Source organism: Streptomyces sp. NPDC051976 (assembly GCF_040680795.1).
GTDB lineage: Bacteria > Actinomycetota > Actinomycetes > Streptomycetales > Streptomycetaceae > Actinacidiphila.
Genome location: NZ_JBFAXL010000015.1, coordinates 1 through 115343, shown reverse-complemented (window position 1 = coordinate 115343; position 115343 = coordinate 1). Strand labels below are relative to the sequence as shown.

General features: G+C 71.0%; 91 protein-coding genes (1 of these 91 running past the window's edge). 43 read left to right on the top strand and 48 right to left on the bottom strand.

The annotated features are described in order from the left end of the window. The 5 genes from AB0M29_RS17910 to AB0M29_RS17890 all read right to left on the bottom strand — a co-directional run. Positions 1–182, bottom strand: partial view of a thioesterase family protein gene (locus AB0M29_RS17910; protein WP_365383536.1) — the 5' end (the start) only. Its footprint begins 295 nt before the window's first position; only the first 182 of its 477 coding nucleotides appear in the window; its start codon is at positions 180–182; its stop codon lies off the left edge, out of view. Further along, a complete protein-coding gene (locus tag AB0M29_RS17905; RefSeq protein WP_365383534.1) occupies positions 179–988 on the bottom strand; it encodes an alpha/beta hydrolase in 810 nt (269 codons plus the stop codon). The genes AB0M29_RS17910 and AB0M29_RS17905 overlap by 4 nt, the downstream gene beginning before the upstream one ends. Positions 989–1033: 45 nt before the next feature. Beyond that, entirely contained in the window at positions 1034–1630 is a 597-nt protein-coding gene (locus AB0M29_RS17900; protein WP_365383532.1) for an NAD(P)-binding domain-containing protein, read from the bottom strand. A 42-nt stretch (positions 1631–1672) separates the two neighbouring features. Further along, the gene (locus tag AB0M29_RS17895; RefSeq protein WP_365383530.1) at positions 1673–2491 is read right to left on the bottom strand and encodes a 3'(2'),5'-bisphosphate nucleotidase CysQ; all 819 of its coding nucleotides are present in this window, start codon (positions 2489–2491) and stop codon (positions 1673–1675) included. A 404-nt stretch (positions 2492–2895) separates the two neighbouring features. Beyond that, the gene (locus AB0M29_RS17890; protein ID WP_365383528.1) at positions 2896–5274 is read right to left on the bottom strand and encodes a glycoside hydrolase family 95-like protein; all 2379 of its coding nucleotides are present in this window, start codon (positions 5272–5274) and stop codon (positions 2896–2898) included. A 247-nt stretch (positions 5275–5521) separates the two neighbouring features. Between AB0M29_RS17890 and AB0M29_RS17885 the strand changes: the two genes are divergently transcribed. Continuing rightward, positions 5522–6886, top strand: a complete 1365-nt coding sequence (locus AB0M29_RS17885; protein ID WP_365383526.1) for a glycoside hydrolase family 27 protein — start codon at positions 5522–5524, stop codon at positions 6884–6886. Positions 6887–7001: 115 nt separating this feature from the next. On the opposite strand, the gene AB0M29_RS17880 is transcribed toward AB0M29_RS17885, so the two are convergent. Then, the gene (locus AB0M29_RS17880; RefSeq protein WP_365383524.1) at positions 7002–7451 is read right to left on the bottom strand and encodes an Lrp/AsnC family transcriptional regulator; all 450 of its coding nucleotides are present in this window, start codon (positions 7449–7451) and stop codon (positions 7002–7004) included. Between the two features lie 93 nt (positions 7452–7544). Between AB0M29_RS17880 and AB0M29_RS17875 the strand changes: the two genes are divergently transcribed. Both AB0M29_RS17875 and AB0M29_RS17870 read left to right on the top strand, forming a co-directional pair. Continuing rightward, entirely contained in the window at positions 7545–8357 is an 813-nt protein-coding gene (locus tag AB0M29_RS17875; RefSeq protein ID WP_365383522.1) for an LLM class flavin-dependent oxidoreductase, read from the top strand. Continuing rightward, positions 8354–8806 carry a nucleoside deaminase gene (locus tag AB0M29_RS17870; RefSeq protein WP_365383520.1) on the top strand — a complete coding sequence of 151 codons (453 nt, stop codon included), beginning with the start codon at positions 8354–8356 and terminating at the stop codon, positions 8804–8806. The genes AB0M29_RS17875 and AB0M29_RS17870 overlap by 4 nt, the downstream gene beginning before the upstream one ends. Before the next feature lie 77 nt (positions 8807–8883). On the opposite strand, the gene AB0M29_RS17865 is transcribed toward AB0M29_RS17870, so the two are convergent. Genes AB0M29_RS17865 through AB0M29_RS17855 form a run of 3 tightly spaced genes read right to left on the bottom strand, consistent with a single transcriptional unit; the run spans position 8884 to position 10491 of the window. Further along, positions 8884–9549 (bottom strand): dihydrofolate reductase family protein, encoded by a 666-nt coding sequence (locus tag AB0M29_RS17865; RefSeq protein WP_365383518.1) that lies wholly within the window; start codon positions 9547–9549, stop codon positions 8884–8886. Continuing rightward, positions 9549–10145: an SRPBCC family protein gene (locus AB0M29_RS17860; RefSeq protein WP_365383517.1), complete on the bottom strand. Its 597-nt coding sequence runs from the start codon at positions 10143–10145 to the stop codon at positions 9549–9551. Before AB0M29_RS17860 ends, AB0M29_RS17865 begins: the two co-directional genes overlap by 1 nt. After that, positions 10111–10491: a metalloregulator ArsR/SmtB family transcription factor gene (locus AB0M29_RS17855; RefSeq protein ID WP_365383515.1), complete on the bottom strand. Its 381-nt coding sequence runs from the start codon at positions 10489–10491 to the stop codon at positions 10111–10113. The genes AB0M29_RS17860 and AB0M29_RS17855 overlap by 35 nt, the downstream gene beginning before the upstream one ends. 152 nt (positions 10492–10643) lie before the next feature. Between AB0M29_RS17855 and AB0M29_RS17850 the strand changes: the two genes are divergently transcribed. After that, positions 10644–11612, top strand: a complete 969-nt coding sequence (locus AB0M29_RS17850) for an SGNH/GDSL hydrolase family protein (RefSeq protein WP_365383513.1) — start codon at positions 10644–10646, stop codon at positions 11610–11612. A 162-nt stretch (positions 11613–11774) separates the two neighbouring features. Further along, positions 11775–12560 carry a GNAT family N-acetyltransferase gene (locus AB0M29_RS17845; RefSeq protein WP_365383511.1) on the top strand — a complete coding sequence of 262 codons (786 nt, stop codon included), beginning with the start codon at positions 11775–11777 and terminating at the stop codon, positions 12558–12560. 35 nt (positions 12561–12595) lie between these two features. Here the strand turns inward: AB0M29_RS17845 and AB0M29_RS17840 are convergent, their stop codons facing one another. Next, on the bottom strand, positions 12596–13183 hold the full coding sequence (locus tag AB0M29_RS17840; RefSeq protein WP_365383510.1) for a GNAT family protein: 588 nt from the start codon (positions 13181–13183) through the stop codon (positions 12596–12598). Between the two features lie 188 nt (positions 13184–13371). On the opposite strand from AB0M29_RS17840, the gene AB0M29_RS17835 reads away from it, so the two are divergent. From AB0M29_RS17835 to AB0M29_RS17820, 4 genes are all read left to right on the top strand, one after another. Continuing rightward, on the top strand, positions 13372–14553 hold the full coding sequence (locus AB0M29_RS17835) for a glycosyltransferase family 39 protein (RefSeq protein WP_365383508.1): 1182 nt from the start codon (positions 13372–13374) through the stop codon (positions 14551–14553). A 275-nt stretch (positions 14554–14828) separates the two neighbouring features. Continuing rightward, the gene (locus AB0M29_RS17830) at positions 14829–15344 is read left to right on the top strand and encodes a hypothetical protein (RefSeq protein WP_365383507.1); all 516 of its coding nucleotides are present in this window, start codon (positions 14829–14831) and stop codon (positions 15342–15344) included. Positions 15345–15348: 4 nt separating this feature from the next. Then, complete coding sequence (locus AB0M29_RS17825) at positions 15349–16374, top strand: peptidase (RefSeq protein WP_365383505.1); 1026 nt, start codon at positions 15349–15351, stop codon at positions 16372–16374. Positions 16375–16570: 196 nt separating this feature from the next. After that, positions 16571–17215: a hypothetical protein gene (locus AB0M29_RS17820; RefSeq protein WP_365383503.1), complete on the top strand. Its 645-nt coding sequence runs from the start codon at positions 16571–16573 to the stop codon at positions 17213–17215. Between the two features lie 49 nt (positions 17216–17264). Here the strand turns inward: AB0M29_RS17820 and AB0M29_RS17815 are convergent, their stop codons facing one another. Beyond that, the gene (locus AB0M29_RS17815) at positions 17265–17672 is read right to left on the bottom strand and encodes a helix-turn-helix domain-containing protein (RefSeq protein ID WP_365383502.1); all 408 of its coding nucleotides are present in this window, start codon (positions 17670–17672) and stop codon (positions 17265–17267) included. Positions 17673–17773: 101 nt separating this feature from the next. Here AB0M29_RS17815 and AB0M29_RS17810 point away from each other — a divergent pair, with 101 nt between their 5' ends. After that, on the top strand, positions 17774–18631 hold the full coding sequence (locus AB0M29_RS17810) for an alpha/beta hydrolase (RefSeq protein ID WP_365383500.1): 858 nt from the start codon (positions 17774–17776) through the stop codon (positions 18629–18631). A 138-nt stretch (positions 18632–18769) separates the two neighbouring features. Here the strand turns inward: AB0M29_RS17810 and AB0M29_RS17805 are convergent, their stop codons facing one another. After that, entirely contained in the window at positions 18770–21517 is a 2748-nt protein-coding gene (locus AB0M29_RS17805) for a CHAT domain-containing protein (RefSeq protein WP_365383498.1), read from the bottom strand. A 77-nt stretch (positions 21518–21594) separates the two neighbouring features. Between AB0M29_RS17805 and AB0M29_RS17800 the strand changes: the two genes are divergently transcribed. The 5 genes from AB0M29_RS17800 (at position 21595) to AB0M29_RS17780 (ending at position 25521) form a co-directional block, all read left to right on the top strand. After that, entirely contained in the window at positions 21595–22761 is a 1167-nt protein-coding gene (locus AB0M29_RS17800) for a S8/S53 family peptidase (protein ID WP_365383497.1), read from the top strand. Positions 22762–22768: 7 nt separating this feature from the next. Then, complete coding sequence (locus AB0M29_RS17795; RefSeq protein WP_365383495.1) at positions 22769–23341, top strand: sigma-70 family RNA polymerase sigma factor; 573 nt, start codon at positions 22769–22771, stop codon at positions 23339–23341. Between the two features lie 29 nt (positions 23342–23370). Continuing rightward, positions 23371–23880, top strand: a complete 510-nt coding sequence (locus tag AB0M29_RS17790) for a hypothetical protein (RefSeq protein WP_365383493.1) — start codon at positions 23371–23373, stop codon at positions 23878–23880. A gap of 236 nt (positions 23881–24116) precedes the next feature. Continuing rightward, a complete protein-coding gene (locus tag AB0M29_RS17785) occupies positions 24117–24917 on the top strand; it encodes a helix-turn-helix domain-containing protein (RefSeq protein ID WP_365383491.1) in 801 nt (266 codons plus the stop codon). A 169-nt stretch (positions 24918–25086) separates the two neighbouring features. Further along, positions 25087–25521 carry a hypothetical protein gene (locus AB0M29_RS17780; protein ID WP_365383490.1) on the top strand — a complete coding sequence of 145 codons (435 nt, stop codon included), beginning with the start codon at positions 25087–25089 and terminating at the stop codon, positions 25519–25521. A gap of 115 nt (positions 25522–25636) precedes the next feature. Here AB0M29_RS17780 and AB0M29_RS17775 read toward each other — a convergent pair whose 3' ends face one another. From AB0M29_RS17775 to AB0M29_RS17765, 3 genes are all read right to left on the bottom strand, one after another. Next, on the bottom strand, positions 25637–27718 hold the full coding sequence (locus AB0M29_RS17775; protein ID WP_365383488.1) for a HEAT repeat domain-containing protein: 2082 nt from the start codon (positions 27716–27718) through the stop codon (positions 25637–25639). Between the two features lie 5 nt (positions 27719–27723). Then, the gene (locus AB0M29_RS17770; RefSeq protein ID WP_365383486.1) at positions 27724–28434 is read right to left on the bottom strand and encodes an SAVMC3_10250 family protein; all 711 of its coding nucleotides are present in this window, start codon (positions 28432–28434) and stop codon (positions 27724–27726) included. 89 nt (positions 28435–28523) lie between these two features. Continuing rightward, positions 28524–29333 carry a matrixin family metalloprotease gene (locus AB0M29_RS17765; protein ID WP_365383484.1) on the bottom strand — a complete coding sequence of 270 codons (810 nt, stop codon included), beginning with the start codon at positions 29331–29333 and terminating at the stop codon, positions 28524–28526. 379 nt (positions 29334–29712) lie between these two features. On the opposite strand from AB0M29_RS17765, the gene AB0M29_RS17760 reads away from it, so the two are divergent. Both AB0M29_RS17760 and AB0M29_RS17755 read left to right on the top strand, forming a co-directional pair. Next, on the top strand, positions 29713–32553 hold the full coding sequence (locus AB0M29_RS17760; protein ID WP_365383482.1) for a hypothetical protein: 2841 nt from the start codon (positions 29713–29715) through the stop codon (positions 32551–32553). Then, positions 32550–36482 carry a hypothetical protein gene (locus AB0M29_RS17755; protein ID WP_365383480.1) on the top strand — a complete coding sequence of 1311 codons (3933 nt, stop codon included), beginning with the start codon at positions 32550–32552 and terminating at the stop codon, positions 36480–36482. The genes AB0M29_RS17760 and AB0M29_RS17755 overlap by 4 nt, the downstream gene beginning before the upstream one ends. A 72-nt stretch (positions 36483–36554) precedes the next feature. On the opposite strand, the gene AB0M29_RS17750 is transcribed toward AB0M29_RS17755, so the two are convergent. Next, a complete protein-coding gene (locus tag AB0M29_RS17750; RefSeq protein WP_365383478.1) occupies positions 36555–36968 on the bottom strand; it encodes a hypothetical protein in 414 nt (137 codons plus the stop codon). A 590-nt stretch (positions 36969–37558) separates the two neighbouring features. Between AB0M29_RS17750 and AB0M29_RS17745 the strand changes: the two genes are divergently transcribed. From AB0M29_RS17745 to AB0M29_RS17730, 4 genes are all read left to right on the top strand, one after another. Continuing rightward, complete coding sequence (locus tag AB0M29_RS17745; RefSeq protein ID WP_365383477.1) at positions 37559–37654, top strand: putative leader peptide; 96 nt, start codon at positions 37559–37561, stop codon at positions 37652–37654. Between the two features lie 75 nt (positions 37655–37729). Continuing rightward, positions 37730–38944: an LLM class flavin-dependent oxidoreductase gene (locus AB0M29_RS17740; protein WP_365383475.1), complete on the top strand. Its 1215-nt coding sequence runs from the start codon at positions 37730–37732 to the stop codon at positions 38942–38944. 18 nt (positions 38945–38962) lie between these two features. After that, positions 38963–40336, top strand: coding sequence for an NtaA/DmoA family FMN-dependent monooxygenase (locus AB0M29_RS17735; protein WP_365383473.1), 1374 nt, complete (start codon positions 38963–38965; stop codon positions 40334–40336). A gap of 55 nt (positions 40337–40391) precedes the next feature. Then, a complete protein-coding gene (locus AB0M29_RS17730) occupies positions 40392–41519 on the top strand; it encodes an LLM class flavin-dependent oxidoreductase (protein ID WP_365383471.1) in 1128 nt (375 codons plus the stop codon). Between the two features lie 36 nt (positions 41520–41555). On the opposite strand, the gene AB0M29_RS17725 is transcribed toward AB0M29_RS17730, so the two are convergent. The 3 genes from AB0M29_RS17725 to AB0M29_RS17715 form a co-directional block, all read right to left on the bottom strand. Further along, positions 41556–42632, bottom strand: coding sequence for an LLM class flavin-dependent oxidoreductase (locus tag AB0M29_RS17725; protein ID WP_365383469.1), 1077 nt, complete (start codon positions 42630–42632; stop codon positions 41556–41558). Between the two features lie 405 nt (positions 42633–43037). Next, complete coding sequence (locus AB0M29_RS17720; protein ID WP_365383467.1) at positions 43038–46460, bottom strand: glycoside hydrolase family 3 C-terminal domain-containing protein; 3423 nt, start codon at positions 46458–46460, stop codon at positions 43038–43040. 47 nt (positions 46461–46507) lie between these two features. Beyond that, positions 46508–49648 (bottom strand): ricin-type beta-trefoil lectin domain protein, encoded by a 3141-nt coding sequence (locus tag AB0M29_RS17715; protein WP_365383465.1) that lies wholly within the window; start codon positions 49646–49648, stop codon positions 46508–46510. 559 nt (positions 49649–50207) lie between these two features. Between AB0M29_RS17715 and AB0M29_RS17710 the strand changes: the two genes are divergently transcribed. Together AB0M29_RS17710 and AB0M29_RS17705 are read left to right on the top strand one after the other, a co-directional pair. Then, a complete protein-coding gene (locus AB0M29_RS17710) occupies positions 50208–51482 on the top strand; it encodes an ROK family transcriptional regulator (protein WP_365383464.1) in 1275 nt (424 codons plus the stop codon). A 94-nt stretch (positions 51483–51576) separates the two neighbouring features. After that, positions 51577–54804, top strand: a complete 3228-nt coding sequence (locus AB0M29_RS17705) for a TIM-barrel domain-containing protein (RefSeq protein WP_365383463.1) — start codon at positions 51577–51579, stop codon at positions 54802–54804. 63 nt (positions 54805–54867) lie between these two features. On the opposite strand, the gene AB0M29_RS17700 is transcribed toward AB0M29_RS17705, so the two are convergent. Continuing rightward, positions 54868–54999: a hypothetical protein gene (locus AB0M29_RS17700; protein ID WP_365383462.1), complete on the bottom strand. Its 132-nt coding sequence runs from the start codon at positions 54997–54999 to the stop codon at positions 54868–54870. Between the two features lie 221 nt (positions 55000–55220). Between AB0M29_RS17700 and AB0M29_RS17695 the strand changes: the two genes are divergently transcribed. Together AB0M29_RS17695 and AB0M29_RS17690 are read left to right on the top strand one after the other, a co-directional pair. Further along, positions 55221–55346 (top strand): hypothetical protein, encoded by a 126-nt coding sequence (locus AB0M29_RS17695; protein ID WP_365383460.1) that lies wholly within the window; start codon positions 55221–55223, stop codon positions 55344–55346. Positions 55347–55434: 88 nt separating this feature from the next. Then, positions 55435–56667: an ROK family transcriptional regulator gene (locus tag AB0M29_RS17690; protein ID WP_365383459.1), complete on the top strand. Its 1233-nt coding sequence runs from the start codon at positions 55435–55437 to the stop codon at positions 56665–56667. A 13-nt stretch (positions 56668–56680) separates the two neighbouring features. On the opposite strand, the gene AB0M29_RS17685 is transcribed toward AB0M29_RS17690, so the two are convergent. Further along, positions 56681–59548, bottom strand: coding sequence for an AAA family ATPase (locus tag AB0M29_RS17685; RefSeq protein ID WP_365383457.1), 2868 nt, complete (start codon positions 59546–59548; stop codon positions 56681–56683). 246 nt (positions 59549–59794) lie between these two features. Here AB0M29_RS17685 and AB0M29_RS17680 point away from each other — a divergent pair, with 246 nt between their 5' ends. Next, on the top strand, positions 59795–60205 hold the full coding sequence (locus AB0M29_RS17680; protein WP_365383455.1) for a hypothetical protein: 411 nt from the start codon (positions 59795–59797) through the stop codon (positions 60203–60205). Between the two features lie 68 nt (positions 60206–60273). Here AB0M29_RS17680 and AB0M29_RS17675 read toward each other — a convergent pair whose 3' ends face one another. After that, the gene (locus AB0M29_RS17675; protein WP_365383454.1) at positions 60274–63468 is read right to left on the bottom strand and encodes a glycoside hydrolase family 3 C-terminal domain-containing protein; all 3195 of its coding nucleotides are present in this window, start codon (positions 63466–63468) and stop codon (positions 60274–60276) included. A 92-nt stretch (positions 63469–63560) separates the two neighbouring features. Further along, entirely contained in the window at positions 63561–65348 is a 1788-nt protein-coding gene (locus AB0M29_RS17670) for a ricin-type beta-trefoil lectin domain protein (protein ID WP_365383453.1), read from the bottom strand. A gap of 372 nt (positions 65349–65720) precedes the next feature. Between AB0M29_RS17670 and AB0M29_RS17665 the strand changes: the two genes are divergently transcribed. Both AB0M29_RS17665 and AB0M29_RS17660 read left to right on the top strand, forming a co-directional pair. Beyond that, complete coding sequence (locus AB0M29_RS17665) at positions 65721–68564, top strand: AAA family ATPase (protein WP_365383452.1); 2844 nt, start codon at positions 65721–65723, stop codon at positions 68562–68564. Between the two features lie 143 nt (positions 68565–68707). After that, complete coding sequence (locus AB0M29_RS17660; RefSeq protein ID WP_365383451.1) at positions 68708–70333, top strand: S53 family peptidase; 1626 nt, start codon at positions 68708–68710, stop codon at positions 70331–70333. Positions 70334–70426: 93 nt separating this feature from the next. On the opposite strand, the gene AB0M29_RS17655 is transcribed toward AB0M29_RS17660, so the two are convergent. After that, complete coding sequence (locus AB0M29_RS17655; protein WP_365383450.1) at positions 70427–72166, bottom strand: ABC transporter family substrate-binding protein; 1740 nt, start codon at positions 72164–72166, stop codon at positions 70427–70429. A 188-nt stretch (positions 72167–72354) separates the two neighbouring features. Between AB0M29_RS17655 and AB0M29_RS17650 the strand changes: the two genes are divergently transcribed. From AB0M29_RS17650 to AB0M29_RS17630, 5 genes are all read left to right on the top strand, one after another. Beyond that, positions 72355–73338 carry an ABC transporter permease gene (locus AB0M29_RS17650; RefSeq protein WP_365383611.1) on the top strand — a complete coding sequence of 328 codons (984 nt, stop codon included), beginning with the start codon at positions 72355–72357 and terminating at the stop codon, positions 73336–73338. A 21-nt stretch (positions 73339–73359) separates the two neighbouring features. Next, entirely contained in the window at positions 73360–74394 is a 1035-nt protein-coding gene (locus AB0M29_RS17645; RefSeq protein ID WP_365383448.1) for an ABC transporter permease, read from the top strand. 65 nt (positions 74395–74459) lie between these two features. Then, entirely contained in the window at positions 74460–76502 is a 2043-nt protein-coding gene (locus tag AB0M29_RS17640; RefSeq protein WP_365383608.1) for an ABC transporter ATP-binding protein, read from the top strand. Between the two features lie 180 nt (positions 76503–76682). Beyond that, on the top strand, positions 76683–76835 hold the full coding sequence (locus AB0M29_RS17635; protein WP_365383447.1) for a hypothetical protein: 153 nt from the start codon (positions 76683–76685) through the stop codon (positions 76833–76835). A gap of 106 nt (positions 76836–76941) precedes the next feature. Then, positions 76942–77277 (top strand): PASTA domain-containing protein, encoded by a 336-nt coding sequence (locus AB0M29_RS17630; protein ID WP_365383445.1) that lies wholly within the window; start codon positions 76942–76944, stop codon positions 77275–77277. A gap of 247 nt (positions 77278–77524) precedes the next feature. Here the strand turns inward: AB0M29_RS17630 and AB0M29_RS17625 are convergent, their stop codons facing one another. Beyond that, entirely contained in the window at positions 77525–77794 is a 270-nt protein-coding gene (locus AB0M29_RS17625) for a hypothetical protein (protein ID WP_365383443.1), read from the bottom strand. A 245-nt stretch (positions 77795–78039) separates the two neighbouring features. Between AB0M29_RS17625 and AB0M29_RS17620 the strand changes: the two genes are divergently transcribed. The 4 genes from AB0M29_RS17620 (at position 78040) to AB0M29_RS17605 (ending at position 80477) form a co-directional block, all read left to right on the top strand. Further along, positions 78040–78300, top strand: coding sequence for a hypothetical protein (locus AB0M29_RS17620; RefSeq protein ID WP_365383442.1), 261 nt, complete (start codon positions 78040–78042; stop codon positions 78298–78300). Continuing rightward, the gene (locus AB0M29_RS17615; protein WP_365383440.1) at positions 78272–78799 is read left to right on the top strand and encodes a DUF6879 family protein; all 528 of its coding nucleotides are present in this window, start codon (positions 78272–78274) and stop codon (positions 78797–78799) included. Before AB0M29_RS17620 ends, AB0M29_RS17615 begins: the two co-directional genes overlap by 29 nt. Positions 78800–78827: 28 nt before the next feature. Then, positions 78828–79679, top strand: coding sequence for a helix-turn-helix transcriptional regulator (locus AB0M29_RS17610; RefSeq protein ID WP_365383439.1), 852 nt, complete (start codon positions 78828–78830; stop codon positions 79677–79679). 276 nt (positions 79680–79955) lie between these two features. Further along, entirely contained in the window at positions 79956–80477 is a 522-nt protein-coding gene (locus tag AB0M29_RS17605; RefSeq protein WP_365383607.1) for a GNAT family N-acetyltransferase, read from the top strand. Between the two features lie 35 nt (positions 80478–80512). Here AB0M29_RS17605 and AB0M29_RS17600 read toward each other — a convergent pair whose 3' ends face one another. From AB0M29_RS17600 to AB0M29_RS17560, 9 genes are all read right to left on the bottom strand, one after another. Then, positions 80513–81175: a nitroreductase gene (locus AB0M29_RS17600; RefSeq protein WP_365383437.1), complete on the bottom strand. Its 663-nt coding sequence runs from the start codon at positions 81173–81175 to the stop codon at positions 80513–80515. Positions 81176–81553: 378 nt separating this feature from the next. Further along, complete coding sequence (locus AB0M29_RS17595) at positions 81554–82315, bottom strand: NYN domain-containing protein (protein ID WP_365383436.1); 762 nt, start codon at positions 82313–82315, stop codon at positions 81554–81556. Between the two features lie 116 nt (positions 82316–82431). Continuing rightward, positions 82432–82761, bottom strand: a complete 330-nt coding sequence (locus AB0M29_RS17590; RefSeq protein WP_365383435.1) for a TfoX/Sxy family protein — start codon at positions 82759–82761, stop codon at positions 82432–82434. A gap of 89 nt (positions 82762–82850) precedes the next feature. Next, the gene (locus tag AB0M29_RS17585) at positions 82851–83537 is read right to left on the bottom strand and encodes a methyltransferase domain-containing protein (RefSeq protein WP_365383606.1); all 687 of its coding nucleotides are present in this window, start codon (positions 83535–83537) and stop codon (positions 82851–82853) included. Positions 83538–83593: 56 nt separating this feature from the next. Then, the gene (locus AB0M29_RS17580) at positions 83594–84226 is read right to left on the bottom strand and encodes a DUF2064 domain-containing protein (protein WP_365383434.1); all 633 of its coding nucleotides are present in this window, start codon (positions 84224–84226) and stop codon (positions 83594–83596) included. Then, positions 84223–84942, bottom strand: coding sequence for a glycosyltransferase family 2 protein (locus AB0M29_RS17575; RefSeq protein ID WP_365383432.1), 720 nt, complete (start codon positions 84940–84942; stop codon positions 84223–84225). Before AB0M29_RS17575 ends, AB0M29_RS17580 begins: the two co-directional genes overlap by 4 nt. Positions 84943–85015: 73 nt before the next feature. Continuing rightward, entirely contained in the window at positions 85016–86074 is a 1059-nt protein-coding gene (locus tag AB0M29_RS17570) for an NAD-dependent epimerase/dehydratase family protein (RefSeq protein WP_365383430.1), read from the bottom strand. Positions 86075–86148: 74 nt separating this feature from the next. Continuing rightward, positions 86149–86757, bottom strand: coding sequence for a hypothetical protein (locus AB0M29_RS17565; RefSeq protein WP_365383428.1), 609 nt, complete (start codon positions 86755–86757; stop codon positions 86149–86151). Continuing rightward, a complete protein-coding gene (locus tag AB0M29_RS17560) occupies positions 86754–88040 on the bottom strand; it encodes a molybdopterin-dependent oxidoreductase (RefSeq protein WP_365383426.1) in 1287 nt (428 codons plus the stop codon). The genes AB0M29_RS17565 and AB0M29_RS17560 overlap by 4 nt, the downstream gene beginning before the upstream one ends. Before the next feature lie 134 nt (positions 88041–88174). Here AB0M29_RS17560 and AB0M29_RS17555 point away from each other — a divergent pair, with 134 nt between their 5' ends. Further along, positions 88175–89566: a hypothetical protein gene (locus tag AB0M29_RS17555; RefSeq protein ID WP_365383604.1), complete on the top strand. Its 1392-nt coding sequence runs from the start codon at positions 88175–88177 to the stop codon at positions 89564–89566. A gap of 85 nt (positions 89567–89651) precedes the next feature. On the opposite strand, the gene AB0M29_RS17550 is transcribed toward AB0M29_RS17555, so the two are convergent. Beyond that, positions 89652–91121 (bottom strand): cation:proton antiporter, encoded by a 1470-nt coding sequence (locus AB0M29_RS17550; RefSeq protein WP_365383425.1) that lies wholly within the window; start codon positions 91119–91121, stop codon positions 89652–89654. A gap of 403 nt (positions 91122–91524) precedes the next feature. On the opposite strand from AB0M29_RS17550, the gene AB0M29_RS17545 reads away from it, so the two are divergent. Then, entirely contained in the window at positions 91525–92931 is a 1407-nt protein-coding gene (locus AB0M29_RS17545; protein WP_365383423.1) for a phosphoribosyltransferase family protein, read from the top strand. 34 nt (positions 92932–92965) lie between these two features. Here the strand turns inward: AB0M29_RS17545 and AB0M29_RS17540 are convergent, their stop codons facing one another. The 3 genes from AB0M29_RS17540 to AB0M29_RS17530 form a co-directional block, all read right to left on the bottom strand. Beyond that, positions 92966–95254 carry a bifunctional polysaccharide deacetylase/glycosyltransferase family 2 protein gene (locus AB0M29_RS17540; RefSeq protein ID WP_365383421.1) on the bottom strand — a complete coding sequence of 763 codons (2289 nt, stop codon included), beginning with the start codon at positions 95252–95254 and terminating at the stop codon, positions 92966–92968. Between the two features lie 187 nt (positions 95255–95441). Continuing rightward, positions 95442–95945 carry a hypothetical protein gene (locus tag AB0M29_RS17535; RefSeq protein WP_365383420.1) on the bottom strand — a complete coding sequence of 168 codons (504 nt, stop codon included), beginning with the start codon at positions 95943–95945 and terminating at the stop codon, positions 95442–95444. Positions 95946–96076: 131 nt separating this feature from the next. After that, positions 96077–97189 (bottom strand): hypothetical protein, encoded by a 1113-nt coding sequence (locus AB0M29_RS17530; protein WP_365383418.1) that lies wholly within the window; start codon positions 97187–97189, stop codon positions 96077–96079. Between the two features lie 384 nt (positions 97190–97573). Between AB0M29_RS17530 and AB0M29_RS17525 the strand changes: the two genes are divergently transcribed. Together AB0M29_RS17525 and AB0M29_RS17520 are read left to right on the top strand one after the other, a co-directional pair. Next, positions 97574–98125, top strand: coding sequence for an RNA polymerase sigma factor (locus AB0M29_RS17525; protein ID WP_365383602.1), 552 nt, complete (start codon positions 97574–97576; stop codon positions 98123–98125). A gap of 3 nt (positions 98126–98128) precedes the next feature. Beyond that, on the top strand, positions 98129–99097 hold the full coding sequence (locus AB0M29_RS17520; RefSeq protein WP_365383417.1) for a hypothetical protein: 969 nt from the start codon (positions 98129–98131) through the stop codon (positions 99095–99097). Between the two features lie 176 nt (positions 99098–99273). On the opposite strand, the gene AB0M29_RS17515 is transcribed toward AB0M29_RS17520, so the two are convergent. After that, entirely contained in the window at positions 99274–100470 is a 1197-nt protein-coding gene (locus tag AB0M29_RS17515) for a S53 family peptidase (RefSeq protein ID WP_365383415.1), read from the bottom strand. Positions 100471–100575: 105 nt separating this feature from the next. Continuing rightward, entirely contained in the window at positions 100576–101397 is an 822-nt protein-coding gene (locus AB0M29_RS17510) for a trypsin-like serine protease (protein WP_365383414.1), read from the bottom strand. A gap of 287 nt (positions 101398–101684) precedes the next feature. Between AB0M29_RS17510 and AB0M29_RS17505 the strand changes: the two genes are divergently transcribed. Next, on the top strand, positions 101685–102065 hold the full coding sequence (locus tag AB0M29_RS17505) for a hypothetical protein (RefSeq protein WP_365383412.1): 381 nt from the start codon (positions 101685–101687) through the stop codon (positions 102063–102065). A 108-nt stretch (positions 102066–102173) separates the two neighbouring features. On the opposite strand, the gene AB0M29_RS17500 is transcribed toward AB0M29_RS17505, so the two are convergent. The 7 genes from AB0M29_RS17500 to AB0M29_RS17470 form a co-directional block, all read right to left on the bottom strand. Then, positions 102174–102491, bottom strand: coding sequence for a hypothetical protein (locus tag AB0M29_RS17500; protein ID WP_365383410.1), 318 nt, complete (start codon positions 102489–102491; stop codon positions 102174–102176). 80 nt (positions 102492–102571) lie between these two features. Next, positions 102572–104335 carry a hypothetical protein gene (locus AB0M29_RS17495; RefSeq protein ID WP_365383409.1) on the bottom strand — a complete coding sequence of 588 codons (1764 nt, stop codon included), beginning with the start codon at positions 104333–104335 and terminating at the stop codon, positions 102572–102574. Beyond that, positions 104332–105654, bottom strand: a complete 1323-nt coding sequence (locus AB0M29_RS17490) for a tetratricopeptide repeat protein (protein ID WP_365383407.1) — start codon at positions 105652–105654, stop codon at positions 104332–104334. The genes AB0M29_RS17495 and AB0M29_RS17490 overlap by 4 nt, the downstream gene beginning before the upstream one ends. Before the next feature lie 103 nt (positions 105655–105757). Next, a complete protein-coding gene (locus AB0M29_RS17485; protein WP_365383405.1) occupies positions 105758–107203 on the bottom strand; it encodes a DUF4331 domain-containing protein in 1446 nt (481 codons plus the stop codon). 387 nt (positions 107204–107590) lie between these two features. Beyond that, a complete protein-coding gene (locus tag AB0M29_RS17480) occupies positions 107591–108040 on the bottom strand; it encodes a class F sortase (protein WP_365383403.1) in 450 nt (149 codons plus the stop codon). Positions 108041–108336: 296 nt separating this feature from the next. After that, positions 108337–109110, bottom strand: coding sequence for a hypothetical protein (locus tag AB0M29_RS17475; RefSeq protein WP_365383402.1), 774 nt, complete (start codon positions 109108–109110; stop codon positions 108337–108339). Between the two features lie 684 nt (positions 109111–109794). Continuing rightward, on the bottom strand, positions 109795–111141 hold the full coding sequence (locus AB0M29_RS17470; protein ID WP_365383400.1) for a tetratricopeptide repeat protein: 1347 nt from the start codon (positions 111139–111141) through the stop codon (positions 109795–109797). 715 nt (positions 111142–111856) lie between these two features. Here AB0M29_RS17470 and AB0M29_RS17465 point away from each other — a divergent pair. Then, positions 111857–112072: a hypothetical protein gene (locus AB0M29_RS17465; protein ID WP_365383398.1), complete on the top strand. Its 216-nt coding sequence runs from the start codon at positions 111857–111859 to the stop codon at positions 112070–112072. 837 nt (positions 112073–112909) lie between these two features. Here AB0M29_RS17465 and AB0M29_RS17460 read toward each other — a convergent pair. Further along, positions 112910–115198 (bottom strand): ATP-binding protein, encoded by a 2289-nt coding sequence (locus tag AB0M29_RS17460; protein ID WP_365383600.1) that lies wholly within the window; start codon positions 115196–115198, stop codon positions 112910–112912. Positions 115199–115343: the final 145 nt, after the last annotated feature.

The following is a 115343-nucleotide window of genomic DNA, read 5'->3' as shown; positions in this document are numbered from 1 at the left end:
AAGCCGTCATCTTCGAAGCCTGACGCGCCGCCGAGGCCCTGCCCCCGGCCGAACTCCCCCCACGCTCGCTCGACCCAGACCTGATACCGGCTGTTGTGCAGCATCCCCATCGGGTCCAGATCGTCGAAGTGGACATCCACGGGGATCAGGACTCCAACGTCGGTGCTCGGCAGATGGTTCATGGTTCTCTCCTCGCGATTCGCCGCCATTGGCGAGTTGACGGGTGGATACGGGTGCTGAAGAACTCATGGACGCGAGAGGCAAACCATTCGGGCTCTGCCAGGTGCGGATAGTGCGTGCGGGCCGGGGTGTGTTCGGCCAGAGCCGCGGGGATGCGATCGGTGAGCCAGTCGGCGTAGTCCTCGCCGGGGTCGGTCCCGTGCAACGACAGGTACGGCACACCCGGCGGGAGGGTCGTGGTGCGTCGGGACCACGCTGCCAGCGTGTCGGCGTCCCAATCGAGCAGCGGGGTCCAAAACCCGCTGAACACTTCCTGGTTGAGGTCGCGGCGGCACTCGATGTCGACCGCAAGTGCAGGGTCCAGCTCACCGTAGTGCGAGGCGAAAAGCGAACGAACGAAGTCCGCGAAGCCTTCTCCCCGCACTGCGGCGGCCATCTCCGCGGGCAGTGGGCCGATGCGCAGCGACTGGTCGACATTGACCACGCCACGGGTCGGATAGCGGGCCGCGTAGGCAGTCGCGATCACCCCGCCCAAGGAGTGGCCGACCATGAACGGGGGCTGGTCCCCGGCCAGATCCTCGCCCAGCGACTCGATCAGATGGTGGATCTCGTCCACGGACTCGTCGATTCCGTACGGCGGGATCCGAGGCGAGTCCCCGTGGCCACGCAGGTCGACGCGGAGAACGCGGAAGTGCTGCCGTAAGGAGACCGGATCCCAGAAGCTCCGGTTCTCGGTGATGCCGTGGACGGCCACGAGTAGCGGTCCCGTGCCGTCGAGGTCGTGGGCCAGCTGGTTGTTCGGTGTCATGGTCACTCTCGGTGGGGAAGCGGATTCGGCGGCGCTGGGCACGGGTCAGCGAGCGATGGAGATGGCGAAGGGGGCGAATCCGGTGGATCGGATGACGTGGGGGACGAAGAGGATGGCGGCCTCTGTGGCGCGGGCGGTCTGGATCCCGCCGAGGTCGGTGATCCATTCCTTGTGCCAGCCGAGGTCGGTGAGCAGTTCGCCAACGGTGTGCTTGGCGTCGGGGTCTTCGCCGGAGAGGAAGGCGGTCGGCGGCTGGGTGAGGGCGGCGGGCGCGGTCATCACCGTGTAGAGCATGGTGTTGAGGGTCTTGACGACGCGTGTGTCGGGGAGTGCTTTCTGCAGCTGTTCGGCGAGGCTCGCGCCGCGGTAGATCAGATCGGCGGGCAGTCCGTCCGGTCCGTCGACGGTGGCGTTGGAGACGTCGACGAGGATCTTGTCGCGCAGTTCCTCGTGCAGGGCGGCGAGCCGGTCCAGTGAGCCGGCCCCCGGGGTGGCGTTGATGACGATCTGGGCTGTGCGGGCGGCGTCGGCGGCGGCGCCCGGCGCGCGGTCCGCCACGGTGACCTCGTGCCCTGCCCGGGTGAGGGCGGTGGCCAGGTTGCCGCCGACGCGGCCGTTTCCGAGTACGGCGATCGTGGTCATGATGATGTGGTCCTTTTCGTGGGTGCGGGTGGTGGTGTGCGGTCAGCGGGAGAGCGTGGCGACGGCCTGGGCGTGGACGCCGGGCGCGGCGGCCAGGAAGCTCTCGCTCTGCGGGGTCCAGGGGTGTCCCTCGGCGTCGGAGATCTGTCCGCCGGCCTCGGTGACGAGCAGCGCGCCGGGCAGCAGGTCCGCGCGGGCGCCGGCGAACTGCCAGAAGGCGTCGATCCGGCCGGCGGCCACATCCAGCAGGTGCAGGGTCGCGGGTACGGAGGTGCGCACGACGAGCGCGTCGTGGAGCATCGCGGTGATCGAGGAGCCGACGCGCCGCACGACGGTCTCGTCCTCGTCTGGCCGGGCCTGGCTGGTGGCCACCAGGCTCAGGCCAAGGTCCGTGCGCGGGGACACCTCCAGCGGCAGGCCGTCGAGGTGGGCGCCCGCGCCGGTGAGCGCGGTGTAGGTCTCGCCCGTCAACGGCAGGTGGACCGCGGTGAGCACCGGCTGGTTGTCACGCACCAGAGTGGCTGTCACCGCCCAATCCGGCAGGCCGTGCAGGTGGTTGACGTTGCCTTCGGCCGGATCCACCACCCACCACTCGCCGGGCGGCAGCGCCCCGCCGGCAAGCTCGTCCTCCACCCAACCGGCGCCCGGGCGCAGACTCGTGAGATGCGGGCGCAGGATGCCGAGGGCCGTCTCGTCATTGGCGGCCAGCGCGCGCATCAGCTCGTCGCGGCTGTCGTAGCGGACCACCTCGCCGAAGCGCTCGAGCAGGGCCGCGCCCGCCTCACGCACGGCGACCGCGGTCTGGCCGAGCAGGTAGGCGTCAGAGACGGCGGCGTCCGTGGTGGGAAGTGTTTCGGGCATGGTGAACTCCCGTGTGAGTAGGGGTGGTGAGGCCGTTCGGGCCGCGCTGTGCGCGCTGTTCGGCGCTGTGGTATCGACGGTATAGAGCCTCTTGATTAACCTCAAGTGCATGTAATGCATGCCTAGGATTACTCGCGTGCAATTGACTGTGAACGTGCCGGCGCCGCTCGATGCGCTGGGGGAGGAGGGCCGTGCGGCCGGGCCCTCTCGGTGCGTTCCCGACGAGGTAGACGATGGGCCGACGCGGTGGCCACTCACCAGGTCAGCCGGTGCTCACCTGGTGCTCAACGTCGCGGGCGCGGCCGTAGACCTCGCGCCTCCACAAAAAGTCGCCCGGGCGGGGACTCCCTCCGTGGGAGTCCCCGCCCGGGCGTGTTTCCGGATCTCTCGCTGATCTTGTCGGGTCAGGCCGTCGGCAGGCCCCAGCGTGCGGCGGGTGCGTTCGGGGTGACGGGGGCGAGGGTGGTCGGCGGGCGGGTGCCGCGCGGGTAGATCCAGGCGTCCCGGCCGCGGTGGAGGGTGATGCGCAGGGTGCCGTCGCCCAGGTCGGTCCAGGGCAGGGCGTGTCCCTCGCTGTCCCGTACCTCCAGGGGGCCCGCGATGTCGGTGCGGACCACACAGGGCGCACCAGCCTCGCTGTGCAGACGCGCCCAGCGCGTGGTGCCACCCTGCCGGGAGGCGCTGAGCAGGAAGGCGCCCTGGGTGCGGAAGTCGTGGACGGCGACGTCCTTCCAGGTGGAAGGGATCGCCGGGAAGAGCCGGATGACGCCGCCCCAGCTCTGGCAGACCATGTCGTGCAGCGACTGCGCGGCCGACAGCGGGGTCTCGATGACCGGCCCCGACTCCTTGTACATGGTGTTCGGCTGCACATAGAGGCGCAGCAGGTCGGCGAGGTACCCGGCGGCGGTGTCGCCGTCCAGCATCTGCGCGGCGAAGGAGGCGGCGCCGGTGTAACTGTAGCCCTGGAGCGCGCCCTTGAAGCTGATCCAGTGGTCGACGGAGGTCCTGATGAGGTCGCGGTTCTCCGGCTGCTCCCAGTTGACAAGGTAGAGCGGGAAGACCGACAGCATGTGGGAGTAGTGCCGGTGGGACATGGCGAAGGGCTGGCCCGCGCCGATCATGAAGCCGTTGGCGTCCACCGGTGCGGGCGCGAGACGCAGCAGTACGTCGCGCCAGCGCGGCGCCAGCGGGTCGTCGACGCCCAGCGTGCCGGCGGACTCCAGCAGCGTGGTGCAGCCCCAACGGATCAGCGCCAGGTCGTAGTTGGTGTCGGGGGTGTCGACGCCGTACTCGGGCGAGAAGGTCTTCGGCAGGTGCAGTTTGCCGTCGCTGCCGGGCTCCAGGAAGTGCAGGTAGTAGTTGACCGACTGCCGCAGCAGCGGGAAGACGACGTCGCGCAGGATCGACTCGTCCATGGTGTGGCGGTAGGAGAGCCAGACATTGTGCAGTGCCCAGGTGAGGTTGCCGACCTCGGGGGTGGGCGGGTCCTGGCCGGGGATGCCGCCGCCGGTGCCACCGGGTCCGGCGTCCGCGCCGTGGCTGAGGGTGATGTCGTTGGACCGCGCCATGACGAGCGAGTCCGAGCGGTACGCGGGGGCGGTCTGCGCCTTGATGTTGTCCCGGAACTCGCTCAACGAGCGTGTCAGGCCGTCGAGTTCCAGGTGGTTGGAGCCATGGATCAGCCAGTATTCGAGCTGCACGTTGAGGTTCCACCAGGACGCGGGCCACGGGGTGGGTTCCAGCCACGGGCCCGTGGTGGCCATCACGGGCGCGTCCCGGCGGGCGGCCGAGGCGACCTTGTAGAGCTGGATCCAGTAGAAGCTCTGCAGCCGCGCGTCCGGGATGGAGAGGAACGACTTGCGGTAGTACGCGTGCCACCACGCCCGGTGGTCGGTGGTGAGCGCGCCGAGCGGCTGCCGCGCCGCGGCGCCCACCGCGCGCAGCGCCGCGTCGGTGGCGCCGGTGCCGGGGAAGGAGTGCGCGACGGAGGCGTACAGGGTGCGCGCCTGGCCGCGGGTGACCTCCTGCCAGGCGGTGACGTGCTGACCGCCGGAGAGCAGCGACTGCACGGCGGCGGTGGCCTTGCCGTGCGTGCTCACGACCGCGGGCGGATTGGCGGTGTAGCCGGCGGGCAGTGGCTTGAACGCGGCGCGCGGGCTGATCGCCTCGGCGGGGTGGAAGGTCCAGCGGTAGCCGCGTTCGCCCGCGGTGGGCACGATCTCGACGGCCAGCACCGGGCGGGAGGTGTGGATGACGGCCCGCAGCGTCAGGCTGCCCGCGGCGGTGGTGACGGTCCCGGTCAGCTCGCTGTTCCACAGGTCGAGGCGCCAGTCCACCGCGGTGATGGCGCCGACCGGCTCCAGTGTGAAGTACCCGATGGGCAGCCGGGCCAGGCCGAAGATGGAGCCGAACTCGGGCCGGTGGTCCTGTACTTCGCTGTGCTGGACGTTGAAACGGATGGCGTTCGCGCCCGGCTCCGCGTAGATCCCGGAGCCGAGGAAGCCGTTGCCGAGGTAGGGGCCCTCCTGCCACGTCTTCGGCATCTTCTGCCAGACCATGTCGGAGTCGGCGAGGATCTCGGTCCATGGCCGGTCGTCGCTGCCGAGGTGATCCCCGAAACCGGTGACGACGCCGTCGGGGGCGCTCTCGGATCCGCTGCCGGGGGCCGGTGCGGTGGCGGCTGACGCCGTCCCGGCCGCCGCTGCCACTCCGGCGCCTGCCGCAGCCCCGGCGAGGGCTCCGCCCAGCACCGTACGCCGGGAAACTTCCGTCCTGCCGCGCATCACGCCTCCTGTATACCTGGCCAAAGTTCACGTATACACACACTCATCCTACCTATCGGCATGCGGACGCTAGGCCGGTGCGAGGGGGGCAGTCAAGGAGGTGCGCAGAGACTCCTTGGATAAGTGCAGTCATCGGATCAATCTGTTGACCGGGTGCAGGTATGAGGTGTACACCTCCATGCCGTGGCACTGTTCACGATGGTGAATCTTCTTCAGCGACCGGAACTCCCTCTCCGAGGAGCGCACCATGCACCTGACCAAGAGCCCGCTGATCTCCGCGCTGGTGCTCGCGGCCGCGGCGATCGGCGTGACGGCGAGCACCAGCGCGACGGCTAGCGCGACGGCCGGCGCGGCGAGCAGCACCGCGGCCGCGTCTCACGCCCCGGTCATCCGCACCGCCTTCACCCCGCCCATGGGGTGGAGCAGTTGGAGCTTCCTGCGCAGCAAGCCCACCGAGCAGAACATCGAGGCACAGGGCCTCGCGATGCGCACCAGCGGCCTGGAGGCGCACGGCTACCGCTACGTCAACATCGACGCCGGCTGGAGCGACCACCTGGACGCGTACGGGCGCGACGCCTGGAACACCACGACCTTCCCCGACGGCATCCCCGCCGTCGCCGCGTATCTGCACCACCTCGGCCTGAAGTTCGGCATCTACCTCACCCCCGGCATCCCCAAGGCCGCCGTCGCCGCCGACCTGCCGATCGCGGGCACCCCGTACCACCTCGCCGACATCGCGGACACGACCCAGCCGGGCAACACCCACAACGACTCCTGGCGCATCGACTTCAGCAAGCCGGGCGCGCAGAGTTACGTCCAGGGCTACGCGGACCTGCTCGCGTCCTGGGGTGTGGACTACATCAAGATGGACTTCGTGGGACCCGGCGGCGGCCTCGTGCCGGCCGACGACCGCCCCGACATGGCGGCCTGGCACGAGGCGCTGCAGCACACCCGCCACCCGGTCAACCTGGAGCTGTCCAACTCCCTCAGCCTCGCCAACGCCCCGCTGTGGAAAGCCGACAGCAACGGCTGGCGGATCGAGGGCGACATCGAGTGCTACCACTGCACCACCGTCGGCCTCACCGACTGGACACACGTGGCCAAGCGGTTCGCCGACGCCCCGCAGTGGGCGGCGTACGGCAGCCGCGGCGGCTGGAACGACCTGGACTCGCTGGAAGTCGGCAACGGCGTCAACGACGGCCTCACCCCCGACGAACGGCAGACCGCGATGACCCTGTGGGCCATCTCCGCGTCCCCGCTGCTGCTCGGCACCGACCTCACCCACCTCGACCCCGACGACCTGAAGCTGCTCACCAACGACGAGGTGATCGCGGTCGACCGGGCCGGGCACCCCGCCCGCCCGGTCTCCCAGGCGACCCCGCAGCAGGTCTGGTCGAGCCGGAACACCGACGGCAGCTACACCGTCGCCCTGTTCAACCTGTCGGCCACCCCGGCCACGGTCACCGCCGCCTGGAGCGACCTCGGCGCCACCGGCCACCACGGCTGGGCCCGCGACCTGTGGACCCACCAGAACCTCGGCGACCTCACCGACGCGATCACCGCGACCCTGCCCGCCCACGGCTCCCGGCTGCTGCGGGTCCACGTGCACTGACGGCGGCTCTCGGGGGTGCGACTTCGTTCCCTGTCGGCCGGTGACCTGCTTTCACGGGGGGTGCCTCTAGTGGCGCGCGAACCTGACAATGCGCCAGCTGGCCCGTTGCCGTTGGTCAGGAGGGCTGCTTGGGTCCGCGGTGGGGCAGGGTGCGGCTGTAGACGACGCTTGTGGTCGTGCTGCCGAAGGCGGCCAGTTCGTCGATGAGCGTTTCCAGGTGCTCCATGGAGGTCGCGGCCACCTTCAGGGTGTAGCAGTCGTCGCCGGTGGTGCGCAGGCACTCCAGGATTTCGTGGCGTTCGGTGAGGAGGTGGTGCAGTGGCTGGTGGCGGTTGCCGGGGTACTTCAGGCGGACGACGGCGAGTACCGGGTAGCCGACCTTGGCCAGGTCCACGGTGGCGTGGTACCCGGTGATGACGCCCAGCGATTCCAGATTTCGTACCCGCTCGGTGGTGGCCGACTGGCTGAGGCTGACGCGGCGCCCCAGCTCGCTGAGGGAGATGCGGGCCTCCTGCTGGAGCTGCTCGATGATCGCCCAGTCGATGTGGTCGAGGTTCACGGTCATGGCGCGAGATTACCGGGAGATTCCCTGTGGAAGGCTGGAATTACCGGGAGGGTTGGGTTCCCTCCTCGGTGATCACCGCAATAACCTCGGGGTATGCAACTTGGTGTCAACGTACCGAATTTTGGGCCGGGGACCGACCCGGGCGTGCTGCGTGAGTGGACGCGGGTTGTGGCGGGCCTCGGGTTCGATCTGCTGATGGTGTCGGACCATGTGGCCGTCACCCCTGATGTGGCGCAGCGGTATCCAGAGCCGTTCTACGACCCGTTCACCACGCTGTCCTGGCTGGCCGGGATCGGCGGTGACCAACTGCGGCTGGGAACGACCGTGTTGGTGCTGCCGTACCGTCATCCGCTGCTGGCGGCGCGGATGGCAAGCACCTTGCAACGGCTCAGCGGTGGGCGGTTCGTGCTCGGAGTGGGGGTCGGGTGGGCGCGGCAGGAGTTCGACGCGCTCGGGGTATCGTTCGGCGCGCGGGGCCGGCTGACCGACGAGTACCTGGAAGTGATGCGGCACGTGTGGAAGGCCGAGGACCAGGCTCCGCCTGCGCTGTGGGTCGGCGGGCACAGTGCGGCGGCGATCCGGCGCGCGGTCAGGTTCGGCGATGCCTGGCATCCGCTGAGGCTTCCGGTGTCGCGGATGCGGTCGGTGCTCGCGGACAACGCGCTGCCGGGGTTCGCGCCGCGGATCGCGCTGCGGCTCACCGACGCTCCGGTCGAGGAAGTCGAACGGGCGGCCGGTGTCGGCGACATGCGGCAGATCGTGGGTGATCTGACGGAGCTTCGCGGGCTCGGCGCCCAGACGGTGGTGCTCGACCCGTATGACGGGGATCCGGCTGAGACCCGTCGTCCCGAGGCCGCGTGGCGCACGCTCACCGCGGTGGCCGAGCAGTGGGTGAGGGCATCGTGATCACCCCTGCTGACGAGGCGCTGCTGCGGCAGGCCATCGGTATCGCGGCGCGCGCGGTGGACCTCGGCGACGCGCCGTACGGGTCGCTGCTGGCCGGGCCGGACGGGGCGATCCTCGCCGAGGCGCACAACACGGTCCGCCGGGACGCCGACATCACGGCCCATCCGGAGCTGAAGCTGGCCCGCTGGGCGGCCCGCGAGCTGGACGCGGAAACGGCCGCCCGTACCACCCTGTACACGAGCTGCCAGCCGTGCGGCATGTGCGGCGGCGGCATCCTCCGCTCCGGCATCGGCCGCGTCGTATACGCGCTCTCCACCGAGCAACTCGTCGAACTCAACCCGGAGTCCGGCCAGTGGCCCTCAGTGACGCACGACGGCCCGGCCCTGTTCGACGAGGCACGCGCACCCATCAACAGCTACTACCGGCCGGGCCCACCGACCGGTACGTGACCGCGCGCGTGGACGCGTGACCGGCGGGGCGGCCCGGGTAAGTCCTGCACCAGACCACCGGTGGCCGTTGGTGCGGGTTAGCGTTCGCCGACGGTGTAGGTCAGGTGGGTGACCCGGGAGGACGCGGCGGTGCGGGTCTGGGTCAGGGTGATGCCGTCGGGGTCGAGGTGGTCGAACAGGCGGATGCCGGTGCCGAAGAGGACGGGTGCGAGGGTGAGGGAGAACTCGTCGACCAGGCCGGCGTCGAGGTACTGCTGGATGGTGTCGGCGCCGCCGGCGATGCGGATGTCGCGGTCGCCCGCAACTTTGCGGGCCTGGTCCAGCGCGCTGGCGATGCCGTCGTTGACGAAGTGGAAGGTGGTGCCGCCGGGCCGCTCCCACGGCTCGCGGCCGGTGTGAGTGAGGACGAACACCGGGGTGTGGAACGGCGCGTCGTCCGGCCATGCCAGCTCGCCGGCGTCGAACATGCGCTTGCCCATGATGCTCACGCCGGTGCGCTCGTACGTCGCGCGGGCGATGTCGTTGTCGGTGCCCTCCTCGCCGCCCTCGCCGAGTTTGAGGTTCTCCCGGAAAAACCGCTGCGGGAAGATCCAGGCCTGCAGTCGCGACCATTTCGCCATCCAGTGCTGGACGCGGGGGTCGCTCTGGCCCTGGGGTGAGAAGACGTCCTCGACGGGCATCGGCTCCGGGGCCATGAAGCCGTCGAGCGACATCGTCACGCTGAAGAACACTTTTCCGGCCATCAGTCCTGCGCTCCCTTGGATGTGCTTCCGTCCGTGGTGTTTCCATTCGCGGTGTTCCCGTCCGGCGCGGCCTCGGCGGCGGCGTCCTGGTCCGGGTCGGCTCCGGCGGCGAGAGCGGTGACGTACGAGGCCAGGTTGCTCAGCGTCTGCTCGCCGCCCTCGACCGCGTGGTACTTGGCCACCGCCTCCTCGCGCAGTTCAGCGGTGGGGAACACCGTGCGCATCACGACCCGGGTCCGGGCGCCTTCGGGCGCGAAGGTGAGGACCGAGGTGAAGGCGTTGGGGTCGTCTCCGGACTCGCCGTGCACCAGCGCGATCCGCTCGGGCGGGACGATCTCGATGAAGGTGATCCACTCCTGGTAGTCGGTCCCGTCCGGCCCGTGCATCACGAATGCCCACACCCCGCCGGCGCGGAACTCGAAGGACCGCGTGGTGGTGGTGAACCCGTCCGGTCCCCACCACTGCGACAGGTGCCGCACTTCAGTGAACGCCTCGAACACCAGATGTCTGGGGGCGCCGATGGCCCGGGAGATGACGATCTCGCGGTCCGCGGTCCCGCGGTCAGGCCGGCCGCCGCTGCCGCTGGTCGCCGTCATCGGGTGGTTCCTCCTGCCCTTCCTGCGCCAAGCCCTGCACGTACTCCTCCAGCCGGTCGAACGCGCCGTTCCAGAACTGTTCGAAGCCGCCCGCCCACTCGTGGACCGGCCGCAGCCCGCGGGCGTCCAGCCCGTACAGCCGCTGCCTGCCCTCCCCGCGGACCCGCACCAGCCCGACCTCCCGCAGCACCCGCAGGTGCTTGGACGCCTGAGGCTGGCTCATCCCCAGATCCCGTGCCAGCTCGGTCACCGGCCGCTCACCGCCCCGCAGCAGCACCAATATCTCCCGCCGCTGCGGCTCGGCGATCGCGTTGAACGCATCCGAGGTCGTCGCCGCTCGTGCCATGGCCACCATCATATGCCTATATCGGCATGCGTCAACGTCGGCTGTCCGCGGGCGACACCTCGTAAGAGGGACTCTCTGTTACCAATAGAGTGCAAACGATTACACTCCGTATAAGGTCGAGGAGACGCTAACACCGCATCTATGGAGGATTCGTGTCACGCTTCCGTACTCGACTCGCCCTGCTCGGCTCGGCCGCGGCGCTCGCCGCTGGCGCCGTCGTCCCCGCGCAGTTCGCCGGGGCGCACCCCGCCGCCGCGGCGGAGCAGCAGCAGTGGATTGCTCTGGGCGACTCCTACACCGCCGGGGTCATCCGGGCCGCGGGCGACACCTTCGAAGTCCCGCGCGACGGCTGCGAGCGCACCGACCGCTCCTACCCCCAGGTCATCGACCGCGACCTCGGCGGGCTCTTCGACCTGACCAACGTCAGCTGCGGCGCCGCCACTATCGCGAACGTCACCGACACCCCCCAGAACCCGATCGGCCGCCACCTGCCACCCTTCTCCGAGGACCCGGACTACCCCTTCCCCGCCGTGCCCCCTCAGTCCGAGGCGGTGGGCGCGGACACCAACGTCATCACCGTCGGGGTGGGCGGAAACACCCTCGGCTTCGACGAGTTCCTCACCAAGTGCATGCAGCTCGGCGGGGAAAACGACGGCAAGGGCACTCCGTGCAAGGACGCCCTGGGCGCCGACGTCCCCTCCCGGCTGACGACCGTCCGCGACGAATACGACCGGATGCTCACCGTGCTCCACGAGCGCGCCCCGAAGGCGAAGATCCTGGCCGTCGGCTACCCCACGGTCATTCCCAACGACACCTCCAAGTGCGGCTACGGCGACCTGACGAAGTTCGGCACGATCACTCAGGGCGACCTGGCCTGGCTGCGCACCGACGTCCTGGAACCCCTCAACAAGACGATCGAGGACTCGACCGGAACCCAGGACGCCGCCAGTTACGTCGACCTCTACACCTCGTCGCAGAAGCACAGCGTCTGCGACGACGCCAAGTGGGTCGAAGGCTTCGTCACCCTCCCCGACCAGCTGTCCTTCGTACACCCCAACGCCCTCGGCCACCGCAACGCCGCCGACCACGTCGAAGAAGCAATGCTGAACACCCTCAGCTGAGCCGACCCCACACCCGGCACCCAGCAGACGACCCCCACCGCGGAGCTGCCCCCGGCACCAGCCTGGGGCCAGCTCCGCGATCCACCTCGGATCCCGCCGCAGTCCGGCTTTACTCATCAGGCAACTCGCCGACGGTCAACGGGAGTTCATTACACTCCTGGCATGAGATCCGCCGAACCGGTCGCTACGTCGATCCATGAGCTCCTTCCGCAGATGGTCAACCTCCGAGCTCACTGGCTCGCCTGGGGCAGTTCGAGCGGACTCGACGCCGACCACGCCGTCTACCGCAGTGGCCTCCCGCACAGGCTGCTCAACGGCGTGCTGAGGGTGCACGGGTGCGCTGTGGAAGACGCGGCCGCGGAGGCGGAGAAGCAGTTGAGCGGTGTGCCGTGGCGTTGGTGGATAGGACCGGACAGCGATCCCGGCGTGGCACATGTACTGGAGGGACGGGGCTACGCCCGAGTCGGCAGCATGCCGATCATGGCTGCTGGGCTCGACAAGGTGCCCGAGCCGCCTGTCCCGGCCGGCCTCACCGTCGAGCGCGTCGATACCTCCGAGCACCTGGCGGACTACGTCGATGCCTACGCGTCGTCCTTCGGTATCGGCCCCGACCTGCGGGATGCGGTCATCGACACCGAAGCCGGTCTACGCACCGACCTCGGTCGTCTCATCCGACTTGTGGGGCGAATCGACGGACATGCGGTGGCCACGTCGGCGGTACTCGTCAGCAATGGCGTAGCCGGGCTCTACTGGATCGGCACCGACCCCGCCTACCGCGAACGCGGCATCGGTGCGGCGCTCACCGCAGCCGCGATGGAGATCGGTCGGGAACACGGGATGTCCGTCTGCACGCTGCAGGCCAGCAGCCAGGGGGAGCCCGTCTACACCCGGCTGGGGTTCGTGGGGGTGAGCGAGGTGGTGCTGTACTCGCCGCCGTCGGTCCCGTGACGTAGGCGGGCACCCGCCTGCGTTTCCCCGGGCGGTCAGGGTCCTTCCTGGCGGCCGGCCGGCAGGAACGGGTCTGTCGCGTGCCACTCGCGGCGGAGTAGGCCGAAGACCCAGGAGTCGGAGACGTCGCCGTTGACGACGCAGTCCTCGCGGAGGGTGCCTTCGCGGACGAAGCCGAGCTTCCGCAGGACCCGGGCGGACGCCGCGTTGCGGGTGTCGGTCTCGGATTGGACGCGGTTCAGGTCCAGGGTGTCGAACGCCCATCGTAGGACGGCGTGCGCGGTCTCCGTGGCGTAGCCGTGGCCCCACGCGGCCGCGTCGAAGACGTAGCCCAGGGAAGCGCTGCGGAAGTCCGGGTTCCAGTTGGTCAGGCCGCACCATCCGATGAACGTGCCGTCGGATACGCGGTCGACGGCGACCCGCGCTCCCGTGCCTTCCTCCTCCATGGTCCGGCAGGCCGCGATGAAGCGCTGGGCGCGGGCGGGTTCGGCCCACGGCGGGGAGTCCCAGTAGCGCAGCACGTGGGCGCTGCTCTGCAGCGCGTAGAGCGGCGCCGCGTCGGCGTCGGTGAAGGGCCGCAGGCGCAGGCGGGCGGTGTGCAGCTCGGGGGTGGGCAGCGTCATGCGGGGCATCCTGCCGCGTCACGCCCGCCCCCGGCCATCCGTTTTCGGGGCGTCGACATGCGTGCCGAACGAGTCGTTTTTTCGACGAGCCGCGACGGAATGGCGCGACGGGGGAACACAGGCAGATGGCCGGGAACCCGGTGTTGTGACATCGCTTGACATGCGTGACCTGTCTGACCCGAGGACTCATGGCCGACAAGAGGCGGGATGTAGCGCCCCACGACACAAGGGCCAAGAAGGGTGGGCCGGAACCGGGCAGGAATCACCTACTGCTCCGTGCCCTCCTGTGCTTTGCCGCCGTGCGGATTCTGGGCGTAGTGGTGCTGTCCATCTGGTCGACCACGACCGGGAAGAGCGCCGACGTCCTGCTGTCGAGACGCTGGGATTCCTTGTGGTACGTACGTGTCACTCAGTGGGGCTACGACTTCACGCTGACGGCACCGGACGGCCGGGTTCTTTCAGATCGGGCCTTCTATCCCTTCTTCCCTTGGGCGGAACACGCCGTGTCCGTGGCGACGTCCGTCTCCCTGCCGACGGCGGGACTGATGGTCAGCGCGATGGCGTCCCTCTGTGCCGCGGCGGGAGTGTACGAGGCGGTCCGGGAGGCAACGGGGGAGAGGACCGCGGCGTTTGCCGTAGTGCTGTGGGCGGCCGTCCCGGTGGGCATCGTGCAGTCGATGGCCTACAGCGAAGCGCTCTTCACCGCCCTGGCGGCCTGGACCCTGGTGTTGGCTGCCAAGGAACGCTGGGTAGCGGCAGGAGCGCTCGCGGCCGCGGCCGGGTTGACCCGCCCCGTCGGGGTCGCTGTGGTGCTGGCGGTGGTGGTCGGGGCATGCGGGCAGTCCCTGCGAAGCTCCCGGGTCTCCGCTCAGCAGCAGATCCGGCGGCTCGTCGGCGCACTGATCGCGGTGATGGGCCTGATGGCATACCCGATCTGGGTCGGCCGGCACGGGCACGACGGCGTGTTGGGCTATATGGACGTCCAGCGAGCATGGGGCGTCGGCTTTGACGGAGGGGTCGCGTTCGCCGTGTTCCTGGGGCGCCTCCTCCGCGGTCCGGGGGCGATCGGTGGTCTCCTCCTGATCGCGGGGGTCGCCGTGGTCGTCGCCGCCTATTGGCGCGGATTCTCACTCCGGCTTCCGTTGACCGTCCAGGTCTACGCCGGCACGGTCGTGGTCCTGGCCCTGGGGGCGTCCGGATACTTCGGGTCCAAACCGCGTCTGCTGCTTCCCGCGTTCAGCCTCCTCATCCCGCCGGCTGTCAGGCTGGCCAGAGCCAGACCCCGTCACTCGATCACCCTGGTCGCCGCGCTGGCCGCGTCGTCAGCCCTCTACGGTGCGTTCTGGCTGAACGGGACGGGACCGCCGTGACCGACCCCACCCGCCCGCCGCCTGGCACCCGGACGGGGTCGCGGCTTGCGCTGCCGTTCGCTGCCGCCCTCCGTCATCGCGGCCAGGTGATCCGAGGGTGCCGGCGAGGCGGGCCGTACCTCGGTCCGGCTGAAACGTCGTCATTCGTGTGGGGGAGTGCGGCGCGCGTCGGCTTGTGTGGACGGGCCGCACCCGATTGTCTGCGTCGCGTCAGCCAGCATGTCCGCTGTCGGTCAGCACGTTCGCTGGCGGGCGCGGCTACTTCGGGAGTTACCGTGCGCGCACGAAGCCTATCTGTCGCGGCCGCAGTCGCCGCTCTCGTCCTGGTCCAGCCGGGCCTCGCCGTCGCGGCGGACGACCCCTCCACCACCGTCACGTACACCGTCACGTCCGGTGCGTTGACGCTGTCGGCACCGGTCAGCGTCGCCCTCGGTTCGGGAGCGCCCGGCACCACGATCAGCGGGGCGCTCGGTCCCGTGACCGTCACCGACAATCGCGCCCTCGCCTCGGCCAGTTGGACGGTCACCGCGGCGGAGACGGACTTCACGAGCGGTCCGTCGACGATCCCCGCCACTGACGCCGGCTACGATCCCGGGTCGATTACGACGACCGGTACCATCACCGCCACCGGAACACCCGTGACGCTGACCAACTCCGCGCAGACGGTGGTCACCGGATCCTCCGGTGTCGGAGACAACACCGCGACCTGGAACCCGACCGTCAGCGTTGCCGTGCCCGCCAGCGCCGTCAGCGGGAACTACACCGGAACGCTGACCCAATCCGTTGCCTGACGGAATGAAGGGCGCGCGCCGCTGCTGGGTTCTCCTGCTCGTGCTGGCCTTCGTACAGGCGGCCGGGGTGATGCCGGCGGCGGGGGCGCCCGGGGTGTCCTCCCCCCAGGGCCCGGCGGGGGACAGGACCATCGGTATCAAGCTGCTCGACGCTCCGGAGAGCCGCCGTGCGGATCCCAGGGCGCATGCCTACCTCATCGACCACCTCGCGCCCGGCTCGACCATCGAGCGGCGGGTGGAGGTCACCAACGAGTCGTCCACACCGGTCCACGTCGACGTCTACGCCGCGGCGGCCACCATCGCCCAGGGCAAGTTCACCTTCGCGCCGCAGCGTACGCCCAACGAGCTGACCGGCTGGACGTCACTCGACAAGACGGGCCTTGAGCTGGCGGCCTCCGAATCAGCGCGGGTACGCACCACCATCCGGGTGCCCAGGGACGCCGCCGCCGGGGAGCGGTACGGCGTCATCTGGGCGCAGACGGGCATGGGCACGGACCGGTCGCACTTTCTGACGATGCTGGGCCGGGTGGGCGTCCGCATGTACATCGACGTGGGTCCCGGTGGTGAGCCACCCTCGGACTTCACGATCGAGCGGCTCTATCCAACCCGAGCCCGCGACGGGCAGGACGAGGTCCGCGCCCGGATCCGGAACACGGGGGGCCGCGCCCTGGACATCAGTGGGGCACTCTCCCTCTCCGACGGGCCGGCCGGACTGCGCGCCGGACCGTTCCCGACCGCCAAATCGGGCACCACACTGGCTCCGGGCGACCAGGCGGAGGCGGTCGTCCCGCTGGACGCACGTCTGCCCGACGGCCCCTGGAGCGTGGCGCTCACGCTCAGAAGCGGCCTGGTCGAACACACCGCGCGCGCCACCGTCACCTTCCCGACGACTTCCGGTAGCGCCGGAACGGTCGTCGCGTCGGCCGCCCAGCAAGGGCGCTTCTCCACCCTGGGGGTCACCGCGCTTTCCGCCCTCGTCCTCACCGCTCTGTGCCTTCCGCTCGCCAAGTTCCTCCGGCGCCGCCGGTGACCCTTTGCGCCGGCGCCGGCGCTCCGACCTATCTCGTCACGATGAGTATCTACGGCTTGTTGTCTACGGTTTGGAGGTGGAGATGTCGCTGTTCAGGCAGGGGGAAGGGCGGGCTGCAGCAAGCTCCGGCACAGGAGGTTCGCGCGGCATGTTTCGATTGAGGCCGAGGGCGCGGCCCCGCAGGACGGGGACGGTCATGCTGGCCAGGCTGGCCGTCCTGGCGATCGTCGTGGCCACAGCCTCGACCGCCACGGTCCAGCGCAGCTACGTCAACGACGAGACGGTGCCGGTGATGGGCGCCTTCACCACCACCAGCCTCACCGAACCCAGTGGCACCGCCGCCACTGACCCGGGCGTCAGCGCCAGCGCCGCGAATACCGGCCTCACCTTCACCGTCCTTCCGGTCCGCCAACCCTCCCTGACCATCGCCAAGCATCACGCGGGCACCTTCACCCAGGGCGAGGAAGGCGTTTACCTCATCTCCGTGGGTAACACCACCGCGGCCGCCCCCACCAACGGCACCACGGTCACCGTCCACGACACCCTCCCCACCGGTCTTCGGGCCGCCAGCATCACCGGCAGAGGCTGGCACTGCACGCTGGCCACCCTCACCTGTACCCGCAGTGACGTCCTGCCCGCCGGGCACGGCTACCCGCCCGTCACTTTGAAGGTCGACATCTCCTGCACCGCCCGTGCGCGGGTCACCAACACCGCCACCGTCACCGGAGGCGGTGACACCACCACCCACACTGCCACCGACACCACCACGATCAAGCGCCACGGCGACGACCGCGGCGGGCACGACGGGCGTCATGACCACTGCGATCGGCACGACCACTGACCACGCTGCCAGGTGAAGGTCGGCGCGTATCTCGTAGCGGATCCGGGCATCAGCTGTCGGTCTCCTGGGCGGCGGCTTCGTTGGCGCGGTCGATCTCGGGCATGTGCTCCTCCGCCCAGGTCCGCAGACTCGCAAGCGCGGCTTCCAGGGAGAGCCCGAGTCCGGTGAGCCGGTAGAAGACCCGCGGCGGCACGGTCGGTTCGACCCGGCGCGACACCAGCCCGTCGCGGGTCAGGCTTCGCAGCGTCACGGACAGCATCTTTTGCGAGACACCGGGCATCCGGCGTCTCAGCTCCGCGAAGCGCACCTCGTCCGGTGCGGCATCGGCGAGCGCCTTGACGGCCATGGACGTCCACTTCGTACCGATGCGGTCCAGCAACTGCCGCGTCGGGCACTGGGGATCGAACAGATCGCCGCGTACCCCGCGACCGGCGGCCGGGGCTCCTCGGGTGGTCACCTGCGGCTCACCACCTTCCCTGAAAGTGCCGTCTAGGAAGCGGCTGGACGGTTACCTATCGTTTTGTGGTCACCAATGGTAACCATCCGGGAGGCGCCGTCATGCCCGTCACCACCGCACACCACCTGCGCCGCATCACGACGAACGGCGTCCAACTCAATGTCGCAATCGCCGGGGACGGACCCGCGGTTCTCCTGCTGCACGGCTTCCCGCACACCTGGCAGCTCTGGAGCGGCATCATGGGCCGACTGGCCGGGCAGTACCGGGTCATCGCCCCGGACCTTCGAGGCTTCGGCGCCAGCGCACGTGCCGTCGAGGGTTACGACGCGGGCACCCTCGCCGCCGACGCCGAAGGGCTGCTCCACGCACTCGGCGAGCCCTCGGCAGCGGTGGTCGGCATCGACGCGGGCACCGCCCCCGCCGTCCTGCTCGCGCTGCGCCGACCCGGCCTCGTCCGGCGCCTGGTCGTGATGGAGGCACTGCTCGGCCGCCTGCCCGGAGCAGAGGACGTCGTCGCGGGCGGCGCCCCGTGGTGGTTCGGCTTCCACGCCGTCCCCGGCCTCGCCGAGACCGTCCTGGCGGGCAACGAGGCCCCGTACATCGACTGGTTTCTCGACTCGGGGACGCTCGGGCGAGGAGTACCCGACGACATCCGTGCGGCCTTCGTCCACGCGTACACCGGGGAAGAGGCCCTGCGCTGCGCGTTCTCCTACTACCGGGCCCTGCCCACCAGCGCGCAGCAGATCCAGGACGCCGTCGCGACGGCCCGGCTGACCATGCCCACCATGGCCGTCGGCTCCCACCCCGTCGGCACCGGGCTCGAACGCCAACTCCGTCCCCTCGCCGATGACCTGGTCGGACACCATCTCCAGGACTGCGGCCACATCATCCCCCTCGACCGCCCCGACGCGTTGTTCGCGCTCCTCGCTCCCTTCCTCTCCGCCGATCTGCCGAAGTGACTGGAGCGGAGCAGAAGGACCACGGCGGAACGACCGCATGGGCCGAGGTGACGCGGGCGGGCTGGGGCCGCCGCCGGAAGGGGCTGGTGTGGCTTGGGCGTGTGCCTGCCGCCTTCCGGAAAGCGGACTGATGCCCCCTCATATCCCGGCGGCCGTGGCGCCCGCGCCCCATGGGTGGGTGCCGGCGCCGATGCAGACGAAGGCGGCCGCAGCCGCGGCCGCGGCCGGTTCGGCGTCGTCCCGGTTGAGGCCCTGCTGTGCGTGGGCGAGGGCGGCCGCGGGTGCGTCGCCAGCCGTCAGCCGCCGGTGGAACGCGACCATGACCGGTGTCGTGCTGGCATCGGGCACCGGGAGGACGGGAGCGATCAGCTGCGCGGTTCCGCGGGCCAGGAAGGCCACGCCAAGGCCCATGAGTTCGTCGCCGGCGCGGACCACGGGACGGCCGCTGTCACAGGCCGCGAGCACCAGAGTGTGCGGCACGCGGGGAAGCCGTTCGACGTCGTAGATCATCAGCGGTCCGTCCGCCAGCCCGATGGCGGAGAACAGCGGGTTCTCCGCGGACAGGCGCCCGTGCGCGGCGAGGTGGGCGAGCCCGGTGGCGGCCAGGGCCTGCCGGACGGCGTCGACGGTGGCCCGGCGGCCGGTGAGCGCCGCACCGCCGTGGATCGCGGCGACCGCCCTCGCTTCGGCGCCCGCCCAGGGAAGACCGGGACCCGCGACCGCGGTCACCGTGCCGTCTGCCGGTGTCGGGCGGGCGTGCGCCGCGTGCCAGAGCGTCGCGGACGGGGAGACGGTGACCGGTCGTCCCTGACAGGAGGGGAGCTGGGACCACGGCAGGCTGTGCAGTGACCCCGTAGGTACGACCACGAGGGGACGGTCGCCCAGCTCGGTCAGCGGTCGGAGAAGGAGCGCGTCGAGTCGTTCGGCGGCGGCGCGCCGCAGTTGGGCGGCGGCGAGCAGCGCGGGGTGGGCGGTGGGGCGGGCGTGCCGGCGCAGGGCGAAGGTCAGCCGCTCGATCAGGTCGGTCGCGTGCGTGGCGGCCCCGAGGGGCTGGATGCGTACGCGTCCGTCGACCAGGGTCAGGGCGTGCAGGACACCGTCGCGGCGGAGGTACTCCACCAAAGCCCAGCCGCCCAGGGCCGCGCCGAGTTCGCGCGCCGTCGCCGGTGGCCGCGAGGTGCCTGCGGACGCGGTGCCCAGGTGCCGGCTGCGGTACCGGATCGCGCGCTCCAGCGCCGCCTGACGGGCCAGCAGGGAGCCGGGCCGGGCGCTCTGATCGGCGTGATCGCGGATGACCGACCGCAGTTGGGCCAGCAGTGCCGTCAGCTGCGGGTCGTCGGGCGGGCGGACCGGCACGGTCGGCAACTGACTGGCCCGCGCGCGCTCCGACCACTCCAGGAGATGGCGCGTACGGCCGGTGGCGAAGGCTGTGGTGAGCCCGAGGGCCACCAGGTCGGTGCGGTGTGCGGCGGCGTGCACGCGCAGGTCCGTGGCGCCGAGGCCGGAGGCGTGCTCGTCGAGGATCCGCACGCCGGTGCGGGCCGCCGACATGGCGCCCGGGGCGTCGCCGGCGAGGTGCCGTTTGAGCGCGAGCGCGTACCAGCCGCGCGCGCGGATCAGCGCGGGCCCGCGGGTGCGGACCGCCGTGGCGGCGCGGTCCAGATGCACGCCACCGCGATCCGCTGCCGGCCCGCCGCGCTCGGCGGTCACCTGTGCGGCGATGATCGCCGCGTCCAGCGCGGCCGCCGGCCAGCCCGCGGTGTCCAGGGCCGCCACCATGGCGTCGATGGTCGCCGCCCGCACCTGCTGCCGTTCGCCAGCCGCCCGCCGGGCCCGCAGCTCGAACAGCCGTGCCAGCTCCGTCCATTCCGGCCGCCCCTGCGTGCGCAGCCGTCGCATCGCGGAGCGGGCCTGGTGCAGTGCCGCGGCCGGGTCACCGCCCAGCAACTCGGCCTGGGCCAGGAGCAGCTGCACCTCGGGCACCTTCAAGGTGCGCTTCTCGCGCCGGTAGGCGTCAATGGCCTGGGTGGCGGCGCTCTGCGCCTCGGCGGCCAGCCCGACGGACAGCAGGAGTTCGGCCCGGTCCTGGTGCAGCGTGCCCAGTTGGGCGCCATGGGCGCCGATGATCCGCTCGGCCCGGTCCAAATGGCGAAGAGCGGCCGGGACGTCGCCCCGCAGCGTCTCCATCTGGCCGAGGTTGTTGGCGATCAGGCCGATCGTTAGCGGGCGGCCGAGCTTTCGCGCCAGGCTCTCGGCTTCCGCCAGATCCCGTTCGGCCGCGGTGAAGGCGTGCTGGTCGGAGTGGATGAGCGCCCGGTTGATCAGCATCCGCTGTATTCCGAGCAGGTCCCCGTGCCGCCGGAGTACCCGTAGCGCCGTCTCGAACTCCTCCAGCGCCTCGTCGAGGCGGCCGATGACATGCAGGACGATCGCCCGCTGGGCCCGCGCGCGGGCGGCCGGGACGCCACGCAGGGCAGGCAGGGCGGCGTCGATCTCTCGCAGTGCGGGCTGTGGGCGGCCGCGCTGGAGGATCGCGAAGGCGAGTTTGTACCGTGCCTCCGCCGTCAGTTCGGGGGAGCGGGCCCGGGTGCCCCAGGTGACGGCCCGGCTCAGGTGCCGGATGGCCCCGTCCAGGCCGCCGGTGTGGAGCAGCGCATGTCCCCATGCCCGCTCGGCGATGGATGCCGCCGCTGCGTGGCCCGCCCGTACGGCGCGGCGGGCGGCATGCCGGGCCGCCGCCAGTCCGGAGCCGGGGTCGCGGTCGACCGCTGCCAGTGCCGCTCGGGCCGCTGCGAGGACGTCGTCGCCTTCGGCCTGTTCCGGGACCGGTGCGCCCGCGGCGGCCCGCGCGGCCGATGGCTGGATGTTGTGCGGCGGATGTATCACGGGCGGCCCTGGCGGCTCCGTCCAGGAAAATCACCCTCGCGCCGAGACAACACCCCCATGGAAGGAAGAATATCGACATGCCACAGGATGTGTATCCACTCGCGCACTATCCGGACCAACTCGTCGTCGACCTGCGGCACTTGCAGTACGTCAAGGAGATGCTGGCCGACCTCGGGTTCAGCCACTCCGGCGACGACGAGGATGAGGATGAACTTCTCGGACTCGCCCTGCTACGTGAGTTGGCCGCCCCGGAGGACAACGAGATCGACGTCAGCGATGTTTTGGCGCTGCTGCGTCAGCGTTCGGCGTCCGAACGGGACGGATGGGTGCCGGTGCTCGGCGTGAACCGGCAGGTCGACTCCGTGATCGGGGAAGGGCACAAGCCGATGTTCGCTGCGAACCGGCCGGTCAACTCCGTGATCACGGGAGGGCACAAGCCGATGTCCGGCGCCGAGCCGCAGCCTGCCGGCGCCGCCGAGGTGCCGCGGACGCTGGTGAGCGGGGAGACCGGACGGGGTGTACATGTCGGTGTGGTCGACACCCGGCCCGCGCCCGAACCTGTCGGTGCGGGGCACACGCTGCCGTTCCGGTCCGGGCACGGCGTGTTCGTCACCAGCCTCATCCAGCGGCAGGCGCCGGCGGCCGAGGTCGCGGTCGAGGGCATCCTGGATCCCTCCACCGGCCGGGCCGACGCCTGGGAGGTCGCCCGGGCGGTAGCCCGGCTGGCCGCCGCGCAGCCGCTGGACATCCTCAATCTCTCCTTGGGCTGTTACACGCTGTCCGGGGGCCCGCCGCTGGCCATCGCCCGGGCCGTCGAGCGGCTGGGCAGCGGCGTACTCGTCGTCGCGGCCGCCGGGAACCACGGTGCCGTCACTGCTCTGACCGCCGGCCGTACGGCGCGCTCGGCATGCTGGCCGGCCGCGATGCCGCCCGTGATCGCCGTCGGCTCGGTCGACGAGGCAGGCGCGGTGCCGCCGTGGAGCCCGGGCCTTCCGTGGGTCCACTGCCTGGCCCCCGGCGTCGACGTGGTCGGCTCGTATCTCACCGGGGAGGTGGAACTGAGCGACGGCGGCCACGTGCTTTTCGACGGCTACGCCCGGTGGAGCGGCACCTCTTTCTCGGCCGCCACCGTCTCCGGTGCCGTCGCCGCTCGCACGGTGCCCGGAACGGTGACGCCGCAGCAGGCACTGCGCGCGTTGATCGAGGAAGGCACTCTGGTGCGGCCGTTCCCGGATGGGCCATGATTCCGGCATGCGTGACGATCCCGTGGTGGTCGACCTCGTGCTGCGCGCCCGTGAGGGCGATCCCGCGGCGTGGGACGCCATCGTGGAACGTTACGCCCCGCTGGTGTGGTCGGTGTGCCGCCGGTACGGGCTGACCGGCACCGACGCGGACGACGTCGGCGGTGGTGTCTGGCTGCGCGCGGTGGAGCGTCTCGACACGCTGCGCGAGCCGGCCGCCCTGCCGGGCTGGCTGTTGCGCACCACCGAGCGCGAATGCCTCCAGCTGCTGCGCGCCAGGAAGCGGCAGATACCCGTGGACGGCGGTGAACTCGCCCCGGACACGCCTGACGACGGCGTGTCCGGGGGCCTGGACGGTCACCTCCTGGTGGCCGAGCGTCGGCACGCCCTGCGGCTGGCCTTCGCCGAACTGCCCACCCGCTGCCAGCAGTTGCTGGCCATGCTCTTCGCCGACCCGCCCGTGTCGTATGCGCGGATCTGCGCCGCACTCGACGTCCCGGTGGGCGCGATCGGCCCCACTCGTCGGCGCTGCCTGGATCGCCTTCGTCGCAGCGAGGCGCTGGCCGCGCTGGAACCGGCGTAGGCGCGGGGCGCGAGGGGAGAGGACGAGGCATGGACAACCCGGACGAGGCGACGGGCACGGCGGCGGGCTGGCGGGACGACGATGACCGCCTTGTCGCGGAACTCGGTGCGGCGGTCCGGGACGGACAGGTGCCCGCTTCCTTTCTCCGCGCCGGGAAGGCCGCCTTCCACTGGCGCACCGCCGACGCCGAACTCGCCGCGATCCAGGGGGACTCCTGGCTCTCCCACGCCGAGCCGACCGGCCTGCGCTCCGCACCGCCTGCCACGGAGGACCGCGCGGAACCGCGCACGCTGAGCTTCGCCGCCCGCGATCTGGCCCTCGAGGTCGAGATCCATCCTGATGCCGTACGCGGTCAGGTCGTGCCCGCGCAGCCCGGCACCGTCCGGGTTCGTGACGAAGGCGGCCCCGGCACCACCACTCCCGTGGACGAGGTCGGCTGGTTCGTGATCGAGCCGGCCCCGGCGGGCCCGTTCCGGCTGCACGTGATCACCGCGGCGGGCGCCGCCGTGATCACCGAGTGGATCACCGCCCGGCCATAGCGGCACAGCACCGGGGCGCCCAGTCGGACCGTGCCCGGAACGGAACCGATGCGAACGCCGGTGTATCACAGGCCGGTCGGGTCCCTCCGGTGTGCGGCCGGAGCGGTCAGCGGGTGCCGAGGGCGGTGCTCCCCGCCCCGATAGAACCGGTGGCCGCGCCGTCACCGGCACACACCGCCTGAAGCAGGTGGCGCCTTCGCCGCCGCGCAGGACACGTCACTTGGAGAGGATTCGCCATGAGAACGGAATTTCCGCGTGCCCCGGGCGGCAGCGCAAAAGATGACGCGGGCGGGCAGTCAGGCCGCGGCGTTCTGGAGGGGGCTTTCACGCTGCTCGACCATCTCGGGGCAATGGGTGAGGCCGGGCTCACCCGATTATCGGAGGCGGGGAACGTACCGAAAGCCACCGCCTATCGGCTGCTCGAGCAACTGACCGCGCTGGGCGCCGTGGAGAAGAACAACGGCCAGTATCGGGTGGGTGCCCGCATCTTCTCGCTGGGGCGGATGTGGCGGCCGGACCCGGAACTGCGGCGGGCGGCGCACGACCCGATGCTGCGTATGGCCAGGGCCACCGGTACGTCGGTCGGCGTGGCGGTACTGGCGTACGGCCAGGTCGTGACGTTGGGCGTCGCCTGCGGGGAAGCGGCCAGGCGCGTACCGATGGAGGCCGGAATGCCGCTGCCGCGCCGCACCGCCGCCGCCACGATGCTGCTGGCCTGGGCATCCGCCCCCGGCGCCGAGAGCGCCGTCGGTCCGAACGCCGTGCCCGGACCCGGCATCATGAGCCCCGCGCACGCCGAAGACCTCCGCGGGCGGGGCGCGGCCTTCGACCGGGAGGGCATCCTGCCGGGCGTCAACTGCGTGGCGGTGCCCCTCCTCGGTCCCGGATCGAGGACTCCGATCGCCGCGCTGTACGCCGCTGGCGGCACCTCCTGCCCGCTGCCGCGCCTGGCCGCGGACCTTGACCGGACCAGTGCCGTGATTTCTGCGGCAATCCCTGACCGGCCGCGTGGATCCACCGCTGGAGCGCACTCATGAATTCCGGTCTGCTCAGCGGACCGAGGCGGGACGCAGAGGAATTCCGGCGCAGACAATGATGAGGACGCGGTAACCGCAACCACTCCCAGGCCTTTTCGCAGGTCTGCGAAAACGAGATCACGGCCCGCGTCGGAATATCCCGCAATTGCCGTTCGAGGAAAGGAATCCCATGCGCACCAAGCTTGCCGCGGCCGCTCTACTGGTCGCCCTCGGCGCGGGCGGAGTGGCCATGGCCCCCACCGCCGACGCCGCCACGGCCCCCGCACACGCGGCCCATCTGATCGCCGCGCCCGCCGCGGTCCCCGGCTTCTACGCCGGAGGCAGCTGGCCGCTCTACCAGAGCAACGGGCCCGTCGTGACGATGAACCTGGCCCAGTCCCCGGACGGGACGCTCTACGGCAGCGCCTCCTTCAGCGGCGCCGTCGGGACCGTCATCAGCGGCTCGGTCGACGGCACCAGCATCTACTTCGTCGTCTCCTGGTCCAACGGCGCGCTGGGGCGCTACACCGGCACCCTCGGCCCCGACCGCAGGCTGTCCGGTTACACCTTCGACGTGAACCACCCCTCCGTCCAGGCGGGTTGGCACACCAACAGGACCTTCTGACAGACCGGGCCGGGCGCATGGACCCGGCCCGGCATGACACCACCGCACACCCGGCGCGGCCCGGCGGCCACGCGAGCACCGCGCTCGCGCACGGCCACCGGGCCGCGCTGCCGCGTCAGCCCGCCCGCAGCAGCACGCGCAACGCCTCCCGCGCCTCGTCCCGGAAGGCGTCGGCGACGAACGACCGCTGATGCTCGAAGTGCTCGACGACGATCGCTTCCGCCTCCGGCGCGCCGCTGCGGGCCAGAGCGAGCAGGGCCGGTCCGTGGGGGTGCCGCATCATCGGGTCGGCGAGCAGCCGCAGGAGGTGGGGAAGAGCCTCGGGGGCGGGGCGTTGAGCGAGGGCGCGTTCGGCCATGGTCTGGACGGACTGCGGGTAAGGCCGGTCCGCCAGCCGGGCCAGGGCGGTGGCGGACTCCGGCCCGGGGCAGGCTGCGAGCGCCGCAACCAGGGCGCGGAGGGTGGCGCTCGGCCAGTGGTCGCGGCGGGCCAGGTCGGGAAGGGTGCACAGGGTGGCGGCTGCTGGTGGGCCGATGCGGGCCAAGGAGTCGACTGCCGCCCGTACGGTCTCAGGTTCCGTGTCGGAGGCCAGGTCTGTGAGGGCGGCGATCGCTTCTTCCGTAGGGAAGGTACCGAGTGATGCGGCCGTTCGCAGCCGGAGCGACTCGGAGTTCGAGCGAGCCGCGCCCAGCAGCGTGGGGAGGGCCTCGTGGGCGCCGATCCGTCCCAGCGCCGTGAGGGCGCGCGCCCGCAACGCGGGTGCCTCTTCCTCGTCCTCGGCCAGGGCCACGAGCGCTGGGACGGCTGGGCGGTGACCGAGCAGGCCCAGCGCGTCGGCGGCGGCGCGGCGCAGGGCGGGCGGCCCGTCGGCGGCGAGGGCCGCGAGCAGCCCGGGGGCGGCGCTCTCGTGCCGCAGTGAGCCGAGGGCGATCGCCGCGCCTTGCCGGGACACTGGGGTTCCCTCTTCCCCTGGCCCGCCGCCCGGGTTGTCCTCGTCCTCGCTCTCGCCGAGCAGCCGCAGCAGCTCCCGTACGGGCGGCTCCGGCAGCCGGGCCAGCGCAGCCGCGGCGGGCTCGACGGTCCGCCGGTCCGGCAGCGCACGGTCGAGCAGCGCGGCCCCCACCACCTTCCCGGCCCGGGAGTCGGCCTCGCCGAACGCTCCCAGCGCCCGCACGGCGGCCCTGCGCAGTGCGGCTGACTGTGCCGGATCCAGCAGCGGCAGCAGTCCCTCCGCTTCTTTGGCAAAGCGCAGCTCGCCGAAGTAGGGCGAGACGAACAGCCGCGGCTGCTCGGCCACCACCTCGCAGATGACCACGCACGCGGCCTCGTACGGATATGCCTCCCGCGGATACGAATCCGGGAAGTTCTGCGGGTGTTCACGCGGCCAGGTTCCCTGTGGGTCCTTCAGAAGTCCCCGCATCCGCGCACGCCCCTGCTCGCTCAGGGCCAGCAGCCGCCCGGCCAGCCGCGCCGTCTCGTGGTCAGGATCGCGCAGCCGCTCCACCAGCGGTTCGTTCCGGGAAAGGTCCAGCCATCGCTGCGGCTCCGGCAGTTCGAGCAGCGCCCGCAGCGCCGCCCGGCGGACCCGGGGCGGCGTCTCTGCGGCGGTGGCGAGGTGCAGCAGCGCGGGGGCTGTGCGCGGATCACGGAAAGCGGCCAACAGCCCGACGGCAGCGTCTAGTTCGTACGGCACCAACCGCCACACCCGGGCCAGCACGGGTTCCAGCGCCTCGGGGTGGGGCGCCTCGGTGAGCAGCCGCACCACATCCGGCTCCAGCCGCTGGTCGAATCGTACGAGCAGCCGTTCACTCGCCTCCGCCCACGCCCCGATCGCGACCAGGGCCTCGAACGCGGCGGTCTCCAGTCGGTAGCGCAGGCTCTCACTGATCTCCTGATCCAACAGCCGGCACAACGCCGGCACGGCACGCTGTTCCCGCCGCCGTCCCAGTGCCCGCACGGCCTCGATCAGTGGCCAGGACCGGTCGTGGTTGTACGAGCCGAAGTCCGGTTCCGCCACCAGCGGTTCGCATCGCTCCACGTGGCGAATCAACGCCGACCCGCCCTCCGGGCCGAACGCCGCCTCGCCCAGCACCTCGGCCGCCCGCGCAGCCGTGAGATCGTTCGGTCCTTCCAGCGCCCGGCACAACCTGGCGAAATCCCCGGCCATCCACATCCGCGCGATTCCGGTGTCGGTCACGCCCTTCATCCGCCCTCGCCCCTCACGCGCCCCCGCCTTCGTCCGCCCGGCCGCTCGTCCGAAAGGGCCACGTACAACGGCGTCCCCACCACGACCTCCCGCCGCATCCCCGTCTCGTCGGTCACGCTCCCGCGCAGCAGCTCCCGTGCCAGGAACTCGCACCACATCGCGGGCCCGGCCAGCCGGTCGCACACCTCCGCCACGTCATGCAGTACCCCATCCGTGGGCCGCGCCGCCGGCACCCCATCCGTCTCCGCCCGCGAGGCGTCCTGCAGCAACCGGTACAGCGACGGCAGCCACGAATGCCCCACCCGCCTCAGCCCCGGCTCCGCACTGTGCCCCACCAGATGGTGCGCCGACCCCACCAGCGCGACCAGCGTGTCCCCCTCCACCCCCGACATCAGCACAGGCCCCTCGGCCAGCCCGTCCCCTGACACCCGGAGCCCCACCTCACCCCGGAACCAGAACCCGGCCCCTTCCTCCTCCTCGGCTCCCGACGGCACCCACCCGACGTCGTACTCCCGCTCCAGGAACCCCTCCACCACATCCAGCCGCTCGTACAGCCCCGCATCCTGCCCCGCGGGCCGCTGCACAGACACCCCCGCGACCTTCAGATCCACCTTCGCCTCCGCCGTCAACCGCGACAGCAGCTTCCGCGGAATCTGCGTGTGGAGCATCTCCACCTTCGCCCCGGACACATACACGTAGTACCGCAACCCCGCCTCCCTCACCCCAACGACCGCTTCAGCGTACGCAGTTGCACCGCGCCCGCGCCGTCGTACGGGGCCGGGCCGGGGCGGCCGGGCTAGGGGTAGAGGAAGAGGGCTCCCTGGCGGTCGTCGCTTTCCAGGGTTCGGTGGGTGGTGTTGCCGTTGATGGAGGGGAACATCACGGCGGAGGGGTCGCTGGAGTGGCCGAGGCCGATGAGGTGGCCTGCCTCGTGCAGGGCGACGCTCTCCACGTCGTAGGCGCCTGGTTGGGCTCCGATGCACCAGGTGGCTTCGCCGTTGTCGAAGTGGAGGGGCTGGGGGAGGCCCGGGTCCAGGGTTTCGCAGTCGGGGGGCAGGTCGGCGTGGGCGATGGCGCTGCCGGTCATGTCGAGGTCCGGATCCACGGTGGGCCGCCAGCCGACCATGATGTCCGGGTTGTCGGTCGGCTTGATCTCCGCGAAGCTCATCGGCGTGAGGAACGCCTCCCAGGTCGCGAAGGCGTTCCGGACGGCCTGGAACTCACCGTCCCCGGAGATGTCCGAGGTGCCCTGGTCGAAGGCGTAGGTGAGTGACGGGTACTCCTCCCAGGGACCGGTCCAGGCGCAGGCGGCCGAGAAGCCCATCCCGCGCTGGCGGTCGGGGAGTCCGCATCGGCCGGTGTCCATCTGCTCCCGGGTCGCTTCGTCGAATTCGCCGGTGACGGGCAGGGATTGCAGCCGCTGGTACCTCCGCAGCGCGATCGACACCCGTTCCGTGAGCGTGCCGTACTCCCGCTTCGCGTCCATGAGATAGCCGTACCGCTGAAGGAACGCGAGGACGCTGCCGAAGCCTTCGGGGGAGTCCCCCGGCTTCGTCGTCTCGACAGTGGCGATTCTCGTGCGTACGTTTCCAGTCGTGCCGGACATGACCAGCACCTCTCGGGGAGATAGACGCAGTCCTGGGGGCTGCTCCGGACGGAACTGCACGCGGCCCGCCCGCGCACGGTGGTCTCGGCGGCAGGCCGTGTCGTCGGCCGCCGGCGTCACGGACCGGCGCCCTTCGATTTTCCCACGGCCGACGCCCCCGCGCAGCCGGGCGCGGGAGGCCGTATCTCCAGGTCGAGCGGCGCCTTTCCGCTGCCCGTCGTAGAGTGGAGACGCGGGTCACGCCTCGTCAGGGCGACCGCTTAATCGCCTGCGGGAAGCGGGTAGTTCACCGAGGCCCGGCGTTTTCCGGGAGACCGCCGTCCAGGCCACTCGAACAGCCACAGATCTCTTTGCCCGACGCGGCCGAAGGAGCTGTCGCATGTGCGCCGCCGCACCCACCCCCGTGCCCATGGACCACACGCCCGTGACCCTGCTGCGGCGGGAGGACATGGTCGTCCTGAGGTTCCACTTCACGAACCTGTCGCGGACCGGCGGCCCCGATCCCCAGGCGCTCGTGGTCACCGACACCACCGTGCCGGCCTCCGTGACGGTCGACTTTCCCCCGCAGGCGCTTCTGGAGGAGGCGACCTCCTCCGCGAGCGACTCGGCGAGGGTCAAGGGCGGCTGGCTCTCCGGCGGCAGCCGGCTCGCCTTCCGGGTACCCGCGGGCACGTCGGTGCCCTTCACCACGGACGGGCTGCTGGCCTGGGCGGGCCTGCGGCGTGACCCCGCCGGGACGGTCCTTGAGTGCGTGTGGGGCCTGCCGCTCGGCGTGCCGCCCGGACCGGCGGCGTGGTCGAATCCGACGGAGCCGCTGACCGGGCCGTCGGGCGTGACCGGGCTGTGGCACACCCGGCTCGCTCTCCCGCCCGGCAGGTCCACGGCGGCCGCCGGTCGCGGGGTGCCGCTGGGGCCCGGCGGGAGTCCGCGGGTGAACCAGCCGTTCACCTCGTCCCTGAACGCGGCGCAGCGCCAGGCGATCACCGGGGCGTTGACGCAGAGGCCGCTACGGGCCACTCAGTTGCACCTGAGCGCGCTCGGGTCGAGTGTCGACCTTGCCGGCGACTGGTCCGGGCTGCCCGGCGTCGGCGTCACCGGGTACGAGCACCACGCGGTGACCGGCCGGGACGTGGCCGTGCATGTCGTGGAGCGCGGCTACCTGCTGCCGTTCGGCTTCCCCGTCCAGATCATCACCCACACCGAGCGGCGCCTGGACGTCGGCCTGTTCACGGTCAGCCGTCTGACGGTCCTGCTGCCCGTCCTCGACTACGCCGGTGCCCCCGGGCTCCCGCACCAGGGCCGGGCGTTCCCCTTCACCCGGGTGCAACTCCAGGACCCGCTCGCCGCCGACGTGGACGAGAGCGTCGAGCCGATCGGCACGTTCGGCTTCTGGGTGCACGCGCTAGGACAGACCGAGCGGCTCGTCTTCGACATCCTCTGCACCGACAAGCGCGGCCACCCGCTGACCCTTCGCGCACCCCTCGCCTACGTCCGGGGCGACCTCGGAGCGCAGGCGCTGGCCGCGGCGCTCGCCGAGTACGAGCAGAAGTCGGCGGGCCTGACGCTGCCCGCGGCCGGGAACCTGGAGCTGGCCCCGGTGGACGGCGGCGCAGAGACCACCACCGTGGCGGTGGAGGGCCTGACCGTCGGCGCCGAGCCCGCGGTCGGCGACGTGACGCCGCTCGTCGAAGCGGGACGCCTCCCCGCGTACCCGCGGCTGCTCGTCGTGTCGTCGTGGCTGCCCGCGCTCCAGGCATTCCAGCCCCGGAGCAGCGCCGCACCGAGTGCCGGAGCGGCGCCGCCCGCACCCGACCCCGTCCGGCTCGTGCTCGACCAGACCTACCTCGACTTCGGCCCGGCGGCCGCCGGCCAGGTGTACGCGGCGGTGCAGCAGCCGCCGCCACCGCTGCCGCCGGTGGGCTTCACGCCGCCGGTGACCGACGCGGGCGGCGTGGCAGCGCTCAGCCAGCAGGTCTCCGGCCTGTCGGCGACAGCGGGGCTCGTCGGCGGCGACCTGGACAAGGTCAAGTCCGGGCAGTTCGACCCGGCGAGCTACTTCCCGGGCGCGAGTGACCCGTCCGGCCTCCTCCCCCCGAAACTGCTGGGCTTCCTGAACCTTCCCGATCTCGTCGCGAGCACCGCGACCGGCGACGGCACGACCGTTCCGCACATCGTCACCGAGATCGTCCGCGACGCCGCTGACCAGCCGCCCAAGGCGGTGCTCACCACGCTGGAGTGGACACCGAAGGTGAAGACGGGCACCTTCTTCGGCATCCTGACGACCACGGACGAGACCGGGATCGACCTGCACAACACCACGCGGACCCCGCTCGACGGCACCCCTCCGCAGGCGGAGAGCCGCGGCGAACTCACCGCCTTCTCCCTGGCGTTCGTCGGCGGCATCCTGACCGTGGACTTCACACGGCTGGCGTTCACCTCCAAGCCCGGCGCCACCCCGGCGCTCGACGCCAAGGTCAAGAGGGTCGGATTCGGCGGCGACCTGCAATTCCTCGACCGCCTGCGGGACTACCTCCCGACCCCGGCCAACGGCCCGCACTTCTCGGTGGACGCCACCGGCATCGAGGTCGGCTACAGCCTGGGCATCCCCGCGATCCCCGCGGGTGTGCTGCTGATGCAGAACCTCACGCTGTCGTCGTCGGTCACCCTGCCCTTCGACGACAAAGCGGTCCGCGCGCATTTCGCGCTGTCCTCGCGCGACCACCCGTTCACGGTGTCGGTGCTGCTGCTCGGCGGCAGGGGTTTCTTCGGGATCACCGTCGCGGCGGGCAACATCATCGAACTGGAGGCCCAGGTCGAGTTCGGGGCAGCCGCCGCGCTGAACCTCGGGGTGGCCAGCGGGTCGGTCTCCGTGACCGCCGGTATCTACGTCAATCTCAAGGCGCAGGAGGCCGCACCCCATACGCTCGAAGCCCAGGTGAGCGGCTTCTTCCGGGCCGTCGGCGAGCTGGACGTGCTCGGCATCATCAGCATCTCCGTCGAGTTCTATCTCGCCCTCACCTACAACTCACAGACCAGGGTCGTCCACGGCACCGCCCTGGTGGTGGTGAGGGTCCGGGTCGCGTTCTTCTCCAAGTCGGTCTCGCTGCAGGTGGAGCGCGACTTCGGGAGCGGCGCGGACCCGGCCTTCGGCGATGCCTTCCCCGACGAGCCGGCCTGGCAGGCCCGTTGTGGCGCGTTCGCAGCGATGGAGGGCACATGAAGCAGACGATCGTCTGGACGCTGCTCCCCGACCCCCAGCAACCTCCCACCGCCGATGGCACCGTGCCGCTGTCGCTCGTGCTCGGTCCGCGGCTGACCGTCGACGCGCCGGCACCCCCCGGCGCGCCGCCGCCTCAGCTCTCGGACTTCCCGCAGATCGCCGACCTGCCCGAGCTGGGATACACGGTGTCCGTCGTGTTCCGGAAGCCGACCGGCGAGTCGGAGCCGCAGCACGCCACTTTCGTCGACGGGCCGCTCGACGTCCCGCTCTGGCGGGCGCTGTTCCCTCTCAGCACCGCCGTCCACTCCTTCCAGTTCGACGCGAGCGTGGCGAACGACCCGATCGAGTCCTACCCGGCCCGCCCGCTGGCACAGTCGCTGCGCGACACATACGGCACCGTCTTCGTGCCCACCGACGCCGACGGTCACGGGCGCGGCCCCGTCGTGCCCGACGCCGGGCAGACGGCGGGGGCGGCCGAGCGGTGGGAGGCCCTGGACCGGCTGGTCGCCGCGGTCGACCCGGCCGGCGAACCCGGTTTCGCCGCCAGGATGTCCGAGCAGCTGCGCCACCAGGGCGTGCTGCCCGACGACCTCGCGGCGGACCCGTACGGCTGGGCGCGTCTGGCCGCCTTCCACACCGCGCAGCGGCCCGCGGCGGACGGCTCGATCGCCGGACCGCAGCCGCCGGAGCGGGACTTCCACGGCCTGGTGGCGGCGCTGGCCGACCACCCCGGTCTGATGGCCCCCGTGGGCCTGCTGCGGCGGCTGACCGTGCCGCTGCCGGCCGACCTGCCCGACGGGCCGCTGACGATCCAGGCCCAGGTCGACCACGCCGCGTTCCTGGAGGTGTTCCAGCCGGTCACTTCCTGCATCAAGAGGTCGGGCAAGCTCTTCCTCGCCCGGGCCGACGGCATCTCGGACGCGCTGTACCTGCCGCTCGACGACACCTCGAAGTTCACCGCGCACGACCTGGACATCGACTCCGCCGGCCTGGCCCTCCAGTCGTACGCGGCGACGCTGCGCCGTCTGCCCCGCACCGATCCGCCGCCCCAGCCGGTGCCCCCCGCTCTGCGGTCCGACGGGATCTTCGTGGCCCAGGCGGACCGCCAGGTCGCCTTCCGGGAGGCGCTCGAGGCCGCGGACGGCTTCGACGGCGACCTCGTGGCGGGACAGCCAGGCGACACCACGACCGTGAACGGGGACAACGTGCTCCAGGGCTATCGGGTGGACGTGTGCGACGTGGCCTCCGGCCACTGGTACCCGCTGTGCCGCCGGGCCGGTGCGTACACCGTGCGGGGCTACCCGGCCCAGGTCCCGATCGACGACGAGGCGGCGGTCGGGGAGGCGATCACCCGGCTCAAGGACTCCGACGGCCGCCCGGTCTCCCGGCTGAACCAGTCCGTCTTCCGCTGGAGCGGCTGGAGCCTGGCTGTCGCGCCGCCGGGCCGGACGCTGGGGCTGGACGGCACGGTCCAGGACCCGGGCCCCGTCGTGGACCCGCAGCTGCCCTTCGCCTCCCAGGTCCGGGTGCCGGACGGGACGCTGCCCTCCCTGCGCTACGGCCGCTCGTACCGCTTCCGCGCCCGGCTGGTCGACCTGGCGGGGCGCAGTGCCCCCTTCACCGCGCAGCCCGACCCGGGCGACCACGCCACCGCGCCGCTGCGGTACACCCGCTACGAGCCGGTGTCGGCTGCCGTCCTGGTGGCCCGGCGGCCGGTCACGGAGGGGGAGTCCGTCGCGGTCCTCGTCGTCAGGACCGACAACGCGGACCCGTCCGCCCCTGTCGCGCGCCCTCCGTGCGAGCGGCACCTGCTGCCGCCCAAGGTCGCCGTGCAGCAACTGGAGCGCCACGGCGTCCTGGACACGGCCGGCCAGCACCGCACCGACGCCCAGGTGTATGCGCTGCTCAAGCAGTTCGACGGCGGAGCGCTGCCGACCGGCCCGACGGACGAGAACGCCGGGGGAGCCCCGTACCTGGACATGGACCAGGTGCAACGTCCGTGGCTGCCCGACCCGTTCGCGCGCGGCCTGACGCTGCGCGGGCTGCCGGGCCAGCCCGACGTGGCCACGCCGTGGCCGCACGGCACCGCCTGGCACGAGCAGTTCCCGGTGCGGCTGGTCGTCGAGCCCGGCCCGATCGGGGCGCCCGCGCCGCCACCGGCCGTCGACCTGGCCGCACGGGTCGTGCGCGTCGCGCTCGCACCCGGCGCCACCGGCACCGCCCTGCTCAGCAGCGTGCTGGCGCCCGGTGACGAGGAGGACATGGGCCTGTGGTGGGCCTGGCTGGAGTCCGCGAACCCCACGGCGGCGCAGATCGCCGCGCACCGCGCCGACGCGCTCGCTGGCCGGATCGGGGAGCTGACGCCACCGGTCGAACTGCGCATGATCCACGCGGTGCGCTGCCCGGTGGTCCCGCCCGCCTTCGTCGAGGCAGCCGTCGTACGGGAGCCGGGCGCGACCGCGTACCTGCTGGCGGACCCGGCGCTGACGCTGCACGACCCCTCGACCCTGAGCGTGCACGCCGAGGCGCGGTGGCACGACGTGGTCGACGACACGGCGCAGCCGGACCCCGTGGAAACCGACGGTTACGCCGTGCTGCGGCAGAGTGAGCAGGACATCCGCCCGGAGCCGGAGCCCGGCGCACCTCCGGTCGTCACAGCCGGATTCCAGGTCCGCCACGACGTGGGCGACACCCGTCACCACGTGATGAGCTGCACCCCGATCGGCACCTCGCGCTTCGCCCCCTACTTCACCGAGCGCCGCACGGTGCGGCTGACCGGAACCGACATCGTCTCCGTCGCGCCCGCCTTCGTGCCCGGGACCGTCGTCGTCCGCGCCGTCGTCCCCAAGACGACGGGACAGGGCACCCCGGCCGAACCGGCGGTGGCCTACAGCATCGACGACGATGTCGTGGTCCTCGACGCCGAGGGCATGATCAGCCGCACGCAGAGCGGCGCGATCGCCGACGGGCAGCAGGTGGAGGTGGCCTACGTCGTGCCCCCCGTCACGCGGGCGGGCCTGACGGCCCAGCTCCACGTGCCCGCGAGCGTGCGCCCGCCCGCCCCGGCCGTCCACTCGGTGGTGCCTGCCTTCCGCTGGGAGGAGTCCACCGCGGCCGGGCAGGTCGTGAGCACCCGGCACGAGGGGAGTGCGCGGGTCTACCTGGAGCGGCCGTGGTACGTCTCGGGCGAGGGCGAGATGCTCGCCGTGATGGTCGCGGGGTCCGGCGCCGCGTCCCCCGACACGGCCACCACATGGGGGCGGGATCCCGTGCGCGAGGTAGGAGCCGGGACCACGGCCGGGTTCCCGGGGCCGTCCGACCTGCACGCCGACGCCACCGTGCCGCTCCCGGCCGGGACAGCGATGGGGTACGCCGTCCAGTACGACTGCGATCGCCATCTGTGGTACGCGGACGTGCAGTTCGCCGGCACGAATCTGTACGAGCCCTTCGTGCGGCTCAAGGTCGCGCGCCTTCAGCAGAACGCCCTGCTCACCCCGGACGACCTGCGGCTGTCACCCGTCGTGGACGCCGGCTTCGTCAAGATCCCCGCCTTCCGCCGGACCACGGTGACGCTCCAGCCCGCCCAGACCGGCGTCGACGTGGCCGTCATCGGCCCCGCGCCGCCTCCCGGAGCGGACGGCCTGCTGTCGACCGTCACGGCCGAAGTGCAGGTCCGCAACACCATGGCGGGCCCGGCGGGCGAGGCCTTCACCTGGCAGACGCTGGACAACCACCCGGCTGTCGAACTGTGCCGAGACGTGCCCGGCGTCATCGGCCGCTGGGAGGGTCCCGTGGTGTTGCCGGTGGCGCCCGATGCCCACCCGATGCGGGTGCTCGTCCGGGAGTACGAGCAACTGCCGGGCCCCGACGGGCTCCCGGCGCAGCGCATCACCTACCTCGACACGCTGCCCGTACCCGGCTCGGCATGACACGAAGAGGCCCCGGCGGTGGCGCTCACGACGCTGCCGGGGCCCTGCGGGCCGGGTGTCAGCGGCCGGGTGTCAGCACAAGCCCACCGACTGCCAATCCGTCGCGTCGACGGTCCCGTCGCCCCGCTGGCACTCGGTCCGCTCCGAGAGGATGCTGTCCTCGCACTTCTGCGCCGTGCGGCACCAGCGAGTCTGCGGGGCGATGCTTCCGTCGTACTCCCGGCACACCGTCCGCTGCCACACGCTGCCGTCGGGATCGTGCTTCGTCACGTCGTAGCAGTACGGCTCGTACGTGCACTCCTGCATGCAGCTCTGGTAGACCCGTGCCTCGCAGGTCTGCGGATCGTACGAGTCCTGGCACTGACGCCGGCTCTCCTCCCGGCACTCGTCCTGGCAGGCGCCGTAGTCCACTCCTTCGACCGTACGGCGATGGGCGGTGTGCGGTCGGTAGGCGGTCCGTTCTCCGGTGAAGCCGGGGATGGTCATGGTGCGTCACCTCCGTGGCGCGCCCCGATCGCGTCGCCGAAGCCGTTGTCGTCGCCCCCTGGGAAGCCGGGGAGCCGTATGCGGCGGCGGGTCCGCGCGGGCGGTCGCCGTCGGACCGGGCCCACTTCCATGGTCCTCTCCCCGACGGGGGATCGCACCCGGGAAGCACCCGCGTACGCCGGAGCCGTCGCCAAGAAGGGTGCGCATACGGTCTCACCTGGTGGGCAGGCGCATTGACATTCCTTTCGCCACATGCCTAACGTGCGGCGCAGACGTAGATGCCCCAGGGCCGGAGAAGTGACGGTGACAGCGATGTACGCAGCTGACGGGACGGCAGCTTGGCGCCGCCTCGGCCGCGTCCTGCTGTGCGCCGACCGCTCCGTTGACCTGCTGCGCGTCAACAGCGCGCTGTGTACGGGCGTGTGACGAACCCGCTGCCCAGAGGCACGGCTTCTTCCGCGCGCTGACGCCCATCGCTCTTCTGGGTGCGCCGCTGTCCCCCTCTCTCGTGCCGCGTATACCCGTGCGCCACCGGTCTGCCGATCGACAACTCCCTGCCGCGTTCCCGGATACGGAGGGTTCCGCACCGCATGTCCACCAGCGTCCCGCACGCCTCATCCCTTCGCCTGTACTCCCGGCCGTACATCGACCTTCAGCGGGTGGCCGGCGCGCTCTGTCGCACCTGATCCGTTGTTGTCGCGGCCGCACCCCTCGTACGGGGCCGGCCTTGTCGTACGGCTGATCAGGAAGGCGCCCCTCCCGTGTCCTCGTCACCCTCTTCTCTGCACCTTGCCGTCGCCCTCGACGGCGCGGGCTGGCATCCGGCCGCGTGGCGTGAGTCCGCGGCCCGCCCCGGCGAACTGCTCACCGCCGCCTACTGGACCGACCTCGTCACCGAGGCCGAGCGCGGGCTGCTCGACTTCGTGACGATCGAAGACGCGCTCGGACTCCAGTCCTCGTCCCCGACGGGACCCGACGACCGTACGGACCAGGTGCGCGGCCGCCTGGACGCCGTCCTCATCGCCGCGCGCGTCGCCCCGCTGACCCGCCACATCGGGGTCGTGCCGACGGTGGTCGCCACGCACACGGAGCCGTTCCACCTGTCCAAGGCGATCGCCACCCTCGACTATGTGAGCACCGGCCGGGCGGGCCTGCGGGTACAGGTCACGGCACGCCAGAACGAGGCCGCGCACTTCGGGCGCCGTACGTTCCCGCCGATCCGTGTCGACCGGCCGGAGGAGTTCAACACCCCTGCCGTCCAGGCGGTGCTGGCCGATGCCTTCGACGAGGCCGCCGACTACGTCGAGGTGGTGCGACGGCTCTGGGACAGCTGGGAGGACGTCGCGGAGATCAGGGACGCGGCCACCGGCCGCTTCATCGACCGGGACAAGCTGCACTACATCGACTTCGAGGGCGGGCACTTCAGCGTCAAGGGCCCCTCGATCACGCCCCGCCCGCCCCAGGGCCAGCCGATCGTGAGCGCCCTGGCCCACGCGACCCTTGCCTACCGCCTGGTGGCGCGAGCCGCCGACATCGGCTACGTCACCGCGCACGACGCCGGCCAGGCCCGTGCCGTCGTCGAGGAGCTCCGTGCCGAGCAGAGCGCGGCCGGCCGCGCCGGCGAGACCCTGCACATCTTCGGAGACCTGGTGGTCTTCCTCGACGACGATCCCACCGAGGCTGCGGACCGCCGGGAGCGCCTGGACGATGCCGCCGGGTACCCGTACACCGGCGACGCCCCGATCTTCACCGGAACCCCCGCCCAACTCGCCGACCTGCTGCAGGAGTTGCAGTCGTCGGGGCTGACCGGCTTCCGGTTGCGCCCCGCCGTCGCCGGTCACGACCTGCCCGCGATCACGCGGGGCCTGGTCCCCGAACTCCAGCGTCGGGACGCCTTCCGCCGCGGGTACGAGGCCCGCACCCTGCGCGGGCTGCTCGGGCTCGCCCGCCCCGCCAACCGCTACGCGACCGCCTGAGCCGGAGGAACCCTCACCATGAGCAAGCCGCTCAAGCAGATCCACCTCGCTGCCCATTTCCCCGGCGTCAACAACACCACCGTCTGGAGCGACCCCCAGGCCGGCAGCCACATCGAGTTCAGCTCCTTCACCCACTTCGCCAGGACCGCCGAACGCGCCAAGTTCGACTTCCTGTTCCTGGCCGAGGGGCTGCGGCTACGCGAACAGGTCGGCAGGATCTACGACTTGGACGTCGTGGGCCGCCCTGACACGTTCACGGTGCTCACCGCGCTCGCCGCCGTCACCGATCACCTCGGCCTGACCGGCACCATCAACTCCACCTTCAACGAACCGTACGAGGTGGCCCGCCAGTTCGCCACGCTCGACCACCTCTCGGCAGGACGCGCCGCCTGGAACGTCGTCACGTCCTGGGACGCCTTCACCGGCGAGAACTTCCGCCGCGGCGGCTTCCTCCCGCAGGAGGAGCGCTACTCCCGCGCGAAGGAGTTCCTGTCCACCGCGAACGAACTCTTCGACTCCTGGAGCGCGGACCAGATCGTGGCCGACCAGGAGACCGGCACCTTCCTCCGGGACGCGCGGGCCGGTGCGTTCGTGCACCAGGGGCGGCACTTCGACATCAAGGGGCAGTTCAACGTCCCGCGCAGCCCGCAGGGCCGTCCAGTGATCTTCCAGGCCGGAGACTCCGACGAGGGGCGCGAGTTCGCGGCGTCGAGCGCCGACGCGATCTTCAGCCGGTACGCCACGCTGAAGGAGGGCCAGGCGTTCTACACCGACGTCAAGGGGCGCCTGGCCCGGTACGGCCGCCGCGGTGACGAGCTGCTGATCCTGCCCGCCGCGAGCTTCGTCCTCGGTGACACCGACACCGAGGCGGAGGAACGGGCCCGCGAGGTGCGCCGCCAGCAGGTGAGCGGGGCCACGGCCATCAAGCACCTGGAGTTCGTCTGGAACCGGGACCTGTCCGGGTACGATCCCGACGGTCCGCTTCCCGACGTCGACCCCGACCCCGGCGAACACACCATCGCCCAGGGTCGCGCCCAGGTACGGATGTTCCGCGACCCGCTGGCCACGGCCCGGGAGTGGCGCGAACTCGCCACCGCCAACAAGTGGTCGATCCGCGACCTGGTGATCGAGACCGGCAACCGGCAGAGCTTCGTCGGCTCCCCGGCCACGGTCGCCGCCTCCATCAACGACCTCGTCCAGGCCGACGCCAGCGACGGCTTCATCCTCGTCCCGCACCTCACCCCGGGCGGTCTCGACCCCTTCGCGGACCAGGTCGTCCCGCTGCTCCAGGAACGCGGCGTGTTCCGCACGGAATACGCGGGCACCACCCTGCGCGACCACCTCGGCCTGGCCCACCCCGACGAGGTGCGCGACGAGCGAGCGGCGTCGTGAGGTTCCTCGCCATCACCCTGATCGCGCCCGCCAAGCAGTGAGGAGCCCTGTGCACATGTCCGACATCCCCCTCGGTGTCCTCGACCTGGTCCCGATCTCGTCCGGTGCGACCGCCACCGAGGCGCTGGGCAACTCCATCGACCTGGCGCGGTGGGCCGAGAGTTTCGGGTACGCCAGGTACTGGTTCGCGGAACATCACCTCAACCCCGGCGTGGCCGGCACCTCGCCCGCGGTCGTCATCGCCCTGACCGCGTCGGCGACCTCGACCATCCGGCTCGGTGCCGGCGCGGTACAACTGGGCCACCGCACCGCCCTGTCCACGGTCGAGGAGTTCGGCCTGATCGACGCACTGCACCCCGGGCGCCTCGACCTGGGGCTCGGCCGCTCGGGCGGGCGGCCGCCCGGCGGGCCCACCACGCCGCTGCCGACCGCGACCCCGGTGGTCGACGGCCGCGCCCCCAACGGCCTGCGCATCCCGCCCCGGTTCTCCTTCGAGCACCTGCTCGGCTCGCCGCGCGTCGCCCTCCAGCGCAAGCTGCTGCTCCAGCCCCACGCCGAGTCGCAGGACTACGCCGAGCAGATCGACGACATCCTCGCCCTGCTGGCGGGGACCTACCGCTCAGCGGACGGCATCGAGGCCCACGTCGTACCGGGGGAGGGGGCCGACATCGAGGTCTGGATCCTGGGCAGCAGCGGCGGCCAGAGCGCCGAGGTCGCCGGGCGCAACGGCCTGCCGTTCGCCGCGAACTACCACGTCAGTCCGGCCTCGGTACTGGAAGCGGCGGAGGGATACCGCGCGGCGTTCCAGCCGTCCGACGTCCTGGACAAGCCGTACGTGAGCGTGTCCGCGGATGTCGTGGTCGCCGAGGACGACGAGACCGCCCGCGAACTCGCCACCGGCTACGGCCTCTGGGTCCGCAGCATCCGTACGGCCGAGGGCGCGATCCCGTTCCCGACCCCTGACGAGGCCCGCGCCCATGTGTGGTCCGATGCCGACCGGGCCCTGGTCCAGGACCGCGTCGACACCCAGTTCGCCGGCTCCCCCCGCCGGGTCGCCGACCACCTCGAACAGCTCCAGGAGGCCACCGGCGCCGACGAGTTGCTGATCACCACGATCACCCACGGCCACGCGGACCGGGTGCGGTCCTACGAGCTGCTGGCCGAGGAGTGGCGCAAGAGGTGAACCCGACATCCGCCACGAGGCCGTCGGCGCCGCGCACTACGGCCGCGCCGAGGCGCGGAGTCGGGGGAGCAGTTCATCGCCGATGCGGCTGATCTCCTGCTTGTAAGGGGTGTCGGACAGCACGAAGTGGGTGATGCCGAGCTTGCGGTAGTTGTCCAGTGCCGTGGCGACGTCGTCCGCGGAACCGACGAGCCAGGTCGTGGCCGCACCGCCGCCGCCGAACCTGCCCGGCGCGGTGTAGAGGCAGGTGTCGAGGACGTCACCGCGCCGGGCGAGGTCCAGGAGCCGCTGCTGCCCGACCGCCGTGCCGCGGTTGCCCGTCCACGCGCTCTCGTCGGCGCGCGCCGCCATCGCGGCGACCTTGGCCTCGGCGGCGTCCCATGCCTCGTCCGTGGTGTCGCGCACCACGGTGGTGATCCGCAGCCCGAACTCCAGTGGCTTGTGCCTGCGTTCCAGCTGCTCGCTGAGCGTCCTGAGCCGGTCGATGCGTTCGGTGAGGCCGTCGAGGGGCTCGCCCCAGAAGAGCTGGACGTCCGCCTCTGCGGCCGACACCCGCTCGGCGGCCTCGGACGCCCCGCCGAAGTACAGCGTCGGATGCGCCCGTTCACCTCCGACGTAGGGGCGCGGGGCCACCGTGGACTCGCTGACCCGGAAGTGCTCGCCCTCGAAGGTGACGTGCTCCTCGGTCCACAGCCGCCGTACGAGATACAGGAACTCCCGCGTACGGGCGTAGCGTTGCGCGGGGTCCACGTTCGTGTCGCCGTAGGCGGCCGGATTGTCGAGCCCGCTGACGATGTTGACCAGTACCCGTCCGCGGCTGAGCTGGTCGAGCGTCGCCGCGGCGCCGGCGAAGTGCGCGGGCTGCCAGTAGCCGGGGCGGATCGCGATCAGGGGTTTGAACGTCGTGGTACGGGCGGCCAGCGCCGTGGCGACGGTGAAGGTGTCCGGGCGCCCCCATCCGGTGCCCAGAAGGGCGCCGCCCCAGCCGTGCTCCTCCGCCGTGCGGGCGAGGTCGGTCGAGTACTCGATGGACCCCCAGCCCGATGTCGTGTCGTCGCCACGGTGGCCCGGTTCGACGGTATTGGGGATGTACCAGAGGAATTCCGAGCTCATCGATATTCCGATCGGTGCGTGCCGACGCAGGCGTCATCGCCGCCTGGGGTCGGTCAGGGAACGTCGGTCAGGGGAAAGGAACCCGCGCCGTGGCGGAGTCGTCATGCGCGCCGAAATTACGACGCGCAATTCCGCCGGGTCATCGCAGCGGAACAGCGGAACAGCAGAGCGCGGGGTGGCAACAGCGCATCTCCTGCGCCGAATCGCCCACCAGACACGCGAAGACACGGGAACCGCACGCCTTAAGGGGCGCGTTCCGTGAGCCTCGTTCGCCGTCCGTCATGATTCCATCTTCCGGTCCCGATTCTTCCCGGTCAACAATGCGACTCTCTGAAATAAGTCGGCGTCCGCAACGCCGTCCGCCCCGACCTGGTGAGGTCGGGGCGGACACAGTGGGCTGTGGGCTCAGCCGATGGTGGCGGCGAACACGTGGATGCCGGTGTCGTTGGGCAGGGTGATGGTGGCGACGGTCTTGGTCGGGTCCAGGGCGCCGCCGGTGGTGTAGAGGCTGACGGCGTGGTCGCCGATGGTGTCGCCGGGGTGGCGGTACCAGTTGGCGGTGGTGACCGCGAGTTGGGAGTTGCCGCTGGCGGCGTTGCTCCACCAGTCGGGGAAGGTGATCGGGATGGCGTCGGTGGTGCCGTCGGTGTAGGTCACGGTCACCGTGCCGGAGTGCGCGGAGCTGATGCCCGTGCCGAGCAGGCCGAGCTTGCCTCCCTGGCCCTGGAGGTCGATGACCTGGCCGGCCGCGGCGACGTTGTCGGTCTGGCCGGGCTGGGTGTCGGGCCACTGGTACGACAGCCCGTTGGCGGTGACGTGGGCGCCGGGGGTGTAGCCGACCGCGGCCAGTTGCGAGGCGGCGAAGGTGTATCCGGCCGGGTCGAGATTGCCGGGGGTCGTGCTGTCGTCGGCGGTGATGCCCTTGTTGTTGTAGGCGTCGGACAGTTTGCTGTACGGCACGACGGTCGTCGCCGTTCCGGTACGTGCCTGCGTAGCGCCGTTGAGGGTGTAGGAGGCGTGGGCGGTGAGGGTCGCCGGGTCGGCGCCGTCGGCGGGTGCGGTCACCTGCCAGGTGGTGCTGACCGAGCTGTGGGCCGGGACGGTGGCGGGGGCGGGTACCTGTCCGGCGCCGGGCTTCACCGTCCAGCCGCCGGGCGCGGTCAGCGAGAGCTGCAGGGCGCGGACGGCGGTGTCGCCGGTGTTGGTGAAGGTCTGCTTGACCGTCTGGGTGCTGCCCGGCTGCGTGACGGGCGCGGCGGTGGCGGAGGTGTACTGGGTGCCCTGGGTCTTGTTGACGGTGACCGAGGTGGTCAGCGGGGTGTTCGCGGAGGACTCTCCCACGGAGATCGGGTAGGTGCCGTCGAGGACGGTCCAGTCGTGGGCGTCGGTGTCCCAGGTGCGCAACGCGTCGGAGTCCAGGGTGAGCGTCACGGTCCTGGCCTGGCCGGGCTTGAGCGTGACCTTGGCGAATGCCTTGAGTGCGTTGGGCGGTTCACCGGCGCTCTTGGGGTGCCCGATGTATGCCTGGACGACGTCGGAGCCGGTCCGCTTGCCGGTGTTGGTGACGTCGACGCTGAGGGTGACCTTGTCGGTGGTGCCCGCGCCGCCGGTGACCTGGCCGGCGCTGCGGGTGAGGTGGGCGACCTTGAAGGTGGTGTAGGACAGGCCGTAGCCGAACGGGAACAGCGGGGTCTGGTCGGTGGCCTGATACCAGCGGTAGCCGACGTCCAGCTTCTCGCTGTAGTCGTAGACGCCGTTCACCGCCGGGTAGCGGCCGGGTGCGGCGGCCACCGCGGTCTGGGTTTCGGTCTTCGGGAAGCTGACGGGCAGTCGGCCGCCGGGCTCGGCGTCGCCGGTCAGCAGCGCGGCGAGCGCGCTGCCGTCCTCCTGCCCGGGGTACCACGTGTCGAGTACCGCGGGGACCTTGTCCAGCCACGGCATCAGTACGGGGGCACCGGCCCGCAGCACCACGACGGTCTTGGGGTTGGCCGCGGCGACCGCCGCGATGAGGGCGTCCTCGTTGCCGGGCAGCGCCAGCGTGGTGCGGTCCGAACCCTCGGTGGAGGAGTCGCCCACGACCACGACGGCGGCATCCGCCTTCTTCGCGGCGGCGACGGCCGCCTGGATCGAGGAGTCGGGAAGGCTCGGGGCGGACCAGCCGAGACTGACCGAGGCGTTCTGGCCGTCCTCGTAGTACTCCACCCGGATGCTGTGCTGCTCGCCCGCCGTGAGCTGGATCGGCGCGCTGGTGACGGTCTGTGCCGCGTGGTCGCCCCAGTTGTCGACGATCAGCTTGTCGTCCAGGTAGACGCGGGTGCCGTCGTCGCTGGTGGAGGAGAGGGTGTAGGTGTCGGTGACCGGCGCGGTGAGCGTACCGGTGTAGCGCGCGGAGAACCGGTCGACAGGGATGCCGTTCGCCGGGGAGCCGGCCCCCCAGTCGAAGTCGATGTTCTTCTCGTCGCGGGTGAGGGCGGGGGTCCCGCTGAGCGTCGTGTTGGTGAAGTACTCGCTCTTCAGGCCGCTCAGCGCGGACGCGGGGATCACCGGCAGGGAACTGCTGCCCGCCTTGACGTAGTTGACGTCGACCGCGCTGCCCAGCCGTGCCTTCAGGCCGCTGACCGGGTCGACCGTCTTGTACGGGGTGACCGCGGAGCTACCACCGCCGCCGGTCACCGCGGTGTCGGCGTTGGGCCCGATGACCGCGAGGGAAGAGAGCTTGCCGGTGTCCAGCGGCAGGGTGGCGTTGTTGTTCTTCAGCAGGACGCTGCCGTCCTCGGCGGTCTGGCGGGCGACGGCGCTGTCGGCCTCGAAGTCCGCCGTCGGCGGGGTCTGCGGGTCGAACAGCCCGGTGCGGAACTCCAGGCGCAGGATCCGCCGCGCCGCGTCGTCCAGCACGGACTGCGGCACCTGCCCGGCCGCCACCGCGGCCGGCAACTGCTGGAAGTACGAGGTCCCGGCGAACTCCTGGTCCAGCCCGGCCAGCGCCGCGGTGACCGTGGAGTGGTTGGCCGGGTAGTCGGTGTCGACCACTCCGTCGAACTTCCAGGTGTCGATCAGCACGTCCCGCAGAATCTGCGCGTTCTCACATGAGTAGACGCCGTTGACCTTGTTGTAGGCGCACATCACCGACCAGACCTTGCCGTCCTTGACGGCCTTCTCGAAGGCCGGCAGGTAGATCTCGTGCAGCGTGCGCTCGTCGATGTTCGAACTCGAGGTGTCGCGGGCGTTCTCCTGGTCATTGCCCGCGTAGTGCTTGACCTGGGCGGCCACGCCCTGCGACTGGATCCCGCGGATCTCGGCGGAGGCGAGGTCCCCGGCCAGCTCCGGGTCCTCACCCAGGGTCTCGAAGTCGCGGCCGCCCAGCGGGGTGCGCACGATGTTGACCATCGGACCGTAGAGCACCTGATAGCCGCGGGACTTGGCCTCCGCGCCCAGCACGGTGCCGTAGCTCTTGGCCACCTGGGGATCGAACGACGCCGCCAGCGACACCGGCGACGGCATCGCGGTGGCCGGCTGCCCGTCCCGTACGCCGGCCGGTCCGTCGCTGAACTGCATTCCCGGGATGCCCAGCCGCGCGACACCGGGGGTGTACCCGGTGGCGTGCGAGCCGCTGGGCACGCCCACCGACGTCATCAGGGACGCCTTCTCGGCGTTCGTCATCTGCGCCAGCAGGAGATCGATGCGCTTCTCCACCGGCAGGGACGAGTCCAGCCAGGGTTTCGCCGCGCCGGAGTTGCTTGCGGGCAGGGCTCCGGCGACTCCGGGAACTGCCAAGGGTACGGTCAATGCGGCAGCCGCGACGGCGACCGCGAGTCTCACCTTGCGCATGCGGAAACCTCCAAGTGAGGTGTGGGGGGCTGTGCGGGACATCTGCGTCAACTAGGCAGGTTCCATTGCTGGTTGGATGTGCCGTAGCAGTCGAAGAGATTCAGTCGGGTGCCGTTGGTGGTGCCCTTGCCGGCGGCGTCGAGGCATTTGCCGAAGGCTGTCAGCTCATGGGTGGTGGGGTTGTAGGTCCATTGCTGGGCGGCGGTGCCGTTGCAGGGGTAGATCTGCACGGGTGTCCCGTTGTCGCTCCTGCCGCCTCGGGCGTCGAGGCACTCGCCCATGGCCCGTACCGTGTGGTCGCCCGGGAGGGTCCAGTTCTGGGCGGCGGTGTCGTTGCAGTCGTAGAGCTGCACCTGCGGGTTGCCGGTGGTGTCGGCGCCGGGGATGTCGACGCAGCGGCTGCTGCCGGCTCCGGTGATCGGACCTGCCGGGTTGCTGCCGCAATTGGTGGGGCCGGTGGTCGGTGCCGGGTGACGGGTGGGGAGTGGCAGCGGGGTGCCGGTGGTGACCTGGTGTACGGTCCCGTTGCCGTCCCGGACCGGGAGTGTGGGTCCTGACCGTACGGTCACGGTGGTGGTCTGCCGGCCGACGGAGACGTCGAAGGTGGTGCCGTGCCACTTGAGGCCGGTGACGTCGTCACCGGGCAGTTGCCGCGGCAGGAAGGGGTTGAGGGTGACGGCGTCGGTGCCCCAGCGCAGGCCGGTGAAGCCGTAGAGGAACTGCTGGAGGTAGCCGCCTTCGCCCGTGGTGAAGGTGAAGGCCCCGCCGGTGCGCGTCTCGTGGAACTGGTCGAAGGGCTTGGCGAGGAACGGATTGATGCTGCTTTGCAGGTGGTTGTAGGCGGTGCAGCCGGGTGATCCGAGGGCGGCGGCGTCGATGGTGGCGATGGAGTCGGTCATCGACGGGCCGTCGGGGTCGGTGTGCTGGGCGTAGTAGTCGAGGTCGCCCTGCGCCAGGGCCGAGGGCATCGACACCGCCCAGGGGTACTGCAGCATGGTGACGTCGGCCTGCTTGACGGTCTGGCCGCTGTAGCCGTCGAACTCGGAGTGGATGTTGTCGGCGGCGTCGACCGGGACCTTCAGGCCGTCGGCGACCTTGGCCCACGCGGGGTCGGCGGACCGGCCGGTGAGGGCGGCTGCCTGGACCGCGATGCGCAGCGACGCCTGGGCACTGGCGTTGGTGTAGGCGCTGTTGTCGACGTGGTCGTGGTACTCGTCCGGGCCGAGCACGTCGTCGATGGCGTATCCGCCGGCGGAGTCGGGTGCGGCGCGGGAGGCCCAGTAGTCGGCGATGTCCTTCAGCACGGGCCATGCCTTGTCCCGCAGCCAGGCGGTGTCGCCGCTGGCCTGGTAGTACTGCCACTGCGCGAGGGCGATGTCGGAGTCGATGTGGATCTCGTCGTTGCCCTCGTTGTTGCCCGGGGGGATCGACTCGTTTCCGGTGAGGGCGCTTTCCCAGGGGAACTTCGCGCCCTTCAGGTTCCGTGCCGTGGCCTCGGCCTCGGCGGCGGGCAGGAGCTTTTGCCGGTAGGTGTCGGCGGTGACGGCGATGTCGGGGTACTGGGCCAGGAGCGCCGGGTACATCCAGGTCTCCATGTCCCAGAAGACATGGCCGTTGTAGCCGTCGGAGGACAGTCCGCCGGGGCTGGTGCTCCAGGTGACACCGGGGCGCATGCCGGCCAGCAGGTAGAACATGGACGCGTGGAGCTGGGCGGTCTGCGCCGCGTCACCGGGAACCGAGACGCCCGACTGCCACAGCGCGGACCAGGCGTTGTCGTTGGCGTCCCGTGCCTGCTGGTAGCCGTCCGAGGCCGCTGTGGAGGCGGTACGGGCGGCGGCTTGCTGGGGGGTTGCGGCCGTCAGCGACCGGTCGGTGTCGACGCTGGAGGCCACGCCCACGTACTTGGTGATCGTGTACGTCCGACCGGCGGTGACCGGGAGGCTCGCGCTCTGCCCGGCGGTGCCGTTGCCCGGTGCGCTGACCGCCGTGGTGGGCACGGTGGCGTTGTTCACCCGCAGTACGGAGTTGAGGGCGGCGGTCACGAGACTGCCGTCGGTGACGACGTTCTCCGACAGCGCGGCCTTCGCGCCGTCGACGGCCGCGCCGTTGGCGGAGGCGTTGCTGAGGCCCTGGCCGTCGAACTCGTCGTAGACGCCTGCCGTGCCGCTCCAGTGCGGCACCGCCTTCACCGTGACCGTGCCCAGGTGGCCGGTGGCCCGGTTCGCGTTGACCTCGTAGCTGAAAGTGGTGGCGTCGCCCGCGGGCGAGGTCCAGTCGAAGGAGGTGGTGAGCACCCCGGTCCTCAGGTCCAGCGACTGCTGGTAGTCGCTGGTGGTGCCGTCGTTCGCGGGCGGGGCCGTCGGGGGCTGCGCGCCCACGGGATACGCCGCGAGGTAGTCGACGTTCACCCTCGCGGTGTCGCCCTGGGCGACGGTGATCTCCACGGTGTTCGATCCGGCGGTCAGCGTGACCGGTACGTTGACCACGGCCCAGGTGTCCCAGTTCGCGGTGGCCGGCAGGGTCAGCTGCTGGAGCGTACCGTTCACGCCGAGGTGGACGGTCTGCGGGCTGCCGCTTCCGTTGGCGTAGCGCACCGCGAGCGTCGCGGCTCCGGCCGGGGCGTTGCGCAGGGCGAGCTGGTCGGTCCCGCCGACTGTCGGTGTGTTGTTGGTGTTCAGACCCGCCAGATAGCCGCCCGCGACCGAGCCGCCATGGGAGGTCTCGACGAACGCCCCGCCGGAGATCTGCCCGTAGCGGGCCGCACACACCTGGTCGAACGCGCAGGACCGGGGAGCCTGCACCCCGTAGACGCCGCCCGCGCCGTCGTCGCGCCCGAAGCCGAGCGTCGTCCAGGACGGCAGGCTGGCGCGCCGCTCGTACGAGCCCGCCGGCTGGGCGTACAGACCGGCCAGCTCCGACTGGGTGACCACCGGCGAGCTGCTGTAGCCCTCGCCCGCGGCGGGCACGCGTGCGGCGAGGTAGCCGTTGCCGACGAATGTGGGGGAGTAGCCGGACACGGTGTCCGTGGTGCTGAGCACCCAGTCCGCCGTACCGCCGGTGACTGTCGTCGACGCCGCGGCCGGCACCGGGGCCGCCACCATTGCGGCGAGCAGGCACCCCGCGGCCAGCGCGACGCCCGCCGCCGGCAGCCGTCGGGACTTGGGGGTGGGGGGATGTGATCTCGTCATGATCCACGCACGTCCTTGAGGAGTGGTCTGTGGGTTCTTGGCAGATCCGGTGCGTCGGCAGGCGGCAACGGCCTACCGGGCGATCACGCTACGGTCGGACCAAATTGACCGTCAAGAGTCTGGAACCGTACGGATTTACGCCGTTCAGTGGCGCAATTCAGCGTCGGCAGCCTGCGAACACCCCGTAGAACCAACGGACGTGAGTACGGTGTCCGCGCCCCCACCTGCGGGAGCGTGACGTGAGGCTCAGTGCCCCGGCGGTCGTCGCCCGCGGCCCCTCGTGAGCGGGTGGAAGAGGGGTGTTCGAGAGATGACGTTGCCACGGGGCGAGTTGGGCCGGGCGGCCGATGCCGAGGAACCGGGCGATGCCGTGCGCGGACTCTTGACACCCTCTACGCCTGCGTAGTCCGATGGACCGCGCGCGATTCCTTTTGTTGGCTTGTGAGTTTTTCCGGTGACTCTTCTCGTGAGTGAAGGGCGCCGTCCTGGCCACCGTTTCCGCGATCGGCGTCCTCCAGGCGGCGCCCGCACCTCGTCGTGGTGAGAGAGGTGATGACCTGTGCCCGCCCAGCCCTCCGGGCGCCCACCGGCGACGCTGACCGGCAGCGAAGCGCGCGCCGCCAACCACAGGGCGGTGCTCGATCTGCTGCGGCGCGGGGACGCCATGACGCGCGCGCAGTTGAGCCGGGAGACGGGCCTGTCCCGCTCGACGATCTCCCGGCTGGTCGCGGGTCTCGCCGACCGGGGCCTCGTCAGCGAGGACCAGGTGCACCACGGCGCAGGCGCGGGCCGGCCGGCGACACTGCTGCGGCTCAACCGCAGGGTCGGCGTCGCCGTCGGAGTGGACGCCGGTGTGGAGCACGTGGGCGTCCTGGTGGGCGACCTCTCCCGGCGCGTGCGCGTCGAGCGCTGGCACCACCTGCCCAGCGACATGGGCGGCGGCGCCCGGCAGGCGGTGCTCCTGCGCGCGGTGCGCGACGCCGTCGCCGAAGCGGGCATCAACCCCGGCGAACTGGTCGGCGCGGGGGTCAGCGTGGCCGCGCCCGTCTCCTCCACGTCCGGTGAGGTGACGGATCCCAAGGTGCTGCCCTGGTGGGAGGAGGCCCGGGTCGCGGAGGCGCTGACCTCGCACTTCGGCATCCCGGTGGTGCAGGACAACGACGCGAACCTCGGCGCCCTGGCCGAGCTGACCTGGGGAGCGCGCGCGGGGACCCGGAACATGGTGTACCTGAAGGCGGCCAGCCGCATCGGGGCCGGGATCGTGATCGACGGAAGCGTCTACCGCGGGCCGAGCGGATACGCCGGTGAGATCGGGCACTCGGTCGTCGAACCGGGCGGCCGGCTGTGCTGGTGCGGCGAACGCGGCTGTCTGGAGCTGTACGCCGGGGGCGCCGCCATCCTCGCCGATCTCGCCGCGCGGCACCGCCCGCTGGCGGGCATAGCGGACCTCGCCGCGGCGGCCCGAGCCGGCGACGCGCAGGTTGCTGCGGTCCTGGGCCGCGCCGGACGGGCGCTGGGCCGCGCGCTGCGCACCACCGCCGTACTGCTCAGCCCGCGCGAAATCGTCGTGGGCGGAGAACTGTCCGCCCTGGGAGACGCACTGCTCGGCCCGATCCGCACCGAGCTGGCCACCATCCCGGGCGGCCGCCGGGTGGGTGTCACCGTGTCCTCGCTGGGCGAGCGCGCATCGCTGTGGGGAGCGCTGGCTCTCGTCTCCGCCGAAGCGACGAGCTTTTCCCGCGAACACCGCTGGCGCCACCCGGGTATCGCAGCCGGCGCGGTGAGCGAGGAGGACGGAGGTGAACAGAATTCGCTCATTATGACGACGTATTGATGGAATACGGCGCCTCGTGCATAGTTGCCACGCTCGTCGAACTGCCGTGACACGACCTCGTCCTGTTCCGCCCGAGCCGCCGAGGAGACACCGTATGAGATATCGCAGAGGGACGGCACGAACACCCGTGGTGTGGGGCGCCGTTGCCGCCGCCCTTGGTGCGCTGGTCACCGTGGGGTGGGGCGCGCCGGGTGCGTCCGCGGCGCCCGCGGCGCGGGCCGCACACCGCACCGTGACTTCCGGAAACGCCCGCTTCGAAGTCCTCTCGCCCACTTTGATACGCACCGAATACGCGGGGGACACCCAATTCGTCGACGCCGGCACATTCAATGCGGTCGGCCGGGACACATTTCCCGCCACTCCCTACACCACCTCCACCAGCGGCGGCTGGCTCACCGTCAAAACCAGCGCCGTCACGCTGAAATACAAGGTGAATTCGGGACCGTTCAGCGGCCAGAACCTCACCGTGGCCCTGAAGGCGGGCGGCCAGCAGGTGACGGCCTCGCCCTGGCAGCCGCCGTCCACCTGCGCCTTCGCCACCCTCTGCGAGGCCGAGCGGCAGAGCCTCAGCGCGCTGTCCGTGGCCGACGACCACACCGGCTACACCGGAACGGGCTTCGCGGCCGGCTTCACCACCACCGGCAGCACCCTGTCGACCGTCGTGACCGTACCGGCCGCGGGCACTTACCAGTTCGACCTGCGCTACGCCAACAGCCAGGGCGGTGACGGCCAGAACACCACCCGCAGCCTCAGCCTGGCCGCGGACGGCGGCAGCGCCCAGCAGGTGAACCTGCCGACCACCGCCGACTGGAACACCTGGGCGGTCGGCACCGCTTCGGTGACCCTGCCGGCCGGCACCCATACGCTGGCGCTCACCCGCGCTTCCGCCGACTCCGGGAACGTCAACGTGGACAGCGTGGCGCTGGTCCAGCCCGGCGCGTCCTTCCCGGGCCCCGGCGCCTCCGCCGCGCAGCCCTGCGCCTACGGCACGGTGTGCGACGCGGAGAGCGGCACGCAGACCGGCGGTGCGTCCCTGGCCTTCGACCACAACGGATACGCCGGCTTCGGTTTCGTCGCCGGCCTCAACCAGGGCGCCGGTGACACCGTCCACCTCACCGGGGTCCCCTCCGGCGGGGCCTACGCGCTCCAGGTCCGCTATGCCAACTCCCTGGGCGGCGACGGCCGTTCGGTGCCCCGCACGCTGGCGGTCAGCGCCGGTGGGACGACCACGACCGCGACGCTGCCCACCACCAGCACCTGGGACACCTGGCGGACCGCCACCATCCCGGTCACGCTGACCGCCGGCGCTGACGACATCACCCTCGGCTGCCCGGACGCCGCCAGCTGCCACGTCAACCTCGACACCGTGGCCGTCGCCGCCACCGGCTCGCCCGTCCTGGCCCCGCACGCCCCGCTGGGCGGCTACCGCCGCGGCCTGGACGGCGTCAACGCGGCGGCGAGCGACCCCGCGACCACCGCGGGACTGCTCTACCAGGACGGCTGGAGCCTCCTGGACGACACCACGTCCGCCCTCTACGCCCCTGCCACCCAAGCGATCACCGCCCGCCCCGGCCACGGCGGCCTGCCGTACCAGGACGGCTACGTCTTCGGCTACGGGCACGACTATGCCAGGGGACTGGCGGACCTGGCGACGCTGACCGGCCCCTCGGAACTGCTGCCGCGCTGGGCCTACGGGGTGTGGTACTCGGAGTACTACGACCGCACCGCCGCACAGTACGAGGACACGATCCTGCCGAAGTTCCGCTCCGACGGCGTGCCGCTCGACGTGCTGGTGACCGACACCGACTTCAAGTCCCAGGACACCTGGAACGGCTGGGAACCCGACGCCGCCAAGTTCCCCGACTTCAAGGGATTCCTGGACTGGTCGGCCGCCCAGGGCCTGCACAACACGTTCAACATCCACTCCAGCATCGACGCCACCGACCCCCAGTACCCGCAGGCGCAGGCCACCGCCCACAACAAGCTCACCGGCAGCAACGGCCGCTATGTCTTCGACTGGGGCGACCCGGACCAGCTCAAGGCGTACATGGACCTGCACCAGAGCATGGAGCAGCAGGGCGCCGACTTCTGGTGGCTGGACTGGTGCTGCGACGACTCCTACTCCTCGCTGCCGGGCGTCACCCCCGACGCGTGGATCAACCAGCAGTACGCGAGTGACACCGACAAGACCGTCGGCCGCGGCTTCGCCTTCTCCCGCGCCTACGGTTCGCTGCAGGCCGGCGGCTACAGCGGCCAGGCGGGACTGCCCACCGGCCCCTGGGCGGACAAGCGCACCACCGTCCACTTCACCGGTGACACCACCTCCAACTGGGCGACCCTGGCGATGGAAGTCGGCTACACCCCCGGCGAATCGGCCGCGACGGGCCTGTCGGCGGTCAGCCACGACATCGGCGGCTTCAACAACGACGGCACCCAGACCGCGGGCGCGGAACCGGGCAGCACCAAGGAAGCCGACGACCTGTACGCGCGCTGGGTGCAGCTGGGCACCTTCCAGCCGGTCGACCGGCTGCACGGCAACCACAGCGACCGCCTGCCCTGGCAGTACGGCACCGCCGCCAGGACCTCCGCGGAGAAGTTCCTGAACCTGCGCGAGAACCTCGTCCCGTACACCTACACCCTCGCCCACCAGGCGACCACCACCGGCGTCCCCGTCGTACGGCCGCTGTACCTGCAGTACCCGGAGGAGCAGGACGCCTACGCCGCGGCCGGCAGCGAGTACCTCTACGGCCCGGACGTCCTGGTCGCCCCGGTGACCACGCCCGGCACCGCGTCCACCACCTCCGTCTGGTTCCCGCCGGGCAGCACCTGGACGGACTGGTTCACGGGCAAGACCTACACCGGCGGCACCACCCAGGACGTCGCCACCACGCTGGACACCATGCCGGTCTTCGTCCGCTCGGGAGGCATCGTCGCCACCCGCGGCGCGAACGTCACCAACGGCGTGCAGAACCCGCTCACCAAGGTCACGCTCGACGTGGCCCCCGGCCGCAACGGCTCGTTCGCCCTCTACGAGGACAACGGCCAGGACAAGAGCTACGAGTCCGGAAAGTCAGCCACGACCCCGGTCACCTACGCCGACGGCACCCGCACGGTGACGATCGGCCCCCGCCGCGGCACCTACCCGGGCGCGGTGGCCACCCGCACCTGGACCGTACGCCTGCACGGACAGGCCACCGCACCCGGCCCCGTCACCGTCAACGGCAGCCCGGCCACCGCCACTTACGACGCCACCACCCGCACGGCCACGGTCACCACCGCGGCCCTGAACCCCGGCAGCGCCCTCACCATCACCTTCCACTGACCAGGTCCCGCCCCTGTCCGCCCCGCCGCATCTGCGGCGGGGCGGACACCTTCATCCGGGTGTTCACCCCTCGGGTGCGGCCGCGACGGCCGCGGCCAGCAGCGTCCGGGCGGCTCGCCGGGCATCGGTGAACACCTCGGTGTCGTCACAGGAGGCCGCCAGCGCGTTGGCGCCCTCGTAGACCGAGGGAACCATCGGCCAGATGCACGCCAATGTCGCCGCACGGCCGTTCGTCTGGGACAAGGTCTACCCCGGCATCCCGGAGTCCCCGGGGACCGCCGTGACCGTGCCGGACGACCGGTTCACCCTCGAAGGCAGGGACCTCGTCATCGTCGAGGCCGGATCCACCGACACCGACGCCTCCAGCGTCCTGCACGTCCCCGACCTCGCGCTGGTCGTCGCCGGCGACGTCATCCATGGTGGAGCGCTATCCCGACCACCTGGGACGCACGGTCCTGTGGGCCACCGCGCAGGGCGTCTACGGCATCCGCGACAACCCCAGCGAAGACCCGGTCCAGTTCATCGCCGGCGGCTGGCTCTGACCGCCACCGTATCCACCTCGGAGGCGAGTTCTTACTGTCAAGAGTCTGAGGCTCTATGCATTGAGCCGTTCAAAGACATAATTGCGCCATGGCAAGCGACGAGCACCCCACTGACCCGCCGGGCATGAGCGGGACCACCGCGCCACCGTCCGCGCCCTCCGCGCGGCGGCAGCGCACTCGCGACCAGGTGCTCTCCGTGCTGGCCGCGCACGGCGCGCTGACGCGTACCGACCTCAGCCGTCTCGCCGGGCTGTCGCGGAGTGCGACCGGCAGCGTGGTGGCTTCTCTCCTCCAGGAGGGGTTTGTCACCGAGGAGACGCCTGTCGACACCGGGCCGACCACACGGGGGCGGCCGTCGACGGTGGTCGCACTGCGGCGACGGCCCGGCATCGTGCTCGCCATAGACTTCGGGCACGCCCATGTCACCGCGGCGATCGCCACCACGGCAGGCGAGGTGCTGGCCGAGTCCTCCACCACCCTGGACGTGGACAGCCAGCCGGAGCGGGCACTGGACTGCGCGGCCGCACTGGCCGCGGAGACCCTGAAGAAGGCCGACCGTGCCGCGGCCGAGATCACCGGCATCGCCGCCGGCATCCCCGGCCCGCTCGACATCGGCACCCAGGTGGTCCGCGCCCCCACCATCCTGCGGGAGTGGATCGGCATCAGCCCGGCCGCGGAACTGAGCCGCCGCTTCGGCCAGCCGGTGGCCATCGCCAACGACGCCGACATGGGAGCCCGCGGCGAGCACGCCTTCGGCGCCGCCCGCTCCTTCGACGACTTCCTGTACGTCAAGGCGTCGCACGGCATCGGCGCGGGGCTCGTCCTGGCGGGACGCACCTACCAGGGCGCGACCGGAATCGCGGGCGAGATCGGCCACACCCGGTTGCAGGACGCCAACAGCCTCTGCCGGTGCGGCAACCGCGGCTGTCTGGAGACGGTCGTCTCCATCACCGAGGTGCGCAAACAACTCGCGCACGTCCTGTCGGCCGAAGCACCCGGCGCGGTCGCCGACGGCCTTCCCTCGCTGGCCGACATCGCCTCCCGGCCCTCCGCCATCCGCGTACTGACCGACGCCGGGCGCACCATCGGCCTGGTGCTCGCCGACCTCGTCAACTGCCTCAACCCCGCCGCGATCGTCCTGGGCGGCGAACTCAGCGCCGCCGGGCAGCCCTTGGCGGCCGGCGTCCGCGAATCCATCGACCGCTACGCGCAACCGGCCAGCGCGCACGCCACCACCGTCCTGGTCAGCCGCCTCCAGCAACGCTCCGAACTCCTGGGCGCCGTGGCGACCGCCATCCAGCAGTCGGCCGTCGCGGTGTGAACACGACCGTCCCTCACGGCCCGGCATCACGCAGGCCGGCTCTGACGTCGCCTCGGGAGACGCCGAGCTTCCGCAGGACACGGGCGACATGGTGCTCGACGGTGCGTGGTGACAAGAACAGCGCCTGCGCGATGTCGTGGTTGCTCAAACCCTGGGCGAGCAGTTGGGCGACCTCCCGTTCGCGGCGGGACAGCTCCTGCCCGTAACTGCGGCGCCCGCCCGGGACGGGGCGGCCGAGGTCGCGCAGGGCACGCTCGCAGCGGGCATGATCGGAGGCCGCGCCGAGCCGGGAGTAGATCTCGATACTGCGGCCCAGCTGGGCCGCTGCCTGCTCGGGGTGCGCGGGAGCGAATGTGCTTGCCAGCCGCTCCCCGGCCAGGGCGGCGTGGTACGGGCGCCCGATGTCCTCCCACATCCGCTGAGCGCGCGCGAATCGCCCGGCTGCCGCCGCGGTGTCGGTGCCCTGCAACAACAGGCCCTGAGCCACATGGAGTTCGGCGAAGGCGGCGGGCGCGTCACAGCCGCGTAGCCCTCGTTCGGCGTCGTCGGCGAGCTGTTGGGCGGTGGACCGGTCGCCGCAGGCCAGAGCCGCCTCGACGGCCGCCGCCACCAGGCCGGTGCCCCGGGCCCAGGCGCGTGTCCGCCGCAGATCGGCGACCGCCGGTTCGGCCGTGGCCCAGGCTTCCTTGGGATTGTTCTGCGCCAGGAGTACGGCGACGAGCGCGGCGGCCGCCCTGAGCGAGGGCGTCGCCGTGAACTCCTTGTCCCGGGCCGCGGCGATGACTCCGAAGTGCTCGGCCGCCCGGGCCCATTGGCCTTGGGCGGCGGCCAGCAGTCCGCCGGCCATCCGCTGCTCCTCCTCCGCCATCGCGAGATCGGGGAACTCCCTGCCGATCTCGTTGAACCGCGCCTCCAGACCGTCCCACCGGCCGGCCAGCGCGTCGAGCCGCAGCCGGTCGATCAGGATGTAGCCCTCGGCTTTGGGGGCACGCGCCTGCCTGCTCAGCTCCATGCTCTCGGTCAGCAGCGCGGCGGCTCTGGCGTCGTGTCCGAGCTCGATGGCGAGGTCACCGACGTTGTAGAGGGCGCGGACGCTGTGCCGCAGGACCTCCAGATCATCGGAAGCCCGGGGCAGTTCGTCGACAAGCGCCCATACGGCGGGGTCCCCCTCCCGTGCCAGGAGGTTCAGGCGGGCGGCGCGGACCGCTGCCTCCGCGGCCTCGTCACAGCCGCCCTGCCGGACCGTACGCTCGGCGCGCTCCAGCCAGGTCCAGCCCTCCTGCTTCTCGTCGATGGCCAGGGCGACCATGGCGCGCACCGCCCGCGACGGGCGGGAGGCCAGTTCCTCGACGGCTCTCTCGACCTCGCGGAATCCGGCCCTGTCCTGGGCCTGTGCCACCAGCAGCAGGCCCAGGCCGAGCCGTATCTCACCGCGGTCGGCCGCGGGCAGCTGAGGATCGGTCAGGAGCCGTCCCAGGACACGCGTGCTGGCCGCCGCGTCGGCGAAGTCCAGGACGGTCCTTGCCAGGGCCAGCGCGGCCCGGCTGCGCAGGTCACCCGGCAGGTGGTCCTGATCGAGGATCTGCAGGAGCAGCGTGACGGCGGTTCCCGGGTCGTCGACGGCAAGGGCCTGGAGGGCCGCGGCCTCGGCGGCCGCCAGCCATTCGTCCTGCTCGCCGAGGGCCCGCAGATGGTGGGCTATCTGTACCAGCGGCGCCGGCGTCCGGGCCGACAGCGTCTCGATCGCCCGCCGGTGCAGCCGGCCGCGCCGAGGCCCGGGCACCCGCTCATAGGCGACCTGCCGCGCCAGCACGTGCCGGAAGAAGTACTGGTCGGGGCTGGTCTCGCGCAACGCGAATGCCTGTAGCGCCTCCGTCAGCCCCCGGGCGCCCTGTCCCCGGTCAAGACCGGCCACGGTCGCGAGCAGCGACTCCCGTGCGGGCACGGCGAGCACGGCGGCAGCCTCCACGATCGCCGCTCCCTCCGCCGACAGGCCCGACAGGCGTTCGCCGACTGTCTCGCGCAGCGCGGCGGGCACCGCGGCCTGTTCCAGGTCGACGGTGAGGGAGGCGGGACCGGCCTGGCCGTGCGACCGTTCGGAGAGGGTGAGCAGGTCCTCCTCGACCACCAGCGGCAGGCCCTCGCTGCGCCGGAACAGCAGCCGCACGAGCTGGGGGCTGCTGTCGGGGCCGAGCGCGTCAACGGCCAGGTCCGCCACGTCCTGCTCCAGCAGCGGACGCAGATGGATGGTGGCACCAGCGATCTCCGGCGGACGGCGGTAGGCCGCGCCGAGCGCCAGACCGTCCGGGGAATCCTCCGCCCGGTAGGACAGCACCAGGCTCAGTCCCGCCGGAAGGTCGCGGGCCAGCAGCAGGATCAGCTCCCTGGTGGCGACATCCGCCCAGTGCAGGTCATCGATGACCAGTACCGCCGGGCCGAGGGCCGCCAGCAGGGAGCGCACCGCCTGGATCCGCAGCTGCCGTTCGGCCTGGGCGTTCTCGGCGTGCGGGGGCGGCGGCAGCCGGTCGCCGAGGTCCGGCAGGAGGGGCGCGAGGGCACCCGCGGTCGGGGGGATCGCGGCCACGGGAGGCAGCCAGGGCCCCGCCTGGCGCAGTGCGTCGATGACCGGCCCGAACGGGATGGGCTCGCGCAGGGGATGGCACATTCCGGTGAGCACCGGGCGGCCCTCGGCGGTCAGCGCGGACATCATCTCCCGGATCAGCCGGGTCTTCCCGATCCCTGCCTCACCCTCGACCAGGACGACCGCGCGCTCATGGCGCAGCGCCTCCAGCACGCGCGCCAGCTCCCGGCGTCTGCCGACGAACCCGAAACCGGAGCCGGAATCGGTCCCGGCGGCATGGCGATCAGGCGCGTACTCCATACCCTCACCTGCCCTCGTCGCCCTGGCTCCGACCTGCGGCAATGGGAAAAACCTACCTTCGTCAGTCTCGTCGCCCCACCCCCTGGAGACAACAAAACACCCAGTGGACTACCCATCCTTCCGCCCCGCGAATGGGCACGGATACGTATTGCCGCCGCACTGGCCGACCCACTTCGCTGGGTTCAGAACCCGCTGTTCAGGGCTGATCACCAGCGCGTCCGGCCCCGTAACCCGACCGGAGTGACCATGACCGCCACCGACCGCACCGTCGCCAGGACTACGCCCAGCGTCGCGACGTACCTGCGCTGTTTCCCCTACGACACGTTCGGGACGGGACCGCACCTGAAAGCCGTGCTGGACCACGCGCGGGAACTCTCGCTGCCGACGCCCTACGTCTTCTTCGACAACGGGCGACTCGCCTCCGGGCCCCTGCCCGAGCTGCGGCGGCTCCTCGACGCCGTCGCCACGGGCTTCTACGACGTGGTGATCCTGCCGGGCCCCTTCGTCCTGTCCATGGACGATGCCAAGGCCCAGGCCATCGTGCGGCAGATCACCGACCACGGCTGCCGGGTGATCGAACTGCCGTCGCGAAACGCGGACCCCGAGGAGTCCTCACGTCGGCAGCCGAGTACGCCCGGCGCACCGGTGAGCGCGTAGCCCCGGCGCGGTCAGCCCTCCGCACACCGCCCGGCCGCTGAGAGCGGCCGGGCGGTGACGGAGAGGCGTCAGCCGGGGAGGTTCCACTGCTGGTCGGATCCGCCCCAGCAGTCCCAGAGCTGGAGCTTTGTGCCGTTGTCCGTGGCCTGACCGGTGGCGTCCAGGCACTTGCCGAAGGCGGTGAGTTCGTGGGTCGAGGGGTTGTAGGTCCACTGCTGGGCGTTGGTGCCGTTGCAGGTGTGGATCTGTACGGGGGTGCCGTTGCCGGTCGAGGCCGCGCGTACGTCGAGGCACTTGCCCATCGCGCGCAGGGTGCCGTCGTCGGGCTGCGCCCAGGTCTGGGCCGCGCTGCTGTTGCAGTCGTAGAGCTGAACCTGCGTGCCGTCGGTGGTGTCGGCGCCGGGGATGTCGACGCAGCGGCCGCTGCCGGCTCCGGTGATCGTGTGGATCGGTGAGACCCAGGACTGGTTGCCGGAGCCGGTGCACGAGCTGATGACGACCTGTGTGCCGTTGGTCGCGGTGGTCTCCGGGTCGGTGAGGCACTTGCCGGAGTGGGGGTTGAGCAGGGTGCCGTCGGCCTGGTGCTGCCAGACCTGGGCGCTGCTGCCGTTGCAGGTGAAGATCTGCACCTTGGTGCCGTCGCCTGTGCCCGCGCCCGCCACGTCCAGGCATGCGCCGGCCGCGTGGACGGTGCCGTCGGGCTGCTCGGACCACTGCTGGGCGGACGTGTCGTTGCAGTCGTAGATCTCCACCTTGTTGGTGTCGTTGTTGTTGCCGCCGAACAGGTCGAGGCACTTGCCGCCGGAGCCGATCAGGGAGGTGGCCACGGCCGCGTCGGCGGGGACCACCGTCCACACGAAGCTGGTCGTGGCGAGGGCTCCCGCGGTGTCCTTGGCGGTGACGGTGACGGTGCTGGTTCCCGCGGTGGTCGGGGTGCCGGTGATCAGTCCGGAGGAGGAGATCGAGGTGCCTGCCGGGAGCCCGGTGGCGGCGAAGCCGGGGGTCTGGCCGGTGGTGGTGTCGGTGGCCTTGGTCTGCAGGGACACCGCGGTGCCGATCGGGCCTTCCTGGGGGCCGGGGTCGGTGAGAGTGACCGGCCGGCCGAGCTGTGCGGAGGCGACGTTCAGCGTTCCCTTCAGGGGGAGGTTCGCGTCCGATGCCGCGTCGCCCACGGAGATGCCGTAGTCGCCGGTGGCGGTGGTCATGGCGTGGGCAGTGGAGTCGTAGTGCTGGAGGTTGCTCTGGTTCAGCTGGAAGGTGACGGTCTTGCTCTGTCCCGCCGTCAGGTCGACCCGGGAGAATCCCTGGAGTTGCCTGGCGGGTTCGTTGGCCGAGGCCGGTTGGGTGACGTAGAGCTGGGCGACGTCGCTGCCGGTCCGTGATCCGGTGTTGGTGACGGTGGCAGTGACGGTGGCCGTACCGCCCTTCGCCAGCGTGCCGACGTGCAGGTTGCTGAAGGAGAAGCTGGTGTAGGACAGGCCGTAGCCGAAGGGGAACAGCGGCGCGATGTTCTTGGCGTCGTACCAGCGGTAGCCGACGTCGACGCCCTCGGAGTACTGCACGGTGCCGTTCTCACCTGGCCACTGGGCCGTCGTGTTCGCCGGTACGTCGCTGAGCGACTTGGGGAAGGTGACCGGCAGGTGGCCGGAGGGGTTGGTGTCGCCGAACAGCAGCGAGGCGATGGCGGTTCCGGCCTGCTGGCCCGGATACCACGCCTCCAGCACGCCCTGGACCGACGACAGCCAGGGCATGGTCACCGCGGAGCCGGTGTTGAGCACCACGATCGTGTGGGGGTTGGCTGCCGCGACCGCGGAGATCAGCGCGTTCTGCGAACCCAGATCGATGTCGCCGAGGTCCCAGCCCTCGCTCTCCCCCTTGTTGACGAAGACCACGGCCACGCTGGAGGACGCCGCCAGCGAGGCGGCAGAGGAAGTGGACGAGCCGTCGTCGTACTTCACGCTGGTTCCGCTGCCGGCCCGCTTCGTGATCGCGTCCAGGGGGGTGACGGTGCCGCTGGAGGCGACGTGCGCGCTGCCACCGCCGCCCGTCATCGCGTCGGTGGAGGCGGCGCCGATCACCGCGATCGAGCTGGTGGACGCTCCCAGCGGAAGCGCGTTGCCGCTGTTCTTCAGCAGCACCGTGCCTTCGGCGGAGAGCTGCGCGGCGGCGCTCCGGTCGGTGGAGTTGGTGGCCGGTTGCGCGGGCGATCCGGTCGGTGCCCGGTCGAACTGGCCGAAGGCGAACATCTGGGTGAGCATCCGCGCGACGGACGTGTCGATCGTGGACTGGCTCACCTGGCCCGAGGTGACGGCCGACTTCAGGGCGCCTCCGTAGTAGGGGTCGCCGGGCGGCATGTCCTGGTCCAGGCCGGCTTTCACCGAGGCGACGGTGGACTGGGTCGCGCTCCAGTCGGAGGTCACGAAGCCGTTGAAGCCGAACTGCTTGCGCAGTGCGGAGTCCAGGATCTGCGTGTTCTGGCAGGCGGGGGTGTTGTTGATCGTGCTGTAGGAGCACATCACCGAGGAGGCCGCGCCCTGCTGCACGGAGGTCTGGAAGGCGGGCAGGTAGAGCTCCTGCAGCGCCTTGTCGCTGACGATCGCGTCGTCGGCGGGAGTGTTGCGGTTGGTCTCCTGGTTGTAGACGGCCAGGTGCTTGACCTGGGCCATCACTCCGGTGGACTGCACACCGCGGATGTCGGCCGCGCCCATCTGCCCGTTGAGGTAGGGGTCCTCGCCGACCGTCTCGAAGGCGCGGCCCCAGCGCGGGTCCCGCACGATGTTGATCGTCGGTCCGAGGTCGATCGTCGCGCCCTTGGCGGCCTGTTCGGCACCGATGACCTGACCGTAGGTCTGCTCCGCGGAGGTGTCCCAGGTAGCGGCGACATCCACCGGTGCCGGAAGCTGGGTCGCGCCCGTGATCCCGGTGTCGTCGCCCACGCCGGCCGGGCCGTCGTCCAGGTTCATCGCGGGAATGCACAGCGAACTGATCGTCGGCGTGGAGCCGGCATAGCGTCCGCCGCCGGACCCACTCATCAACGCGATCTTCTGATCGAGCGTCATCCGCGAGAGCAGTTGGCTCACGCGCTGCGGGATCGGCGCGCTGGAATGCACCCAGGGACACGCGGCGCTGACGTCGGTCGCCGTGGCGGTACCGGCGTTCGCGGTACCGGCGCCCGTACCGAGTACACCGGCACCACCGGCGATCAGGGCGAGGACAGCAAGAACCGAGGTGCGTCTCTTTCCCTGCTTCTGAGACTTGTACATGGGGACTTACCGAAGAGTGAGGGGGATTTGGGCAGGACGGGGCCGAGTCACTGAGCTGAGTCGGGCGTGCTCGCCTGGCAGGGCCGCGTGGCCTACGGCAGGTTCCAGTGCTGGGCGTCGGTGTTCCAGCAGTCGAAGATCTGGGCCTGGGTGCCGCTTCCGCCCCAGTCGGTGTCGTCCAGGCACCGGCCGGACTGAGGGTTGTACAAGGTGCCGTCGGAGTGCGGCACCCAGGTCTGCGCGCCGGTGCCGTTGCAGGTGTAGAGCTGGACCGGGGTGCCGTTCGCGGTGCCGCCGCGCTGGACGTCGAGGCACTTGCCGAGGGCGTGGACGGTGTTGTCGGAGGCGTCGACCGTCCAGACCTGGGCGCTGGTGCCGTTGCAGTCGTAGACCTGCACCGGTGTGGTGTCGGCGGGGTTGGCACTCTTGACGTCCAGGCACAGGCCCTGGTGGCCGGTGATGGTGCCGACCCGGGTCGCGCCGCCGGGCCAGGTGAAGGTGGCCATGGCGCCGGCCGGAAGGGTGTAGCCGAAGGAGGAGCCGCCGTACGACACCTGGAAGGTCTGCGCGCTGCTGCCGGTGTTGTCGGCGATCAGGGCGACCGAGTGGTCGGGGTTCTCGAACGCCACGTTGTTGACCGCGCCCACGACGTTCGAGGCGATGCGCAGCGCGCCCGGCTTGACGAACTTGGAGAAGTGCCCGAGGACGTAGTACTCGGCGTTGTAGGCCACGTTGCTGCCGTCGGTGGTCACCGGGACGGTGCACCCGCAGCCGTTGCCGATCTTCGGGCCGCCGCTGGCGTCGAGGGCGATGTTCCAGAAGGAGACCGTGCGCGACCAGTTGCGCAGTGCGTCGATGGCGGTGCCGCTGCCCTGGCTGGTGATCTCGCTGGCCCAGTCCGTGTCACCGGAGTGCTCGGTTTCCAGTACCTCCGTGCCCGGATAGGCGTGGTAGACGGGAGTTTGGGCGTTCGGGTCGTGCGCGTCGTAGCCGTGCCAGGACACTCCGGCGGTGTTGGCGCCGGTGGCGGCCAGCACCTGCTTCGGATAGCTCTGGTCGGGATAGGAGTTGGTGATGTCGTCCCAGTTGTCGTCCCAGGCCAGGAGCTTCGTGTGCCGGCCGGCGGCGGCCAGGTCCGGGGCCAGGTCGTTGATGACGGTGCTCTGCTGCTGCGGCGTCATCAGCATGCCCGGGTAGGTTCCAGGCGCCCATGCGGGTTCGTTGGCCACGCTCAGGTAGCTGATCGGGATGCCCTGGCTCTCGTAGGCCTGCGCGAACCTCGTCAGGTACTGCGCGTAGACGGCCTCGTCCCCCGGTTTCAGCGCCGCGTCCGAGGTGCCGAGCATGCTGCCGTTGGTCTTCATCCAGGCCGGTGCACTCCAGGGAGTACCCATGAAGGTCAGCTGGGGGTTCAGCGACAGCGCCTGCTGCAGCAGCGGGACGATGTACGCCTCGTCCTTGGCGATCGAGAACTGCGACAGGTCCGGGTCGGTCGAGCCCTGGTCCACGTCGTCCAGGCTGTAGAACGACCGCGAGAAGTCCGAAGTCCCCACCGGCTGGCGCAGGAAGCTCAACGAGATCCCGTCGGGGCCGAACAGGTTCTTCATGATGGCGTCGCGGGACGGCGAGTTCCAGATGTTGTACGCCGCCCCGTCCGTGAGCGAGCCGCCGAACCCCACGACCGACTGGTAGGTGGAGTCCGGGTCGACCGTGATGACATCGCCGGAACCACCGGAGCCGAAGGCGACCGGGCTCTGCTCGGTCAGCTTGTTGGCCTGGTCAGCGGTGGTGAGCCAGACGTTCACGCCCGTACTCGCATACGAGGTCGTGGCCTGCGTCAACGCGACGACCGCGCTGGAGACCACCAGCGTCGTGACCACCGCCGAGCTCAGGAGTCGACGGCGGGGTCTGCTGCGGCGAGGGGTTGAGCGACGTTCCATGGCGCGGCCTTTCCATGGGGGGATGAGGGTGCGGTCCAGGGCCTGAGGCGCTCCAGTCGCTGGGAAGCCGACGCTACGATCCCGGGAAAATAACCGTCAAGAGGTGGAACATCGCCACTAATTGTTCCTTTGAACGGCGGAAAAGATCAATGTCCATCGCAGGCCACGCGTGCCGCCGCCCGCCCCGGCCGAGTAGCGCAGCGTTCCGTGGCATTGACACGCAGTATTCCGATGATTGTCATGAGCATATGAAATCGTCGGTGATCAGCCGCCTCGTGCAGGCGGCTCCGTGTCAGAAGGAGAGTCAACGACGTGCCGGACCCCGCCCTCCCCGATGCCCCGCAGGGCTCGCACGACCGGCCGCCGCAGAGCGCACAACCCGGGCCGGCTTGTGAGGCGGGACGCGAGACGGCGGCCCAGGAGGCGCTCCGGCATCTGCGGGAGAGGAGGGGGCTGTTGGTGTACGGGCCCGCGGGCATCGGCAAGTCGACGCTCATGTCGACGGTGGCAACTGGGCTGCGGGAGACGGGAGTCACCGTGCTGCGGTGCGCGCCCGCGCGCGAGGACGCCGAGTTGCCGTATCTCGGACTGATCGACCTCTTCGCCCGGGTGCCCGACGCGGTGATCGCCGAACTGCCGTCCCGGCCGCGCGACGCCCTGCTGACCGCGCTGGCGCAGGGTGCGGGCCCGGCGGGGCGGCCCGACCGGCTCATGGTGCGGGTCGCGGTCCTCGACACGCTGCGCAGGCTGGCTGCCGGTGCGCCGGTACTGCTGCTCCTCGACGGTGTGCAGTGGCTGGACGAACCCAGTGCCGATGTCCTGGCGTTCGTGGCCAGGCGTGTGGACGAGGTCGACATCCGGATCGCCGTGACACGGAGGGTCGTTGAGGGGGAGCGGCCCGAGCGCGCCGACTGGTATCCGCCGGACATCGCCGAGTTGGCCGTACCGCCCCTGCCCGACGACGACATCGTCCGGCTGCTGCTCGCCGCGGGGCTGCGGCTGCCGCCGCGGGTGTTGCGGACGGTACTGAGGACGGCCGCCGGGAACCCTTTCTACGCGGTGGAGTTGGCCCGGTGCGCACCTGCGGAGAGCGTGTCGGCGGAAGGCGGCGGCTTCCCGCCGGTGCCTGTCGGGCTGCGCGACCTGGCTCTGGAAGGCGCCGGGGTCCTGTCCACGGACGCACGCCACGCCCTGCTCGTGGCGTGCGTCGCGGCCCGCCCGACCCTGCCGCTGCTGCGGGCGGCAGGCGTACCCGCGGCGGAGGCCGCACTGGCCGAGGCGGCGCGGGCGGGTCTGATCCGGGCGGACGCCGAACAGCCGGTACGCTTCCGGCACCCGCTGGTACGCGCGGCACTCCTCACCGAGGCGACGGAGAACGAACGGCGCGCCGCACACGCCCGGTTGGCCACCGCGGTGACCGAACCTGGCGAGGCGGCACGCCATCTGGCGCTGACTCGCCCGGGCGAGGACGCCGCCACCGCCTCGGCCGTGATGGCCGCCGCGCATGCCGCCCGCGCGAGCGGCGATCCGGGCGCCGCTGTGGAACTCGCGGAACTCGCTCTGAGCAGGACCCCCGCGCACCCTCGGGCCGTCCACGACCAGCGTCTTCTGGAAGTGTCGGACTTCGCCTGCGATGCCGGGTGGTGGGAGGAGTCCAGGCGGGCCGCGCGCGCGGTGCTCGTGCGGTCGGACTCCGCCCGGAGCCGGGTACGGGCCCGGTTGGTGCTGCTGCGAGGCGCCGGTCAGGCACTACGGGACCATGCCGCGCTCATCGAGGACGGGTTGCGCGACGCCACCGGCGCACCGGAACTGGAGGCGCCGCTCTACCACTGGGCGGCGGTGCGCGGGCTGCTGACCGGCGCACTGGAGGAGGCGGCCTGGCACGCCCGGCGCTCCGAGCAGTGTGCGGCACGCGCGGGGGACAACGGCATGCGGATCGCCGCACTGTCCACGCTGGCACGGGTGCGGTCGCTCGCCGGTGAAGCGGCGGGCGCCGATGCGGCGTTGGCGCGGGCTGTGGCCCTCGCGGACGACGGCCCCCGGAGCCGGGAGCTGAGGCGGATGCGGGCGGTGCTGGCCATGGAGTCCGACCGGGTCGCCGACGCCCGCCGTGAACTGGGCGAACTCCTCCTGGACGGTGCCGAGTCCGACGGTGTGGAGTCGACGGTGGCTTCCCTGGTCGCCCTCACCCGGGCCCAAGTGCGCGCCGGGGCCTGCCGGGAGGCGCTGGGCACCGCGGCCCGCTGCTCCCGTGTCGCCGCGGAGGCGGGCATGCGATCGGCTCCCGCGCTGTACGCGTCGGCACTCGCGCAGGCGTTCGGCGGCACCGCGGCCGAGGCGCGGCGTCTGGCCGTCCGCGCGGTGAGCGCGTCGCGGGAGGACGGGGACCAGCTCTTCCTGCTGCGGTCCCTGGCGGTACTCGGGCAGATCGGCCTGTTCAGCGGCGACCCGGTGCAGGTGGCCGAGGGCGTGGAGTCGCTGCGGCACGTGGTCGGCATCGGCGTCTCGATGGGCGCGGCCGACCCCGCCCTGCTCGGCTGGTACGCCGATCTCGCGGAGGCGCTGGTGGCACTCGGCGAGACCGGCGCCGCCGCCGACGTACTCCAGACCGCGCGTGGGCGCGCCGGGCTGCTACCGGACAGCGTCCTAGCCGCGCTGGACCGGGCCGAGGGGCTCAGGGCCGCGGCGGAGGGTCGGCTCGCCGAAGGCGCGGAGCTCCTGCGGTCCTCGGCCGAGCGGTTGCGCCCGCTGGACCTGCCGACGGACCTGGCACGGACCCTGACCGCGCTCGGCACGGTGGAACGCCGGGCACGCCACCGTACGACAGCCAGAACCGTACTCGCGGAAGCGCGGCAACTGGCCGTGGACGGTGGCGCGCTGCCGCTCGCGGAGCGTGCCGGGGCCGAACTCGCCCGTGTCGACGGGACGGCCGGCGGGCTCGCCGTCACCGCACTGACCCCGGCCGAGGCCAGGATCACCGAACTCGTCCGCGGGGGAGCGACCAACCGTGAGGTCGCCGCCCAACTCTTCATCAGCGTCAAGACAGTTGAGGGCACGCTGTCCCGGCTGTACCGCAGATTCGGGGTGCGCTCGCGGACGGCGTTGGCGCACGTCCTGGGATCCGTACCTCGGGTGTCCCAGGAAACACACCATTAACAACAGGCGCAAGGGTTCCCCCGCTTATGGCGCTTCCTCCCGCTCCCTAGCGTGGATCCGGCCCGAACAACCCGGTGCCCCGAGAGATCAGGCCCGCTGATCCGGACCCGAACACGGGACCGGACCCCCCATGGAGGACCTTCGTGACCCTACGTCTGAAACTGCTGGCCGCTGCCGCCACCCCGGCCCTGCTGCTGGCGGCCGTCCCCGCCGCGTTCGCCGCCGCCCAGCCGGACACCGCCCGCGTCGCGCTCTCCGGCGACGTGCTCACCGGTCTGCACACTGACGCCGTACGCACCGGTGCCGTCGCCGACTCCCACCGCATATCCGTGGCGGTCAGCCTGACACCCCGCGACGCCAAGGCGCTCCGCACCTTCGTCGCCCAGGTCAGCAACCCCGCATCGGCCTCCTACGGGCACTATCTGACGAAGGCCCAATTCGCGGCGCGCTTCGGCCGCAGCGACGCCGACGTCAAGAAGGTCACCGACTACCTGCGCTCCCACGGGCTCACGGTCGGCGCCGTGCACTCCGGCAACCTGCTCATCGACGCCAGCGGCACCGCCACCCAGCTGGAGAAGGCGTTCGGCACCACGCTGTCGACATGGAAGGACAACGCCTCGGGCCGCACCTTCTACGCCAACGACGCCGCGCCCTCACTGCCCGGCTCCCTCGGCGCCCTGGTCAGCGACATCTCAGGACTCAACAGCCGCAACCAGCTCCACCACCAGGCGCCCGCCACCGTCACCCCGCACAACGGCCCCGGCGGCGGCTACACCCCGGCCCAGATCAAGGGCGGCTACAACGTCTCGGGCAGTTACACCGGCAGCGGCCAGCAGATCGCCCTGCTGGAGTTCGACGGCTTCCAGCAGTCGAACATCACCGCGTACGACAGCCACTACGGCCTCGGCTCCCCGGCCCCCACCGTGCACAAGGTCAGCGGCGGCTCCGGCCCGCTCGGCGACGGCCAGGTCGAGGTCGAGCTGGACATCGAGGTGCTCAACGCCATCGCCCCGGCCGCGAAGGTCACCGTCTTCGAGGGACCCAACTCCGACGCGGGCGAGGTCGACACCTACCAGGCGATCGTGGACAGCGGCATCCCCGTGACGTCCATCAGCTGGGGCCTGGCCGAGTCGGGGCGGACCAGCTCCAACATCAGCGCGGTCGACGCCGTCTTCCAGCAGGGCGCCGCCGAGGGCCTGAGCTTCTTCGCGGCCTCCGGTGACAGCGGCTCCGACGACGCGGGCGACGGCGGCACCTCCGTCGACTACCCGGCCAGCGACCCGTATGTCACCGGCGTCGGCGGCACCACCCTGACCGTCACGTCCGGCAACGCCTGGAGCCGCGAGACCGCCTGGTCCGGCGGCGGTGGCGGCAAGTCCAGTGTGTTCACCATCCCGACCTGGCAGACGCCCGTACAGAAGAGCCAGGGCGGCGGCAAGCGCCAGGTCCCCGACGTCGCGGCGCTGGCCAACCCCTCGCCCGGCGTGTCCATCTACTCGCAGGGCAGCTGGGGCCGAGTGGGCGGCACCAGCGCGGCGGCGCCCGAGTGGGCCGCCTTCGCCGCCCTCTACAACCAGCAGGCCACCGCGGCGGGCAAGGCCAAGCTCGGCTTCGCCAACCCCGCCCTGTACAAGGCGAACGGCACCGGCTTCCACGACATCACCAGTGGCAGCAACGGCGCCTACTCCGCCGCCACGGGCTGGGACTTCACCACGGGCTGGGGGTCGTACAACGCCGCCACACTCGCGGCGAAGCTGCTGACCCAGTGAGCTGATCCGGCCCCCGCGGCCGGAAGCCCACGGACCGGGGCCCGGGTACGCGCGACGCGTACCCGGGCCCCGGCGTGAGCGGACCGAAGCGGGTCAGGAGGTCCAGCCCATGGTGTTGTACTGCCAGTCGCCGAGGCCGGAGGCACCGAAGTTGGCCAGGCCCTTGCGGACGGCGATGATCTGCGGGCGCTGGTACAGCTCGATGGAGTGCACCTGCTCCCAGATCAGCGCGTCCGCCTGGTTGTAGAGGGCGTCGGACGCGGTCTGGTCGGTGGTCGCCGCGGCCTGGTCGAGCAGATGCTGGATCTGCGGGGTGGAGACCCGCCCGTAGTTGCCGTAGACCTGGGAGCCGCTGGGGGCCTGGAAGGTCGAGTACAGCAGGGTGTGGAAGATCGCGTCGACGTTGCGGAAGCTGACCAGGTCGAAGGCGCCGGTGTTGACGTACTTGGTGAAGTAGTCGTCGGACGGGACCGTCTGGATCTTCACCCCGATGCCCGCCGCGCCGAGCTGCGCCTGCACGAGCTGCGCCTGGTCGGTGGCCGACGAGCTGGAACCGGCGCTGAGCACGTACTGGAGCGTGAGCGACCTGCCGTCCTTGGTGCGCGGCTTGCCCGCCCCGTTGTCCTTCCAGCCGGCCGCGTCGAGGAGCTTCTTGGCCCCCGCGAGGTCGTACGTGCCCCACTTGCCGCTGTTGTCCTTGTAGCCCTGCTGGTTGGGCATGAAGAAGTGGTTGTTCAGCGGCTTGACCGGGAAGGGCAGGTCCTTGGAGAAGGACGCGAGGATGCCCTGGCGGTCGATGGCGAGGTCCACGGCCTGCCGTACGGCGAGGTCCTGCAGCGGGCCGCGGGCGCCGTTGAGGGTGATGTGCACCTCGTCCCACCGGGCACCGCTCCTGATGTCGGTGCCGGGCGCCTTCACCAGCCGCTTGTAGTCCTCGGGCTGGATGGCGGGGGCGTAGTCGATCTCCTTGTTGAGATACGCGTCGGTGAAGGCCGAGGCGTCCATCGCCCGGTAGATGATCGCGTCCAGCTTCGGCTTGGCGCCCCACCAGTGCGGGTCGGGCACGGTGGTGATGGTCTGCGCGGTCTTGTCATACGAGCTGATCTTCCAGGAGTTGCCGGTGACCGGGACCTTCTCCAGCCAGCCCTTGTTGAACAGCTCGGGCGTCGCGATCGTCGGGGCGGGCAGCAGCGGACGGAAGAGCCGCTTCCAGTCCGCGTACGGCTTGCCGAAGGTGATCTTCACCTGCTGGTCGTCGGTGCCGCGGGTGACGGCGGAGATCTGGTCGTAGCCGCTGGTGTCGGCGACGAGGTACCGGTCGTCCTTGCCGTTGAGCGCCTTCCACTGGGTGGCGAAGTCCTGCCAGCCCAACTGCCTGCCGTCGGACCACCTGGCCTTCGGGTTGAGTGTGTACGTCACCACCTGCGGGTTGGTGGAGGTGACGGTGGCCGAGACCAGGAAGTCCTTGTCGAGCTGGGAGACGCCCTGCGCGTCGTAGGTGAACAGGCTCGGCTCGACCTGGGCGACGATGCTCTGGCCGTCACCTTGCGTGCCGTCCACCTGGTAGAAGTTCCACTGCGTCACCCACTGCTGGATCTCGGTCTTGAAGGTGCCGCCCTGCTTGACCTTGCTCGCCGGCTGCGGGTTGATCTGCTGCGAACCGACCGCGGGCGCCGCGGAGTTCGTCCCCGGCGCCGGCTTGCCGTCCTTGTCGCCGGAGGAGCCGCTGCACCCCGCTATCAGCATGGCGGCCGACAGGGCCACGGCGACCGCGGCGGGGGGTCTGCGCAACGTCCTGGCAGATCTGCTGAACGTCCTGGACAAGGTGGACATGGCGGTCCCTCCGGTTGGCGAGCACAGCACGGCAGCACCGGACGCCCCACAGGACACGGTGCTGCGCGCAGAGGCTAAACCGCACCGCAGACCACCTGCGCCTCATTGGCCAGTCTGACATGCTCTCTTCACAGAGTTGCAACATGTGGACCGGAAGATCGTCGGTGACCCCGGAGAGAGGACCCGCATTGCTCGCGTATCTGGTCAGGCGGCTGGGCTATTACGCGGTCCTGCTGCTGGCGGCCGTCTGTCTGTCGTACGCGCTGGCCGCCACCGCGCTCCAGCCGAGGGCGTACTTCGAAGCCCGGCAGCCACCGCCGCGACCCGCCGCGGTCGACGCCCAGCTCACCGCGCTCGGCATCAACGACCACACACCCCTGTACGACCGCTTCGGCCACTGGGCCGCGCACGCGGCACGCGGCGACCTGGGGCGGACCATCGACGACACGTCCGTCAACGACGAGTTCGGCCGCCGAGTAGGGGTCAGCCTGCGGCTGCTGGTGGCCGGCACCGTGGTCGGCACGGTGGTGGGCATCCTGGCCGGGGCGTGGACCGCGGTGCGCCAGTACCGGCTCTCCGACCGTCTGGTGACGCTCGGTTCGTTCCTGCTGCTGTCCACGCCGGTGTTCCTGCTCGCCGTGCTGCTCAAGATCGGCGCGATCAAGCTCAACCAGACGCTGGGCACCGACCTCATCCAGTTCACCGGCGAGAAGACCCCCGGGCTGCAAGGCGGTTGGTTCGCGCACCTCAAGGACCGGGCGGTGCACCTGCTGCTGCCGAGCCTGTCCATCGGGCTGATCACCATCGCCACCTACAGCCGCTACCAGCGCAGCACCATGCTCGACGTCCTCGGCTCCGACTATCTGCGCACCGCGCAGGCCAAGGGCCTCACCCGCCGCAAGGCGCTGCTCACCCACGGGCTGCGCACCGCGCTCATCCCGATGTCGACCTTCTTCTCCTACAACTTCCTCGCCGTCTTCACCGGAGCCATCTTCACCGAGGCGATCTTCGGCTGGCACGGCATGGGGGAGTGGCTGGTCGCCTCGATCGGCAAGAACGACGTCAACTCGGTGGTCGCGGTCAGTTCCTTCGCGGCCGTCGTCGTCCTGCTGTCCGGCTTCGTCGCGGACCTGCTGCACGCCGCGCTCGATCCGCGCATCCGCCACTCCTGACAGGGATCCCACCACACCGCCATGGCAACCACACCTGAAGCCCTGCTCGCCGGGGCCGCCTCGGACGAGGGCCTGGTCGCCCGCCCGCCGAGCCGGACCCGCGTCGTCCTGCGCCGCTTCCTCGCCCACCGCACCGCCGTCGCCGGACTGGCCGTGGTGGCGCTGCTGTTCGTGCTCGCCTTCGCGGGACCGCATCTGACGCGGTGGGGCTACAGCGACATCGACTACACCGCGCTGCGCTCCGCACCCTCCGCCCGGCACTGGTGGGGCACCAACCGGATCGGCCAGGACGTCTTCGCGCAGACCGTACGCGGACTCCAGAAGTCACTCATCATCGGCCTGCTGGTGGGAACGGCCGCGACCGCCGGGGCCGCCGTCGTCGGATCGTGCGCGGGCTACTTCGGCGGCTGGACCGACCGGCTGCTCACCTTCGCCACCGATCTGCTGCTGATCTTCCCCAGCTTCCTGGTGATCTCCGTGATCTCGCCCCGCCTCAAGGGCGGCGGCTGGCTGGTGTTCGCCCTGCTGCTGGCCCTGTTCGCCTGGATGGTCACGGCCCGGGTGGTGCGCTCGATGGCGATCTCCCTGCGGGAGCGTGAATTCGTCCGCGCCGCGCGCTACATGGGAGTCGGACCGTTGAGGATCATCGCCCGGCACATCGTGCCCAATGTGGCGTCCTTCCTCATCATCGACGCCACCATCGCGGTGGGCACGGCGGTGATGAGCGAGACCGCGCTGTCCTACTTCGGATTCGGCGTACAGCCACCGGATGTGTCGCTGGGCACCCTGATCGCCGACGGCACCACCGCCGCGCTCACGTACCCCTGGATGTTCTTCTTCGCCGCCGGGCTGCTGGTGGTCTTCGTGCTCGCGGTGAACCTGGTCGGCGACGGGCTGCGCGACGCCATCGACCCGACGTCCGAGCGGGGCGGCGCCGCCCGCCGCGGAGCCAGGCGGCGCGGAGCCGCGGGGCGCGGGGCCGGGTGGCGTGGGGCCGGGTGGCCGTTGGCTGTGGGTCTCGGGCTGGTGCGGCGCGGTGGAAAGGCGGCGAAGTGAGCGGCCCTGCAAGGGAATTGTCCACCCTCGCGACGTCCGGCACCCCGGGTGACCCCGTCCTGGAAGTGCGCGGCCTCACCGTCGACTTCGGTACAGCGTCGGCCGTACGCGGCGTCGACCTCGTCCTGCACCGCGGTGAAGTGCTCGGTCTGGTCGGCGAGTCGGGCTCCGGCAAGTCCGTGACCGCGCTCGCCGCGATGGGGCTGCTGCCCGCGACCGCGGACGTACGCGGCTCCGTACGCCTGGACGGCACGGAGTTGGTGGGTGCGTCGGACACCGCCCTGTCCCGCGTGCGCGGCAACCGCATCGCGATGGTCTTCCAGGACCCGTTGTCGGCCTTCACCCCGGTCTACCGCATCGGCGACCAGATCGTCGAAGCCCTCCGCACCCACCAGGACCTCTCGCGTGAGCGGGCGGCCGAGCGGGCGGTCGAACTCCTCGACCTGGTCGGCATACCCGAGCCCCGCGTGCGGGCCGCGGCCTTCCCGCACGAGTTCTCCGGCGGCATGCGGCAGCGCGCGATGATCGCGATGGCCGTCGCCAACAACCCCGACGTCCTGCTCGCCGACGAACCCACCACCGCGCTCGACGTGACCGTACAGGCCCAGGTGCTCGACGTGCTGCGCACCGCACAGCGCGAGACCGGCGCCTCCCTGCTGCTGGTCAGCCACGACCTCGGGGTCATCGCGGGCATGGCGGACCGGGTCGCGGTGATGTACGCGGGCCGGATCGTCGAAACCGCCCCGGCGGACGCGCTGTTCGCCCGGCCGCGGATGCCGTACACGCTCGGCCTGATCGGTGCCGTGCCCCGGCTGGACATCGGCGCGCAAGGACGGCCGGAGCCGCTGGTGCCGATCCCCGGCTCCCCGCCCGCCCCGGGCACGCAGCCGCCCGGCTGCGCCTTCGCCCCGCGCTGCCCGTTGGCCGAGGACCGCTGCCGGACGGCGGAACCCGGTCTCACGGCGACCGGTGACGGCTCGCACCGCGCGGCATGCGTGCGGGCCGACGAGGTCAGCGGGCTCCGACCCCTCGACGTCTTCCCCCTGCCGGGCGCGGGACGCCCCGCCGAGCGGGACGAACGAGCGGCCGTACGTCCCGAGGCGTCCGAGGTGCTGCGGGTCGCCGGTCTGACCAAGACCTTCCCGCTGCTCCAAGGGGCGCTGTTCAAACGGCGGGTCGGCTCGGTGCACGCCGTGGACGGCGTGGACCTCGACATCAGGGCCGGTGAAGTCCTCGGCCTGGTCGGAGAGTCGGGCTCGGGCAAGTCCACCACCCTCTTCGAGATCCTGGAGCTGAAGCCCCCCGAGCGCGGCAGCGTCGAAGTACTCGGCCACGCCGTCGGCACCCTCACCCGGCACACCGCGCACACCCTGCGCGCCCAGGTGCAGATCGTCTTCCAGGACCCGATGGCCAGCCTCGACCCGCGGCTGCCGGTCGGCGACATCATCGCCGAGCCGCTGCGCGCCCAGCGCGCCGACCGCACTCGGATCGCCCGCCGGATACCGGAACTGCTCCGCCAGGTCGGCCTCGACCCCGCCCACGCGGACCGCTTCCCGCACGAGTTCTCCGGCGGGCAGCGGCAGCGTATCGCCATCGCCCGCGCGCTCGCGGTCGATCCCCGGCTGCTGATCCTCGACGAACCGGTGTCCGCACTCGACGTCTCCGTGCAGGCGGGCATCCTCAACCTGCTGTCGCGGCTGCGGGCCGAACTGGGCCTGTCCTACCTCTTCGTGTCGCACGACCTGTCCGTGGTCCGGCACATCGCCGACCGGGTGAGCGTGATGTACCTCGGCCGCACCGTCGAGGCGGGCCCCGTCGGCCAGGTGTTCGCCCGCCCGCTGCACCCCTACACCCAGGCCCTGCTCTCCGCCGTCCCCGTACCCGACCCGGAACGGGAGCGCGCCCGCGCCCGCATCCTCCTGCCCGGCGACCCGCCGAGCCCCACCCGGCGGTTCTCCGGCTGCCCCTTCCGCTCCCGCTGCTTCCTCTTCGACTCTCTCGACCCCCCGGAGGCCAAGCGCTGCACCACCGAGACCCCGCCCCTGGTGGAGCGCGCGGACGACCATGTCGCGGCGTGCCACTACCCGGCCGAACGCGCCGTGTGGTGACCGTCATGCGTCCGTTCAGGTGGACGTCCGATGGAGTGAACCACTCGCCCGCCACGTCACGCCGTCCTGACGCGCTCCGACGCACTTGATACGCCTATAGCTGCTGCGTCTCGTGGGCAGTCCAGGCAGCACCGGCCCGGGCTCACCCCGCACCGAGAGCAGTCACCCGGGGACGGGGCCGTGACCTACATGGTTCGCCACAGGAAAGGACGTGCTGTGCACGCAGGAATGCAGCTCGCGCTCAGTTCGGAAGTACGAGAGGACATCATCTGGTACTCGATCATCGCGGTGATCTTTGTGGCTGGCTGGATCTTCGCGGTTCGCAGCAACTAGGGCTGATGCGTTGCGGGAAGTGCCCCCGCATTCCGGGCAATGGCTCGGTGCGGGGGCGTGGCGGCAGGTGGGTGCGGCCTGGTGACCGGGCGGGCATACTCGGCGTATGGGGAAGAAGCGTCACGCGGATGTGGTGATCGTTCCGGATGTCGTGGGGATGACGGTTGAGGACGCTCGGCGGGTCGCTCACAAGGCGGGGCTGGCGCTGGCCCAGCCGGACCCGGACGGCCCGCCGCTGAGGGCGTTGACCTGGCCGGGCATGTGGTGGATCACCGTGCAGGACCCCGCGCCGGGGAGCGAGTTGTATCGGTGGGACAGCGTCGTCGTCCGTTTCCAGGGCGCGGACGCCGGTGGCACGACCGGGGTGCGAGAGCCGCGACGGCCTCTCCCGGACCCGGGTGTGCTTTCCGCTGACAAGACGCCGCAGGGCGACTCCTTGTAGGACGTCGGTGTGTGCGACGTGACCGGTCCCTGATGAGCGCTGCGAGCCGTGGCGCCCGCGACTGGCGAGGCAGTGGCGTGAGACGCTCTCGTACCAGGAAGCGTTCTGCCCGAGGGCGGCGCGGGAAAACCGGCCGGTGGCTGGGACCACCGGCCGGCGAACCTCCGCCGAAACGCCTCGCGGACGAGGTGACAGCGAGGGTGGCGCGGGTCGTCGTCCTGAGCCACCCTCTGTCACGTGGCCGCGGTCACGGCACCTGTTCCGGGGCGCTGGTGATCGCGTCCAGCAGCTTCTCCGCGTTGTCCACCGTCCACGTGCCAAGCCGCACATAGGGTCGGCGCTGCATATCGGTGACGGGCAGGATCTGCCGCACCTGGTCCTTGGGCAGACCCAGTTCGGCCAGGCGCTCCCGGAGCTGCCTCACGGCGTCGTGCTGGCGGCGGCTCCCGCCCGTGCCATCCTCCGGGGCGTCGCGCGGGCTCTGCGACTGCGGTTGTACGGCGCCGCTGTGGTTCATGTCGTCTCGCCCTCTGTTTGTGCCGTCCCGGCCCCGGGCCTGTCAGCTGCGGGGGTTTCTGGTGTCCGCGTCGCAGAACGGACACTTCATGACGCTACGAGGGCGGTGTGCGCGGCTGCGAGCATTGTGCAGATTGGTGCACTCAAAGTCACCCGAAGATTGAGGTTCTGCAGGCGCTCTTGACCTCCCTACCCATCCAGGTGACTGTGTTGCACACAACTGCACTTCGGAAATGAGAGGCTGACATGCCGTTACAGTTCATCGGAATCGACCCGGAAACCGGCGACAAAGCCAGTCCCACGGTGTGGGTCGATCAGGGGAGGGGCGAACTGGTCCTCCAGGGCTGGAAGCCCGACGGCGGACTCGAAGCGGAGTTCGCGGCCTTCGAGGTTCCCGGGCACGCCGTCGGCATCCCCGAGAGTGAGGCGGTGATCCGAATCCCCGCGAGGATGGTGCACATGATCAGGGAGGCGTGCGATGCCGTCGAGCGTGCCGACCTTCGATGAACTGATGGCGGGCTGCACACGCTCGGCGGTGCACCTGGAGATGCGCGACGCCTACGCCGTCGACAACGAGAAGGGTCCCTTCGCCGACTGGAAGGCGGGCGTGCGGCTCGATCCCGCCGACCGCGCTTCCTGGTGGCGCCCGTGGCTCGACCTCATCACTTCGACCGTCGCGCGCGGAGTCGTCGTGCGGCGGACCCGCATCGTGTCCGAGCCGGTGAGCGACTACATCCGGTACGAGCACTCCGGAACCTTCACCAACGTGGCGGCAGGTGAGCACGTGCGGTGGCTGCCGCGCCGCCTGGCATCGGGCATCGCCCTGCCCGGAAACGACTTCTGGCTCTTCGACGGGACATGGGTCCACTGGAATCACTTCACCGGAGACGGGCAGTGGGCCGGTGAAGAAGTGACGGACGATCCAGCAGCCGCCAAGCTGTGCGCCGGTGCTTTCGAGGCCGCATGGGACCTCGGAACTCCGCACGACCAGTACCGAATCCGCTAGCACCCCTCCCACATGGGCAGGTCAGCGCATGTCAGCATCCCCGTCCTCGTCCGCCCAGGCTGCTCGCGAAACCGTCGCCCGGCGGCTGCGCGAAATGCGGAAGACGACGGGGCTGACGGTAGCCCAACTGGCCGCCCTGTGCGGATGGCACCACGCAAAGACCAGCCGTATCGAGAACGCGAGGACCGCCCCGTCCGCTCTGGACATACGGCGCTGGACCCAGGCGTGCGGTCGACCGGCTGAAGCCGACGACCTGATAGCGCAGTCCCTCAGCGCGGAGTCCATGTACAGGGAGTGGCGCGAGCAAGTTGCGTGCGGATTGCGGCAGTTGCAGGGCGCGGTGACGGATCTGTTTCGGGACACGGCGCTGTTCCGCGTGTACTCGTCCACCATGGTTCCGGGCCTTCTCCAGACGGAGGGGTACGCTGCGGCGCTGCTGTCGGCGATCGCTGACTTCCGGAAGATCCCTGTCAACGACGGTCCCGAGGCCGCAACCGCACGCGTAGAGCGGTCCGGCATCATCCACCAGCCGGGGCACCGCTTCGTGTTCCTGATCGAGGAGTCGGTGCTGCGCTACCAACTCGGCGACGCCGACGCGATGGCGGCCCAGCTCGGCCATCTGCTGACAGCGGGTGCGCTCCCCTCCGTGTCGCTCGGCATCATCCCTGGATCGCAAGCGGTCCGCCGCATGTGGCCGCAGGAGACGTTCCACGTCTACGACGACCGGATGGTGTCCGTCGAACTGCTGTCCGCCGAGGTGACGATCACGCAGCCGAGCGAAGTGGCCCTCTACGTGACCGCATTCGAGAAGCTGCGGACCATGGCCGTGTACGGCGCCGATGCGCGTGCGCTGGTTGTCAAGGCGATCGACGCACTGTAGGCCCCTGTTGGCGGGGTCCGCCACGGCACCGACCTGGTCGGGTGAACGCGGGCGGTCCCGTCCCTGGCCAGGAGCCGGGTGCGGGAGCGCAGCAAAGTCTCCTGAGCTCCCGCACAGGAGCGCCCCCGGGCCAAGCCCGCCGCTGCGGCGTCACCCTACGGATCGTCCGCAAGGGCCTAGTCGTGGTCGATGCCGCAGCGCTCGAGAGGGAGGTTCGGGGTGTGCTTCCATGTTCAGGTGAATCGACAGGACACGCGAACCGCCGACGCCACCCCCATCTGCCGCGTGCGGCGGCGTGAGGCATCCGACCTCGATGGGTGCGTCGGTGTGCTCGCCGAGGTCCATGACCATGACGGCTACCCGGTCAACTGGCCGGCCCGCCCCGGCGAGTGGCTGACGCAGCCGTCCCTGATCGCGGCCTGGGTGGCTGAGCTCAACGGACGCCTCGTAGGTCACATCGGCCTGTCCCGCAGTTCCCAGGGAGATGTCGCCCCGGTTCTGTGGAGCCGACGCGATGATGTGCCCGTCGGTCAGACCGCGGTGATCAGCCGCCTGTTCGTCTCACCCTCGGCAAGAGGCCACGGCGTCGGAGCTCTTCTGATGGCGCGGGCAGCGCGGGAAGCACAAGAGGGTGGCCTGCATCCAGTCCTCGACGTCGTGGCCTCCGACGTCTCGGCAGCGGCACTGTACGAGCGCCTCGGCTGGAGCCTGCTGGGCACCGTCGACCAGCAATGGAGTCCCACCCAGACGGTGACCGTGCACTGTTACGCGGCGCCCGTGCGGAGCGACACCCACTGACGACCCGTCTGCTGTGAAGATCACCCGTCAGCGGGTCATCCGATGAAGCTCACCGTTTCTGTCATGTCAGCCCGCCCGGTAAGCGGTTGTGGCGCGCCTTCCCTCTCGAATCCCACCGAGACACCGCAGAACAGCACGAGTCCGCTGTCAGCTCCGACGATGTGGCTGACGGTCTCGCGATACATCGTCCACATCACCTGCGGGCAGCTGTGCAACCCTTCCGCCCGCAACAACAGCATGACCGTCTGCAGGTACATCCCCGCGTCCGCCCACTGTCCGGGTCCCATCGTCCGGTCGAGGTAGCAGAAGAGGACGACCGGCGCCCCGAACGCCTCCGAGTTCAAGGCGGCGATCTTCATAGGCCGGGCGGGGTCGTCGCGCTCGATTCCCAGTGCCGCGTACCGCTGGGCGGCCGCGGCGGCAAAACGGTCCAGGTAGATTGAGGCCAGTTCGGCCGGGTACATCGGATACTCCCGCTCATCACCCGGGTCTCCCGCCAGTGCCCTGGCCGTCGCACGCCTCTTCAGCTCGGCCAAAGGCTCGCCGGCCACGACATACACATGCCACGGCTGGAGGTTTCCACTCGACGGAGCCCGCGTCGCCGCTGCCAGCACTCGCTCGAGTACTTCTCTGGCTACCGGCTCATCGCTGAACGTCCGCACAGCCCTGCGACTGTGCACGGCCTCATACACATCCACGTCGTCTCGTCCTCTCACTCCAGGCGGGCAGCGAAGACACGGGAATGATCGTCGCACCCGGAGTGCGAGGCTCCGTCGCCGGCGCCCACCTCCTAACCAGGGCCCGGCATCCGGCTGAGCGGTGAGAGTTGAGTGGGGCGGCGGCCGCCGGAACCCGGGTGCGTCAACCGCCCCGGCACATCGAGCTGACGCCATACCGGGGCGGAGGCGGCCGTTCGCGGCATCTGAGCATGTTGGGTATCGCTGGTCAGGAAGCTGCCCCAGGAAGCACGGCGTTGATCGCGGTAGGTTTTCTTGAGCCAGTGGGCGACCTTGCCGACGGCTATCGGCACCGACATGTGACCGGCCGGGGTGCTGACCTCAGCCCTCGGACAGCGGCTACTTGGGGCCGCTGCCGCTGCCGGTGTTGCGCTTGTCGCGGACGTAGATGGCCGCCGACTTGCCACCGCCGGGAGTGCGGCGGTCCAGTTCGAACAGGGTGGTGGCGGCCAGGAGGTCACTGAGCTTGGTGTAGCCGTAGGTGCGGGAGTCGAAGTCGGAGCGCTGCTTGGTGATGATGTGGCCGACGTTGGCGAGGTGGGCCCAGCCGTCGTCGTCGGAGGCTGCCTCCACCGCGTGGCGGAGCAGGTTGACCAGCGCGGCGTCGCCCTTCAGCTTGGCTGCGGTGTCGCGGGCCGTCGGCTTGGCCTCGGCCGGGACGGTGGCGCTCTTGAGGTTCTCGACGTAGATGAACTTGTCGCATGCCGCGACGAACGGCTTGGGCGTCTTGCGTTCGCCGAAGCCGTACACCGTCAGGCCGGACTCCCGGATGCGGGCGGCGAGGCGGGTGAAGTCGCTGTCGCTGGAGACGATGCAGAACCCGTCGAAGCGCCCCGAGTACAGCAGGTCCATGGCGTCGATGACCATCGCGGAGTCGGTGGCGTTCTTCCCGGTGGTGTAGGCGAACTGCTGGATCGGCTGGATCGACTGGGTGAGCAGTTCGTCCTTCCAGCCCTTCAGTTGGGTGCCTGTCCAGTCCCCGTAGGCCCGCTTGACGTGCGCTGTCCCGTACTTGGCGACCTCCGCCAACAACTCCTGGACGGCCGAGGGCTTGGCGTTGTCGGCGTCGATCAGTACCGCCAGTTTCGCAGTGTTCTCCACGGCACTGGACCGTAGCGCAGGTGACGCCGAAGACACAGCCAGGACTCACCGACCGGGCTGCTCGCCCGGATCGCGGAGAAGTACACCGCGTGGCGCTCCTTGCCGCCGCCGGATGACTATTTCGCCGGTAGGCCGGCGGCGAAGTCACGCCCGTGGTCGATCCATGCGCCGAGCGTGGTGTCGTCGGCGAGCGCGCTGTTCGTGACGGTGACCCACCCGCGCATCGGCCGGCCGGAGAAGTCGAAGAGCCGTGCGCCGGGCCGGGCCAGTGCGGCGTCGGTGGCGTCGGGGCCGACGCGGACGATCAGCTCGTCACCGATGACGCCGACCGCCATGTTCCCGTGGACGAGGAACGACAGGCCGCCGAACATCCGCTTCTCGGTCAGTGCCGATTCCGCGCCCACATGCTCACGGATGCGCTGAGCGAGTCCTTCGTCGTATGCCATGCGAAGCCTCAGAACGTGGGGTAAGTGACGTACTGCCGCTCTCCGTAGTCAATCACCGCGGAACCGGTACCGCCGCTGCCGTTAGCCCATCACGCCCCATCGTTCACACCCCGTCGCGCATCCGCCGTGGTTCCGTGGCGGACGAGAGCGACGAAGCGCCGGTCCGGAGCCGTCCATGTGCAGGCTGGTGTCCAGCCGGCGGGCTTGCTGTGACGAAGCAGTGCGCGGGGGCCCACGCGCGCCCAGGGGAAGGCATCGCCGTGCGGGCCGTTGCCGTCGTCAAGATGCACCTCGACGTGTTCGTCGAGGTCGTCGTGCAGGCCGGGTGGGGCCGTTTCCACGAGGAGGGTCCCGGAGGGTCGGACGATCTGGGCCATGCGGTCGAGCAGGGCAGCCGGGTTGCCGCCGATGCCGATGTTGCCGTCCACGAGGAGCGCGGTGTCCCAGCGGCCTTCGTCCGGCAGCGGATCGAAGACCGAGCGCACCATGGCGGGGCCGCCCGTGCGGGCGGCGCACCGTACCGCCTCTGGGCTGATGTCGATGCCCAGGGCTCGGTGTCCTCGGGCGGCGAGCGTGCGCACGAGCCGGCCCGGCCCGCAGCCGACGTCGAGTACCGCTCCGCGGCATCGCGCCAGCACGGTGAGGTCGGCGCCGTCGGGCTCGGCACACCAGCGCTGGACATCGAGCGGCAGCAGCCATCCGGCTGTGCTGCGGAGGAAGAGCGGTCCGCGACCGGTTCGCAGGGCCCGCGTGTACGGATCGGCCTCCCAGCACAGAGGGCGTTCGCTTGTGGCCCGCCTGGTGGGTACGGCCGTGGTGGGCGCGGGGGCCCTCACCGCGCCCCGGCTTTCGTCAGTTGGCCCAGTACCGCGGCGAAGCGGCTGTCGGGTGCCTCGGCCGCGACCACGCCCGCGTCGTAGGCGGTGTCCACGTCCCGCAGCAGGGGGAGATCGCGCACGGTGAGACCCGCGTGGGTGAGCCGCTCGCGTTGCAGGCGCCCTGTGTCGGCGGTCGACATCGGTACGCCTCGCAGCAGCGCCGGGTCCGGTACGGCCATGCCCAGCGCCCAGAATCCGCCGTCGACGGCGGGGCCGAACCAGGCGGAGCACTGGTCCCAGGCGTGCGGAGCGAGGGCGGGCCGCAGATGTTCGGGGGTGACCTGGGGTGTGTCCATGCCGAGCAGCACCGCGGGTCCATGGCACTGGCCGAACGCACAGGCCAGTCGCTCGTCGAGTCCGCCGGTTGCCTGGGGTACGACCTCGAACCCTGGTGGCAGCCAGGGGCCGGGGGCGCCGTCCAGGACGAGTACCCGGCGGTGCGCGGGAGCTGCCAGGGCGGTGGCCAGCGTGTCGGCGAGGGCGGCCTCGGCGAGCCGCGCGGCCTCCCGCGGGGAGAAGTGGGGGGTGAGCCGTGTTTTGACCCGTCCGGGTACGGGCTCCTTGGCGATCACCAGCAAGGTGGTCATCGCGTGCCCGCCGCGGCCTGGAGGGCGTCTGGGTCGGTGGCCGGTACGGCGAGGACACGGCGCATGTCTCGTACGGCCTGCCAGGTGCCACGCCATGTGCCGGTGACTTTGGACTTTCCCGTCCGCGGCCGGTACGGCACGTCCCGTTCGGTGACGCGCCAGCCCGCGTCGGCTGCCCGTACGACCATCTCCAGCGGGTAGCCGCTGCGGCGGTCGGTGAGACCGAGACCGAGCAGAGCCTCGCGCCGGGCCGCACGCAGCGGGCCCAGGTCGTGCAGGCGCAAGCCCGTCCTGCGGTGCAGCATCCTGGTGAGCGCCAGGTTGCCGGCGCGCGCGTGCGGTGGCCACGCCCCGGCTCCCTCGGGCCGGCGCCGTCCGAGCACGAGATCGCTCTCTCCGGCGGCCACTTGGCGGACGAAGGCGGGCAGCAGCCCCGGGTCGAGCGAGGCGTCGCAGTCGCAGAAGCAGACGAACTCGGCCTGCGCGGCGAGCAGTCCGGCGTGGCACGCGGCGCCGAAGCCGCGCCGCGACTCGTGCACGACTGTCGCACCAAGGGCGGCGGCGAGCGTGGCCGAGCCGTCCGTCGAACCGTTGTCGACGACGATCGCCCGCCACCCGGCGGGCAGCCGCCCGAGGACCCAGGGCAGCGCCAGCGCCTCGTCGAGGCAGGGGAGAACGACATCGGCAGTCATGGGGGTCACGTCGGTCACGTCCATCGCGGGGTTCCTGAAGCTCGGTGATGCGGAGGGTGAGGTAGGGGACGCGGCCGAGTGCGGGCCGCGACCCTGCTCAGGGAACGGGGACGGCCCGCTGTTCGGCCTTCGCGAACTCGGCCACGCCCGCGCTGAATTCGACCTCGGGGCGCCATCCCAGTTCGCTGCGCAGCCGTTCGGACGACGCCGTGATGTGCCGTACGTCGCCCAGCCGGTACTCACCGGTGACCAGCGGCGCCGGTCCGCCGTGCGCGGCGGCGAGCGTCGTCGCCATCTCGCCGATGGTGTGCGGCGTGCCGCTGCCGGTGTTGAAGGCGCGGAACGCCCCTGCTTCGCCGTCCGGCAGCGCCGCCAAGGCAACCGCGTTCGCCGCGGCGACATCTCGTACGTGCACGAAATCACGTCGCTGGGCGCCGTCTTCGAAGACCCGCGGCGCCTCGCCGCGGGCCAGCGAGGAACGGAAGAACGAGGCCACTCCCGCGTACGGGGTGTCACGCGGCATGCGTGGCCCGTAGACGTTGTGGTAGCGAAGGGCGGTGGCCCGGCCCCCGGTGGCGCGCGCCCAGGCCGCCGCCAGGTGCTCCTGGGCGAGCTTGGTCGCCGCGTACACGTTGCGTGGATCGGTGCGCGCTTCCTCGTCGACCAGGCCGGGGGTGAGTTCGGCGCCGCAGCGTGGGCAGGGCGGCTCGAAGCGGCCCGCGGTCAGATCGGCGACGGTGCGCGGTCCCGGGGCCACAGGTCCGTGCCGGACGCAGTCGTAGCGGCCTTCGCCGTACACCACCATCGATCCGGCCAGGACCAGGTTCCGGACGCGTGCCTCGGCCATGGCCGCCAGCAAGGTGGCGGTGCCCACGTCGTTGCAGTCCACATAGGCGGGGGCGTCGGCGAAGTCCTTGCCCAGGCCGACCATGGCCGCCTGGTGGCACACCGCGTCCACGCCGCGCAGCGCGTGCGTGACGGCGTCGGTGTCTCGCACGTCGGCGTGGATCCATTCCGCCTCCGGACGTGGTGGCGCGACCGCGTGGGCGGAGGGCAGCAGGGCGTCGAGGACGACGGGTTCGTGGCCGCGGGCGGTGAGGGCGGTGACGATGTGCGAGCCGATGAAGCCCGCGCCGCCTGTGACAAGTACGCGCATGGCGCCGACCTTAGGGTCTGGTGGGGCGGTGGAGGCGTTGCATGGGCAGGGCGCCACAGATTCGTAAGAACCTGTCATCTCGGCCGATGTGACGGTCGGCCCGTCCGCTTGTGCGATGAGCCGGTGGTCCTGGTCCTGGCCCGCCACTGCCGTACGGTGAACAGGACCGCGGACGCGGCGAACACCACCGCGGTGATCAGCAGCCAGCGCCCCAGGAAGACATCCGGGTCGAGGGCGGTGGACACCTCGTACGGCGTCTTGGAGTCCTGGAACACCAGAGGCCAGTACACCAGCAGGAGCAGCAGGGACAGGAACGCCGGGAACCGGAGGTGGTTGAGCACCGCGGTCCGGGTGTCGCGCCGCTTCGTCGGCGGTGGTACGGGACGTCCGGCCCGCAGCGCCCGGTTCGTCATCCAGTCGGTCCCGGCGTACAGCGGCACCAGCACCAGGTCGTGCACGAGGGCCGCTCCCACGAACCACTTGGTGACCTCGAACCAGTTGGTGTCCAGCAGGCGCACCGCGGCGTAGGCGGACACCGCGAGACAGACGACAAGCACGAGCAGGTGCCACGGCGACTCCCCGTACAGCTTGCGGAAGCGGGCGAGGAGTGTGCGGCCCCGTGCCCGCGACGCGATGGATCCCTCTGCCTGCGGCGGTTCTTCCGGCTCGGGAGTGTCGGTCATGTCTGAGCCCCGAACGTGGTGGCGCCGAAGGTGAGTTGCCGCACCCACTTGGTGTTCATCACGCCGGGCGCGTCGGGAACGATGACGCGGGCCGGATAGCCGTGGTCATGGGAGAGTTCCGCGCCGTTGACGCGCAGCGCGAGCAGCGAACGCCCGTCGCGGACCTGGTTGTCGCGCAGTGCGACGGCCCGGAAGGAACCGGACCGCTGCAGCGACTCCACGAACACGCCGGGCGGATCACTCTCGTGGCCGACGAGCTTGGCCAGATCGGCCAGGCGCACGCCTTCCCAGTCCTGGTTCTCCGTTGACCAGCCCTCCACGCAGGCGATGGGCAGGGCTGAGCGGTGCTGCGGGAGTTGGCGCACCTGTGCCAGGGACAGCGAGACCTGCCTGCCGTCGCCCTTGACGACGAGCCGCCAGCCGTCGCCCACGTCCTGGGCGCTGATGTGGGCATAGGAGGCGGTCTTGTTGATCGGGAAGCCGTTGGGTCCCGAACCCGGATCGCGGCCGTGCGGCGCGAGCAGCGCCGTCTGCCGCAGCGATCCGCCGATGCTCTGGCCCGCCGTCACCGCGAAGAGGGCCAGCGAGCCGAGCCCCACCATGCCCAGGGCTCCGCGCCGCGACATGGTCGGCTCGGCAGGATGGTCGGGCACCAGGCCGGTGACGTCCGGGGACTCCGGCCGCGTACGGGATCTCGCTGTGCGGAGTTCGGCGCGGAGGTCGCGGCCGCGCAGCGCTGTCCACATGCGGCGCAGGCGCAGGGCGACATGTGCGGTGAACGCGCCGAAGAACACCCATGCGCCGTAGAAGTGCAGAGGATAGAACGATCCCGGGAAGATATAGTCCAGTTGTACGTTGAGAATTCCGGTGAGGAATTCGAACAGGGCGCCACCGACCAGCAGGATCAGGGAAAGCCGGTCCAGCGCGTGCCCGAGGGAGCGTACCGGCGGCAGGGCGAAGAGCCTGGGCACGACCGACCACAGCTTGGCCAGCAGCACCGGCACGAGCACGATGCCCAGCGTGACGTGCACGCCCTGGTTGACGCGGTAGAGCCAGTACGGATGGGTCGGCCACGAGAAGAGGTAGAAGCCCAGCAGGCCCTTCTTCGGGGTCTTGTCGTTGATTGACGACAGATCGGGATTGTATGCGGCGTAGGACAGCAGTCCTGTGAGGAAGAGCAGGGGAATACCGCAGAGCAACACCACCCCGAACACCGACGTCAGCCAGGGGCCGCGCAGTGGGCTGCGCCATGGACTGAGGGGAAGGCGGGTGGGCACTTTCATGACCGGGACACTAGAACGCTCCGGAGCTGTTATCCCCAAGCGACATGTGACGAAATTCTGACGTCACTGAGTGTGCACGGTATTCCGGCACCGGCCGTGCCTAATCTGGTCGCGTGACCCTCACGCCCTCCCCACTGCACCTCCCTGGCGCCGATACGGGCGACCGGACCGACCCGCTCGCCAGCCGGCGCGGCGACCTGGTTGCCGCAGGTGCCGGGCTGCTGCTCTTCGCGGTCGTCGCAGTCGTCGGCGTGCTCGTCGACCGGCACACCCACGCGATCCTCGTGTCCTGGCCGCCGCTCGCGGCGCACTGGGATCCGCACATCGGGGTCGGCACTCCGGCCGCACTGACGGTCGCCGCACTGGTCATCGCCTACGGTCCGGCGCTGGCAGCACGTCTGCCGTGGAAGGCGCTCCTGTTCTCCGCATGGGCGACGGCCATGGCCTGGACATGGTCACTGGCGCTGGTGGACGGCTGGCAGACCGGTGTCGCCCACCGTTTGACCACATGGGGCGAATACGTGCACGGGGTGGGCCGCTTCCGGGACGTCGGTGCCACCTTGCGGGACTTCACCCACCACATCCTCATCACGTCACCCCACCCCTGGGAGACGCATATCGCCGGCCACCCCGCCGGAGCCGTACTGACCTTCGTCGGGCTCGACCGCCTGGGACTCGGGGGCGGTGCCTGGGCGGCCGTCTTCTGCATCACCGCCGGCAGCTCGTTCGCCATGGCCGCGCTGGTGACACTGCGCACCCTGGCGAGCGAGCGGCAAGCGCGGGCTGCGGCGCCTTTCCTCGTCCTCGCGCCCGGCGCCGTCTGGGTCGGCGTGTCAGCCGACGGGTACTTCGCCGCGGTGTCCGCGTGGGGTGTCGCCCTGCTGGCCGTCTCCGCCACCCGGACATCAGGTCGGCGCGCCGCCGTCGCGGGCCTGGGCAGCGGCCTGTTGTTCGGCGCGGCGGTGTACCTCTCCTACGGCCTCGTCCTCATGGCGGTCCCCGCCCTCGCGGTACTCCTCAGCACACGGAACGTCCGCCCCCTGCCGTACGTGCTGGCCGGGTTCGCGGTGGTCGCCGTGGGCTTCACGGTGGCCGGATTCAACTGGTGGGAGGCGTACGGCCTGCTCAGGACCCGCTACTACCAGGGCTACGGCGGAACACGTCCCTACGCCTACTGGATGTGGGGAGACCTCGGCGCCGCAGCGGCCGCGGCAGGGCTGGCCTCCTTCGCGGGCCTGCGCCGCACGCTCGTCGCCGCGCCAGGAGCCCTGCGCGGATGGAGGGGCGGCGGCCGCGCACCGCACATGGCCGCGACAGTGCTGCTGCCCTGCGCGTTCCTGCTCGCCATGATCGCCGCGGACCTGTCCGGCATGAGCAAGGCGGAGACCGAACGCATCTGGCTGCCCTTCACTCTGTGGCTGCCCGCGACGGCGGCACTGCTCCCGGCCCGGGACCGTCGCGGCTGGCTGGCCGCACAAGCATCCGTCGCCCTCCTCATCAACCACCTGCTCCTGACGGGGTGGTGACCACACGCCACCCGAGACCGAATTCGCGGGACGATCACTCCGACGGCCGTACCGTTCTGCCCGGTGGCACGACCTGCAGCAGTGGTCAGGTGACGGGGCGGGTGAACAGGTGGGCGGCGGCGTCGGGTCGGGTGGTGTCGGTGAGCGCGAGGATCTGGTCGCCGGCCTGGAGGCGGGTGCGTGCGGTGACGGGCAGGGGCTGGTCGTTGCGGATGGCGAGGCTGATCCACACTTCGTCGGGCAGGTCCAGGTCGGCGACGAGGCTTCCGTCGGCGGCGGATCCGGGAACGATCTGCCAGCGGCTCAGCCCTTCGGGGCGCGATCGCAGTCGGACGCCGACCGCCCAGGGTTCGAGTTCGGTGGTGTGCATGGGGATGCGGCACCAGCGGGCCAGGGCGGGTACGGCGGCGCCCTGGACGATGACGGACAGCGCCACGACGACGAACACGACGTCGTAGATGCGCTGGGCGTGGCTGACGTTGCTGGTCAGGGCGTAGCTGCCCAGCAGGATGGGCACGGCGCCCTTGAGTCCCGACAGCGCGATGAAAACCCGTTCGCCGGTACGCAGCCGGATCGGTGGCAGGAGCAGGGCCATGGCGGCAGGGCGGATGACCAGCGCGAGCAGCACGGCCAGCACCACGCCGGCGCCCCAGGCGTGCTCATGGGCGAAGGTGTGCAACGGGATGGTCAGGCCCAGGGCGATGAAGGCGACGATCTCCGCGATCGCGGCGAGGGAGGCGTGGACGCGTTCGATCTCGGCCTTGTAGGGGGCGCGAACGTCGCCCAGCAGGATCCCGGCGGTGAACACGGCGAGGAATCCCGAACCATGGGCGACCGCGGCCACACCGAAGATGACGAAGGCCCCGGCCAGGGTCCGCAGCGGATACAGGCCCTCGCTCGGCAGCGGCACCTTGCGGATCAGCCAGCCCAGCGCCCAGGCCCCGGCGACGCCGACCGCCGCACCGATGACCATCTGCTCGGTGAAGACCGCGACACCCTTGCCGACCGCGGCGGCGCCGGTGTGCGAGCCCGCCGACAGCAGCGCGGCCATCAAGGTGATGCCGACCGGGTCGTTGGCGCCCGATTCGCCTTCCAGCAGGGTGCCGCTGCGTCCGCTGATCTCCTTGCGGCCCAGCACGGAGAAGACCACCGCCGGGTCGGTCGGGGACAGCGCCGCCCCCAGCAGCAGCGCGCCCTGCCAGCCGAATCCGGCCAGCCAGTGGGCTGCGACGGTGATGCCGGCCGCGGTGACGAAGGTCCCCGCCACGCCCGTCCACACGATGGCACCCGCGGCGGTGCGGAAACGCCGCCACCCGATGTTCATGCCGCCGTCGAAGAGCAATGCCACCAACGCGACGGTCACCACGTCCTGAGTCGCCGTCACCGACCTCGGCGTCAGGGAGGGGAAGAGATCCGAGGCGATAGCGGCGGCCACCAGGAACAGCGCCGGGGCCGGGATGCGGGTGCGCTCGGTCAGCCGGTGCGAGGCCACCGCCACGCTACCCACGAGCGCGGCGATCAGTACGACGACCGCGAACGACTGCGCGTGGTCCATCGAGGCGGCCTCCATAGGGAAGATCGGTTACAGCGTCCGCCCTAATGTGCCTGATGGCGGTACGAAACAAGGAATTGGGGCGGGCATACCCGTCATCGGATCGACCTCGGGTCCGACCATCAGCGCCGACTCCTGGGCTCCGGAGTGGTCGGCACGCTGTGCGACACGCGGTCCGCCGTGATCGCGGAGCGCGCCGGCCCCTGCGGACCGGGCACCGCCCACGCGGGCTGTCCGCGCGCGACATGGTCGCGCACCGCTCCGACGGCCCAGCGGCCGGACCTCCGGTCCAGCGGCGTCATCTGACCCCCGCTGGGCGCGCCCGCGGTCAAGCCTGACTTGTGCGCCGCGGGACATGTGATCACGATGGATACAGGAGCCGAACCCTCGCGAGGAGGCGGCCTCGGTGATCTTCGTGGACCGTCACGACGCCGGACGGCAACTGGCCGACATGCTGAGCGCCGGCCTGCCGGACGGGAACGTGGTGGTCCTGGGTCTGCCCCGTGGCGGCGTCCCGGTCGCTGCGGAGGTCGCGCACGTTCTGGGGGCGCCCTTGGACGTGTGCCTGGTGCGCAAACTCGGTGTGCCCCGGCGGCCGGAGCTTGCGATGGGCGCCATCGGCGAGGGTCGCGTACGCGTACGCAACGAGGACGTTCTCGCGGCCTCGAGGATCACCCCGGACGTACTGGCCGCGTCGGAGGCACGTGAACGGGCCGTCCTGGAGCGCGCCGCACTGGCATTTCGAAAGGACCGTCCACCGATCGACGTGACGGGCCGGACGGTGGTGCTCGTCGACGACGGGATCGCCACCGGAGCCAGTGCCCGCGCCGCCTGCCAGGTCGTACGGGCACGGGGTGCGGCCCGTGTCGTCATGGCCGTACCCGTGGCCCCGTCCGGCTGGACCAGCACGCTCGGCGACGCCGCCAACAGCTATGTGTGCCCCCACACCCCGCGGGACTTCGCTGGGGTGGGCCAGTTCTACGCCGACTTCTCGCAGACCAGCGACGCCGAGGTCATGGACTGCCTGCTACGCGCCGACCGCGAGTCCGGGCGCCGAGCCGCCACCGAGAACCCAGGGCACGCCGGGACCACAGGCATCTCGCGGGAAGAAGAGGTCACCATCCCGGTCGAGGGGGCACGGCTGCAGGGGGACCTGACCGTGTCCGACGACGTACGGACCGTCGTGGTCTTCGCCCATGGAAGTGGCAGCAGCCGTCACAGCACGCGCAACCGGTTCGTCGCCCGGACGCTGAACCGCGCGGGCCTCGGTACGTTGCTGTTCGATCTCCTCACCCCGCAGGAGGCGGAGGACCGGGCACAGGTCTTCGACGTCCACCTCCTCGCGAGCAGGCTGGGCACAGCGGTTCGATGGCTGAGGGAGCAGCCGGAGACGAAGGACATCCGCGTGGGTCTGTTCGGGGCGAGCACGGGTGCTGCCGCCGCGTTGTGGGCAGCGACACAGCCGGACGCGGACATCGCGGCGATCGTCTGCCGGGGCGGCCGCCCCGACCTCGCCGAGCCCCGTCTCGCCCTGGTCACCGCACCCACACTGCTGATCGTCGGCAGCCATGACCCCGTGGTGCTCGGCCTGAACCGTCAGGCGCGGGCGCGGCTGCGCTGCCCCAGCGACCTGGCCGTCGTCCCGGGCGCCACGCACCTGTTCGAGGAGCCGGGAACCCTGCCCGCCGTGGCCCGCCTGGCAGGTGACTGGTTCGCGCGTCACATGATCCCCGCGTCGGACGCGCGGGCCCGGGGTTCAAGCGGGAGTACGGCGCACGAAGGGTCGCCGCCGGGCCGCGGCTCGACCTCATGACCGTGCGTCCACCTCACCGTGGGAGACCACCTTCTCAGGCGCCGTCGTACGGGAACGGGCCGTACGGCGGCGGCACGTCAGAGGAGCCGTGCAGGCCCGGGGTCCGGCCGGCGCCCAGGTAGGTGACCTGGTCGACGCCCGCCGTGCCGCGCACCTCGTTCAGCCAGGTCTCGGCCAGGTCCTGGTGGAGGGCGGCGGGGGACGGCACGTGCTGGGCGTGGTGGGTGGGTGGCGCGACGGGGCCGGCCGGCACAGTGAGGCTGCCGTAGCGTTCCATGCGCTGCCAGCGCAGGCGACTGCCGGCGAGGGCGGTGGCCACCGACTGGATGACGACCAGATACATCAGCTGCCGGTAGACGAACTGCTGCAGTGGCAGCGTCCACAGCGGCCCCAGGCGCTCTCCGTCCAGCCGGAAGGCGTAGGCGCTGATCAGCGTCTGCAGCAGCAGGAAGGCGACCCACAGTCCGATGATGCGCAGCGGGTCCAGGAAGACCAGGCCGTACAGGGCGAAGACGTCGACGACCGGGGCGATCAGCGGCAGCAGGACCTGGAAGAGCAGCAGGTAGAGCAGACCGCGGCGGCCCAATTTGCCGGCCTGGCCGCTGGAGAATACGGCTTGGCGGTGCTTCCACATCGCCTGCATCGTGCCGTAGCCCCAGCGGTAGCGCTGGCGCCACAGGGCGCCGAGCGAGGCCGGCGCCTCGGTCCACGCGAGGGCGTCCTCCTCGTAGACCACCCGCCAGCCCTCCCGGCACAGCGCCATGGTCAAGTCGGTGTCCTCGGCGAGTGTTTCGTCGCTGACTCCTCCGATTCGTAGCAGAGCGCTGCGGCGGAAAGCACCGATCGCACCGGGCACGGTGGGCATGCACTGCCCGAGGTCGAACAGCCTCCGGTCGAGGTTGAAGCCGACGACGTACTCGATGTGTTGCCAGCGCCCCAGCAAACCGCCGCGGTTGACGACCTTGGCGTTGCCGGACACCGCTCCCACCCGCGGGTCGGCGAAGGGCTGCACCAGCGCGCGGACCGCCTCCGGTTCGAGGACGGTGTCGCCGTCGACCATGACCAGCAGTTCGAACGACGCTGCCGCGATGCCGGTGTTGAGCGCGGCGGGTTTGCCCGCGTTGGCCTGCCGGATGACGCGCACGCGGGGCAGGTTGAGGGATTCGACCAAATCGGCGGTGCCGTCGGTGGAGCCGTCGTCGACCACGATGATCTCGACGGGATGATCGGAGGCCAGCAGCGAGCGGACGGCGGCCTCGATGCCCGCGCTCTCGTTGTAGGCGGGCACGATGACGCTGACCGGTGAGGTGACCGGTGCCCCCCACGTCCTGCCCCGCCGCTTGACGTGCCTGCGGGCGGCGGTGACCACGACGGCGGCGCGCAGCACCGCGAGCACCCCTGCCGCGAGCAGCAGCCATCCGAGGACCCGCAGCACCCACCCGCTGGCGTCGAGCGTGCCGATCAGCGCGAGGCCGAGCCGGTGGTCCCCCGCGCTCGCCGGGCGCATCACCTGCGGGATGCCGACGGCGTCGCCGACGGTGGTGAAGGTGAAGCCGCGGGCGGCCAGTCGCGGCAGGAGCAGGTCGAGCGCGGCGACGGTCTGCGAACGGTCGCCACCGGCGTCGTGCATGAGCAGGATCTGGCCCGCGGAGCCGTGCGGGGTGGCATTGGCGACGATCCGACTGACGCCCGGTCGCTGCCAGTCCTCGCTGTCCTGTGTGGTCAGTACGGTGAGGTAGCCGTCCCCGCGCGCGGTCTCGACCGCGTCCCAGTCGCGGTCGTCGAGGGCGTCGTTGCCCGAGGAGTACGGGGGGCGCAGCAGTGAGCTGGTCTGTCCGGTGGCGCCGGCCAGGGCGAGTTGGGCCTCGCGTAGTTCCAGGTCGCGCTGCCAGGCGGGGATCTTGCCCAGGTTGGCGTGGGTGAAGGTGTGGATGCCGATCTGGTTGCCGTCGGCGAGGATGCGCCGGACCAGTTCGGGGTGGGCGGCGACCTGGGTGCCGACGACGAAGAACGTGGCGTGCGCGTGGTGGCGGCGCAGCGCGTCCAGGATCCGCGGGGTCCAGCGCGGGTCGGGGCCGTCGTCGAAGGTGAGGGCGATGGTGTGCGGTCTGGGGCGGGCGGTGCGCGGGAGAGTGGCCGCGCTGTCGATCACCGGACCTCCGTGGGTGACGGCGGTGGGCACCCGGCTTGCGGGGCCGGCGCCCGATCCTGCGGCGTCGTCACTGATGCCGAACATGTGCTGGGTGTAGCCCTGGATCAGTAGCGCCGCGCAGAGTGTGACGACCAGGACGGTCAGCAGCAGCCAGTGCGTGCGCAGCGGCACGTTGCGAACGACCCCCCGACGGCCGCGGCGGGCGCGCCGCGACCTGCTCCCCTGTCTCCGGGCGTCCGGGGTGTTCCTGGTGTCCCGGGTTCTTCGCGGTGGCGGGGTCGCGTCGCCGGGTGGTGCGGGGGCGTACGTCATGGTGGTGCGTCCTTCGGGTTTCCGCTGGCGCTGTGGGTCCGGGGGGTTACCCGTGGCCGTGGTTGCTGTGGGTGGGGACCGGGTGCGTCACGGGGCTCTTGCCGTGCTTCACGGTGGGTGCGGCGGACGCACTCGCCGAGGCGGTGGCGGTGCGAGGTGCGGACGGGCTCGGCGACAGCCTGCTTGCCGGTGCGGGTGCCGCGGTGGCGCGCGCGGTGGGCGTTCCGGACCCGTGCGCGGCCCCCTTGCTCCCGGCAGAGGACGTACGGCCCGGGGCGGTCGGCCCGCTGGTGGCGGTGCCCGAGCCGTGGTCGCCCGCGACGGGCAGCGGGAGGTAGGGCGAGTTCACCGAGGGGCCGCCGAAGACCGCGCTCAGCAGCAGCGCGACGTATCCGGCGGCGGGGATCACCAGGAGGCGGCCGAACCGCCTGACCCGGCGCTGCCGCCGCCCGGAGGGGTCGAGGAAGACCGGCCGGGCGGCCGCAGGGGAGCCGCCCGGCCGGTGCGCGCTCGCCTCGGGGGCCGGGTCGGTGTCGGAGGGAGGATGCACTGCGGGGGATTGCACAGCCGCGCACCCTACAAGACGCCGATCGCGTTGGCGACGCCGCCGATATTTCGGTCATCTGCCGGATTGCCCGTAGAAGGAACGCCGTTCAGCCGACTGCCGCGCTGGCCGTCGGCTCAGCTCTGCCGGAGCGCCGGCATCGGGACCGGGACGGAGTACGCGCTCGCGCCCGCGCCGACGCCCCCCTCGCAGGTGTTCGGCGGGTCGGTGGTCACACCACGGGTGGAGGGGCGTTCAGCGGCCCAGAACATGTACCCCAGCAGGCCGTTGGTGGTGCCCGCGCCGACGGGTGCGGCGTTCTGCGTCCAGGTGCCGGTGGTGTTCTGCAGCGAGGAGGGGAAGGTGGTGCACTCGGGTCTGACCTGGGATCCTTCGGCGATATAGAGGCTGCCGGTGAACTTCGCGAGGGCCAGCGGCGGGATCGGCGGGCTGTAGTTGGGCTTGCCGGTGAGGTGCTCCTGCCAGTTCGACTCGGCGCCGCTCGCGGACGGCTGCTTGCTGGGCACCATGGCGTTGGCGTAGTCGAGCACCGGGGTGCCGGGGGTGAGCCAGTGCGCGGTCGCGTACTGGTCGAGGTCGATCAGCCAGCGGTCGCCGGCCGCCACGTCGATGGTCAGCCGGGCGGTCGGGTCGGCTCCCGAGGCGTCGTAGGGGTGCGCGGACCGGTAGGCGTCGATGAACGCCTGCAGGCCCGTGGTGTTGGGGCCCGCGCTCTGCTCGTAGTCGATCTCGATGCCGACGCCGAGCTGGGAGGCGAGTGCGGCGGCCTTCTGGCCGAGCAGGGTGGCGTTCTGGGCGAGTGCGGTGTTCCAGGCGTCGGTGTACGTGATGCCGCCGATGGAGAGCATCACGCGGATGCCGTGGCTGGTGAAGTAGTTCACCACGGCCTGGTTCATGCCGACCGGAACGCCGTTGGTGTTGGCGCTGTTCGTCGTGCCGTTGAGCAGGGTGAGCGGGTTGACGAAGCTGAGTACCACGAGGTTGACCGAGGGGCGGCCGTCGCCGCGGTCGATCAGCCAGTGGTTGTTGTGGTCGAAGTCGGTCATGTCACGGACGGTCGCCCACGTACAGGCGTCGTCGCCGCAGTGCCAGGCGCCGTAAACCTGCGGTGGGGTACCGGTGGCGGCACGTGCCTCGGTGGCCGGGGCCGCGGCCGGCACGACCGCGGCGGCGGCCACCAGTGCGGCGGCGGCCGCGAAGGACTTCACTCTGCCGAACAGCACACGCATGAACGCCTCCTGGCGATCAGGTGGTTCTCGTGAAGGGGCGCCACACGGTGACGGATTGGTCTGGACCTTGTCAACGATGTGTCCAGACCGGGACGAACCGTAGTGAGGGCGTGGGGGAGTGACGTTTCCGTGGTCGGCTGCGCCTCCCGTTGCAACCGCGTGATCAGCGGCTGGACGGTCCGGTGAAGGGAGGCACGACATGAGGATCATCGACGGCATCCGCCGTGAGCACCTGCCCGCCGAGACGGCCCCACCCGTACCGACCAGCATGTGAGGACGGTCGACAGGAGAACCGGTCCTGGTACGGGCACGGGATCACGGCAGGGTGCAGGCGAGCGCGAAGAGGACGTGGTGGGCGAGGCGAGACTGCACCGGCACCCGCGGATGGACGCTACGGAATTGGGTGACGCCGTCGCCTTGGCCCGTGGCGGGGACGAGGTCGCCTTCGGCGTCGTCTACCGGGAAGTCCATCCCATGCTGCTGGGCTACCTGCGTGGTCTGATCGGTGACGACGCGGACGACATCGCCTCGGAGACCTGGCACGACATCGTCCGCGACCTCGGCTCGTTCCGCGGTGACGGTTCGGGATTCCGGGGATGGGCCGCGACCATCGCCCGGCACCGGGCGCTGGACCATGTCCGGCGCGGTCGCGTCCGCCCGCGCACCACGGTGCTCGACGAGCATGTCGCCGAGCCCGCGACCGCCCGCGACTCGGAAGGCGTGGCCCTGGAGAACCTCTCGACGGAACGAGCCCTGGCCCTGATCGCGGAGCTGCCCCGCGACCAGGCCGAGGCGGTGCTGTTGCGGGTGGTGCTGGGGCTCAACGGCCCCATGGCGGCCAAGGTGCTGGGGAAACGTCCCGGCGCGGTGCGCACGGCCTCCCATCGAGGGTTGGTACGTCTGTCGGAGCGTCTGAAAGGCGCTGAGGAGAAGTAGGGGATGAACGAGAGCCGAGAGCAGGGCCTGTGGGACGGCCGGGGCGAGCCCGGACCCCGCGAGCTGGTCCCTGGGCGGGAGGTCAGCGGCGAAGACGTGCGGGCGCCGCGGGGCGAGGGCCGGGAGGCCGGCGTCCGGGGCCGTCAGGCGGACGGGCCGGCCGGTGTGCACGGCCGTGGCCGGTGGCTGCAGGCCGGCGTCGCGGAACGCCTGCTGAACGGCGAGGACATGGGCGCCGCCCATCCCCGCGCCGCCGAGCTGGCGGTCCTCCTTGCTGCGGTGCGGGACCTGCCCCCCGGCAGGCCGCGGGATGAGGTGGCAGCCCTGGACGCCTTCCGGCGTGCGGTCGGCGCCGGGCCCGCCACAGCGTCCGGTCCGGCCTCGGCCGTGGGCGGGCGCCGGCGGCGTACCGTGCGAGGAACCCGTTCGGCCAGGATGCTGCTGGGCGGCGCCGTGGCGGTCTTCACGGTGAGCGGGGTGGCCATCGCCGCTCAGGGCGGCGATCTTCCGCACCCCTTTCATACCCGCAGCGCGAGCCATGAGCCGTCCGCGTCGGCCTCGTCCCCCTGGGCGGGCAGCAGCAGTGCCGTCACCGGCCCGCCCTCCGCGCCGTCGAGCGCCTCCGGTTCCGCGACACCTCGTACGGGCGCGGGCGTCCCGCTCCCTCCGGCGACCGTGTCCCCGTCTCCCGGCGCACCCGGCGAGGAGGGCACGAAGGGACTGTGCGAGGCATACGCCAAGGCGCAGCGCAACGGGAAGAAGCCCGACAAGACATCCCAGGCCCGGCTGGCTGAGGCAGCAGGCGGCGTGACCGGGATCGACGCGTACTGCGCCGCATTGACGGCAACGCCCGCCCCGGGCCACCCGAAGAAGAGCGTGGGGCCGCACCTCACCACGACGCCCCTCCCCATCACCGTCCCGGCCACACCCAAGTCCGCCGCGGTCACGCCGAGTTTGGCCCCGTACAAATGAGTTTCGCCCAAGGCCCCTCACCGCAGGTGGAGTTCCCGGGGGCATCGCGCGATGGGTTCGTCGGGACCGCCGGCGCCGTCGACGCCCGCATCCGGTGCGGTCGCGGTCGGCCGGTGGCGCGGGCCGGAAGGGGAAACCTTCCGGCCCGCGCCTGATGCCCCGCTACGACGGACCGGTCAGAAGGCGCCGATGCCGTTGGGGGTGCCCAGCCCGGTCGGTCCGTCCCATCCGGCGCGCGCGTTGCACCACTGGGTGGTGGGGCAGGTGCCGTTGCTTCCGGAGGTGACGTCCCACAGCGAGGTGGAGTGGGTGTAGGGGTAGTTGTTGTCGATGGATGCCGTGTTGCCCGCGAGCCCGTACACCGAGGCGATGATCGGGGACGAGACACTGGTGCCGCCGAAGACCAGCCAGCCGGACAGGCCCTGGTAGGCGGTGCTGTCGTAGACCGCCACACCGGTGCTCGGGTTGGCGACGGCGGAAACGTCCGCCTCGGCCCGCTTGGCGCAGCCGGTACCGAAGGAAGCCGCCGCGGTGAGCGCGGTGTTGTAGGCGGAGCAGCCGCTGCCCGCGCCGCTCCAGGCGGTCTCGGTCCAGCCGCGTGAGGTGGAGGCGGTGTTCAGGGTGGTCCCACCGACGGCGGTCACATAGTGGGAGGAGGCCGGGTAGCTGGCACCGTAGCCGTTGTCGCCGGAGCTGGCCGTCACCGCGATGCCCGGGTGGTTGTAGTAGGAGCCGTAGGTGGCGTCCGAGGCGTCGGAGCCGCCGTAGCTGTTGCTGATCGCCACCACGCCGGAGGTCGCCGCCGCCCGGTTCACCGCCGCGCCGAGGTTGGCGAAGCTGGCGGACTTCGCCTCGACTAGCAGGATGTGGCAGTTCGGGCAGATCGCCGACACCATGTCGATGTCGAGAGAGATCTCCTGAGCCCAGCCGCCGTTCGTGCGGGGGTAGCTCGTGCCGCCGTTCTGGTCGATCTTCTTGAAGCAGCCGTTCGCGGTGGTGCAGGCCGGCAGCCCGAACTGGCTGCGGTAGACGCCCAGATCGGCCTCTGCCGTCGGGTCGTCGTAGGCGTCGACGATGGCCACGGTGCGGCCGCCGCCCGCGGTGGACGAGGGCAGGCTGTACGCCGACTGGAGCTGCGCGGGCCCGTAGCCGGACGGGGTGGCCTGGGGGGAGACGGACTTCGCCGCGACGATGTCGGTGCGGACCACCGCCTTGCAGGAGGCGAAACCGGCCTTGGCGGTCGCGCAGGAGCGCGCGGTCGCCTGGGCGGGCAGGGCCGTGGCGTGCGAGGCCTCAGCGGGACCGATCAGTGCCAGCGGGATCGCCGCCAGCGCCGTCACACCTATGCTGAACAGCCGTGCGCGCAGTTGCATATGACTCTCCTCGGTGAGTGGTCGAGCCGGGATGCGGCCGAGCTGGTCGTCGGCCTCGGCGGGCGAGCCGCTCCGATGGGAGCGGACTTCGTTTCCCCGCCGCTGTCAGGGGAGGGTGACGAACGGCGCGAGGAACGCCCGTGCGGCCGGCGAGTCCAGCCGGTACGTCACGTTGGTCGCGTAGCAAGGGGTGTCCCCGGTGATGGTCGTCGCGACGAGCACGCGTACGCCGTCGAGCGTGGCGAAGTTGGGGCCGCCCGAATCGCCGTAGCACGCGCCGCCGTTGCCCTGGGGTTCCGTCATCGCCAGCCGCACCCACGACGGGTTGAGCGCGTTGAAGGTGACGGGCGCCTTCATGCGTACGCCGCCGCCCGGATGCGTCTGCCCGCCGGGTCCGCGCCGGGCCTCCTGCGTGCCGTATCCGGCCGTCACGAACGAGGTGGTGTTCAGCCCCTGGGGGCCCAGGGCGTCCAGCTCGCCCGCGGTGGGCAGGGTCGCGGGGGTGAACGTCCACCTGGCGGCGACGGCGGCCGCGGGCAGCTGGATCACGGCGATGTCATGCGGACTGGATGACGGACCCGGGTAGGCGGGGTCGGTGTGTGCGGTGCCCTCGACCCCCACCGCCGCGGCGACGGCCTGCGAGTCCCCGGGATGGGCCGCCGCCGCGGAGTCGAGTGCGGACTGCACGTCCTGCGCCAAGGAGACGTAGAAGCGCACTCCAGCGGGCCAGTCGGTGGTGCAGTGCCCCGCCGTGAGGAAGGTGTCGGCGTCCACCATGGTGCCCGAGCACACCCAGTCCACCCGGTCCGGTGTGGCGGGATCCGCATCGTCGTCCCACCGCGCGATCAGGGCTCCGACCTCAGTGCGTTCCGGGGCGGGGACGGCGTTGTACGAATTGATCGCGGCCGCAGGGTGTGTAGAGGCCATGACAACCCCTAGTCCGAGTGTGAGGGCGGCTACGCCGACACCCGCACGCGTTGTCCGCCACCTCGCGCTCCAGAACGACACGGTCAGCTCCCTCGGCCGGGCCGCCGGTGTCCGGCGGCAATCACAGAGACCACGCGTACCGAATCCGTACGGAGCCCGCCCCGAACGGCAGTTGTCGTTCACCCGAAAGGAACTCGTCCCTCTGGTGAACGCGTGCAGTGTGATGCTCTGGGCTCATGAACGCAACTGCCTGTGCAAATCGGGCATATGGGGGTGACGATCACCGTGTGCGGTGCCGGGCGGCCGGGGTGGCCTTCGCCGGGGGTTGCGCTGACCCGTGGGCGGTAGTGAGGGCGGTCGTCATCCGTCGAGCCAGCGAACTCCACGAATACCACCCCAAGAAGAACGGGCACGAGTTCGGGCAGGAATCCACCGCGGACGTCTTGGCCCGGAGCGCGGGCTTCGCCATGTTCGCGGGGGGAGCGGGCGCGGCGGTACTGGGCCACCCGGGCGGAGTTGGAGCCGCGGTCGCGGGCGCCAAGATCGCGCTCGGGGACGAGCCCGCGAAGAAGCTCAAGAGCCACATCACCGGCGCCGGCGGATCCGCGGCCGCCGGGGAGGCGGGAAAGAAGATCGCCGAGGCGGACCCCTTCGGCCTCAACAGTTAGCGCCACCGCCGAACTTCCTCGGCGGACAGGTCCACCGATGACGGCGAATGGGCCCCGGCGGCCCGGTCTCGGGTGGGTGCGTGCGCGGATTCGCACCCACCCGAAACGTCAAGGGTGCGTGAGGCGGGTGTAGAGCTTGGACCACGCCATGTCCTGGGGGTTGGGTGGCTTCGCGTCGCAGAAGGGCAGGGTGCGCTGCGAGGTGTAGTACCTGAGCATCTCCAGGACGGGCAGCGGCGCGGCGTGTGCGCCTGCGGTGTAGTCGCTGTCGGGAAGAACTTGCTGGTGGACGCGGCAGGTGGGGTGGGGGTTGGGGGTGCCGGTGTTGAGAGCTCCGGTGCGGGGTGCGGAGGCACCGCAGGCGCTCAGCGCCAGCACGGTGACGAGCAGGGGCGCGAAGGGGCGGAGGCGGTGATGGGAAGGCAAGACGGTCTCCTGGTGGGTGCCCTGTTGGGGGGCTGGTCGGGTCGCCGCGCTGGGGGTGCGCTGGGCGGTGGTGGGTGCGCCTACAGGGGCATGGCGCGCAGGGCGGTACCGACGCCGACGGCCAGGATGAGCAGTGCGGTGCCGAGGGGAGTGATGCGGGCGACCCAGGTGGCCAGGTGGTGCCATTTGCCCCCGCTCAGCGTGGGAAGACGGTCGCGGAGCTTGAGCAGGAGCAGTCCGGCTGCGGCCAGTGCGGTGGCCATGCCGAGGCCGTAGCACCCGACGAGCAGGATGCCGAACGCTGTGCGACCGAGTGCGATGGAGCCCAGGAGCACGACCAGGGCTGACGGGCTGGGTACGAGGCCGCCAGCGATGCCGATGCCGATCAGCCCACCTTTTGCGGGGCCCGAGGTGTGGGTGTGGTGGTGGCCGAACAGTCCATGACTGTGGGTGTGGCGAGAGTCCGTGTCGTGCTCGTGGCCCGGGCTGTAGTGGTGTCCGTGGTGTCCGTGGTGGTCGTCGTGGGGGTGGCCGTGGTGTGCGGCGTGGTGATCGCCATGCGTGTGATCTTGGGGCTGGTGGGGGAGTGCGGTGTGCGGCGACACGGCCACTGTGGCAGGCGGGGTGTTGTCGGCGGTCGCGGCCGCCATGGACGTCACCAGGGGGAGCGCTGGTTGCGCGGGGGCGTGGCGGTGATCCGGTGCCGGGCCGTGGTGTTCGGCGCCGTGGTGGTGCGGGTGCGTTGTGGAGGTGGTGGGTCGCTGGTGGCGGAAGGTACGTAGTGCTGCGGGCAGGAGCCACAGCCCGGCGGCTGTGATCACCAGGCCGCTGACCGTACCGAGCCACGCCAATACGTCCTCGCCGGCAAGAGCGGAGGAGGCGCTCAGCGCGATCCCCAGGACGAGTACGGATGCGGTGTGGGTGAGCGTCACCGTGCCCGCCACGGTGAGGGCGTCGCGGGTACGGCCCTGTCGGCCGGCCAGGTACGCGGCCATGATGGTCTTGCCGTGGCCGGGCAGTGCGGCGTGCCCGGCGCCGAGGACCAGAGCCATCGTGATGGCGAGCAGGCCCACGGGCAGGGTGAGCGTGTCCTTGTCGGTGAGGGCGCTCAAGTGCCGGTCGAGGGCGGCGTACCAGGCCGAGGACCATCCAGTGCCCGGCGCGGTGGCAAGGGCGGCGCCGGGCCCGGCTCCCAGCACCACGCGCGCGTGGCGCGTGTCCAGAGGGTTGGCCAGCAGGTCTGCCGGATAGTGGCGCAGTTCGTTCGATACGGAGTTGGCGGGCACGTCGGATGATCCAATGTGGACTCCGTCGCCTCGGGCGGTGATCTCGTGCCAGCCGATGCGCGAGTCGTCCACACCGGAGGAGAGGGCGACGACGTCACCGGTGGTGATGTCGGCGGAGGCGGTCAGCTGGCATTCCAGACGGCTGGTGTTCAGCCCTGCCTGGCCGTGCACGAGGCGGAAGGAGCTGGCGGACACGCGGAAGCGCAGCACCGAGGGGCGTTGTGCGGCGTGATGGCCGGGCTGGACGGTGGCGTCGATCGCCGCGTCCAGTACGGCGCACGCCTTGTGGGCATGGGCCGCCGCCTCCCTCGCGCTGAGGGTGCCGTCGTGGTCGGTATCGATGGCCGGCTCGGCCTGGAGGGTGGGGATCTCGGCCGTGTCCACGACGGCGAGGTCGTCGACGCGATCGGGATGAAGGGTCAGGCCGTCGTAGCGGTTGACCGTGAAGTTGCCCAGCGGGTGCGCCGATGCGGCGGGGCCGGCCAGCCACAGCAGCGCGGGCACACCGATCAGCAGCGCCGCGGCGCGACGGGCTCGGCGCGGGGTGGTGGGGGTCATCGCTGTCCTTGGAGTGCGGCCAGGCGCGCGCGTGCGTCGGGGGCGAACAAGGGGGAGAAGGCCGGGTTGGCGGCGAGCGCGCCCGTGAGATCGGTGCGCGCAGCCCGGTCGTCGCCGAGGGACTGTTCGATGACGGCGCGGTGGTAGCGCAGCAGGGCATCGCGCCAGCCCAGGCGGTTCGCCTGGTGGGCCAGGGGCAGTGCGTCGGTGTCGCGCCCTGCCCGGTGCAGGGCCCAGCTCAGTGCGTCGGCGACCAGCACGCTGTGGCGCCGGTTCCATTCGGCGGTCAGGAGTGTCACCGCAAGGCGCGGATCGCCGTGGTCGGCCTGGTACTGCCCGAGGTTGAGGTCGTCGACGACGCCGTTGGCGGCGAACAGCTTCTGCTCGGCCTGGAGGACGCCGTACTGGGTGCGCGCTTGGCTGGTGTGGCCGAGGGCCTGCAGCAGTTCGCCGTACTCCAGGACGTACTGCGGTTGCGGTACCCGGTCGATGGCCCGCTGGTAGTCAGTGAGCGCTTGGGCGGTCTGCCCGAGCGCGGCTTCCGCGCGGGCGGCACCGGCCACAGACGCGGTGTAGGTGGGGTCGAGGGCGAGGGCGGTCCGGTAGTGGTCCAGGGCTTGCCGGGGGTGCCCGGTGTTGAACGCCAGCTCACCGAGGTAGTGCTGGCAGAACGCCTGATCGGCGGGTGTGGTGGCGTCCTCCAGGGCGCGCTGGAGTGCGAGCTGTGCGTCGGCGGTGCGGCCGTGCAGTTCGAGCGTGTAGGACGCCCGGGTGAACGATGCGGTCGACGGATGCAGGTTGAGCATGTGCTGGACGGCGTCTTGTGCTGCTTGGTCGTCGCCGAGCTGGGTGAGGGCGTCGTTGAGGGCTCCGTAGGGCGCCCACGCGTAGGGGTCGTCGGCGATGGCCTTGTCCGCCCAGGTCCGCGCCTGGGCGAACTGGTGGCGGGCGTTGGCCAGTCCCGCAAGCCCCGTCAGCGCGGCGGTGTTGTGCTGCGGCTGGAGTTTGAGGGACCGCCGCAGGGCCGCCTCGGATTTGGGGTAGAGCGTGGGATCTACGTTGAGCCGGGCCTGCTCGACGTAGGCGGAGCCCAGTTGAGCCCACGAAGACGCGTCGGAAGGCTGCACGCGCAGGTTGGCTTGGAGCTTGTCGACCACGGCGTCGATGCTCAAGGGGGTGCCCGCTGTGTTCGGCTGCGGGCCGGCGGCCGCGGTGGACGCGGAAGGCGGTGCAGTATCCGCGGCATGCTCCAGCACCGCGAATCCGGTCAGGCCGGCACAGAGCGCGGCGGCGGTGGCGATCAGGGCGATGCGGTGCATGGACGACGTGCTCTCTCAAAGGGGGCGTGGACCGGCTGCCCGGCTGCGGGGGTTGGGGCGGGACCCGGTGCGGGCGGCTGGCTGCCGCCCGCACCGGACGGGTTCAGCCCGCTTGGTTCACAGCGCCGGTGAACGGCAGCGCGACGTACGGGAACGACCCGGTGAAGGGCCTGCCGGGGCCGTTGACGCCGTCACCGGCGGCGAGTGCCGGGATGAGATGGCCCGGAGTGGCCCCCTCCATCACCTGGATGGCGATGTCGATGACGTCGTCACCGAGGCGCCGCCCGTTGGGGAAGCCCTGGAAGTCCCCGTCCAGCACGCCGAGCCGGTCGGGCGAGGCGGTCACCGGAGTGGACATGTTCAGCCGCAGCTCCTCCGCGGGCACGAACCGCCCCTTGTCGATGTCCTTGTTCAGCAGCTGCGAGTTCAGGTCCACCGCCAGCGGACCGCCTGCCGCCTTCGCGATACCTGTCAGGAAGATCTCCTGCAGGTCGGTACGCGGTGTCGCCGGAGCCGGGATGCCGTAGATCGCCTGGATGAGCTTGGGCAGCTCGGGATCGAGCACCTTCGCCACGATCTTGGGCTGGTTGTGGTCCTGCTCCGGCGGCAGCGCGTTGAACCTGTCCTTCAGGCCCGCCGGAACGACCACCTCGTTGATCAGCGGGTTGCCCAGACGCGAGACCTGGACGTACGGGCCGGTCGGGGTCGCCTTGCCCGGGGTGAGCTGCAGGGTGCGCCGCTCGGTGGAGCTCCACACGCCGATGACCGGGTTGCGCCGGGTGTTCCCGTGGAACGCCAGCGCCGACTTCGGCACCTGGATCGCCAGGGTGTTGACGTTGTAGCCGTTGAGCGTGTTGTGCCCGGTCTCGGACAGGTTCCCGCCGTAGAGCAGGTCGAAGACCCTCAGATCCAGGAAGAACGGGTCCGCTGCCTGGCTGGCGACGGTCTGGCCCCCGCCGGGCAGGTGCCGGGTCGCCTGGGCGCGCAGCCGCCCGTAGTTGGGCATCGACGCCTGGCCGACGTTCGACGGCGCGGCGATGCCGTCCCTGACCAGGGTGACCGGCGGCCTTCCGGCACGGAGCTCCTGCAGCGTGTAGTGCTGGCGGAACAGCAGTGTCCTGTCGGTGAGGTTGTTGACGACCCCGTTGTTGTACAGGAACGTCTTCTCGCCGCGCCGGTCCTCGTTGCGGAACGTCCACCGGTAGGTGAGGTCCGGCTTGCCGGTGCCCTGGCTGTCGATGTTGATGTCGTAGTGCGCGTCGGTGGCGAACGGGTAGAAGTTCGGCCCGCCGTTGGGCTCCTGGAACGGGTACCAGTTCGCGACCAGCGTCACCGTGTCGGACTTGTCCGGGCTGGAGAAGGCGTACACGTCGGTGTTGTCGACCTGCGGGTCCGACGCGATCAGCGGCGCCTCACGATGGCTGGAGGCCTGGCCGACACCGGCGCCGGGGCCGGCCAGCGCCGCACCGGCGACGGCCGTGCTCAGCGCGAGCAGGAGTGCGGCCGATTTCCACCGGCTGAGGCCGGCGGGTTTTCTGCGAAGGGTCATGGGGGCGCTTTCTCTTAGGGCGGAGGGACGTGGCCCTGCGGGCCGCATCACACGTTCCTGCCCTGTTCGTGCCCAGAAGGCCGCCGGATGGGTCGGGTCGGTCGACTCCACCCGGGTGGCCCATAAATCACCCGCTCAGTGGCCGAATCGGAGGCCGCACGGCCGCCCCGGTGTACACGCCGGACACGCCGCACCTCCGCGCGCCCCGCCGAACACCCCACGTGTACCTGCTACATCAAGCTATCTGCACATAGATTGCAAGAGTGAACACTGTGCGGCAGCTTACGACTCACCGTGCTGTCACTGGGCCTGAAATCCCTCGCGGGCCCTGGAGGAGTAGCTCGGCAAGCGGGGTTTGCTGAACCCGCGTCCTGCCCAGCGGCTTGTCTATCGGGTCGTCGCGGTGAGGGTGGCGAAGGCGACGGTGTTGCCCAGGTAGGAGTGGGTGCGGGGGTTCCAGTTGCCGCAGGTGATGAGGCGTAGCTGGGGTTGGTCGGAGGTGGTGGTGTAGACGTCGAGGGTGGGGAAGTGGTTCTTGGGGTATTCGCGGACCATCTCGGTGATGAAGGTGGCGGTGGTGCCGTCGGCGCGGGTGATGGTGATGCGGGTGCCGGGGGTGAGTGCGCCGAGGCGGTAGAAGACGGCGGGGCCGGTCTGTTCGGAGTCGACGTGGCCGAGGATGACGGAGGCGCCGAGCTGGCCGGGGGTGGGGGAGTTGCGGTACCAACCGGCTTTGAGCGGCTGCCAGGGGACCTGGACGATTCCGTCGGTGTTCCGTCCGAGGCTGAGCAGGGTGGTGTGGACGCCGATGGCGGGGATGTTCAGCGATACGGGCACGGACGCGGGCAGGACCGGGACGGCGGGCGGGCGCGGTGCCGGGGGGCCTGACGGGGTCGGCCCGCTCGGCGCTGCGCTGACGGACCGCGTTGCCGCGGCCGCGGGCTGGGGTGGTGGGCCGGGGTGTCCGCCCTGACTGGTGATCAGGACCACTGCGGCGGCTGTTCCCAGGACGACAGCGGCGACCGCCCCGGCCACGGTACGGCGGTGGCCGCCCCCCGTGACGCGAGGGGCGGCTCCTTCCGACTCCGACTCCGGCTCCGGTCCGCGGTTGGCGTCGGCGGCGGGGCGGTGGGTCATCGCTTCGCTGCGGCCCGACGCCGCAGGATCAGCGTGCCGGCCAGTGCCGCGACGGCGGCGCCGCCCAGACCGGTGGCGAGCAGGTCCGCGGTGTTGGCGCCGTGGGTGTGCTGAGTCGCGCCGTCACCGGTGCCCGCTGCCCCGGTGGGCATGGCGTTGAGAGCTCCGCAGATCGCCGGTGCGGTGGCCTCCTGGGGGAGCTTCGGGTCCAGTTCGCTCGGGCCGAGGACGTTGTCGTACTTGCCGTTGTGGTTGTAGTCGATGCCGTGCACCACGACGACGGCGTTGTTGGCGCGGATCTGCTGCGCCACGTCCGGCGTCACGGTGATGGTGCGCGTGTAGTGGTAGGAGCCGGTGCTCGGGAAGCGGTCGACGGCCAGCGCGCTGCCCGGGCTGGTGTCGCCCTTGGTGGTGAGCGAGCTGCCGATCTTCCCGTAGGCGGGCAGACCGTCGGTCGTGCTGATCGCCACGTGGCCGTTGTGCATATGACCGGCGTCCGCCTTCGGGCACTCTCCGGAACCCTTGATGTGGATGTGCTGCGCGTGCGGTGCGCTGTCGAGCAGACGGTTCGCTGTCACGGAGATGGTGGCCTGATTGCCGGACAGGCTCACGGTTGCCGTGCCCGACCCGTCGACCATGTTGTCGGCGACGGGGTTGAGGTTTGCCTGGTAATTGCTGCCGCCGGAGGACTGGGCGCCGGCCACCGCCGGCAGGGCCAGCGGCAGAGCGATCGCCGCGATGCCCAGCAGCGGAAGGGTGAACTTGTTCATGGCTTCTTCTCCAGACGGGGCGCTGCGGTAATCCCGTACCGCGTGCGAAATGCAGCCCCTGCGCCATAGGGAGGAACGGCGGCCGGAGAGTGCCTCTCCTGGCTCGCCGGGATCGCCTCGCACCTGGTATTCGGAGCGGGTGCCCTGAAGTATTGGTCGGGTCTCGGTGCCCACTGCCAATGGCCGGTGCGTCGTGGGCGCGACGTCCGGGCCTCCGGGGATGGGTGGACGGGGAGCTGTCTGGTGGACTCGCAGCATCAGAGCATCGGCGCCCTGTTCACCCAGCCGCGGTAGCCCGTGAGAGCGGCCGAGATGGGCGAGCATGCGCTGTACGGCGGCCCGTTCAAGGTCAGCCTCGTCCTGGCGGTGCTTGAGCTACTGCTCCAGACAGCCAGCCAGCACCAGCCACGCCTACGACGGCGACGACCACCGCAGCTAGCCACGGTGGGCACCACCCCAGCCACGACGGCCGCTGGTCCGCCTCAAGTAGCGCCACCGCCCCAGCGGCCAAAGCCGCCATCACGACCGGCGCTATCACCCACCGTGCTCGCCACCGTTGAATCACCGTCTGCCCCGCCCCGGTCTCTTGCTGGAAGCCCCAAGCGTAGGGAGAGGGATGTCCCCGGGTCTTCCCGAGTTGCACAGCGCACCGTCCCCGTACGACGGGCGATACTCAGGTCTGGCTCAGGCGGCCAGTGAGGGGGCGGTAAGGCGTGCCCGCTCATAGAGATCACGCGCGGCGGAGTTCTTGAGGTGCGGGCGGATCAGGCGGAACATTTCCGTGACGTGCTTGTCGACTTGCCCCGATTGAATCGTGGGGTAGCCGTCCACTACCTTGCCCCACGTGGCGCACGCCGCGTCCAAATGACCGATCGCCAGTTGACGTTCCGCCAGCATCGCACCGAAGCGCATGTCCCCTCGATGGGAATCGTTCTTGGAGTTGCGCAAGCGGAAGCACAACTGCAGGGAATCCACGCTCCCAGCAACATCACCCAGCGCCTGTCTCACTTGCGCGGTGTGATACGCAAGCGTGGCGGCGTTATACCCCCCAAAGGTCCCCCCTTGGCTGTTTGCCTTGTTCAGTGCCGTTTCGGTTTCCCGGATGCTTCGGAGGGCGTTAGAACGTTCCCCTGCTACGGCATAGGAGTGAGCTTGTTGCCCGGCCATGAAGGCTGTCATTCTGGGTCCAGCCGTCGGAGATGCCTCGCTTGCAGCGTTGGCCCAGGCCACCGCGGTAGAGCCGTGGCCCAAGTCCACCGATTGAACCGACATCCCGCGGAGAATGTGGCAATAGGTCGAGTGGTCGCCACTGGCGCCCGCGAGTTCCAGCCCCTTCACGTAATACTGTTGGGCTGTGCCGTGCACCCCTTCGTCTACCGCCATCCAACCCGTTAGGTAGCACAGGAAGGATGCGGCAGAGACCATCGCCTTGCGCACTTCGCTGGGCGCGTCAGTCTTCAAGTACGGGGCGACGATGTTGACCATGAAGGCGGCAGCCATCGGGCGCGCGTATCGTCCGCCGAATTGATCATCGAGATCGGATAGTCGATCCGTCATGGCGATTACGGAATCAACCTCGGGCATACCGATGCGCTGCATTCGGCCTGATTGCACAGCTTCCATGCGGCCCACGACGTCTTGCCACCCCGGAATGGCTAAAGCCACGGAGAAGAGTTTGGCTCCGGCTCCTATGACGGTGCGCCGTGAGGGGTCCATGTCTTGCCTGCCGAGGTCCAGTAAACCCTCAACGGTATTGACGTCGTGCTTGTCGTAGGCAGGCGTGGGGAAGCCAGCCTCAGCGTGTGTGACGGGCCGTTGGAGGCGACGGGCAAGTGCTTCCAGGATCAGGGGGCGTACCTCTTCCTTGGGTAGGTGCCCGTCTAACCACTGGTGCGCTGATGGCCCCTGGTAGCGCGTCGGCTTGCCTCGCTCAGTGGCAACCTTGTTGACCTCCTGCGCGAACTGCCGCAGGGTCCACCCCGTCGCTGCGTAGAGCCGCCTCAGGCTCTCGTTCGGCTGTCGGTCGCCCACTGGTGCCCACTCCCCGCGCCGCTTATCGCTCTTAACAACGCCTTGCGTCACAACGGTACCGCTGTGGGTAGCGGACCGGTTGCCTAGAGCGAGACAGGACCCCCGCGACCGTGCGACCGGCCCGGGGGCATGGCCAACGCTTCAAGGAGCGCTGACGTGAGCAATCGTATCGTCCAACTGTTATGCACCCTGGGGCTCTTACGCCGCCATCAGCCCACGCGAGGCAGGCACAGCCACCGCCGAGCATTGCCCGCCGCCCGCACCGTGCGCGTGCATGAGTCCGCCCCGTGGTCCGTCGACGTCGCTACGGGACGCGCCCGCCGCTGGCAGCGTCGAGGCTTGGTACCCCCGCCGCACGACTGGGTACCGGCGCCCGGTAGCCGGGGCGCCTACTTCCCACCCGAGGAGTGGGAACAGCCGGGAACGCTCATCCGCCCGCGCGACAGCACCGTGTGCATGGTCCCGCCAGAGGCGATGCGGTGAGCGGCGTCGAGAGGGCAGGGGGACACTCGCAGCAGGAGGAATCGGCAGGCGCCCGCCGTCTCGCCTCCGCAGCCGTCCAAGTCGCTGAGGGGCGCGCACGGCTGGCGTACCGGGCGTGGCTGGCCCACGTCCAGAATTGCCAGGCGGAGTGCCGGACAGGTGGGGAGGACTGCCCGGCAGCGGTACTCCTGCGCGGCGCCTTGCGTGATGCGCGCTGCCAAGGGGTGCGTCCGTGAGTGGCAAGGGACGGGGCGCCATCGAACCGGGTACCAAGGTCCTGGATATCGCGACCGGACGCGTGGGCATTCTGCGGGCCTACATGGACCCCGGGGACCCGTACGGCTGGTGCGTGCAGGGGCGCACGGGTGACCTTGCCTATATCCGCCCGTGCGGCGGCGGAGTCGAATGGACGACGGACCCCGATCAACTAGAGCTGACGCAGGACTGAGCCACCCCCGATGGCTGCCGTTTCCGGGTAAGGGCAGCACCGCACTGTCCCCGTGCCGGTCGTGCTCCCCCGCCCGCCGGTACGGGGTCAGGCGCCTCCTGCGGCCACCCCAAAGCGTCCGCAGGAGGCGCCACCACATCGCGTATCACGAAAGGCAATCGGCTGCCATGAGACTACGCATGGCCCCGCGTCCGCCCACGTCAGAGGAAATCGCTGAGCGGAACCGCGAGCGCAACATTGAACGGATTATGAACCCCCCGAAGCCTTCCTTGTGGGACCGCATCATGGGTCTCGCCTGGGTAGCTGAGGAGTGGTGGTGCCGCCACGTCTCGCGACGGGAGTTGTACCGGCACTTAGACACGCTGCGTGTGGTCATGGAGTCACACCCCCCGTCCCGCGCACTCCGCCGATGCCCATGGCCTGATCGGCGCCGGAGGTTTGCGGACGCGATGGCCCCGACGCCTGACAGTGGTGGCCGGGCTTCGAGACTCGGAAGCGCCGCCCTGCGAGGATGCTGCGACCGGCGCCAATCGGGTGTCCGTAGAGTCTGAGAGAACGGGTAATGCCCTGATCCTGGCTGGTGGCCAAGCAACCCGCATGCGTCCCTATACGGACTACGGGCTGTGAGGACTCCTCCAGGGAGCTGCCGCAGGTTCCGGTGACCTCCAGAGAGAGTTGGGTGCGCCACGGCCGCATGGGGAATCGTTTGGCCATTTCCCCATGGGGCGTTCCGCAGGCTCATGTTTCGGGACGCAGGTCGCCGCGGAAGCCGCCGTCATTCTGGGTGCTTCTGGGCTGCGCTGACGGCAGCGGACCGGCTGTCCGGCTGTCCGTCCGTCAGCTCAGTGTTTCCTCGGGCCGGACGGACCGGGCGGCGGGGAGCGAGACCACCATGGTCAGGCCGCCGCCGGGGGTGTCCTCCGGGGTGAGGGTGCCGCCCATTGCCTCGGTGAGTCCGCGTGACAGGGCGAGCCCCAGACCGAGACCGGTGGTGTTGTCGGTGTCGCCCATGCGCTGGAACGCCTCGAAGACGCGGTCGCGGTCCTGGACCTGCAGCCCGGGGCCCCGGTCGATGACCCGCAGTTCCACCTGCTCTCCCAGGGCACTGGCGCTGAGCAGGACCTTCCCGCCGGGTGGGCTGTGGCGTACGGCGTTGGTGACGAGGTTGGCGATCACGCGTTCCAGCAGTGGGGGGTCGGCGAGGATGTCGGCGGTGCCGGTCACACCCTGGGTGCGCACGGGAACGGCGGTTTCGGGCAGGGTGTCCAGGGCGAGCGGCAGTACCTCGGCGAGTGCGGTGGGCTGAAGACGCAGGCTCAGGGCGCCTGCCTGCAGACGGCTCATGTCGAGGAGGTTGTCGACGAGGCGGTTGAGGCGGGCCAGGGACTCCTCGGCGGTGGCAAGGAGTTCGTCCCGGTCCTCGTCCGAGAAGTGCACGTCGCGGCTGCGCAGGCTGCTGACAGCCGCCCAGCCACTGGCGATCGGGGTGCGCAGGTCGTGGCTGACCGCCGCCAGCAGGGCGGTGCGCATCCGGTCGGCGGCCTTGACCGGTTCCACCTCGGCGGCGGCCTCCGCCAGCCGTGCGCGTTCCAGGGCGGCCGCGACGTGTCCCGCGAAGGCGACGAGCACCCGGCGTTCGGAGGCGGCCAGCCGGCGGCCGCGCAGGACCAGGACATCGTCCGTTCCGACGGGGACGGTCACACCGGCTGCGTCGTCCTGGGCCGAGGTGTCGGCGGGTTCGATGCCGTGACCGACGCGGTGGTGCAGTTCGGCGACCTCCATGCCGAACGCCTCCTTCGTGCGCCGCAGCAGCACCTCGACCCCTTGGTCGCCGCGCAGGATGCCGCCCGCCACCGAGGAGAGCGTCTCGGCTTCCGCGGTGGCGTTGGCCGCGCGCCGGGACAGCCGCAGGGAGTGGTCGACGATGGCCGCCACCGTGACCGCGACGACCGCGAACACGGCCAGCGCGAGAACGTTGTTGGTCTCACCGATCGTGAACTTGTGGATCGGCGGGATGAAGTACCAGTTGAGGAGCAGCGAGGCGGTGATGGAGGCCAGCAGGGCGGAGACGACGCCGCCGATGCAGGCCACACCGACCACCGCGAGCAGGAACAGCAGGGCGTCGGTGGTCAGGTTGAGGCTTCCGCGGGTGTGGCTGAGGAGCACGGTGAGCAGGAACGGGAGGATCAGACCGGCGACCGGCCCCGCCACCCTGCGCACCAGCGGCAGAGTGCTCTTCGGAGTCGGCAGCAGGCGGCCGCGGCGGGCCCGCTCATGGGTGACCATGTGGACGTCGATGTCGCCGGACTGCTCCACGGTCGTCTCGCCGACACCCCGGCCTGTCAGGAAGTGCGCGAGCCGGCCGCGGCGGCTGGTGCCCACCACCAGTTGTGTGGCGCTCTCGGCACGGGCGAAGTCCAGCAGGGCGCTGGGGACATGGTCCCCGACGACGGAGTGGAAGGTACCGCCCAGGGACTCCACCAGGGACCGCTGCTTGGCCAGCGCCGCGGGTGAGGCGTCGGCCAGGCCGTCGCTGCGGGCGATGTGCACCGCCAGCAGGTCTCCGCCGGCCGAGCGGTCGGCGATACGGGCGGCCCGGCGGATCAGTGTGGCGCCCTCGGGACCCCCGGTCAGCGCGACGACCACACGTTCGCGGGTCTCCCACACCCGCCCTATGCCGTGTTCGTAGCGGTACCTCTGGAGCGCTTCGTCCACTCGTCCGGCCACCCACAGGAGCGCGAGTTCGCGCAGCGCGGTGAGGTTGCCGACGCGGAAGTAGTTCGACAGGGCGGCGTCGACCTTTTCCGGGGCGTAGACGTTGCCGTGCGCCATGCGGCGGCGCAGCGCCTCGGCGGGCATGTCGACCAGCTCGATCTGGTACGCGCGGCGGACCATCTCGTCGGGCACGGTCTCGCGCTGCGGCACGCCGGTGATCTTCTCGACGACGTCGTTGAGCGATTCCAGATGCTGGATGTTGACGGTGGTGACGACGTCGATGCCCGCCGCGAGCAGCTCCTCTATGTCCTCCCAGCGCTTGTCGTGCCGCCCGCCGGGCACGTTGGTGTGTGCCAGCTCGTCCACCAGGGCCACCTGAGGGGCCCGGGCCAGAATCGTGTCGAGGTCCATCTCGTCGAACGAGGCGTCGTGATAGGCGCGTTCGACCCGTGGCACGACCAGCCAGTTCCTCGGCGCTGAGTCCGGCCACGGCGGCGTGGACGGTCTCCTGTACCCGGCTGAAGCCGTCGCCCAGCAGTTCGGCGGTGTTCATCGC

Coding starts and splice junctions, on each gene's coding strand:
- AB0M29_RS17905 (WP_365383534.1), bottom strand. CDS start 988: ATGACACCGAACAACCAGCTGGCCCACGACCTCGACGGCACGGGACCG.
- AB0M29_RS17900 (WP_365383532.1), bottom strand. CDS start 1,630: ATGACCACGATCGCCGTACTCGGAAACGGCCGCGTCGGCGGCAACCTG.
- AB0M29_RS17895 (WP_365383530.1), bottom strand. CDS start 2,491: ATGCCCGAAACACTTCCCACCACGGACGCCGCCGTCTCTGACGCCTAC.
- AB0M29_RS17890 (WP_365383528.1), bottom strand. CDS start 5,274: ATGCGCGGCAGGACGGAAGTTTCCCGGCGTACGGTGCTGGGCGGAGCC.
- AB0M29_RS17885 (WP_365383526.1), top strand. CDS start 5,522: ATGCACCTGACCAAGAGCCCGCTGATCTCCGCGCTGGTGCTCGCGGCC.
- AB0M29_RS17880 (WP_365383524.1), bottom strand. CDS start 7,451: ATGACCGTGAACCTCGACCACATCGACTGGGCGATCATCGAGCAGCTC.
- AB0M29_RS17875 (WP_365383522.1), top strand. CDS start 7,545: ATGCAACTTGGTGTCAACGTACCGAATTTTGGGCCGGGGACCGACCCG.
- AB0M29_RS17865 (WP_365383518.1), bottom strand. CDS start 9,549: ATGGCCGGAAAAGTGTTCTTCAGCGTGACGATGTCGCTCGACGGCTTC.
- AB0M29_RS17860 (WP_365383517.1), bottom strand. CDS start 10,145: ATGACGGCGACCAGCGGCAGCGGCGGCCGGCCTGACCGCGGGACCGCG.
- AB0M29_RS17855 (WP_365383515.1), bottom strand. CDS start 10,491: ATGGCACGAGCGGCGACGACCTCGGATGCGTTCAACGCGATCGCCGAG.
- AB0M29_RS17845 (WP_365383511.1), top strand. CDS start 11,775: ATGAGATCCGCCGAACCGGTCGCTACGTCGATCCATGAGCTCCTTCCG.
- AB0M29_RS17840 (WP_365383510.1), bottom strand. CDS start 13,183: ATGACGCTGCCCACCCCCGAGCTGCACACCGCCCGCCTGCGCCTGCGG.
- AB0M29_RS17835 (WP_365383508.1), top strand. CDS start 13,372: ATGGCCGACAAGAGGCGGGATGTAGCGCCCCACGACACAAGGGCCAAG.
- AB0M29_RS17825 (WP_365383505.1), top strand. CDS start 15,349: ATGAAGGGCGCGCGCCGCTGCTGGGTTCTCCTGCTCGTGCTGGCCTTC.
- AB0M29_RS17820 (WP_365383503.1), top strand. CDS start 16,571: ATGCTGGCCAGGCTGGCCGTCCTGGCGATCGTCGTGGCCACAGCCTCG.
- AB0M29_RS17810 (WP_365383500.1), top strand. CDS start 17,774: ATGCCCGTCACCACCGCACACCACCTGCGCCGCATCACGACGAACGGC.
- AB0M29_RS17800 (WP_365383497.1), top strand. CDS start 21,595: ATGCCACAGGATGTGTATCCACTCGCGCACTATCCGGACCAACTCGTC.
- AB0M29_RS17795 (WP_365383495.1), top strand. CDS start 22,769: ATGCGTGACGATCCCGTGGTGGTCGACCTCGTGCTGCGCGCCCGTGAG.
- AB0M29_RS17790 (WP_365383493.1), top strand. CDS start 23,371: ATGGACAACCCGGACGAGGCGACGGGCACGGCGGCGGGCTGGCGGGAC.
- AB0M29_RS17785 (WP_365383491.1), top strand. CDS start 24,117: ATGAGAACGGAATTTCCGCGTGCCCCGGGCGGCAGCGCAAAAGATGAC.
- AB0M29_RS17780 (WP_365383490.1), top strand. CDS start 25,087: ATGCGCACCAAGCTTGCCGCGGCCGCTCTACTGGTCGCCCTCGGCGCG.
- AB0M29_RS17765 (WP_365383484.1), bottom strand. CDS start 29,333: ATGTCCGGCACGACTGGAAACGTACGCACGAGAATCGCCACTGTCGAG.
- AB0M29_RS17760 (WP_365383482.1), top strand. CDS start 29,713: ATGTGCGCCGCCGCACCCACCCCCGTGCCCATGGACCACACGCCCGTG.
- AB0M29_RS17755 (WP_365383480.1), top strand. CDS start 32,550: ATGAAGCAGACGATCGTCTGGACGCTGCTCCCCGACCCCCAGCAACCT.
- AB0M29_RS17750 (WP_365383478.1), bottom strand. CDS start 36,968: ATGACCATCCCCGGCTTCACCGGAGAACGGACCGCCTACCGACCGCAC.
- AB0M29_RS17745 (WP_365383477.1), top strand. CDS start 37,559: ATGTCCACCAGCGTCCCGCACGCCTCATCCCTTCGCCTGTACTCCCGG.
- AB0M29_RS17735 (WP_365383473.1), top strand. CDS start 38,963: ATGAGCAAGCCGCTCAAGCAGATCCACCTCGCTGCCCATTTCCCCGGC.
- AB0M29_RS17730 (WP_365383471.1), top strand. CDS start 40,392: ATGTCCGACATCCCCCTCGGTGTCCTCGACCTGGTCCCGATCTCGTCC.
- AB0M29_RS17725 (WP_365383469.1), bottom strand. CDS start 42,632: ATGAGCTCGGAATTCCTCTGGTACATCCCCAATACCGTCGAACCGGGC.
- AB0M29_RS17720 (WP_365383467.1), bottom strand. CDS start 46,460: ATGCGCAAGGTGAGACTCGCGGTCGCCGTCGCGGCTGCCGCATTGACC.
- AB0M29_RS17715 (WP_365383465.1), bottom strand. CDS start 49,648: ATGACGAGATCACATCCCCCCACCCCCAAGTCCCGACGGCTGCCGGCG.
- AB0M29_RS17705 (WP_365383463.1), top strand. CDS start 51,577: ATGAGATATCGCAGAGGGACGGCACGAACACCCGTGGTGTGGGGCGCC.
- AB0M29_RS17700 (WP_365383462.1), bottom strand. CDS start 54,999: ATGGTTCCCTCGGTCTACGAGGGCGCCAACGCGCTGGCGGCCTCCTGT.
- AB0M29_RS17695 (WP_365383460.1), top strand. CDS start 55,221: ATGGTGGAGCGCTATCCCGACCACCTGGGACGCACGGTCCTGTGGGCC.
- AB0M29_RS17690 (WP_365383459.1), top strand. CDS start 55,435: ATGGCAAGCGACGAGCACCCCACTGACCCGCCGGGCATGAGCGGGACC.
- AB0M29_RS17685 (WP_365383457.1), bottom strand. CDS start 59,548: ATGGAGTACGCGCCTGATCGCCATGCCGCCGGGACCGATTCCGGCTCC.
- AB0M29_RS17680 (WP_365383455.1), top strand. CDS start 59,795: ATGACCGCCACCGACCGCACCGTCGCCAGGACTACGCCCAGCGTCGCG.
- AB0M29_RS17675 (WP_365383454.1), bottom strand. CDS start 63,468: ATGTACAAGTCTCAGAAGCAGGGAAAGAGACGCACCTCGGTTCTTGCT.
- AB0M29_RS17655 (WP_365383450.1), bottom strand. CDS start 72,166: ATGTCCACCTTGTCCAGGACGTTCAGCAGATCTGCCAGGACGTTGCGC.
- AB0M29_RS17645 (WP_365383448.1), top strand. CDS start 73,360: ATGGCAACCACACCTGAAGCCCTGCTCGCCGGGGCCGCCTCGGACGAG.
- AB0M29_RS17630 (WP_365383445.1), top strand. CDS start 76,942: ATGGGGAAGAAGCGTCACGCGGATGTGGTGATCGTTCCGGATGTCGTG.
- AB0M29_RS17625 (WP_365383443.1), bottom strand. CDS start 77,794: ATGAACCACAGCGGCGCCGTACAACCGCAGTCGCAGAGCCCGCGCGAC.
- AB0M29_RS17620 (WP_365383442.1), top strand. CDS start 78,040: ATGCCGTTACAGTTCATCGGAATCGACCCGGAAACCGGCGACAAAGCC.
- AB0M29_RS17615 (WP_365383440.1), top strand. CDS start 78,272: ATGCCGTCGAGCGTGCCGACCTTCGATGAACTGATGGCGGGCTGCACA.
- AB0M29_RS17610 (WP_365383439.1), top strand. CDS start 78,828: ATGTCAGCATCCCCGTCCTCGTCCGCCCAGGCTGCTCGCGAAACCGTC.
- AB0M29_RS17590 (WP_365383435.1), bottom strand. CDS start 82,761: ATGGCATACGACGAAGGACTCGCTCAGCGCATCCGTGAGCATGTGGGC.
- AB0M29_RS17580 (WP_365383434.1), bottom strand. CDS start 84,226: ATGACCACCTTGCTGGTGATCGCCAAGGAGCCCGTACCCGGACGGGTC.
- AB0M29_RS17575 (WP_365383432.1), bottom strand. CDS start 84,942: ATGGACGTGACCGACGTGACCCCCATGACTGCCGATGTCGTTCTCCCC.
- AB0M29_RS17570 (WP_365383430.1), bottom strand. CDS start 86,074: ATGCGCGTACTTGTCACAGGCGGCGCGGGCTTCATCGGCTCGCACATC.
- AB0M29_RS17565 (WP_365383428.1), bottom strand. CDS start 86,757: ATGACCGACACTCCCGAGCCGGAAGAACCGCCGCAGGCAGAGGGATCC.
- AB0M29_RS17560 (WP_365383426.1), bottom strand. CDS start 88,040: ATGAAAGTGCCCACCCGCCTTCCCCTCAGTCCATGGCGCAGCCCACTG.
- AB0M29_RS17550 (WP_365383425.1), bottom strand. CDS start 91,121: ATGGACCACGCGCAGTCGTTCGCGGTCGTCGTACTGATCGCCGCGCTC.
- AB0M29_RS17530 (WP_365383418.1), bottom strand. CDS start 97,189: ATGCGTGTGCTGTTCGGCAGAGTGAAGTCCTTCGCGGCCGCCGCCGCA.
- AB0M29_RS17525 (WP_365383602.1), top strand. CDS start 97,574: ATGGACGCTACGGAATTGGGTGACGCCGTCGCCTTGGCCCGTGGCGGG.
- AB0M29_RS17520 (WP_365383417.1), top strand. CDS start 98,129: ATGAACGAGAGCCGAGAGCAGGGCCTGTGGGACGGCCGGGGCGAGCCC.
- AB0M29_RS17515 (WP_365383415.1), bottom strand. CDS start 100,470: ATGCAACTGCGCGCACGGCTGTTCAGCATAGGTGTGACGGCGCTGGCG.
- AB0M29_RS17510 (WP_365383414.1), bottom strand. CDS start 101,397: ATGGCCTCTACACACCCTGCGGCCGCGATCAATTCGTACAACGCCGTC.
- AB0M29_RS17495 (WP_365383409.1), bottom strand. CDS start 104,335: ATGACCCCCACCACCCCGCGCCGAGCCCGTCGCGCCGCGGCGCTGCTG.
- AB0M29_RS17490 (WP_365383407.1), bottom strand. CDS start 105,654: ATGCACCGCATCGCCCTGATCGCCACCGCCGCCGCGCTCTGTGCCGGC.
- AB0M29_RS17485 (WP_365383405.1), bottom strand. CDS start 107,203: ATGACCCTTCGCAGAAAACCCGCCGGCCTCAGCCGGTGGAAATCGGCC.
- AB0M29_RS17475 (WP_365383402.1), bottom strand. CDS start 109,110: ATGAACAAGTTCACCCTTCCGCTGCTGGGCATCGCGGCGATCGCTCTG.
- AB0M29_RS17460 (WP_365383600.1), bottom strand. CDS start 115,198: ATGGACCTCGACACGATTCTGGCCCGGGCCCCTCAGGTGGCCCTGGTG.